This is a genomic window from Stenotrophomonas sp. BIO128-Bstrain (genome assembly GCF_030128875.1).
In the GTDB taxonomy this organism is placed as follows: Bacteria; Pseudomonadota; Gammaproteobacteria; order Xanthomonadales; family Xanthomonadaceae; genus Stenotrophomonas; species Stenotrophomonas bentonitica_A.
The window spans coordinates 1,895,614-2,008,464 of the sequence record NZ_CP124620.1 but is presented as its reverse complement, the minus strand read 5'-3'; the positions used below and the strand labels follow the sequence as shown (position 1 = coordinate 2,008,464).

Sequence of the window (112,851 nt, the reverse complement as noted above, 5' to 3'; positions counted from 1 at the left end):
GTTCCTCCTTGCTGAGCTCCGGCACGCAGGCGGAGATCGCCTTGCCGAAGTCGCGCAGGACGTGGCCGTAGTGGTCGGAAAGGAACTTGCGCAGGTTGTCGTTCTTCTCCGCGTAGGCGCGAGCGATGACGCGCACGAAGGCGCCGCCGGTCTGGCGGTCCTGGGCCATGGCCAGGGCCGGCTCCACGAAGGCGGCCAGCACCGGGCGCAGTTCACCGGGGTGCTCGCGGCGGGCGCTGTCCAGCTGGCTCAGCCGGGCCGAGGTCATTTCATCCATGCGGCGGCGGAACACCTCGTTGACCAGGTTCTCCTTGGACCCGAAGTGATAGTTGACCGCGGCGATGTTCACATCGGCCTGGCTGGTGACCTGGCGCAGCGAGGTGCCCGCGAACCCGTGCAGGGCGAACAGTTCCTCGGCGGCGCCGAGAATGCGGTCCTTGGTGGAGAAGTGGGCAGGTTTGGCCATGGGGCAGGGCAGTTCAATCAAACGATTGTTTGATATTAGACCCGTGGCTGCGCGTCCGCATTGTGCGGCGCAGCAGGAAGGGGCATTCGTTCATTTGCCGCTGTGTCGTGCCGGCCCGTGGCTGCCAAGCCCCGGAACTGCCTGAACGGGGCGCGCTACCCCGTCCGGTCCACGCCTGCCACGCATGGCGTGGCACTACCGGAGATGGGGAGGACACGTTAGAATTGGCGCACGTATATCAGGCTAAGCCCGCGTTTTGACGCGGGTTTTTTTCATGTTAACCTCGGGCCGATCAAGTGGCCCGCCCAACGGAGTATTCCCATGGCGCTGGAGCGCACCCTTTCCATCATCAAGCCGGACGCCGTCGCCAAGAACGTCATCGGTGAAATCTACGCCCGCTTCGAAAAGGCCGGCCTGAAGGTCGTCGCCGCCAAGTACAAGCAGCTGTCGCGCCGTGAAGCCGAAGGCTTCTACGCCGTGCACCGCGAGCGTCCGTTCTTCAACGCGCTGGTCGAGTTCATGATCTCCGGCCCGGTGATGATCCAGGCGCTGGAAGGCGAGAACGCCGTGCTGGCCCACCGCGACCTGCTGGGCGCCACCAACCCGAAGGAAGCCGCCGCAGGCACCATCCGCGCCGACTTCGCTGAATCCATCGATGCCAATGCCGCCCACGGCTCGGACTCGGTTGAGAATGCCGCGATCGAAATCGCTTATTTCTTCGCCGCGACTGAAGTCGTCTCGCGCTGAGAGTGATGCCGTGAACGAGGTCGTACAGCCAACCGCCATCCCATCCGTGCTCGTTCCGGGCCCGGCTGTGGCCAAGCAGAACCTGCTCGACCTCGATCGCGAGGGTCTGGAGCGCTTCTTCGCCGAGACACTCGGCGAAGCGCGCTACCGTGCCCATCAGGTGATGAAGTGGATCCACCATCACTACGTCACCGATTTCGATGAAATGACCGACCTCGGCAAGGCGCTGCGCGCCAAGCTCAAGCAGCATGCCGAGGTGCTGGTTCCGAACATCGTGTTCGACAAGCCCTCCGCCGACGGCACCCACAAGTGGCTGCTGGCGATGGGCACCGATGGCAAGAACGCCATCGAGGCCGTCTACATCCCGGACAAGAACCGCGGCACGCTGTGCGTGTCTTCGCAGGTCGGCTGCGCGCTGAACTGCACGTTCTGTTCGACCGCTACCCAGGGCTTCAACCGCAACCTCTCCACCGCCGAGATCATCGGCCAGGTGTGGGTCGCGGCGCGCCATCTGGGCAACATCCCGCACAAGCAGCGTCGTCTCACCAACGTGGTGATGATGGGCATGGGCGAGCCGTTGATGAATTTCGACAACGTCGTGCGCGCCATGAGCGTGATGCGCGACGATCTGGGCTACGGCCTGGCCAACAAGCGCGTGACGCTGTCCACCTCCGGCCTGGTGCCGCAGATCGACCGCCTGTCCACCGAGAGCGACGTGTCGCTGGCGGTGTCGCTGCATGCGCCCAACGATGCACTGCGCGAGACCCTGGTCCCGCTCAACAAGAAGTACCCGATCGTCGAGCTGATGGCCTCGTGCGCACGCTACCTGCGCGCCAACAAGCGCCGCGAATCGGTCACCTTCGAATACACCCTTATGAAGGGCATCAATGACCAGCCCGAGCACGCCCGCCAGCTGGCGCGGTTGATGCGCCAGTTCGACAACGCCGTGCAGGCCTCGAACTCGGGCAAGGTCAACCTGATCCCCTTCAATCCGTTCCCCGGCACGCGTTACGAGCGTTCCGGCGAAACCGAAATCCGCGCCTTCCAGAAGATCCTGCTCGATTCGCAGGTGCTGACGATGGTGCGGCGTACCCGTGGCGACGATATCGATGCCGCCTGTGGCCAGCTCAAGGGCCAGGTGATGGACCGGACGCGCCGCCAGGCCGAGTTCAACAAAACGCTGCAGGACGGGAAAAACCGGGATGCCGCTGCCTGATCGCCGATTGCCAGCCGTTGTTTTCTTCGCGCTGGCATTGGCCGGCTGTGGCAAACAGCAGGGGATCAAGCCGCCGTCCGGTCCACTCGAGGTCGCGCCGACCTACGAGGCCCGCGACAACCCCGAGATCCGCAAGCGGGTGAACTACCAGGACCAGATGGTCCTGGCTGGCGAATCGCTGCGCGCGGGCGCCCCGGATGCCGCCGAGAAGCGGGTGCGGGCCGCGATGAAGATCGATGCGCGCCGCCCCGAGGCCTACATGCTGCTGGCGGCCATCGCCACCCAGCGCGGCAACGAGGCCGAGGCCGGGCGCCTGTACGGCAAGGCGGCCGAGCTGGGACCCGAACGCGGCGACGTCCTCAACAATTATGGCGCCTGGCTATGTGCTCATGGCCAGCCGGCCGAGTCGCTGGCCTGGTTTGACCGGGCGCTGCAGGCCCCGGGCTATACCACCCCGGCCTCCGCCCTGGCCAATGCCGGCGGCTGTGCACTGGACGCAGGCCAGCCCGCGCGGGCGGTTCGGGACCTCCGGCGGGCGCTTGAGATAGATCCCGTCAATGCCTACGCGCTGGAGTCGATGGCCCGCAATGAGTACGCCGAAGGGCGTTATTTCGAGGCCCGCGCCTTTTCGCAACGGCGTTTGACGGCTGCACCGGCCACACGTTCCGTGTTACAACTTGCCTCTCAAATCGAGGCGCGGCTTGGCGACAGCGTGGCATCCGGTCGCTATCTGCAGCGAATTCATGACGAATTTCCGCAGGATGCGGCACCTAATCCCCGGGGTTGAAGCATTGTGATTGATGACCAGACTGTGAACGCTTTTGATACTGCGGCCGGTTGCGGAGCTCGTCTTCGCCAGGCCCGGGAAGCGGCCGGACTGACCCTGGAGGCCGTGGGGCAGCAGCTGCGCATGCCGGTCCAGGTAGTGAAGTCCCTTGAAGAAGAGCAGTGGCAGCGCCTTGGCGCGCCGGTCTTCGTCCGTGGCCAGCTGCGCAGTTATGCCCGCCTGCTGAAGGTGGACATCGACGACATCCTCGAGCAGGCCCATATCGGGCCGATCGTGCCGCCACAGCTGGTCAGCCATACCCATACCCCGCGGGCCCGCCGCATTGCCGAGAGCCTGGGCCGTCGCGTCCTGTATGTCGGCATCACCGCGGTGCTGGCCGTGCCGGTCTGGTTCGCCACCCGGGGTCATTTCGATGGCACCGCCACCACCCCGAACACTGCGTCGCTGGATGTGATCCCGGCGGCGGTCCCGGTGGCCGGTGGTGACGCCCCGGAAGCGGCCGCACCGGCAGCCGTCGAAGCGGCCAAGCCGTCTGCGCCGGCAGCGCCGTACCTGGCGTCGCTGACCCCGGTCCCGCGTCCGGCCGCCGCGCCGGCAGCGCCGGCTGGTGCGCTGAGCCTGCAGTTCAAAGGCGACAGCTGGGTGGATATTTCCGGGCCCGACGGCACCACCGTCGAAAAGGCCCTGATCAAGTCGGGCGAGACCCGCAGCTTCGCGCCAGGCCAGGTAGCCCGCATGGTGCTGGGCAATGCATCGGCGGTCGAGGTTCAGCAGGCCGGCACTATCGTCGACCTTTCGCCGTACCAGCGAGCCAACGTGGCACGCTTTACGGTATCCTCTGACGGCTCCGTGGTCCCAGTTTCGCACTGAACCGCGTTTCCCCAATCCAATTCAAATAGCTCCTCCTCATGGGCGGGGCGAGAGTACGCATGGCGATCGACGACCTGCTCGACGAGCACGAACAAAGTGAACGCGTCCGCGGCTGGCTGCGGAAGAACGGTGTCAGCATCCTCGCTGGCGTAGCCATCGCGATCGGTGGCATCTGGGGCTGGAAAGAGTGGCAGACCCGGCACAGCAACAGCCTGGCCGGCGCCAACGTCCAGTATCAGATCGTCCTCAAGAGCCTGGAAGAAAAGGATCTGGAGCAGGCCGCCAAGGGTGTGAAGGACCTGGAGAGCGGCAAGGCCAACATCTACGCCGATCTGGCTGCCCTGCAGCTGGCCAAGGCGCAGGTCGATGCCGGCAAGAACGAAGACGCGCTGGCGACCCTGCGCGCGATCAAGGCCGACCCCGAATTCAAGCCGGTGATCGAGCAGCGCGTTGCGCGCCTGCTGGTGGCCACGGGCAAGACCGAAGATGCGATCAAGCAGCTCGGTACCGCGACCGACAGCGCCAGCCTGGAAATCCATGGCGATGCACTGATGGCGCAGGGCAAGCGTGATGCCGCCCGCGAGCAGTATGAGAAGGCGCTCAAGACGCTGGACGTGGCAGCGCCCCAGCGGCGCCTGCTGGAAACCAAGTTGACGGATGCCGGTGGCACCGTCACCGATCCTGCGGAGTCGGTGTAATGAATCAGATGGTCATGATCAAGCGCGTTGCCACGGTTGCCCTGTTGGGCATGGCCCTGACCGGCTGCAGCACGATGAAGGGCTGGTTCGCCGGCAAAGATGCCGCGGCCAAGAAGGCACTGGAACCGGCCGAGCTGGTGAAGTTCGATGCCACCGCCAAGGTCGACAAGATCTGGACGGCCAACGTCGGCAAGGGTGAGAAGCGCATCGGCGTCCGTCAGGGCCCGGTGGTCGCAGATGGTCGCGTGTACGCGGCCGCCATCTACGGTGGCGTGCATGCCATCGACCTGCAGACCGGCAAGAAGATCTGGACCTACGAACCGGCCAAGGTCAAGAAGCAGCCCAAGCTGCGTCTGTCCGGTGGCCCGGGCGTGGGTGACGGCCTGGTCGTCATCGGCACCCTGGATGGTGAAGTCATCGCGTTGAACGCGGCCGACGGCACCGAAAAGTGGCGTGCCAAGGTGCCGGGTGAAGTCATCTCCGCCCCGGCCGTGGGCCAGGGCATGGTCTTCGTGCGCAGCAACGACGGTCGCGTGACCGGTCTGGATGCCGAGAACGGCACCCAGCGCTGGTTCAACCCGCGCGAGCTGCCGGCGCTGACCGTGCGTGGCAACGCGCCGGTCGTCACCGGCCCGGGCGTGCTGTTCATCGGCAACGACGACGGCTCCATCGCCGCGCTGGCCATGCAGGACGGCCGCACGCTGTGGGACCAGATGGTCGGCACCGGCGAAGGCCGTACCGAGCTGGAGCGCATGGCCGATATCGACGGCGCCCCGGTGCTGGAAGGCAATACGCTGTTCGTCAGCAGTTTCAAGAACCAGACCATGGCGATCGAAGGCCCGACCGGCCGTCCGCTGTGGGCACGTGATCATGGCGGCGCCGGTGGCGTGGCCCTGACCTCGGGCAATGTGTTCGTCACCGACAACAAGGGCGGCGTGTTCGGCCTGGACAAGGCCAGCGGTTCGGCCATGTGGTCGCAGACGGGCCTGGCCCGTCGTTCGCTGACCGGTCCGGTCATCCACGGCGATTACGTTGTGGTCGGTGATTACAAGGGGTATCTGCACTGGTTGCGGACCGATAACGGTGAGTTCGCGGCGCGCGCCAAGAGTGGCGGCGACGCCCTCCTGGCCCAGCCGGTAGCTGCCGATGGGATTCTGCTGGTGCAGAACGTTGATGGAAAGCTGACCGCGTTCCGGTTGGCACAATAAGGAGTTACCGCGATGCTGCCCTTGGTCGCCCTGGTTGGACGGCCGAATGTCGGCAAGTCCACGCTGTTCAATGCGTTTACCCGTACGCGCGACGCGCTGGTCCATGACCAGCCCGGCGTGACCCGGGACCGTAATTACGGTGTTTGTCGTCTTGATGAAGACCACCCGTTCCTGGTGGTCGATACCGGCGGTATCGCCGGTGAAGAAGAAGGTCTGGCCGGCGCTACCGCCCGCCAGGCCCGCGCTGCCGCCGCCGAGGCGGACCTGATCCTGTTCGTGGTCGATGCCCGTGAGGGCCCGATGGACGACGAGATCCTGTCCTGGCTGCGCAAGCTGGCCCGTCCGACCCTGCTGCTGATCAATAAGATCGACGGCATGAACGAAGACACCGTGCGTTCGGAATTTGCCCGTTACGGCTTCGGCGAAATGCTGACCGTCTCGGCCGCGCACCGTCAGGGCCTGGATGATCTGCTGGACGAGGTCGTGGAACGGTTGCCGGAAGAGGGCACCACCGAGACCCTGGACACCGATCCGAACCGCATTCGCATCGCCTTCGTCGGCCGCCCCAACGTGGGCAAGTCGACGCTGGTCAATCGTCTGCTCGGCGAGGAGCGCATGATCGCCTCCGAAGTGCCCGGTACCACCCGTGATTCGATCGCGGTGGACATGGAGCGCGACGGGCGTGAGTACCGCCTGATCGACACCGCCGGCCTGCGTCGCAAGGCGCGTGTCGAGGAGGTGGTCGAGAAGTTCAGCGTCATCAAGACCCTGCAGGCCATCGAGCAGTGCCAGGTTGCGGTGCTGATGCTGGATGCCTCCGAAGGCGTGACCGATCAGGACGCCAGCGTGCTCGGCGCGGTGCTTGATGCCGGCCGTGCGTTGGTGGTGGCGATCAACAAGTGGGATGGCCTGACCGATTACCAGCGCGAGCAGGCTGAAGCCCTGGTGTCGCGCAAGCTCGGCTTCGTGCCGTGGGCGGAAGTGGTGCGCATCTCGGCCAAGCACGGCTCGGGGCTGCGTGAGCTGTTCCGCTGCATCCATGCTGCGCACGCCTCGGCGACGCACGAATTCAGCACCAGCGAAGTCAACAAGGCGCTGGAAACGGCCTACGAGACCAACCCGCCGCCGGCGATCCGTGGTCACGTGTCCAAGCTGCGCTACGTGCATCCGGGCGGTTCCAACCCGCCGACCTTCATCGTCCACGGCACCCGTCTGAAAGACCTGCCGGAGTCGTACAAGCGCTATCTGGAGAACTTCTTCCGCAAGCGCTTCAAGCTGGTCGGCACGCCCGTGCAGTTCATCTTCCGCGAGGGTGTGAACCCGTACGAAGGCAAGAAGAACGTGCTCACCGAACGGCAGCTCAAGCGCAAGCGGCGCTTGATCAAGCACGTCAAGGGCAAGTGATGCAGAAAAGAGCCGGCGCAAGCCGGCTCTTCTCATTTGGGCGGCCGGAGCGCCCGTGCGCGATAATCCTCCGCATGAGCACGATCCCCGAACTCACCCCGGCCCAGGCCCGTGAACGCCTCGCCCATGGCGCGCTGCTGATCGACATCCGCGAGGCGCACGAACGCGCCACCGGCATGGCCGAAGGCGCGCTCGGCATCGCCAAGGGCGATCTCCAGGCCGAGCCAGACGCCCACCTGCCGGCAGCCGACCGCGAGGTCGTCCTGATCTGTCAGAGCGGCAGGCGTTCGATGGAGGCTGCGGTTTTCCTGTCGAACCTGGGCTACACGAATGTCGCCTCCGTCCACGGCGGCACGACCGCATGGCGTGCCGATGGGTTGCCGTTGGTGCAGCCGATGCAGAGCGATGCCGAACGCGACTTCAACGAGCGTTACTCGCGTCATCTGCTGTTGCCGCAGGTCGGTATCGAAGGCCAGAAGACGCTGCTCGCTTCGCGCGTGCTGGTGCTCGGCGCGGGCGGCCTGGGTGCACCGGCGAGCTTCTACCTGGCCGCGGCCGGGGTAGGGCACCTGCGCATCGCCGATGACGACGTGGTGGACCGCAGCAATCTGCATCGGCAGATCATCCACACCGATGCCAGCGTCGGCGAGCCCAAGGTGCTCTCGGCGCGCGCACGCCTGCTCGCGCTCAATCCCTCGCTGGACGTGGAGGCCGTGCAGGCGCGGGTCACCTCGGACGACATCGATGCGCTGCTGGAGGGTGTCGACGTGGTCCTGGATGGTTCGGACAATTTCCCGCTGCGCTACCTGCTCAATGATGCCTGCCTCCAGCACCGCATCCCGCTGGTGTATGGCGCGGTGGAGCGCTTCACCGGGCAGGTCAGCGTGTTCGACGCCGGCCGCCAGCGTGGGATCGCGCCGTGCTACCGCTGCCTGTTCCCCGAGCCGCCGCCGCCGGAGTTTGCGCCCAACTGCTCAGAGGCGGGCGTGCTCGGCGTGTTGCCGGGCATGGTCGGTCTGCTGCAGGCCACCGAAGTGCTCAAGCTGCTGCTCGGCATCGGCGAGCCGCTGATCGGGCGCCTGCTCACCTTTGACGCGCTGGGCATGCGCTTCCGCGAGACGCGGCTGCGGCCCGACCCGGGTTGCCCGTTGTGCGCGCCCGGGCGCGCGTTCCCCGGGTACATCGATTACGCCGCCTTCTGCAGCGGCGGAGGGGCCGCGTAGATCCACGCCATGCGTGGCTGCGGTTCGCCAGGGTCCACGTAGATCCACGCCCTGCGTGGATGCCGTTGGCGAGGGGCCGCTAGGTCAGCGCAGCCACGCATGGCGCGGCTTACCGCTGGGTTAGGCCGCGATTTCGGGACGATCTGGCATCCAGGTTCGATATCGTTCTGAATTCAGTACGATTAAACGCATCATCCGCGCTATTGCCCTTCAACGCTTTGCCCTATCGTTGACCCATCTTGTGTAGTCCGGGGAAGCAACCGCATGGCGGTGGAAGCAGGTGCCAGTGAACTGGTGAAAGTAGTGGCGCTGCTGGGGGCGGCCGTGGTCATGGTGCCGTTGTTCCGCCGGCTTGGGCTGGGCTCGGTGCTGGGCTATTTCGCCGCCGGGCTGGCCATCGGCCCGTTCGGGTTCGGGTGGTTCTCCGATCCGCAGGCCATCCTGCATACCGCCGAGCTCGACGTGGTGATGTTCCTGTTCGTGATCGGCCTGGAGATGCGGCCCTCGCATCTGTGGAGCCTGCGCAACGAGATCTTCGGGCTGGGCACACTGCAGATCGTGGTCTGCGGCACGGTGCTGACCGGCGTGTGCATGCTGCTCGGTTTCCCGTTGCCGGTGGCCTTCATCGGCGCGGCCGGTTTCGTGCTGACCTCCACCGCGGTGGTGATGCAGTTGCTGGCCGAGCGCGGTGACATCGCGCTGCCGACCGGCCAGAAGATCGTCTCGATCCTGCTGTTCGAAGACCTGCTGATCGTGCCTCTGCTGGCCGTGGTCGCGTTCATGGCGCCGGTGCACAGCGATGCGGGCGAGAGCTCGCGCTGGGTCACCGTGGGTATCGCCGCCGGTGCGATCGTCGGCCTGGTGCTGGTCGGCCGCTTCCTGCTCAATCCGCTGTTCCGCATCCTTGCTGCCGCCAAGGCGCGCGAAGTGATGACAGCGGCTGCGCTGCTGGTCGTGCTCGGCGCCGCGCTGCTGATGCAGCTGGGTGGCTTGTCGATGGCGATGGGCGCGTTCCTCGCGGGCGTGCTGCTCAGCGAATCCACCTTCCGCCACCAGATCGAAGCGGATATCGAGCCGTTCCGCGGCATCCTGCTCGGCCTGTTCTTCCTCAGCGTCGGCATGGCGCTGGACCTCACCGTGGTCGCCAACAACTGGCCGCTGATCGTCTCCGGTGTGTTCGCGCTGATGCTGGCCAAGGCGGTCTGCATCTACGTGGTCGCGCGCATCCTCGGCAGTGATCATCGTCAGGCGCTGGATCGCGGCGTGGTGATGGCGCAGGGCGGTGAGTTCGCGTTCGTGCTGTTCTCCGCCGCGGCGGTGGCCGGCGTGATTGACGTGCAGGTCAACGCCAACCTCACCGCGATCGTCGTGCTCTCGATGGCGCTGACGCCGCTGTTCGTGCTGCTGCACGACAAGCTGATGCCGGATCGCGAAGTCTCGCTCGACGGCGTCGAAGAAGCCGACGGCCTGTCCGGCAGCGTGCTGCTGATCGGCTTCGGTCGTTTCGGCCAGGTGGCGAGTCAGTCGCTGCTGGCGCGCGATGTGGATGTCACCATCATCGACAACGACGTGGACATGATCCACAACGCCGAGCGTTTCGGGTTCAAGATCTACTACGGCGACGGCACCCGCCTGGATGTGCTGCATGCGTCTGGCGCAGGGACAGCGCGTGCGATCGCGGTGTGCGTCAACAACGACCAGGATGCCGATCGCATCGTCGAACTGGTCACCCACGAGTTCCCCCAGGCCAAGCTGCTGGTGCGCTCGTTCGATCGCGAACATTCGCTGCGCCTGATCCATGCCGGCGTGGACTTCCAGATCCGCGAGACCTTTGAATCGGCCCTGCAGTTCGGCCAAGCCGCGCTGATGGAGCTGGGTGCCGATCCGGATGATGCGCGCGAGATCGCCGAGCAGATCCGCGAGCGGGATGCCGAACGCTTCGAGCTGGAGATGGCGGGCGGCGACCTTCGCGCGGGCGCGCACATGGTGTTCGGCACTGCGCTGCCCGGCGTGCCGACGCCGACGCCGTTCACCGCGCCCAAGCGCAAGGCGCGCACGCTCAACGCCGACCAGGTGCCCGAAGAAGAATAAGGCGCCGGCACTACCGGTGGGCGGGGCGGGCCGAATCAGGGACAATAGCCGACCGTCGCCCCCACGCCTGCCGCCCTCGATGAGCTCACCGACCCCCGACACCGTCTCTTCCGCCCGCATTCTCGATGGCCGCCGCATCGCCGAAGACCTGCTGGACAGCCTCAAGGTCCGGGTCGATGCCCGCCTGGCTGCCGGTGGCAGCCGTCCGGGCCTGGCCGTGGTGCTGGTGGGTGGCGACCCGGCCTCGACCGTGTACGTGCGCAACAAGCGCCGTGCGGCCGAGAAAGTGGGCATCGAAGCCTTCGATTACGACCTGCCGGCCGGCACCACCGAGGCCGAACTGTTGACCCTGATCGACCAGCTCAACGCCGATCCCAAGATCCACGGCATCCTGGTCCAGCTGCCGCTGCCGGGCATCCCGGACGCCAACCGCCTGATCCACCGGATCGACCCGCGCAAGGACGTGGACGGCTTCCATCCGGAAAACGTCGGCCATCTGGCCCTGCGTGAGTTCGGCCTGCGCCCATGCACGCCGCGCGGCATCGTGACCCTGCTTGGCCATACCGACCAGCCGGTGCGTGGCCGCAACGCCACCATCGTCGGCGTCAGCAACCACGTCGGCCGCCCGATGGGGCTGGAGCTGCTGATTGCCGGCTGCACCGTCACCAGCTGCCACAAGTTCACCCCCAAGGACGTGCTGGAGCAGTCGGTGCGCAACGCCGACATCCTGGTGGTCGCGGTGGGCCGCCCGGGCATCGTCCCGGGTGAGTGGGTCAAGCCGGGCGCCGTGGTGATCGACGTGGGCATCAACCGCCTGGATGACGGCCGTCTGGTCGGCGATGTCGGCTTCGAGGCCGCCGCCCAGCGCGCCAGCTGGATCACCCCGGTCCCGGGCGGGGTGGGGCCGATGACCGTGGCGACCCTGATGCAGAACACGATCGAGGCGGCAGAAGCGTTCTGAGCGGCCTGTGCCGACCGGCACCCGCCGCCCTCCGGTCCTGACCTGCTGCCCCTGGTAGAGCCGACCGTTGGTCGGCTGCTCTTGGCGCGGTGGCAGATCGATCCAAAGGCAGCCGACCAACGGTCGGCTCTACCCCCCGACCGTCGGCGCGACACAGCGTCGCATCTGACCCCTGCCAAAGACGCCCGAATCAGGGTAAAATGTCGCGCTTCCCCACATCTCGGGTATGCCGATGCTGCGCATCCAGGCTGAAGCTCTCACCTACGACGACGTCTCCCTCGTCCCCGCTCATTCCATCATCCTGCCCAAGGATGTCAGTCTGGAAACGCGCCTGACGCGCGACCTGCGGCTGAAGCTTCCGATCCTCTCGGCTGCCATGGATACCGTCACCGAAGCCCGCCTGGCCATCGCCATGGCCCAGCTCGGCGGCATGGGCATCATCCACAAGAATCTGAGCGTCGAGCAGCAGGCTGCCGAAGTCGCCAAGGTCAAGAAGTTCGAGGCCGGCGTCATCCGCGACCCGATCACCGTCGGCCCGGAGACCACCATCCGCGACGTGCTGGCCCTGACCCAGGCGCGCAACATCTCCGGCGTGCCGGTGGTGGACGGCGGCGGCCAGCTGGTCGGCATCGTCACTCACCGTGACATGCGCTTCGAGACCGAGCTGGACGATCCGGTCCGCCACATCATGACCAAGAAGGATCGGCTGATCACGGTCAAGGAAGGCGCGGCCTCCGATGAAGTGCTGCAGCTGCTGCACCGCAACCGCATCGAGAAGATCCTGGTCGTCAACGATGATTTCGCCCTGCGCGGTCTGATCACCGTCAAAGACATCCAGAAGAACACCGATTACCCCAACGCCGCTAAAGACACCGCCACCCGCCTGCTGGTCGGCGCGGCCGTCGGCGTCGGCGGTGATACCGACCGCCGGGTCGAGGCGCTGGTCGCCGCCGGGGTGGACGTGCTGGTGGTGGACACCGCGCACGGCCATTCGCAGGGCGTGCTGGACCGCGTCAGCTGGGTCAAGAAGCACTTCCCGCAGGTGCAGGTCGTCGGGGGCAACATCTGCACCGGTGAAGCCGCACTGGCGCTGCTGGACAGCGGCGCGGACGCGGTCAAGGTCGGCATCGGCCCGGGCTCGATCTGCACCACGCGCGTGGTCGCTGGTGTCGGCGTGCCGCAGATCACCGCGATCGACCTGGTCGCCGAGGCGCTGCAGGATCGCATCCCTCTGATCGCCGACGGTGGCATCCGCTACTCCGGTGATATCGGCAAGGCGCTGGCCGCCGGTGCCTCCACCATCATGATCGGTGGCCTGCTGGCCGGTACCGAGGAATCGCCCGGCGAGACCGAGCTGTTCCAGGGCCGCTCCTACAAGAGCTACCGCGGCATGGGCTCGCTGGCCGCGATGGAGAAGGGGTCCAAGGACCGCTACTTCCAGGACGCCTCCAGCGCCGACAAGCTGGTGCCCGAAGGCATCGAAGGCCGCGTGCCGTATCGCGGCCCGGTCGGCGGCATCATCCACCAGCTGATGGGCGGCCTGCGCGCCACCATGGGCTACGTGGGCTGCGGCACCGTCGATGACATGCGCACCAAGCCGAAGTTCGTCAAGATCAGCGGCGCCGGCCAACGTGAGAGCCACGTCCACGACGTGCAGATCACCAAAGAGCCGCCGAACTACCGCGCCTGATGCGGCATGAGCAAAGAGGAACGAGGAAGCTGATTCCCGTTCCTCTTTCTCTATCGGCCGCCGGTAACGACGCTGTGTTTCCCGTATTTACTCCTGCATTGCCCGGGCACCATGACCAACATCCATAACGACAAGATCCTCATCCTCGATTTCGGCGCCCAGTACACCCAGCTGATCGCGCGCCGCATCCGCGAGCTCGGCGTGTACTGCGAGATCTGGGCATGGGACCACAACCCGGCCGACATCGCCGCGTTCGGCGCCAAGGGCATCATCCTGTCCGGTGGCCCGGAATCGACCACGCTGCCGGGCGCGCCTGCCGCACCGCAGGAAGTGTTCGACAGCGGCCTGCCGATCTTCGGCATCTGCTACGGCATGCAGACCCTGGCCGCCCAGCTTGGTGGTGCCACCGAAGCGGCCGACCAGCGTGAGTTCGGCCATGCCGAAGTCAACGTCGTCGCCCCCGATGCGCTGTTCAAGGGCCTGAGCGACCACGGCGGCGAGCCGAAGTTGAACGTCTGGATGAGCCACGGCGACCACGTCTCCGTCGCGCCCCCGGGCTTCACCGTCACCGCCGTGACCGATCGCATCCCGGTGGCCGCGATGGCCAACGAAGAAAAGCGCTGGTACGGCGTGCAGTTCCACCCGGAAGTGACACACACCCTGCAGGGCCAGGCGCTGCTGCGCCGCTTCGTGGTGGACGTGTGCGGCTGCGAGACCCTGTGGACCGCCGCCAACATCATCGACGACCAGATCGCCCGCGTGCGCGAGCAGGTCGGCGATGACGAAGTAATCCTGGGCCTGTCCGGTGGCGTCGATTCGTCAGTCGTGGCCGCGCTGCTGCACAAGGCGATCGGCGACAAGCTGACCTGCGTGTTCGTCGACACCGGCCTGCTGCGCTGGCAGGAAGGCGACCAGGTGATGGCGATGTTCGCCGAGCACATGGGCGTCAAGGTGATCCGCGTCAACGCGGCCGACCGCTACTTCGCCAAGCTCGAAGGCGTGAGCGACCCGGAAGCCAAGCGCAAGATCATCGGCAACCTGTTCGTGGACATCTTCGATGAAGAATCCACCAAGCTGAAGAACGCCAAGTGGCTGGCGCAGGGCACCATCTACCCCGACGTGATCGAGTCGGCCGGCAGCAAGACCGGCAAGGCGCATGTGATCAAGAGCCACCACAACGTCGGCGGCCTACCCGAGCACATGAAGCTGGGCCTGGTCGAGCCGCTGCGCGAGCTGTTCAAGGACGAAGTGCGTCGCCTCGGCGTAGAACTCGGCCTGCCGCGCAGCATGGTCTACCGCCACCCGTTCCCGGGCCCAGGCCTGGGCGTGCGCATCCTCGGCGAAGTGAAGCGCGAATACGCCGAACTGCTGGCCAAGGCCGATGCCATCTTCATCGACGAACTGCGCAAGGCCGATCTGTACGACAAGACCAGCCAGGCGTTCGCGGTGTTCCTGCCGGTGAAGTCGGTGGGCGTGGTGGGGGATGCGCGGGCTTATGAGTGGGTAATTGCGCTGCGCGCCGTTGAGACCATCGACTTCATGACGGCGCATTGGGCGCATCTGCCGTATGAGTTCCTGGGGACGGTGAGTAACCGGATCATCAATGAGTTGCGGGGGGTGTCGAGGGTTGTCTATGACATCTCGGGGAAGCCGCCGGCTACGATTGAGTGGGAGTGATCCTGCTGGTTGATCGAGTAAGGGAAAAGAGCGCTTCGGCGCTCTTTTCATTTCTGGACGCACGCTTTGTCGTCTCGTCTTATCGAGTCGGCACAGGCATGCTGCCGTTCAAGGCTGGAATCCTTGAGAACACGTCAGCCATGAAATCCATGAACACGATGGCCCGCGTCGGAAGCAGCCTGTTGGCGACGTAGACCATCTGCACCGGGACAGGGGGAGCCGTATGGTTGCTGAGAATGAACTGCAATCTGCCGCTGTTCAGTCCGTCCTGAAAGAGCCACGCAGGTCCATGTGCCACACCCAGGCCCGCTGCGACCGCTGCACTCACGGCGTCGGGCGAGTTGACCCTGAGCCTGCCGCTGATCGGAATTTCCGCGTCCCGGAATCGCCAGGTCGCCCCGGACGACAGCAAGGTGTAGATGATGCAATCGTGGTCGCGTAGATCATCTGGGGTCTGCGGAACTCCACGTTTGGCCAAGTAGTCCTTGCTGGCGACGAAGACCCGCTCATACCATCCAAGAGGCCGCGCGCGCAGGGCGCTGTCCTCCAGCTGTCCTATGCGGATCGCGAGTTCGGTGCCTTCATTGACCAGGTCTACGTATCGATCGTTGAGTTGGAGATCCAAGTTCAATTGAGGGTAGCGCTCCAGAAAGGCCGGCACGTGCGGCAGCACAAACGCATGTGCGAGAGCTGTAGGACAGGCTACGCGCAAGAGCCCTGATGGGTCGACGTTGCTCCTGAAGGACGATTCGGATTCATCCACCGCATCCAGGATGCGCCGGATGTCCGCGTAGTAGCGTTCGCCCTCCGGCGTCAAGGACAACTTCCGCGTAGACCGGTGTAGCAAGCGCGTCTGCAGATGATCCTCCAGAGCTGCTACATAGCGGCTCACATTGGGCTGCCCCAACCCTAGATCCCGCCCTGCTGCCGAAAAGCTCCCGGTTTCCACAGCACGCGCAAAGCATGTCATCAAAAGAAATCGGTCCACGGAGCCGCCTCTATTCATGCCTGATCTGCATGAATTATATGCGAACAGACAGTCTTATCTGCTGTGGGGCATGAGCGCATATTTCTCCATGTCGACCACGGTGGTCGTCATTCACCGGAGAATTCAAATGGCGCGCTTGCAAGGTAAACGTACTCTCATTACTGGCGGCACCAGTGGCATCGGGCTGGAAACGGCAAAGCAGTTCCTTGCGGAGGGCGCTCGCGTGATCGTAACGGGCGTCAACCCCGATTCGATTGCAAGGGCCCAGGCCGAACTGGGCCCGGAAGTGCCGGTGCTGCGCGCCGACTCGGCCAGCGTTGCTGCACAAAGGGAGCTGGCACAAGCCATCAAGGAACACTACGGCCAACTCGACGTTGCCTTCCTCAATGCCGGCGTATCCATCTGGCGGCCCATTGAGGAATGGACGGAAGACATGTTCGTCCGCATTTTCGACATCAACGTCAAAGGGCCGTACTTCCTGATGCAGGCGCTTTTGCCGGTCTTCGCAAATCCTGCTTCCGTCGTGTTGACCACTTCCGTCAGCGCGCATGCAGGCGCAGATCGCTCGTCGGTGTATGCCGCAACGAAGGCCGCATTGCTGAACATGTCGAAGACGCTCTCGACCGAACTGCTGGGCCGCGGCATCCGTGTCAACGCAGTGAGCCCTGGCCCCGTCGAGACTCCGCTTTACGACAAGGCCGGTATTCCGGAAGCGCATCGCGAGCAGGTTAACAAAGCGATCGCGGCAACCATTCCGCTTGGCCGCTTCGGTACCTCCGACGAGGTGGCCAAAGCAGTGCTGTATCTGGCATCCGACGAGTCGCGCTGGACGGTCGGCTCTGAAATCGTACTTGACGGCGGCCGCCTGTTGAACGGCTAAGCGCGCGGGATCATGGGTTCAAGAGGGGAGGGCAGGCGATTTCGAAGGTCTCAGTGAAGTGAGGATAGGAGGAAGACCGCTGCGCTTGTCTGCGCTATCCCAGAAGGTGATTGACGATGGTGTTGCCAGAGTCGTCGCCCTGCAAATCTCTCCATCTTCCGCACCAGACAAAGCTCTTGTCGGATGACGGTAAAAGCGACGGTAAGGGCCCCTGTCGATCATCGAAAATCCCTTTAGCCACGCGGGCTTGCGAGACCTGCTGATGATGGAGTGGGAATGAGTCCGGTTCCGGCGTTGGCTGGTATCCAGATGTCCTGACCTACAAGGAAGCCCGCAGAAATGCGGGCTTTTTCGTTACTTTCTGTTTACATGACATGCAAGAGCACTGCAGTCGGCATTCCGCTCCGCTGCGTTTCCGCCTCACGTCAGTGGGGGTCCTGGCGCATCAGCGCGATCACGTCCCCAGCGGCCCGTCGCACCGGTTTTCTGCGCAGCCACACCAGATGCACCGGCATCGTGACGCCGTTGGCCAGGTTGTCGAACGCGAGCACCCTCACGCGACCAGCAGCAACGGCGACCTCAACAACATCCATAGGCAGGTTGGCCCAGCCGGCGCCGCGCGCCACCAGGCCCAACGCCGCTTCAACCGAGTCCACGTGCCATCGGGCATCGGAGACCAGCAGCCGCCGGTCTGCGACACCGTCGCCGGGTCCAGCGATGACGATCTGGCGGCTGCCGCTGAGATCCTCCAGGCGCCGCAGGTCTGCCGGGAGGCCGGGCGTATCCGCCGTGGCCGAAGCGACGGCGACGAAAAGCATGTCGGCGACATGGGTAAAGGCTTCTTCCCGATCCACCTCTGTCGAGACGGGCAGCAGGGCCAGGTCGGCCAGTTCCTGGTGCAGCCTCTCCCGGACCTGGTCCTGGGGCTGTCGCAGCAGGTTCACCCGCAGCAGCGGGTACCGGAAGCCTACCTGCGCCAGTGCCTCCAGCATCGCCTGGTCTGGAACACCGGCGGCGACGGCCACCGTCAGGGTGCTCTCCAGATCCTGCGACAGCTCCACGGCATGGATCTGCAGCAACCGCAGCCTGCTGGCGACGGAACGTGCGTGGGGCACCAGGGCCAGCGCTTGTGCGGTCGGCAACGCCTCGCGGCGCGAGCGGTCGAACAGGGGATAGCCCAATCCGGCCTCGATGTTGGCGATGCCCATGCTCACGGCTGACGGCACCCGGCGCAACGCGCGGGCCGCGCCGGAGAAAGAGCCGTGGTCGACCACCGCGAGGAAGAGATCGATGTCTTCGCTGGACAGGGACATGTATCTGTCAGTGCTTCTGAAAGGAGATGACTTTTTCAATCAACCTTTCTGAATATAGCATCCACACCCTTCGCCAGTGACCAAGCAGGAGGATGTGATGCAGGGAGTAAAACGCAAGGTGATTTACGTCGGGGGCTATGAGCTTCTTGGACTGGTGGTGGGAACGATGGTCATGACCGTGCTGACGGGCAAGTCACCGGCGACGACAGGGCTGCTGGCGCTGATGATCACGGGGATCGCCACGGTATGGAACGTGAGCTTCAACTACCTGTTCGAGGCATGGGAGCGACGGCAACGCGACCGGACGCGCACGGTAGGCCGACGCGTCCTGCATGCCGTAGCGTTCCAGCTCACCCTGGTGTGTTTTCTGGTCCCGCTCATCGCGTGGTGGCTGGGCATTACGCTGATCCAGGCATTTGTCCTGGACCTGGTGTTCATCGTCTACATCCCTTTCTATACGTTTGCATACAACTGGGCGTTCGACCGGTGCTTCGGCGTTCCCAGCTCCGCGGTGAATCACGAGGGGAATCCGCATCTTGGCTGATCAGAAAATTGTTTGACAGATCGGAAATTGCTTTGTAATCCTGTGAAGGTCATCCTTGCTGGATTGCCCCTGTGCTCGTTATCCCGCTCTTCTGCAGCCTGGCGAATGACCTGGATCACAGGGGGCGCGCATGAGCGCGCTCCGGTCATCCCGCGGCGCCGCACGGTACGCGCTGCCACTGCTGCTGCTCAGCATCGTCATCGCCGCATGGTCCGCCTGGAGCGCACAGAAAACCCCGCAGCCGCAGCCCGCCAGCATCGCCACGGCTGAGTTCTCGGCCGCACGCGCGATGCAGTACCTGAGCTGGATCGCGGCCGAACCGCATCCCACCGGCTCAGCGGCTGCGGAAAGGGTTCGCGACCAACTGGTAAACCACCTGCAGCAGGCTGGACTCCAGGTATCCGTGCAGCGTGGTCAGGCGGCTGCCGAGTACGGCAAGGGCGACGGACGTGGCGTGCGAGCGGCCAATGTCGAGAACGTGGTCGCGGTACTGCCGGGCCACGATCGCAGTCTGCCGGCGGTGCTGCTGATGGCGCACTACGACACCGTCCCCCATTCGCCCGGCGCGGCCGACGATGGCCTTGGCGTGGCGGTGATGCTGGAGATATCCCGTGCGCTGCAGAGCGACGTGCGGCAGCGTGACGTGGTGTTCCTGTTCACCGATGCGGAGGAGGCCGGCCTGCTCGGCGCACGTGCGTTCTTCGCGTCGCATCCGCTGGCGTCGCGCATCGGCACCGTCATCAATCTGGAGGCGCGCGGCAGCAGTGGCCGTGCGGTGCTGTTCGAAACCGGGCCGGGCAATGCGGCGCTGCTGGGCACGTTCGCCAAACTCGCGCCGCAGCCGCTGGGCAATTCGCTGACCGGCTTCGTCTACCGCTACATGCCCAACGGCACCGACTTCACGGTGCCGGCGCAGAAAGGTATTCCCGGGCTCAATTTCGCGATCATCGGCAGCCAGATCGACTACCACGCCGCGACCGCGAGCGTGGCGAACCTCGACCCGGGCAGCGTGCAGCACATGGGCGCGCAGGTGCTGCCTATGGTGCGCCAGCTGGCGACCTCGGCGACGCTGCCGACCTCCACCCAAGATGCGATCTACAGCGATCTTCCCGGCGGCTGGATGATCAACGTGCCGACGTGGTCCGGCTGGTGCGTGCTGGCGTTCGGATTGCTGGTCATTGTCGTGGTCGCACGCCGTGCCACGTTCAACCAGGATGGCTGGCGCGGCTTAGTCAGTGGCGTAGCGTGGTGGCCGCTGGCGCTGCTGTCCGTCGCGCTGGCCGTACGTGTGTCGTACCGGTTGCTGGGCGGCGGCGATGCCACGCTGGTGAACAACCGGGATCTGCTGGCGGCCTTCTCCACGCTGGCGGCAGGCGAGGGTCTGTTGGCAATCGGCGTGGTGCTGGCGTTGGGCGCACTGCTGGCCTGCAAGGCGGCACGCAAACCGGCTGCCGCGCTGGCGCTGGTGGCCGGTGCGTGCGCTTCGCTGCGGGGTGGGGTGGATGTGATCGGGCTGCTGCTGGGCGTGCTGGTGGCGCTGCTGGCCTGGACCAGCGCGGGGACCGCTGCGCGCGGTGAAAGCGTGCGATTGGGTGCCTTGCTGGTGGCCTGGATCATCGGCGCGGTGGTGCAGGTGCTCGCGCCGGAGCTGGCGCCATTGCTGCTGTGGCCGCTGCTGGCGGTGGCCGCGGTGGCCTGGCTGCTGCCGGCGCACGCGCCGCTGACCGCGCTGCGTGTGATTGCTGCGGCGGTGATCACCGCATTCGCGTTGGCCCATGTCTTCCACTTCGCGCTGCAGCTGTTCGAGGCCATCGGCTTCGGAACGCCGGAAGTGTTGGCATTGCCGTTCGCGTGGCTGGCTGTACTGCTCCTGCCGTGGGTACGTGTGGCCGAGGGTGGGCGCGGCTTGGTGATCGCTGCGCTGGTGACGCTGCTGGCGGCTGCGGGTCTGCTGGCTGCCGCGTCGTTGACCCAGGCGGACCGCACGCGCTACCCCGAACTGTCCCAGGTGCTGTTCGTCGCCGATCCAGACAACCAGCACTACCACCGCGTCAGTTCACTGCCGCAGTTGTCTGACTGGAGCCGGCGTGCGTTGGGCGGCGCGCAGGCTGAGCCTGTACGCATTCCGATACCCGCGATGGATCTGACGGCTGTCTGGGCGACCAAGGCCGAGGCCATTGCGGTGCCGGGGCCGGTGCGTTTCGAGCGTTCCTACGCTGCCGATACCGGCCAGTCGATACTGCGCGTGCTGGCACCGGCAGGCACACGCGAACTCCGCGTACGGCTCAAGAGCGGGGCCGTCGTGCGCAATGTGCAGCTGCAGGGCGAGGACGCGCCACTGCTGGACGAGGCGGACCGCTGGTCGCGGTTGCGTTGGCAGGCACCGGGCCCGGACGGAATAGAGCTGCGCTGGCCGGCGGACAGTGGCCCGGTGGAGGTGCAGGCCGCGGCCGGTATCGATGGCTGGCCGACGGATGCGGCGCCCTTGCCGGCGCGGTCGCCACACATCGTGCCGTGGTCGACCTCGGACATGACCTGGATTCTTGCCGCGACGCGCGTAAGCCAGGCGGGCGGAGCGCCCCAGGACGGGCGGTAACGCGCCCGGCGGCATTGAGGGCCGGTGGCCGCCACCGCCAACAGGCACGGCCGCTCGTTGCGGCATACCGGAAGCAACACAAAGAAACGGCCCGCAGTGCGGGCCGTTTCTTTTACTGCCTGGACATCCAGCGCTGCCGATTCCTCAGCAGCGCCGTGCAGATGCCTCAGATATGCAACGCATGCCCCAACGCACGCAGCGCCGCTTCCTGCACCGCCTCACCCAACGTCGGGTGGGGATGGATCGTCCCGGCGATATCTTCCAACGTGGCACCCATCTCAATCGACTGCACGAAGGCGATCGACAGTTCCGAGACCTGCACGCCCACGGCCTGCCAGCCGAGGATGCGGTGGTCGCTGCTGCGTGCGACAACGCGCACGAAGCCATCGGAGGATTCCAGCGACATCGCACGGCCATTGGCCGCGAACGGGAACAGCGCGACCTTGGTCTCGATGCCCTGTGCCTTGGCTTCGTCCGGCGACAGCCCGACCACCACGATTTCCGGGTCGGTGAAGCACACCGCCGGAATCGCGGCCGGCACAAAGTGGCGCTTCTTGCCGCTGACGATCTCAGCCACCAGTTCGCCCTGTGCCATCGCACGGTGCGCGAGCATCGGCTCACCGGCGACATCGCCGATGGCCCACACGTTGCGCATCGAGGTCTTGCACTGGTCGTCGATCTTGATCGCCTTGCCGGTCAGATCCAGCTGCAGCGATTCCAGATTGAAGCCGTCGGTCTTCGGGCGACGGCCGACCGCGACCAGGATCTGCTCGGCGTCGAGCGCGATTTCGTTACCGTCCTTGTCACGCACGCGCAGCTGGCCGTTGTCGGCCAGGCCGAGCACGCTGTGGCCGGTCAGCAGCTTCACGCCGGATTTCTCCAGATGCGTGGCCACCGGCTTGGTCAGCTCGGCGTCGTAGGCCGGCAGGATGCGTTCCTGGGCCTCGACCACCGTCACTTCGCAGCCGAGCTTGCGGTAGACCGTGCCCAGCTCCAGGCCGATGTAACCGCCACCGACGACGATCAGCTGCTTCGGCAGTGAGGTCGGCGAGAGGGCTTCGGTGGAGGAGATGACTTTGCCACCGAACGGCAGGAACGGCAGTTCCACCGGCACCGAGCCGGTGGCCAGCAGCAGGTGCTCGCAGCTGATGCGCAGCGTGCCGCCGTCTTCGGCGGCACCGGCGATCTCGACGGTCTTGCCGTCGACGATCGTGGCCCAGCCCTTGATCAGCTGCGCGCCGTTTTTCTTCAGCAGCGCGCTGACGCCACCGGTCAGCTTCTTGACGATGCCGGCCTTCCACGCGACGGTCTTGGCCAGGTCCAGCGACGGGGCCTGCACGCTGATGCCCAGCGGCGAGGTGCCCGCCGCATACGCGGTGACCTTGGCGAATTCCTCGGCGGCATGGATCAGCGCCTTGGACGGGATGCAGCCGATGTTGAGGCAGGTGCCACCCGGATTGACGCCCTCGACCACGATGGTCTTGACGCCGAGCTGGCCGGCGCGGATGCCGGCGATGTAACCGCCGGGACCGCCGCCGATGATCAGCAGCTGGGTTTGAAGGGTATTGGACATCGCTTACTCCACGAACAGCAGGGCCGGGGTTTCCAGGCGCATACGGATCGCCTGCACGAACTCGGCCGCATCCATGCCATCGACGATGCGATGGTCGAACGAGGACGACAGATTCATCAGCTTGCGCGCCACCACCTGACCCTCGCGGAACATCGGGCGTTCGATGATGCGGTTCACACCGACGATCGCCACTTCCGGATGGTTGATGATCGGGGTCGACACCACACCGCCCACGGCACCGAGGCTGCTGATGGTGATGGTGGAGCCGGACAGCTCCTCACGGGTCGCCTTGCCGACGCGCACGGCATTGGCCAGGCGCGCGATCTCGGTGGCGGTCTGCCACAGGTCCAGCGATTCGGCATGCGCGACCACCGGCACCGACAGGCCGACCTCGCTCTGGGTCGCGATGCCCAGCTGCACGCCCTCATAGCGGGTCACGATGTTGGCCTGGTCGTCATAGCGGGCGTTCATCTGCGGGAAGTCGCGTGCGGCCAGCACCACCGCGCGTGCCAGCAGCGGCAGCAGGGTCAGCTTGCCGCGCTCCTTGGCCCAGCGCTCGTTGAGCTTGGCGCGCAGCGCTTCCACTTCCGTGACGTCGATTTCTTCCACATAGGTGATGTGCGGAATGGTCGACCACGACTGCTGCATCTTCTGCGCAATCTTGCGGCGCAGGCCCATGATCGGCACCTGCTGCTCGCCGGTGCGGCGCGCGTAGCTGCTGCCACCGGCACTGCCACCGACCGGCTGCGCCTTGCCACCGGCGGCGGCGTAGGCATCCAGGTCGGCCTGCAGGATGCGACCACCCGGGCCGGTAGCCGGCACGTAGCGCAGCTCGATCCCCAGGTCCCAGGCGCGGCGGCGCACGGCCGGCGACGCCAGCGGGGCTTCACCGGCGGTGAGCACGCCGTTGGTGACCGCGCCGCGCGCGTCCTGCTTGGCGGCAGGGGCGGGTGCGGAGGCAGCGGCAGCCTTGGCCGGCGTCGCAGCCGGTGCAGACTCGGCGGCGGCAGCAGGTGCCGCTGCCGGTGCGGCCGCCTTCGGTGCAGCAACCGGCTCGGCGGGCGCTGCGGCAGCCGGCGCACTGGCGGCGCTGGCATTGCCGGCACCTTCCACTTCCAGGCGGATCAGCTCGCTGCCGACGGCCATCATCTGGCCGGGCTTGCCGCCCAGCGAGACCACGGTACCGGCGACCGGCGAGGGGATCTCGACCATGGCCTTGTCGGTCATGACTTCGGCCACGACCTGGTCTTCGGCGACCGGGCCACCGACCTCGACCTTCCAGGTGATCAGTTCGACTTCGGCGATACCTTCACCGATGTCCGGCATCTTGATGACGTGATGTCCCATGGTTCAGTCCTCCAGCACGCGCTGCATTGCATCGATGACCCGGGACGGACCCGGGAAGTAGTCCCATTCCTGCGCGTGCGGATACGGGGTGTCCCAGCCGGTAACGCGTTCCACCGGGGCCTGCAGGTGGTAGAAGCAGTGCTCCTGCACCAGCGCGACCAGTTCGGCGCCGAAGCCGCAGGTGCGGGTGGCTTCGTGCAGCACGATGCAGCGGCCGGTCTTCTTGACCGAATTGACGATGGCGTCCAGGTCGAGCGGCCACAGGCTGCGCAGGTCGATCACTTCGGCATCGATCCCGGCATCTTCTGCGGCGGCCTTGGCCACCCACACGGTGGTGCCGTAGGTGATGATCGTCAGTGCCTTGCCTTCGCGGGCGATGGCGGCCTTGTCCAGCGGCACGTTGTAGTAACCCTCCGGCACCAGGTTGTCCGGGTACTTGGACCACGCGGTGACCGGGCGGTCGTGGTGACCGTCGAACGGGCCGTTGTACAGGCGCTTGGGCTCCAGGAAGATCACCGGATCGTCGTTCTCGATCGAGGCGATCAGCAGGCCCTTGGCGTCGTACGGGTTGGAGGGCATCACGGTGCGCAGGCCGGTGGCATGGGCGAAGATCGCCTCCGGGCTCTGGCTGTGGGTCTGGCCGCCGTAGATGCCACCACCGCACGGGGTGCGGAACACCAGCGAGGAGGTGAAGCTGCCGCCGGAGCGATAGCGCATGCGCGCCGCTTCGGAGACGATCTGGTCGTAGGCCGGGTAGATGTAATCGGCGAACTGGATTTCAGCGACCGGGCGCAGGCCGTAGGCGGCCATGCCGATCGCCGCGCCGGCGATGCCGTTCTCGGAAATCGGCGCATCGAACACGCGCTGCTTGCCGTACTTGGTCTGCAGGCCGTCGGTGCAGCGGAACACGCCGCCGAAGTAGCCCACGTCCTGGCCGAAGATCACCACGTTGTCGTCGCGTTCCAGCATCACGTCCATCGCCGAGCGCAGCGCCTGGATCATGGTCATCGGCGTACCGCCGGTGTTGTTCTGTTCAATCCCGCTCATGTGTTCAGACTCCCAACTGCTGACGCTGGCGACGGAGATGTTCGGGCATGTCCTTGTAGACGTCTTCGAACATGAGGGCCGCGCCGGGACGGTTGTCGCTGCCGAGCAACCCGTGGGTCTCGGCTTCCTTGAGGGCACGCAGGATCTCGGCATCCAGTTCGGCGCGGAGCGCGTCGTGCTGCTGCTCGCTCCACAGGCCACGCTTGATCAGGTGCTGCTTCAGGCGGTCGATCGGATCGCCGAGCGGGAACTGCTGCGCATCGTCGGCAGGGCGGTACTTGGAGGGATCATCCGAGGTCGAATGCGGGCCGGCGCGGTAGGTGACCCACTCGATCAGGGTCGGCCCCAGGTTGCTGCGGGCGCGTTCGGCGGCCCAGCGCGAAGCGGCGTACACGGCCAGCAGATCGTTGCCGTCCACGCGCAGCGACGGAATGCCGTAGCCCACGCCGCGCGCGGCGAAGGTGGTGTTCTCACCGCCGGCGATGGCCTGGAAGGTGGAGATCGCCCACTGGTTGTTGACCACGTTGAGCACCACCGGGGCGCGGTACACGTGCGCGAAGGTCAGCGCGGCGTGGAAATCGCCTTCGGCGGTGGCGCCATCACCGACCCATGCGGTGGCGATGCGGGTGTCGCCCTTGATCGCCGAGGCCATCGCCCAGCCCACCGCCTGGATGTACTGGGTGGTCAGGTTGCCGGAGATCGAGAAGAAGCCGTAATCCTTGTACGAATACATGATCGGCAGCTGGCGGCCCTTCAGCGGGTCGGCCGCGTTGGACAGCACCTGGCACATCATGTCCACCATCGGCACTTCCTTGGTGACCAGGATGCCCTGCTGGCGGTAGGTCGGGAACTGCATGTCGTCATCGCGCAGTGCCAGGGTCTGGCCGACGGCGATGGCTTCCTCACCCAGGCACTGGATGTAGAAGGAGGTCTTCTTCTGGCGCTGGGCGATCAGCATGCGCGCGTCATAGGCGCGCGTCTTGAGCATGGCGTGCATGGCACGCAGCAGCACGGCGTCGTCGATATCGGCGGCCCACGGGCCCACGGCGTCGCCGTTGTCATCCAGCACGCGGATCAGCTGGCTGGTCAGCGGTGCGGTCTGGCTGGCGCTCACGTCCACGGGCGGCTTGTCGACCGCGCCGGCGGGGCTCAGCTTCAGATAGGAAAAGTCGGTGGCCTCGCCGGGACGGGCGCTGGGCTCGGGCACGTGCAGACGCAACGGCTCGCTCGTGGCGGGGATCTGGGGTGATGACATGTCAGGGGCCTCGCTGGGCTTGGGTCATGGAGCTACAGGCATACCGCAGGCGGGGGGCAACGGTAATGGCGATGTTGGCGCGCCGACATCCGGTCAGGATCTCGTCGCGAAGCGGGTAAGGACCAGCGCTTGCAAGGCGGCTGGGGCCATGGCGCATTGCACCCGATGTGAAGTCTAGAGGCACAGCGGCTTATCGTAAATTTGTTTAATTGCGTATGAGGTATTGTTTATTCAGATATCTTCATTCCGCGGGAGCTCGTGCATGCAAATCCCAGCCAACATGACCCTGCGCCAGCTGCGGTACTTTGCCGAAGCTGCCGAGTTGGGGCAGTTTTCACAGGCCGCACGCAAGCTGCACGTCTCCCAGTCGGTGATCACCACGGCGGTCGCCCAGCTGGAAACCTCGCTGGGGCTGAAACTGTTCGACCGCATGCCGCACGGGGTCGGGCTGACCGCCGAGGGCCATCGGTTCCACCAGCATGTGCGGCACATCCTGGACACGCTGCAGGACGCCCTCAGCGAGCCGATGTTCCTGGCCAACACCCTGCCGGGCCGGGTCCGGATCGGCGCGTCCTACACCGTGCTGGGTTACTTCCTGCCGAGCCTGCTGGCGCGCTTCAAGCGCTCCTATCCGCAGGTGGAGGTGGATCTGGTGGATATGGACCGTGCTGCGATCGAGCAGGGCGTCGGCAGCGGTGACCTGGATTTCGGGCTGTGCATCATTTCCAACATGGCCGAGCCGTATGTGCTGCGGCGCCAGGTACTGATCCGCTCGCGCCGCCAGCTGTGGCTGTCCGAGTCGCACCCGCTGTTGCAGCTGCCGGTGATCAGCCCGGCCGACGTCGAGCCGTATCCATACATCATGCTGATGGTGGACGAAGGGCAGGAGTCGGCGATGCGCTACTGGCGCTCGGTCGGGCGCGAACCCAACGTGGTGTTCCGCACCTCGTCGCTGGAGGCGCTGCGCGGCATGGTCGCCTACGGCTTCGGGGTCAGCATCCTGTCGGACATGGTCTACCGCCCGTGGTCGCTGGAGGGGCGCCGGATCGACGTGCGCACCCTCACCGATGCGGTGCCGCCGATGGAAGTCGGCCTGGTCTGGCGCCCGGACGAAGACCTGTCCGCGCCGGCACGCGCACTGCATCAGTTCCTGGTCTTTGCCTGTGGCGGGTGAGCGCCGAGCGCATCGACCAGCGCAGGCCGCGGATCGGGCAGCTCACCGACGGGCGCGGTGAAGGCCTGCCCACGGCGCGTCCAGATCTGCCACGCCGAGTACGCCAGCAGCGGCACCACGTAGGTGGCCAGGATCGCATACGCCAGCAGACGGTAGCCCTTCGCGATCAGCGCGACCAGTCCGATGCCATCGGCCAGGAACACGGCCATCAGCAGGATGGCGGCAATGATCGCCACCCGCATGCCGCGGCCCGGGGCGGCGCCGGTGCGTTCCTTCCAGTTGACGCTGATGCGGCCGTCCACCGAGGCCATCAGCGTGACCCCGGTTTCGACCAGCGCGACCATGATCATCAGCCGGAACAGCCACTGGAACCACGGCAGGCCCAGCTGGCCGAGCATCAGGTCCGAGGGCAGGGGGGCGTCGGCGATGTCCGGCAGGAACGCGATCATGCAGATGTAGAACACGATCGCCGGCAGGATCGCCAACGGGCCGGCCAGGGCGCCGGCGATCACCGCATCGCGCCGGCACAGCAGGTGGCGCACCACCAGCAGGATCGAGACCGCCGCGAACATGTTGTAGCCGGCGTAGGTCACGCCGTTGAGCACCCAGTCCTGGCCGAGCTCATGGGTGTTGGACAGCTGCGCCATCGCGCCGCCGCCGAAGCGATAGAGGATCAGGCACGCGGCAATGGCGTAGACCAGGTACATGAAGGCCGACATCAGCTTGAACATGCGTTCGACGGCGTTGGTCCCGGCCTGCACTACGCCGGTGATGATCGCCACCAGCACCAGCGTGCCGACGATCCGTGGCCAACCGAACATGGTCGCGGCGAGTTCGCCGGCGGCCGCGCCGAACACCGCCAGCACCACCACGATCAGCGCCAGGTAGGCCACTTCGAAGGTCCACCAGCCACGGCCCAGCAGATGCCGGAAGAAGGTGCGGTAATCGTTGGCCCGGATCGCCCGGGCCAACAGGAACGTCAGGATGCAGATCACGCTCCAGATCAGCATCGACAACACCATCGCGGCCAGGCCGCCCCAGGGGCCCGATGGCAGGAAAAACTCCGCCAGCTCACGGCCGGTGGCGTATCCGCCGCCGATCACGGCGGACTTGAACGCCAGGCCGGGCAACAGATACCGCTGGAACCGGCTGGCGGCGGCGGTCACTTGCGCGCGGCCGTCGGCTGCAGCAGGTAGAAGTCGCGCACGGTGCGGGCGATCTCGGCGATCACACGCTCACGTTCGCTGCGTGGGGCATTGCTGGCTTTGACGAACACGGAGATCGCGAACTGGCTGCCATCGGGCAGGGTGACCACGCCGACATCATTGACGGTGCCGGCCACGGTACCGCTCTTGTCGGCCACCTTGGTGCCCGGCGGCAGGCTGCCACGCAGGCGCGCGCTGCAGGTCCGGCAACGTTCCATGATCTGCACCAGCACCTCGGTGCTGGCCGGGCTCAGCGCCTTGCCGGTGAACAGTCTGGTCAACAGGGTCGACATCGCGCGCGGGGTGGAGGTGTCGCGCGGGTCCTTGTCGAAGGCTTCATTGCCGGCTTTCGTGCGCTTGACCACCTCCGGATCGAGGGTCAGTTCGGCGACGCGTTCCTTGGTCAACGGCTCATCGCCGAGGCCGAAGATATCGCTCAGCAGCTGCCGGGTGTTGCGATCCAGGCGCTGGCCTTCGATGCCCTGCGCGCGCAGCCAGGCGGTGACCGCGGCCGGTCCGCCGGCCTGCGCCACCAGCACGTCGGTGGCGGTGTTGTCGCTCTGGGTCAGCATGACCTCCAGCAGGTTGTGCACCGACAGGCTCACACCGTCATGGATGAAGCGGTCCGCGATGACTTCCGAATCGACATAGAACGATTTCGGCACCGGCACCATCGTGGTCAACGCCAGTTCGCCGGCATCCACCTTGGTCAGGATCACCGCCGCGACCGCCACTTTGAACGTGCTGGCCATCGGGAACCCTTCATCGGGATTCAGATGGACCTGCTCGCCCTTGCCATCCAGTCGCCACGCCGAGACACCGACCTTGCCGTCGATCAGGGTGGCCAGCCGCGCGACCTCGGTTTCCACCGGGCTGGTCTTGCCGGCGCTGAACGCGGCGAGCGGGCTCAGGCCCAGCAACGCCGCCACGCACAGGCTCAAGGTACGGGATGTCATCTTCATGCGATGCAGGCCTCCAGCAGGCGGTTGAATTCCCCATCTTGCCGCATCGGATCGGCCACCGGCAGACCAAGACGCGCGCTGACTTCGGCGCAGGCGGCCGCTGCCGCGGCGTCGGTCATGCCATGGGTATTGAGACTGACGCCGACGCAGCGGATATCCGGATTGGTCCGGCGCCCCAGTTGCACGGTCAGCGCGATCACTTCCTCGATGGAGGGCAGCGGGTAGTCCGGATAGCCGAGCACGTGCTTGCGCCCCGGCTGGTGGCAGACCACGAACACATCGGGCTGGCTGCCGTGCAGCAGGCCGAGGCTGACACCGGCGTAGGCAGGATGGAACAGCGAGCCCTGGCCTTCGATGACATCCCAGTGATCGTCGGCCGCGTTCGGGCTGAGCAGTTCGGCGGCGCCGGCGGAGAAGTCGGCCACCACCGCGTCCATCGGAATGCCGCTGCCGGCGATCAGGATGCCGGTCTGGCCGCTGGCGCGGAAGTCGGCATCCACGCCGAGGCCACGCAGGCCACGCGCCAGTGCCAGGGCGGTGTACTTCTTGCCCAGCGCGCAGTCGGTGCCGACGGTCAGCACGCGCTTGCCGGTGCGCTTGCGGCCGTTGCCGACCGGAATGCCACGCGGCGGCACGCGCACGTTGATCAGTTCGCGCCCGTGGCGTTCGGCTGCGGCCGCCAGTTCCGGAATGTCACCCAGCTTCTGGTGCATGCCGCTGACCAGGTCCAGACCGTTTTCCAACGCATCGACCAGGGCCGGCAGCCACTGCGGCGGAATCACGCCACCGCCGTTGGCCACGCCGATCACCATCGCACGTGCACCGGCCGCGCGCGCCTGTGCCGGCGTCATGCTCGGCAGGCCGGTGCTGATCGGGCAGCCCGGCAGGCTCCACTCGGCCACGCACACTTCCGGGGCCCAGTCGTGCAGGCCGATCGCGGTCTTGGCGAAGCCGGCTTCGGTGGTGTCGCCCAGGAACAGCAGGTACGGCTGGGGGAGGGCGGCAAGGGCCTGCACGGCGGCAGTGGGCGTCGAGCTCATGGCGGATCCAGTGGTCGGGGGAGAGAAGAGAGCAGGGGAAGCATTCACGAGGGGCTCGCTGTTGTTTGACCTGGTTGGATCTGTATAAGTCCTAATCAGAGAATATGCAACCTAATTAGGATTATTCCATTTCTCTTCCGACGGGTGGTCCGGCGGCAGCTCGGGGCGCCGCCATGGCAGGTGGCTGGACTCAGTAGCGATAGTCGATGGACATGCCGATCGTGCGCGGCTGCAGCGGTACGCCGGTCACCGCGACATAGCGGTTGAGCGCGTCGCGCACCGAGCCGGTGGAGACGTACGCGCGCTCGTCGGTGGCGTTGCGCGCATACAGGCGGACCGTCCACGTCATGTTGGTCAGCTCGGCATGCAGGTCCAGCGCGTTGTAGCTGTCGATGTCGTACGCCCCGGCCACGCGCTCGCCGGTAACCCGATAGCCGGCACCGACCCGGCCCCGCCACTGGTCGCTCACATCGACGTCGTAGTCGATCGTGCCCGACCAGCTCAGCCGCGGCGTCATCGGCATGCGGCTGCCCGAGACCAGGCCGCTGGAGGGCGGTACGTCGCCGATCGTCGAATCGATGTAGGCCGCATTGAGGCCGAGTGTGAGGCGCTCGGCCGGCCGCATCATCAGGCTCAGTTCCGCACCCTGGCTGCGCGCGCTGCCGGCGTTGCCCATCCAGCTCAGGCCGTTCTCGGAGACGCGCACCTGGATGTCGTCCCAGTCGATCCGGAACAGCGCCAGGTCGATCATCGCGCGGCGGTCCCAGAAGTGCGATTTGAAGCCGAGCTCCAGGTTGTCCAGGGTGTCGGCCTTGGTCATCGGCACCACGCCGGAGGTCGATACGTTCGGTCCGCCCGGGCGGTAGCCGGTGGCGTAGCGCGCGTAGATCATCGCGCTGTCGTTGAGGTGCCAGCGCGAGGCCAGCTTCCACGTGGTCACGCTGTCATCGGCGGAGTCGGCCAGATCGATCGGCCGCGGGCCGTACAGCAGGCCGGTGCTGTGCTGCTCGAAATCCTGCTGGTTGCGCGCATGCCGCACACCGGCGGAGACATCGAAGCGCGGGCTGAACTTGTAGGTGACGTCGGCGAAGATCGCCTGCTCGTCATAGGTGCCGGGCAGGCTGGCGGTGCCGGGATTGAACGGCAGCGGGATGCCGTTGGCATCGTAGGCGCTCACCTGCTGGCGGTTGGCGTTCTTCTCGCCGGTGAAGAAAGTGCCCAGCAACCATTCAAAGCGCTCACTCTCCTTGGAGCTGAGGCGGAATTCCTGGGTCCATTTGCGGGTGCCAAGGAACACATCGAACTGCGCCTGGCCGGCCGGGTACGGGGTCAGCAGCGGCCATGCCACGCCATAGACCAGCGTGGAGTCCTGCACCTCATCCATGCGGGTTTCGGAGAAGCTGGTCGCGGAGACGAAATCAACGTTGCCCAGGTCCCAATCCAGGATCGCCGAGTAGTAGTCGGTCTCCATCCGGTACGGGGTCGCGCGCTGCAGGATACCTTCGAGCGGGCCGCGGATCGGTTCCAGCGTGGGATAGGTCAGGCCCACCGCGCTGGAGTTGTCGGCATCCACGATCTGCGACAACGCCTGCACGCGCAGGTTGGCGGTGTCGCTGATGCGCCAGGTCAGCGCCAGGCGGGAGGCCAGCTGGTAGTAGCCGTTGCTGTCCTTGGCGTCGTCGCCGGTGAGGTCGGGCTGGTCCACATAGCCGGGCGTGCCCTGGCGCGACAGGCTGGCACGCAGCCCCAGCTTGCCTTCGATCAGCGGCACGTTGAACGAGGTGCGCACGCCGGTGCCCACGTCGCCCGCTTCCTTGGTGGCGTTGACGTCCATGCCGGCGCGGAACTCGAAGCCATCCGGATCGGCGGCCTTGGTGATGTACTTGAACAGGCCACCCATCGAGCTGGCGCCATACAGCGTGCCCTGCGGGCCGCGCAGCACTTCCACGCTCTGGATGTCATACGGCAGCAGATCCAGCGCGTAGGTGGTCGCGCGCTGCTTGTTGCTGCTGGGGCCGATCGGGGTGTCATCGATGTAGGTCCCGATGATCGAGCCGCCGCCGAGCGGCGCGACACCGCGCAGCGCCATCGTGGTCTGGCCCGGCGCGCCGCCACTGTCGACCTGGAAGCCGGGCACGTAGGCGGCGAAGTCGTTCAAGCGGGTCGCACCGAACGCTTCCAAGCGTTCTTCACTGATCACGCTGACGCCGGCCGCCACCTCCATGACGTTCTCGCTGCGCTTCTGCGCGGTGGCCACCACGCGATCCAGTTCGACGACATCGGGCGTGCTGCGGCTGCCATCGGCGTCCGCATCCTGGGCCATCGCCGTGGTGGCAAGGCCCATGCAGCACAGGGTGACGGTGGAGGCGAGGATCGAGCGGTTGATCGGCTTGCGCATGTGGCGGTCTCTCCGGAATCAGGGACGGGGTCAGGCAGAAAACACGGTCGCCAGCCACGGCTGATACAGCCGCGTGGCGTCAGTCCGCAGGGGATTGGGTGGGGGCTGCGGTGCTGGCCAGCAGTGGCCGTGCTCGACGCTCCAGGCGCAGCAGCAGGACCGCAACGAACATGCAGGTGCCCGCCATCAGCGCGAAAAACACCGTGCTGGAAAGCGTCGACCACAGCGTGCCGACCGCGCCGGCCAGCAGGTTGCCGCCAAACGAGGCCAGGAACCAGAACGCGATGATGGTGGCACCGAAGCCCACCGGCGCCAGGCGGGCGAACAGGCCCAGCCCCACCGGCAGGATGAAGAGCTCGCCGAAGGTGAAGATCGCGAAGAACAGCGCGGCCCACAGCCAGCCGACCTTGGCCGACGGTTCACCGCCGAGCACCGCCACCAGCGCGAACGACAGCCCGACCACCGCGGCACCGATGGCCATCTTGGTCAGTGCGGCCGGCTCGCGGCCATCGCGTGCCTGGCGCGTCCAGCGCCGTACCAGCAGTGGCGTGATCAGGAACACCAGCAGCGGGTTGAGCGAGAAGAACCAGGTCATCGGCAGGGTGAAGTCTGCGGTGAGCACGCGGTCCACCCCGGTGTCGAGCCAGATCGCGATCGTGTTGCCGATCTGCTCGTAGGCCAGGCGGAAGATCACGATCAACCCGGCGATCATCGTCATCAGCTGCAGCAAGGGCCGGTAGGCCGGCTGCCACAGCGCCGAGAACGGCAGCGTGGCGCGCTCGCTGCGCGGCGGGTCCGGTGGCAGGTGGCGGCGGCCGGTGATGTAGATCACCAGGCCGAGCAGCATGCCGATGCCGGCGGCGGAGAAGCCCACGTGCCAGCCATACACCTCGCCCAGCGTGCCGCAGACCAGCGGCGCCAGGAACGCGCCGAGGTTGATGCCCACGTAGTACACGTTGAACGCCGAGCCACGGCGCGGGTCATCGCGCGCGTACAGATCGCCGACCTGGCCGGGCAGGGTGGGCAGGAACAGCCCGTTGCCCAGGATGATCGCCAGCAGCGCTGGATACAGCAGTGCATCGAAGGCCATCAGGAAATGGCCGAACGCCATGATCGCCCCGCCCAGGATCACCGCGCGCCGTTTGCCCAGCCAGCGATCGGCGAGCATGCCGCCGAACACCGGGCTGAGGTAGGCCAGCGCGGTGTACAGGCCATAGACCAGTGAGGCCTGTTCCTGCGAAAACAGCAGCTGCTTGGTCATGTAATAGACCAGCAGGGCCCGCATGCCGTAGTAGGAGAATTTCTCCCACATCTCGGTGAGGAACAGGATGGTCAGGCCTGGCGGTTGCCCGAACCAGGCCTTGCGCGGTACTTGGAGGCTCATCGGGCGGGGCGTCCGGCGGTCAGAGCTGCAGGCCGGTACTGATCAGGCGCTGGGTGATGGCGACGAACGCGACCACCAGCCCTGCCAGTGCGACCACCCAGGCGCCGTAGCGACGCCCGCGCGGCCAGCTGGCCGGCGCGCGGACCGCCACCCAGACCAGTGCGATGGCGGCGATGACGCTGAGCCACGACAACGCCTGCACCAGGATCAACGGCCCGTTGGTGTACGAGGAGATCGCGCCCGGGCCAGCGATCGATTTCACGTACAGCGCCCAGGCGATCACGGTGCCCAGCTGCGTGGTGAGCGCCAGCGTCTGCAACCAGCGCAGGCCACGGCCTTCGACCGGCGCGATGGCGCGGTAGTAACGGCGCACGAACACGCCGCCGATGCGCAGGACGGCCGACAGCGTCAGCAAACCCAGTGCGACGAACAGTGCAGGGCGCAGCCACGCCGGCGAACGCCAGCCCGGAATTGGCTCGAAGCCGAACACCGAGGCGAACGGACCGCCGGAGAAATACACCGGGCGGCCGTCCTTGACCTTCACTTCCAGCAGGCCACGCCCGTTTTCCTGCTGCCACAGCCAGGGTGACACCTCGCGCCAGCGCAGCAACTGGCCGTTCAGGCCCTTCTGGCCGTCAACGGTGATCGTGCCGTCTTCCTGCGGGTGCACGCGGGTCGGTGCGAACAGCGACAGCATGCGCAGATAGGAACTGTCCGAACGGCGCGTGCTCTGCCAGTTCACCCCGGCCAGTGCAGCGGCATGCTCGCGGGCAGTGGCGGCATCCACGCCCGGGCCGGCGCGTTCGATCGGCAGGGTCGGCAGGAAGTTCTCGACGAAGCGCTCCCACACCTGGGCGCGCAGTGCCGAGCCGGCGGCATCACGGCCCACGCTGTTGGTGGAAACGAACACGCCGATGTTGCGTTCCGGAATCATCCACAGCCACGAGTAGAAGAACAGCATCGTGCCGCCGTGCGAGCGGGTGTCATAGCCGCCGGTGTCCGAGGCCATCCAGCCCAGGGTCATGCGCGGCAGGTGCGGCAGGATCGCGGCCTGCGGGGTCAGCATCTGTGCGTTGGTCTCGGCCCGCATGATGCGCTGGCCGTCGAGTTCGCCGTGGTTGAGCGTGGCCATCATGAAACGTGACATCGCCGAACCGGAGGCGTACAGACCGCCCACGCCCGGCGCGGTGTTCTTCTCGGCCGGGTAGGTTTTGCCCGAACCCAGCAGATACCCCTTGGCGGCGTGCGGCAGCAGCTCGGCCGGCAGTTTCTGTTCGAAGCTGGCGTACTGCATGTCCAGCGGCTGCAGGATGTGCTGCCTGGCGTAATCCTCGAAGCGCTGGCCGCTGACGCGCTCGACGATGTACGAGGCGATACCCGTGGCGTAGTTCGAGTACGCCGGCGTGGTGCCGGGTGCGGAGATCTGGTTGGGCACCCAGTCCTTGAGGTAGTTGTCGCGGTTGGCCGGATGGTCCGGACCCAGCACGATCAGGTAGCGCATGCGCTCTTCCAGACCGCTGGTGTGGGTCATGATCTGGCGCAGCGTGATCGGCTCGCCCTTGGCCGGGACCTTGATGTCCAGGTAGGTGTTGATGTCGGCATCCAGGTCCAGTTTGCCCTGTTCAACCAGCTGCATCACCGAGGTCCAGACGAACAGCTTGGAGATCGAGCCCGGGCGGAACAACGTGGTTTTGGGATCCACCGGCGTGCGCTTCTCGACATCGGAGAAACCGAAGCCGCGCTCGGTGACGACCCTGCCGTTCTCGACCACGGTGACCACGGCGCCGGCGAGGTCGCCCTGGGCCATCAGGTAGGGCACCAGGCCATCGAGGAAGGTATCGACCCGGGCCGCATCCAGCGTGCCGGTCGGCGCCGACGCGGGCGTGATGGTGTCAGGCGATTCGGTGGTCGCGGGCACCGGTGCAGCAGCAGGCGTCGGCGCCTGCGCATGCAGCGGCGAGAACGCTGCGGTCGATGCCAGCAGCATGCCGGAGATCAACGTGCGCCACTGGGTCGCGCGCGGACGATGCGATGTCGTGTTCATGCGTGCACTCCCTTGCCCCATACGGCGTCGTCGCAGTGCACCAGGCCCTCGTCGTAGCGCAGGCCCGGCACCCGGTCATCGCTCAGGAACAACGGGCCATCCAGATCGACCACGTCGCAGTGCTGGCCCACGATGAAGGCCGGGCCCATCGCCCAGCTGCTGCCGATCATGTTCCCGACCATCACCTGCATGCCCAGGGCGCGCGCCTTGCCGACCATCGCCAGGCCTTCGGTCAGCCCGCCGGCCTTGTCGAGCTTGATGTTGATCACGTCGAACAGACCCGCCAGTGCCTCGATCTCCGCTGCGTCCTGCACGCTCTCATCGGCCGCGAACGGCAGCGGCCGTGCAAAGCCCTTGAGTTCGGCCTCGCGCCCGCGCTGCAGCGGCTGTTCCAGCAGCTTGATGTCGCTCTCCAGCAGCACCGGGATCAGGGCATCGAGCGCATCCACGGTATAGCCCTGGTTGGCATCCACGCCCATCCAGACATCCGGGCGCACCTTGCGCACCGCGCGCACGCGTTCGACATCGATATCCAGGTCGCCGCTGAGCTTGAGCTTGAGCGCCTTGGCGGGTGCATAGCGGCCGGTGGCGATCGATTGCATCGTCGCCGGATCATCGGCGCCGAGGGTCCACGTGGTCAGCAATGGACGCGTCTGCGAAAGACCGGCCAGGGCCCAGGCAGGCTTGCCGGTGCGGCTCGCTTCCAGGTCCCACAGTGCGCAGTCCAGTGCATTGCGCGCGCCGCCGCGCGGCAGCAGCTGCTGCAGCTCGGCACGGGTGATGCCGGCTTCGATCCGCGCACGCAGCAGCTCCAGCGTGGCCAGCATCTGCTCGGGGGTGTCATCGAAGTAGTACACGCCGCTGGCTTCGCCACGGCCGCGATGGCCGCCGTCTTCCAGTTCCACGCGCAGTACCGGCGCGTGCTCGAACACGTAGCCGCTGATCCGGAACGGGGCCAGCAACGCAAGCGAGTCGATCTGCAGGGTCAATTTCACAGGATGTCTCCAGCCCCGTGGTCGGGGCTACGGGTCAGTAGTTGAGTGCGAAGTCGGCCAGGCCCATCAGGACCAGGGCATAGGCGAGCACGCAGGCCGAGATCAGCAGCAGCACCGCCCACAGGCGCGCCAGCCAGCCGCGTCCGGCGCGGAAGGTCTGCACCAGGTTCCAGGCGGTGGATCCGATCCCGCCGATGATCGCGATCACCGAAGCGATGCCGAGCCCGATCACCGCCGGATCGAGACGATCATCCAGGCGCGCGAAATCCGCCGAGGCCCAGGCCATTACCGCCATCGCCACGGCGGGTACCAGCAGCATGAACCAGCACGCTGCGCGGCTGAGGCGGTAGGCCAGCAGCGTCCTGCGCGGCCAGCCCAGCCCGCGGCCGTGGCGACGCCGCACCCACGCGGCGATCGGCCATGCCAGCGCGGAGAGCGCCAACACCGCGACGGCCGCGGTCAGCACCGGCTTGAGCCACACCGCGGAGCGATAGCCTTCCGCGCGCAGGAATACGTTGAACGGGGAGGACGAGTCCACCGCGAAGCCGACCGGCTTGCCGTCCTTGAGGATGGCGGCAAGGCGCAGCTCGCTGTTGTTCGCCTGCCACAGCCACGGTGCGATCGGCTTGAAGGTGGTGGGCTGGCCATTTGGCTGCTTCATGCGCGGCAGGCGCAGGCTGCCATCGTCGAGGGCCTCCAGGCGCGTCTGGGTAAGGATGCCGGTACGGCCGATACCGGTTTCGGCGCGGCGTGAATCGAGGTAGCTCGGCCCGGCCAGCTGGTGCGCCTGGTCCTTGGCGAGCGCGGCGTCGACCACCGGTGCCGCGACCACGGCGGGCGCCGGGAAGTACCGATCGGCGAAGTTCTCCAGCAGCTCCCGCCGGATCTGGCCGGTGATGCCATTGGCGCCGGCGCTGTTGAGGGTGATGAACAGGCCGACATCGTGGTCGCGGAACAGGAACAGCTGCGAGTGGAACGAGTACGTGTCGCCCGCATGGGAGACCACGCGCTGGCCGTTGACATCGATCTCGTAGAACCCGAGCGCCATGGTGTTCAGCGGCGGTGCGAACCGCGTCTGCGGGGTCAGCATCAGCTGGCTGGTGGCCGCGTTCAGAATGGCCGTGTCGTGCCCGCCCGCCGCGTTCAGATGCGCGATCATGAAACGCGCCATGTCGCTGGCGGTGGCCGACAGCGCACCGGCCGGGGCCGATGGCGTGACTTCGAACTCGCGCGGCTTGCCCGACCCCAGTGCGTAGCCCTTGCTGACCAGCGCACGCAGCGCAGGCGGCAGCGGCTGGCGGAAGCTGGCGTGCTGCATCTGCAGCGGGGCGAAGATGTGCTGTTGGACGTACTCGGCGAACGGCTGGCCGGACACGCGCTCGACGATGTAGCCGGCCAGGCTGGTGCCGTAGTTCGAATACGCCGGCACGGTGCCCGGCGCGAATATCTGCGCCGGTATGCGGCGCTTGAGATACGGCCCCAGTTCGACGCCCCCGGCCTCGGCCACCGCCTCGGTGGTCCACATGTACTTGATGTTGGCTTCGAAGCCGCCGGTGTGCGTCATCAGCTGCCGCAGCGTGATCGGCAGGCCGCGTTCGGGCACCTTGAAATCCAGGTACCGGTTGATGTCCGCGTCCAGGTCCAGCTTGCCGGCTTCCACCAGCTGCATGACCGCGGTCCAGGTCATCAGCTTGGAGACCGATGCCATCCGGAACAGGGTGCGGTCCGGATCCACCGGGGTCTGCTTCTCCACGTCGGAGACGCCGTAACCGCGACGGACCAGGATCCGTCCGTCCTTGACCACCGTCACCGCGGCACCGGCGATATCGCCACGCGCGATGGCATAGGGCACGAAGCCGTCCAGCCAGGTGGTCGCATCATCGGCAGTCAGCCCGGGAACGGAATCCACGCCGGGCGCGGGGGCGTCCTGGGGTGGGGAGGGTGGCCGCTGTGCCTCGGCCTGGAACGACAGCAACAGCCCACAACACAACGCGACAAGTCCTGACAACGCACGCATGTGACGATCCCCTCTGGAACTGGAAGACGCGGCACCCCGGAGCGAATCATCGGAGGGCCAAAAACCATCTCAATCAGACAACAATATTCCTGATTAGAGAATTGTCAAATGCGCGTGATCGTCGCCGGATCACGCGCGATGGGGCAAATGTGACGTGTGGGTGTCCTGAACGCGCTATTCCGCGGCAATTGGGAACGTTTTCAGGGCAGTGGAGGCGGCGATCGGAGACGAACGCGACAAGAAACCATCCTGATCAGGATGGCATTCATCTCTACGTAGTATCGTATCCACAACTTCACCAGCAATAGCCCAAAGGTCCTGTCGATGAGCCCGAAAAGCCCGACGCTCGGAACCCTGCTGCGCGGCCTGCGCACGCGCCAGGGGTGGACGCTCAAGGAAATGAGCGAACACACCGAAATCCCCCTGTCCACGTTGTCGAAGATCGAACACGACCGCCTGACGTTGACCTACGACAAGCTGCAGCATCTGGCGCAGCGTTTGAACCTGCGCATGTCCGAGCTGTTCTCCGAGCCGGATTCTGACAGCGCGCCCAAGCCGGTCACCGCCCGCCGCAGCCTCGGCTCGCTGGACAAGGCGCTGCGCGTGCAGACCGACAACTACGATTACTACTATCTGTGCACGGAACTGCGCCGCAAGCGGATGATCCCGATCCTCACCAAGGTGCGCGCCAAGACCACGGCCGAGTTCGGCGAACTGGTCCGGCACCCGGGCGAGGAGTACGTGCACGTGATGGAAGGCCGCATCCAGGTCCACACCGAGTTCTACGATCCGGTGGTGCTGGAGACCGGGCAGGGCATCTACATCGACAGCCAGATGGGCCACGCCTACATCGTTGATACCGGCTGCGAGGAAGCGGTGCTGCTGGCCGTCTGTGCCAGCGCGGATGAGGATCTGATGGAATCGCTGATCACCCTGCATGAGCAGGAGGGCGGGGTCTGACCCGTCCCCAGCCTCACCACACCGCCTCCAGGCGGCGGAACGGCTGGTTGAGCCGTACACCGCGTGCGTCGTAGTCAGTGAGCACGCGTCCATCCACCCGCACGGTGGTGGGGCGCGTGCGGCTCGGCCACCAGACCCGCACCGCGGTGCCCGTGCGCAGCCCCTTGCCCAGCGTGACCTGAAGCGTTCCCTGGTGCTGCCGTGCCTGCACGGCCAGGGTGCCATGGGCGGTCGGCAGCCGGTCCACGGCCAGCCCGTCACCGGCCAGCCACGAGGGCGGGGTGCCCGGCAGCAGCGACAGCGCGTCATCGTCCTCGCGCATCAGCATCCCGAACAGGGTGCGGCCGTACTCGGCGCCGATCCAGGTGTGTGGCATGTCGCCGAGGTAGCGCGGGAAACGCAGCCGCGAATGCACCACCTCGGCCAGCACCTGCCACTCCAGCGGCCGGCGGTCGTGCAGCAGCCCCTGCAGCAGTTCATCGGCGGCCTCGGGCTGGTCCAGATGCACGTAGCTCAGCACGTTGCGGATTTCATACGGCGTGTAGGCGTATAGCGCGCCCGGTTCGCTGCGCTTGCGCACGTCCTGCAGATACCGTGCGAACGTCGTGCGCAGTGCGTCCGCCGGCAGGACATCCTGGGCGCCGGTTGGATCCAGCGCGATCGACACGCCGGTGGGGTCGCCATCACCCAGGTCGGCCGAGGAGGGAATGAAGTCGATGCCCTTCCACGCCATCGTGGCGCGGATCGACGCGGCCAGTGCGTCGTGCAGGGCGGTGTACTGCTGGCGCGCCCATGCCGCGGTTTCGTGATCGCCCAGCGACTCGGCCAACCACGCACCGTCATGCCAACCCTTCAGGCCCCAGTAGTCATCCCAGTAGCTGTGCGTGGGCGACGGGTAGCCTTCGTGGCTGATCGACGGCGCCAGGATCCCGGCGAAGCGTTCGGGCGAGGGCTGGTTGGCCATGTAGCCCGGCACCAGCGTGCGCTCGCGCAGTTCCTGCAGGAAGCGCATCGCCGCTTTCACCTTGGGCAGGTAGGCCCGCACCGACTCCGGGCCGCCATCAAGCCGGGCCACGTCGGCGACCAGGGCGATGTACTGGCCCTGGCTGTCGTACTCGATATCCGAACCGAAGCCGGTGTTGACGCTGCCATCGTCATTGAGGATCGGCGAGACCAGCCCGTTGGCGTGCACGCCATGCTCGCTGTACCAGGCCAGGTAATCGCGCGCCACCTTGGACTCGCCCATGCGCAGCAGCACTGCGGAGGTCGCCATGCCGTCGCGGATGAAGGAGCGGTTGTAGTTGCGCGGGCCAGGCTGCATCGCCGGGCCGGTCTGGTTGATCAACATGTAGGCGGCCTGCGCGCGCAGCATGTCCACCAGCGAGGGGTCGGGCAGGCGCAGGCCAACCTGGCCCAGGCGCGCCTGCCAGTCATCCGAAGCACGTTTGGCCAGGGCGTCGTAGGCGGCATCGGGTGCAGGCGGCAGGCCAGCCAGATCCAGCGCCGGGGCTTCAGGCAGGGCGCCGTCCTTTGCAGGGGGCGCTGTGCCCAGCGGGAAGGCGACCACCACCGAACGGCTGTCGCCCGGCGCCAGCTGCATGCGGTAGGTCAGCGCGGCGGCGGCCAGGCCCTCGGCATCGCGTACCTGCGTGGCAGCAGGCAGCGTGCCGTTGGCGATCGCTGTGGTGATTTCCGTGCTGCCATCCGCGCCGAACGGTGCCGCGCCGGCAGCGTCAACGGGCGTCAATGACTGCAGCAGGGCGCGGCCATTGACGCGCACGCGCTGACCCTCGATGGCGACCTCGCGGATCGCCGACAGGCCACCGTTCTGCCACGGTGGATTCATCTGCATCGGCCGCACCGCCAGCGTCAGGGTGCCGCTGACAGGCGCAGTGCCGGTGTTGCGCAGACGGTGGCGCACGAAGGTCACCGGCTGTCCGTCGAGCTCGACGGCGAACGCTTCGCTCTGCAGCTCAAGCCCCGGTTGTGGCGACCAGGTTGCCGACGGCATCGGCTTCCAGCCATCGCGCAGCGCGTGCCGCACCGGCGCCCCGGCGGCACCCGCGGCGACACCGTCCGCACTGCGCCAGATCGGCTGCACCAGCGGTGCACCCTTGAAGGCCTCGATGTTGCCGTACTCGTCGAAGATCGATTTCTGCCGGCCGGCATGGATGCCGACCGCGGTCCAATAGGTCTGCTGCAGGTGCAGCGACGCAGGGAACAACGCGCGCTGCGCACCGCTGGCGGCGATCTGATAGCGCTTCATCGGCGTCATCACGGCCTTCGGACCCAGCAGCCGCAGGCGGGCGACCTGCGGCGCGCCGCCGTCCACCGTCAAGCGCAGCGCCGTGGCGGTCTCGGCAGCCGACGCGGCCAACCAGCTTTGCTGCCGGGTACCCGCCTGCGGGTCGTTCGCAAGCTCGACCCAGCGCCCCTGCGCATCACGCGCCTGCAGCCGCGCGGCGCCGTGCGCTCCGGCCCAGTCCACCGCCAGGCCGGTGGTGGACACCGCACGCGGCAATGCGATGTCAAGCGCGTGCGCACCGTCCTTGCCAGGTGGAACGGCCACCGCACTGCCGCCTTGCCACAGCGCCGCGGCCCGGCTTGCATCCACGCCGGCCACGCGCGCGCTGGTGGTGCTGTCCAGCGGCTCCAGTTCGAAGATCGACACGCCCCAGTCCGAGGTGCGCTCCGGACTGGCCAGGCGCAGGTAACGCGCCTGGCGCGGCGCGAAGTAGAGCGTCTCGATACCGCCGAGTGAATCGCGCATGGTGTAGGCCGGCTGCCACTGCTGCCCATCCAGCGAGGTCTGCAGGGTGTAGCCCTCGGGATTGGACACATCCCAGGTGATCTGCGCGCCGCTGAGCGTGCTCGGTTGGCCCAGGTCCACCTGGAACCAGTGGCCGGGGCTGAAGGCGCCGCCGGTGACCGTGGTCGGGTCGCCATCGATCAGGTGGCTGACCGCCATCGCCGGCACCTGCTGCGAGGAACTGCTGGCCTGCCACTGGCTGCGCGGCGGCACGGGCTGGGCAGCCGCGGGCAGGCTCAGGGCGAGGGCGGCGAAGAGCAGGGCGCGGGCCATGACGCGGCGCGGCCGGTGCACGGCAATTGAACGGTCAGCATGCAGCCCCATCAACGCGCTCCTGATCTCAAACGACCGCCGACGGCGGGGTGGGGCACACGCTATCAGGGCCTGTAATCGTTTACATGACGCGTCGCAATATGGCCGGGGCCGTCGCCCTGCTGCCGTCGGGATCCGGTCGCGCAGCCACCGGCGCGCCGGATCGTGGTGGACGCGTTCGTGCCTGCTGCATGCGTTGCCGCTTTCGTGATGCACTGCGCTGGGCGATGCGTGACCCTTCTGCGATAGTCGCGACATATAAATCACGCGCGTTGGATTGATGCTTCATCCACAAGAGTTGTCCGCAGCGCAGATCAGCCAGGTGCTCGATGAGGTGTTCGGCGTGCGTGCCACCGCGGTGCTGCAACGCGCCGGCGGAGCGGATGCGGGGGCGACGGTGTACCAGGTGGCTGGCCCGGACGGCGCGCGCTGGTGGTTGAAATGCCGCCGCTATGCGGTGGCCCCGGTGGTGTGGACAGTGCTGCACCACCTGCGCGAGCACGCCGGCCTTCGTGAAGTGATCGCGCCGCTGCCCACGCGCGATGGTGCGGCGGCGGCGAGCTGGGCCGGGCTGCAGTGGACGCTGTTTCCGTATGTCGAGGCGTTCTCCGGTTTTGAAGAGGCGCTCTCGCGAGGGCATTGGGAACGGCTCGGACGGGTGCTGCGCCAGGTGCATGAGGCGCGGCTGCCGACCGAGCTCTCCGATCCCCTGCGTCGCCCGGTGTTCGACGACGACACTGCAGTGGAACGGGTCGGCGCGTGGCTGCAGCGGGCCGATGCGCGGATACCCGTACGCGATGCCCTGGGCGAGGAGTACCTGGCACTGTGGTGCCGCCATCGCCAGCGGATCGAGGCGATCTGGCAGCGCTGTGGCGAGCTGCGGGCGCGGATCGGTGAGGGACGATGTCCGCGCGTGCTGTGTCACGCGGATCTGCACGCGGGCAATGTGCTGGTAGGGCCGGGCGCCAGCGTCTTTCTGATCGACTGGGACGACATGGTGCTGGCGCCGCGCGAGCGTGATCTGATGTTCATCGGCGCAGGCATCGGCGGGCGCTGGGGGCGTGAACAGCCGCCGGGCTTCGCCGAGGGCTACGGGCCGGTCACGGTCGACCCGCTGCGGGTGGCCTACTACCGCCACTGGCGGATCCTGCAGGACCTGCAGGAATTCCATGATCTGCTGCTCGAGCCCGGCGCCACGGCGCGTCCGCCTGCACAGCGACGCCAGGCCCTGCGTTACATGGCCGAGCAGTTCGCACCCGGCAACGTCGCCGATTGCGCGGCCCGTGCGTGGCAGGCCACACAGGGCTGAGGCCGCCGCTCAGCGGATGTCGGTACGCAGGCTGCCGCGGATCTGATCGCGCCAGACCCCGGCCACGCCGGCGTCGTCGGCAAAGTGTGGCCAGCGCAGCACGCTTTGCCGGACCTGTTCAACGATGTCGCGGGCGCGGCGGGCATTGATCGAGGCGGTGGCGGCACATGCGGCCAGGTCGGCCAGGTCGAAACCCTCGCGCTTGCCGTTGATCGACATCTGGTGCCGGGCCGTCCAGTCGCCGTCCGGGTTGTAGGCCCAGGTGATGTCGAAGGCAGGCGACAGCGACCACTGGCCCTGCCGGTCCATCAGGTAGGCGATGTTCTTGACGTGGTCATCCTGGTTGCGGGCGATCACGTTGAACACCATCCGCCGGAACTGTTCCTCCAGCTGCGCCATGGGCAGGCGCAACTGGCGCATGACCAGCAACGCCTGCTCATAGGAGTACGCATCGGGATCGTTGAAGTCGAAGTGGGCCATTGCCGCCAGCGACTGCATATGGTGCTTGCCACCGGCCTCGGTGCGGTCGAAGCGTTGGGTCATGAAGTGGCGGCGGCCGCCTTCCTCCAGCAGCCGGCACTCGCTGATCTGGATGCCCGCATCCCGTGCCATCAGCGCGTACGCGTACTCGACCACGCCGTAACCTTTGGGGTCAGCCAGCTCCTTGTCGCGGTTGTTCTGTACGCCATCGAACTTGAGCAGCCAGTAGCTGAAGCCTGGCGCGGCCGCGGCCTGGCCCGATCGGACCTCACCGGTGCTTTCGTTCCAGGCGATCACGGCTTTGGCCCGTGCGCCACCGGCCGAGGTGCCCACGCGCAGAATGTCGCGCAGCGCATCGGCGCGTTCTTCATCGCCGAAGGAGGCGCGCAGATTGTCGCGGTTGCTCAGGACTTCGGTGGCCAGTGCGACCAGGGCATCGATCTGGATCTTGTGCGCCGTGCGGACGCGCGGACCATGCACGGGCGAGAACTCCAGCGCGCCCATGCCGCGCGTGCCGGTGTAGCACAGCCGCTCCACCGCGTTGAAGCTGTCCGGGGTGCGGCCCTGCGTGGCCAGCCACGCGTTGATCAGGGTGTTGCCGTACTTGTCCGGCAGGGCATCGGCGAGCAGGCCGGGCAGGCCATGGAAGCCTGCGGGGTTGAGCGTGGGGAAGCTGAAGACCCGCTCCGCCGCCAACGGCATGGTCAGAGGGGCGACTTGGATGCTGGAGCGTGCAAACGCCGGGTCGTAGGCAAACTGCGCGATCCGCTCGCCGTCGGCCAGTGTCACCGCGCCGATCCGGCTGCCCCACAAGCGCACCTCGGCCGTGGTACTCATTGCTCATCGCCCCAGGTCCACGGCTTGGCCGGTGCCGACGCGGCCACCCCCGGTCGGGCACGTTGGCGCGGCTGGCCGCGGCGTTCCAGCAGGTCGATCGGATTGGGGCTGTCGCTGGGCAGCAGGGCGTCCAGCGCCTCCAGCCTGCCGAGGGCGCGCAGGTACCGGATCAGGTTGGCCAGTTGCGCGGGCGTACCGTCTTCGAGCCGCTGCACGGTGCGCTTGGAGACGCCGGCCGCATCCGCCAGCTGTTCCTGGGTGAGTCCCTGCGAAAGGCGCATGCGTGCAAGGCGTTGCCCGAGCTCCAGCAGCACCGCCTCGTCGGTCATCAGATGTGTGATCGTCATAAAGTGACCCTCCTGACGCTTTATCATCCTCTATTGGGCTACGGCGTCAAGTATGGCGCTTTGTGGAGGCTGAGTTTAGTTTACTTAAAGCGCCAGGTATGGCGTTTTATTCGCGTATAAAGCTATAAAGCGCCATAAGTGGCGTGTAAGCATAAGGGTGTTCACACAGGCAGGTGGGACCCCGAAACCCCGTCGCCCGCACGATGGGCATTGGGCCAGGCAGAAGCATCCACTGCGATCCTGTCGAAATGCAGTCCACCTGCGCAGGCGTTCAGTGCACGGTGTTTGCTAAATTTCGCAGTCCACACTGGTCGCCCCACACAAAGGACCTTGAATGAAGATTGCCGTTGCCGGTACCGGGTACGTGGGCCTCTCAAACGCGGTGCTGCTCGCACAGCATCACGAGGTGGTGGCGCTGGACATCGATCCGGCCAAAGTGGCGATGATCAATGCCCGCCAGTCGCCCATCGAAGATGTCGAGATCGAAGACTTCCTCGCCAACCGCGCGCTGAACCTGACCGCGACGCTGGATCCGGCGCAGGCCTATGAGGGTGCGGATTTCGTCATCGTCGCCACGCCGACGGATTACGATCCCAAATCGAATTACTTCAACACCGGCTCCGTGGAGGCGGTGATCGGCGATGTGCTGCGGATCAACCCATCTGCCGTCATCGTCATCAAGTCGACCGTGCCGGTCGGCTGCACGGCCGCGTTGCGGGCCAAGTTCAACACCGACACCATCCTGTTCTCGCCGGAATTCCTCCGCGAGGGACGCGCGCTGCATGACAACCTGCACCCGAGCCGGATCATCGTCGGCGAGCGCTCCGAGCGTGCCGCGGTGTTCGCCGAACTGCTGAAGGAAGGCGCGATCAAGAAGGACGTGCCGGTCCTGTTCACCGACGCGACCGAGGCGGAGGCGATCAAGCTGTTCTCCAACACGTACCTGGCGATGCGGGTGGCCTACTTCAACGAACTGGACACCTACGCCAGTTCGCACGGGCTGGACACGCGCCAGATGATCGAAGGGGTGAGCCTGGATCCGCGCATCGGCGGCCATTACAACAACCCGTCCTTCGGCTACGGCGGCTACTGCCTGCCCAAGGACACGAAGCAGCTGCTGGCCAACTACAGCAAGGTGCCGCAGAACCTGATCCACGCCATCGTCGAGTCCAACCGCACGCGCAAGGATTTCATCGCCGATGACATCGTGGCGCGCAACCCGAAGGTGGTGGGCATCTACCGGCTGGTCATGAAGGCCGGCTCGGACAACTTCCGTGCCTCGGCGGTGCAGGGCGTGATGAAGCGGATCAAGGCGAAGGGCATCGAGGTCATCGTGCACGAGCCGGTGCTCACCGAGCCGACGTTCTACCGCTCGCGCGTGGTGAACGATTTCGCCGCGTTCCTGGCCGAGGCCGACATCATCGTCGCCAACCGGCTGACGCCGGAACTGGCGGACGTCGCGCACAAGGTCTACACCCGCGATCTGTTCGGCTCGGATTGATTCCCGCGGGCTATTCCCCCGGTTTGACGGCCGCCGTGGCGGCCTGCGATTTCGCCCGCCGTGCCAGCACCGCTTCACGGTGGGCGATATAGGCATTCGCGCCGAGGATGATGGCGGCGCCGATCACGGTCCAGCGGTCCAGCGTTTCATTGAACAGCAGCCAGCCCAGCAGGCTCACCAGCGGCAGCTGCATGAAGCTGATCGGGGTCAGCGCGGAGACCTCGCCCAGACGCAGGGCGCGGGTCCACAGCAGCTGGCCCAGCGTGCCGAGCACCCCGGTGGCGACCAGCCAGACCCATGCCAGGCCGGTCGGCCAGACCCACACGAACAAGGCCGGCACCAGCGACAGCGGCACCCAGAACACATAGGTGTAGAACACCACCGTATCGGCGCTGTCCACCCGGGTCAGCTGTTTGATCTGGATCGCCACCAGCGAGCTGAGTACCGCCGCGCCTACTGCCACCAGAGTGCCCGGGGTGAAGCTGGTCGAGCCGGGGCGCACGATGATCAGCACGCCGATGAAGCCGATGATCACCGCCGCCCAGCGGCGCAGGCGAACGGTTTCACCCAGCCACAGCACCGCGGCGATGGTGACGAACAGCGGGGTGGAGTAGGAGAGCGAGATCGCCTGGGAGATCGGCAGGTGCCCGATCGCCCAGAACGCGCACAGCATCGAGGCCAGCCCGATCGCACTGCGCAGGAAGTAGCGCGGCAGCTGCTGCGTTCTCAGGGGCGCGCTGCCCGGGCGGATCAGCATCGGCAGCAGCGCCAGCAGGCCGAAGGCGTTGCGGAAGAACGCCACTTCCTGGGTCGGCACGTAGCGGGTGGCGTAGCGGATCGCGATCGCCATCAGGCCGAAGGCTAGCGTACTGCCGAGCATCAGCAGGGCGGCCCGCAACGGCGTGGCCACCGGCAAGGCGGGGGCGCGACTCACCACTGTGCGCCGATCAGCCTCGGTTCCGGTTCGATCGGCACCCCGAACTTCTCCAGGACCGAGGCGGAAATCCGTCGCGCCAGCGCGAGCAGTTCTTCGCCGGTGGCCTGGCCATGGTTGACCAGCACCAGTGCGTGGCTGGGGGCCACGCCGGCATCGCCATCGCGGTAGCCCTTCCAGCCGCAGCTCTCGATCATCCAGGCGGCGGAGATCTTGCGGCGGCTGTCCTCATCGGCCGGGAACACCGGCAGCTCGGGGAAGTGCTGCAGCAACACCTCGACCTGCTCCAGCGGCAGGATCGGGTTCTTGAAGAAGCTGCCCGCGTTGCCGAGCACGTCCGGGTCGGGCAGTTTGCGGCGACGGATATTGATCACCGCATTGGCCACATCGGCAGCCACCGGCAGCTCCACACCCATCGCCTCCATTTCCTCGGCGATCCCGGCGTAGCCCAGGCGCAGGCCATGCAGCAGCGGCAGCCGCAGCTCGATCGCAGTGATCAGGTAACGGTCCGGGTCGTGCTTGAAGATGCTGTCGCGGTAGGCAAACTGGCAGCCTTCGGCATCGAAGCGCACCCAGTCGTTCTCCTGCCGGTCCCACGCATCCACGGCCTGGATGAATTCGCCGACCTGCGCGCCATAGGCGCCGATGTTCTGGATCGGCGAGGCGCCTGCGGTGCCGGGGATCAGCGCCAGGTTTTCAAGACCGGACAGGCCGTTCTGCAGCGACCACATCACCAGCCCATGCCAGTTCACACCGGCGCCGGCACGCACGATGGTGTGGTCGGCGCGGTGTTCCAGGATCTCGATGCCGCGGTTGGCGAATACCAGCACGGTGCCTTCCACGTTGCCGGCGATCAGCACGTTGCTGCCGCTGCCCAGCACCAGCAACGGTTGCTCGGCAACGCGCGGCAGGGCCAGCACCTCCGGCAGTACGGACGGGTCGAACACCTCCAGCAGCTGCGCGGCGGTGGCCTCGACGTGAAAAGTGTTGAGCGCCTTCAGCGAGGCGTTTTCAGTGATGGCCCAGGCCGTCATGGCGTCGTTCATAGCGGTGCCACCGCGCCGCGGCTGGGTGCCTCTCTGCGGCGGCGGATCGCCTCCACGCACTCGTGCACCAGCTCCGGGCCACGGAAGATCAGGCCGCTGTAGCACTGCACCAGTGCGGCGCCGGCGGCCATCTTGGCCACCGCGTCCGCACCTGACTGAATGCCGCCCACGCCGATCAACGGCATCGACTCGGGCAGGCGCGCACGCAGGCGGCGCAGCACCAGGGTCGACTGGCCCAGCAGCGGCGCGCCGGACAGGCCGCCGGCTTCGTTCGCCCGCGGGTCACCGGCCACCGCACTGCGGTCGATCGTGGTGTTGGTGGCGATCACACCGTCCACCTTGAGCTCGCCGAGCACGCGCGCGGCGGCATCGATGTCGCGGTCGCTCAGGTCCGGGGCGACCTTGACCAGCATCGGCACGCGCCGGCCATGCTTGGCGGCCAGGCGTTCCTGGCTCTCGCGCAGCTGCGAGATCAACTGGCGCAGCGCGGTCTCTTCCTGCAGTTCGCGCAGGCCGGCGGTGTTGGGCGAAGAGATGTTGACGGTGATGTAGTCGGCCAGCGGATACACCTTTTCCAGGCAGTGCTGGTAATCGTCGAACGCCTGCTCGTTGGGGGTGTCCTTGTTCTTGCCGATGTTGATGCCGAGCAGGCCGGTGCGGCGCTTGGCGCGCTCCACATTGCGCACCAGTGCATCCACGCCCAGGTTGTTGAAGCCCATGCGGTTGATGATCGCCTGGTGGTCCGGCAGCCGGAACAGGCGCGGCTTCGGGTTGCCGGCCTGCGGGCGCGGGGTGATCGTGCCGATCTCCACGAAACCGAAGCCCAGCGCCAGCAGCGCATCGATGTGCTCGCCGTTCTTGTCCAGGCCGGCGGCCAGGCCCACCGGATTCGGGAAATTCACTCCGAACGCGGTGGTCGGCAGTGGGTCGATGCGGCGGCCCATCAGCGGCGTGGTGCCGGTGCGGTAGGCCAGGTCCAGCGCGTTCAGGCCAAGGCCGTGGGCGCGTTCTGCATCAAGGGCGAAGAGGAAGGGGCGGGCAAGCGAGTACATGGCGTTCAATCAGTCCAGCGTGCCGACAAAGGCACGGGTTTGGTATTCAAAGGCAATCTGGCCGTCCACCGCATGGGCGTCGAACAGCTGTTGCAGCGCATCGAGCATCGGCGCGTGGCGCGGGTGGCCGGCCTGCGGTGCATAGGAAGAAGAGAGCAGGCGCCCGCGCAGGCCATCGAAGTCCATGCGCTGCACGTTCGGCAGGCGGGCCATGCCGCGCAGGCCCTCGCCGAACCACGCGCGCATGGTGTCATCGTCCTGGTAGCGCTCGGCCACTTCCACGTAGTCGGTGCCGAACTCCTGCAGCAGCTGCTCGTAGCCGATCAGGAAGGGCGAGGCATCGAGCTGGCGCGAGTTCCAGAACACCAGCGCCATGCCTTCGGGCTGCAGGATGCGCGCCCATTCGCGGCGCACCGCCGTGGTATCGAACCAGTGGAAGGCCTGCGCGGCGGCGACCAGGCCAACGCTGTTGTCGGCCAGGCCGGTGGCCTCGGCGGTGCCGTCGGCGACCTTCAGGCGCAGATAGTCAGGCGCAAGCAACTGTTCGGCGGCCTCGCGCATGGCCGCGTTCGGCTCTACCGCGATGACCGGGTGGCCGGTGGCCAGGAACAGCCGGGTGGAAATGCCGGTGCCGGCGCCGATGTCGGCGACCAGGGTCTCGGCAGGTACACCGATGTCCTGGTGCAGCCAGTCCAGCAATGCCGGGGGATAGTCGGGACGGTAGCGGACGTAGTCGGCAACCCGACTGCTGAAGCGTTCGGTCGAATCCGAGCGGCTCATGTGCACCTCACGATTGGGTAGCGGCAAACCAGGCCAGTCCGCCGAAGAACAACAGAATCACCACCAGGGCGAGCAGGCTGCCGATCACGATGATCCAGCCCAGGATCAGGCCGGCCAGTGCCATGCCGTCGCCTTCCAGCTCCAGCGGGCGACGGCGGATCTCGGCGCGGGCCAGGTGGCCGGTGATGATGGCCGCGACGCTGCCGATGAAGGGCAGGGCGGTCCAGCCGAGGATGCCCATGATCAGGCTGACCACGGCCATGGCACTCGTTTGTCGGGGCGGAAGGCTCATGCAGGTCCTGGTCGCGGTGGGGTGGTTCGATGATAGGGCCAGCGGCGGGTTTATCCCATCAGGACCTGGCCACCATCCACATTCAAGGTGTGCCCGGTGATCCAGCCCGCCAGGGGCGAGCACAGGAACAGCGCGGCGTTGGCGATGGCGGCCGGCTCGCCGAAGCGGCCGAACGGAATCTTCGCCAGGGTGTTCCGATACAGCTCCGGGTCCTGTTCGCGCCGGCGCGCCCACAGCCCGTCCTCGAACTCGATCGAGCCCGGGGCGATGGCGTTGACGCGGATCCGTTGCGGCGCAAGGGACAGGGCCTGCGAGGTGGTGTAGTGCATCAGCGCGGCCTTGGCTGCCGCATACGGCGCGCCACCCGGGCGTGGCTGCTGGGCCGCGATCGAGGCCAGATTGAGAATGCAGGCATCGCTGGATTGCTGCAGCCAGGGCAGTGCCAGCCGCGAGGCCCGCACCGCCGACATCAGGTCGACGTTCAAACTGGCTTCCCAGCCAGCCTCATCGTCGGCCATGCCGTAACCGGTCGCATTATTGACCAGCACGTCGATACCGCCCAGGGCCTGGGCGGCAGCGTCCAGCCAGCGGCCGATGTCGTCCAGCCGGGAGAGGTCTGCACTGGCCGTATGCACGGCCAGGCCGAGTGCCCCGGCATCCGCACGCAGCGCAGCCAGACCGGCCTCGCCACGTGCGCAGACCGAGACGCCGGCGCCTGCCGAAGCAAACGCCAGCGCCATGGCGCGCCCGATGCCCTTGCTGCCACCGGCAATCAGTACCCGGCGCCCGGTGAAATCCAGGCGCGGGCTGGCCGGCAGCTGGGGCACGGCATCCATCACAGGTCGAACTTGATGCCCTGGGCCAGCGGCAGCGAGTCGGAGTAGTTGATGGTGTTGGTCTGGCGGCGCATGTAGACCTTCCAGGCGTCCGAGCCGGACTCGCGGCCACCGCCGGTATCCTTCTCGCCGCCGAACGCACCGCCGATCTCCGCACCCGAGGTGCCGATGTTGACGTTGGCGATGCCGCAATCCGAACCCGCGGCCGAGAGGAAGCGCTCGGCGGTCTTCAGATTGGTGGTGAAGATCGAGGACGACAGGCCCTGCGGCACGCCGTTCTGCATGTCGATCGCCTCGTCCAGCGTGCTGTACTTCATCACGTACAGGATCGGGGCGAAGGTCTCGTGCTGGACGACCTCGTCGCTGTTCTTCAGGCCGGTCACGATGGCCGGCAGCACGAAGTTGCCGGCGCGGTCGATGCGGGTGCCGCCGGTCTGTACGGTGCCGCCGCTGGCCTTGGCCTTCTCGATCGAGGCCAGGAACTGCTGCACGGCGCCGTCGCTGTTGAGCGGGCCCATCAGGTTGGCCGGGTCGGTCGGATCGCCGATCTTGCCTTCCACCTGCTTGTACGCCTTGATCAGCGTGGCCAGCACGTCGTCATGGATGGATTCGTGCACGATCAGGCGGCGCGTGGTGGTGCAGCGCTGGCCCGCGGTACCGACCGCGCCGAACACGATGCCCGGGATCGCCAGCTTCAGATCGGCGGTTTCATCGAGGATGATCGCGTTGTTGCCGCCCAGTTCCAGCAGGCAGCGGCCCAGGCGGTGGGCGACCTTCTCGGCGACCTGGCGGCCGACCTGGGTGGAGCCGGTGAAGCTGATCAGCGGCACGCGCTTGTCGGCCACCATCTTCTGCGACAGCTCGGTGCCGGCATCGTTGATCAGGAAGAACAGGTCCGGGAAGCCACCTTCGCGCAGCGCTTCATTGCAGATGCGCATCGAAGCGATCGCGGTCAGCGGCGTCTTGTTGGAGGGCTTCCACAGGCAGATGTCGCCGCAGATCGTGGCCAGGAACGAGTTCCAGGCCCACACCGCAACCGGGAAATTGAACGCACTGATGATGCCGACCAGGCCCAGCGGCTGGTACTGCTCATACATGCGGTGGCCGGGGCGCTCGGAATGCATCGTGTAGCCATAGAGCATGCGGCTCTGGCCCACGGCGAAGTCGGCGATGTCGATCATCTCCTGCACTTCGCCATCGCCCTCGGGCTTGCTCTTGCCCATTTCCAGCGCGACCAGCGAGCCCAGGGCGTCCTTGTTGGCGCGCAGGGCTTCGCCACACAGGCGCACGGCTTCGCCGCGGCGCGGGGCCGGGGTGGTGCGCCAGACCTTGAAGGCTTCCTGGGCGCGGGCCACGATGGTTTCGTAGTCGGCGTCGGTGGTCGCGTAGACCTTGGCGATGGCATCGCCGGTGGTCGGGTTCACCGGGGTGATCACACCGGCATCGGTGGCCGAGGACCACTCGCCGTTGCCAAGGTAGGTGCCAGCGTTGGTCGCGTCGAGGCCGAGGGCCTTGAGCAGGTCAGAGGACATGCAAACTCCTGTTGCGTTGCGTTTGTAAGGCGCTGGCCGCTGGCAGGGTGGGGGGCGGCAAGCTGAACCCCGAATGGTAACAGAGGGGGGCAATGCCTTATCTGGCCGTGATGGGGAGGTCGCGCATGCTCGCCAGCTTCGGGGCGACTGGGCCCCGAATTCATATTTGCATTGACTCAGGGCTAAGGCGCAGTGCGCACCGCAGACTCTGGCGTAAATATACGGCTCAAATGTAACGAATGATGGTTCCTGGCGCGCAAGTGGCTTAAGCAGCCTGAACGGGGTGATCGTTGTGGGCATGGTGCGGCGACCACGTCGGCTGGTCATGATGCCAGCGCCATGCGCTATCAATGATCGGCGCCAGCTCGGTCCACTGCGGCGCCCAACCGAGCTGCTCGCGTGCCTTATCGCTAGCTGCGACCAGTCGCGCTGGATCGCCTTCGCGCCTTGCGGTGACTTCATAGGGGATAGGGAGGCCAGTGACGTTGGCTGCAGTGGCGATCACATCGTGAACAGAGAATCCTTGCCCATTGCCGAGGTTGAACGTGTGGGCTCCTTCTTCCTTGTCCATGAAATTCAATGCAAGGGCGTGGGCCTGGGCTAGGTCCTGGACATGCACATAGTCACGTACGCAAGTGCCATCGGCGGTATCGTAGTCGTTGCCGAAAATCTTCAGTGACGGCCCTTGGCCCAATGCCGCGCGCAACACATTAGGGATCAGATGAGTCTCACATGCGTGAGCTTCACCGATACCATGGTCCGGTAGGGCGCCAGCCGCGTTGAAGTAGCGCAGTGCAACCGACCGCAGTCCATAGGCTTGGGCAGCATCCGAGAGGAACCGCTCAGCCATCAACTTGCTGGCGCCGTAAGGATTAATAGGGGCCTTGGGATGGGCTTCGTCAATCGCGTCTGTTATGGGATTGCCGAACACCGCTGCGGTTGAAGAAAACACGAGCTTACCCACGTCATGGCGTCTCATTGCCTCAAGAAGGTTCAGCGTCCCGGTGACGTTGTTAGCGTAATACGCATAGGGCTGGGTGACCGACTCGCCTACGAGCGAACGCGCGCAGAAGTGCATGACGGCGTCGAACCGGCGTCCGCCAAAAGCGCGTTCGAGGCTCGCTGGGTCCAGTAGATCAGCCTCAATCAGATCTCCCCAGCGGACGGCCTCGCGGTGCCCGGTCGATAGATTGTCCAATACGGTCACTTCATGACCGTGCTCGGCCAGCCATTGAGCCATGTGGCTGCCGATGTAGCCAGCGCCGCCGCAGATGAGGATGTTGCGTTCCTGTTTCACTCCATTACTCCTTTGGTTCATTGCGAATCCTTGTCGCCTGTGAGATTGCTCGCCGCATACCTGCGCCGTTGGTCAAACGGTGTATCCCAATGTGTACTGCGAGCTCTCGGCAAACAAGACCAAGGACGCCAGCAGGACGAATGAGCCAAACACGATCATGTTCTTGACCGCGTTGGGAATACTGAAGCGATCTACTATCAGTGTGATCTGGAGCGGCAGTGCGAGCAGTAGTAGTGGCATGTAGCGCTCCGAAAAATCCGCAGTATTGATTCCGAAGAACACCAGTGAGATAAACAGCAGCGTGTACTTGTGGAGTCGCTTGTCCTCTTGCTTGCTGGCGCGAGCAATGGTGAGGAATGCAATAGATGACGTCGAGCATATCCAGAAATTTGCGGTCTTCCAGACGACGCCGACGTGCGACTGATGATCCAATGAAAAATAAAGGTCGAACTTCTCCGAAATGCCCGGGATGTTCAATGCGCTGACCAAGTCGCCAATAACCGTCGAGGATAGTGCGGAAAAGGCGAGGGCCATCGGGGGAAGGGCGAAATAGATTCCATCGCGATCAAAAACTCGCAGGAGTAGGAGTGGTGCCGCCACAAACACAATGGACGACCAGTGCAGCCCGACTGATATCGCGATCAGTACTGCGGCTCGAAGGAATCGACGTTCCAATGCAAGGTAGAATCCAATCGCACCAATTGGGGCGGCTAGTGCCTGCCTCATGATGTTTCCGGAATACACCAAAAAGAAGGTAAGGAACACGAGTGCAAAGATCTCCGGGGCCAGTTTCAGTGGTCTCGCGGCTCTCTTGTAGTACATGGCGGTAAAGGCGAAAACGAGCAGGTAGTTAGCAATCAGCCAGCCCCTGGAGGAAAGAAGCAACTTGAGCAGGCTCTGTAGCGGCCACCAGAGAAACTCGGTGTTTCCAAAGAAGCGCGCTCCCACGCCTACTGAGCTCACTATCCCATTCAGCTGGTTATAGGTGCGGATGTATCGCGCAGTGTCGTTTCCAGCATCCAGAGGCCGCATGGCGACAAGATAGAAGCCGTAGGCAAAAATCGGAAGGACCAGCAGAACAAGCTTGAGCAGGTGACTACTGGATCGATCGGAGGCTGCGTAGGCAGGCCTGTCCCCAGCGGCGATACACATGAGCATCGTTCCGAACAATATCGGAAGCGATAGAAGAAGAAGCGTCTCGATGCCCATTGTCAGTAATTCAATTGTGTCGTTAAAGGGAGGGGGTGCCGTATGCGGCAGAAAGTCGCTTGGAGAACTGCTGGAGCGAGAAGCGGGTACCAGCTTCCATGGTGCCGGCTTCGATCATCGCTGCGGGATCCAGCTGCCCTGTCGACACGCGTGCCAGAAGCTCAACAGCTTGATCGGCGGCGTTGAACAACAAGCCCGTGCGACCATGCTCAATCGCATCAGTATTTCCTGCGCAACGCGTTGCCATTACGAGCATGCCGCTTGCCATGGCTTCAATGACCGAAACGGGGAGGCCCTCCCACGTTGCAGTCGAAATGTACACGCTGCTGCGCGAAAGCAGGCCGTGGACGTCCTTCTTTTCCAGCCATCCCGTCACTTCAACGCCTGAATAAATGAGAGCAGAGACCATCTCGGGATCGCCGTCACCCACCCAAACGAATCGAACGTTCAACCCAGCACTGAAGCATCCTCGCGCGATCTCGGCCAATAGTGCCGGATCCTTCTGCGGTCTGATACCACCCACCGTAACCACTGTCAGCGGCTCGGCTGCCGCAAGGCTCCTTCCCAAGCCAAGTGGGGCCACGCAGTGGACGGCGTCAACCGCGTTCTCAAGAAGAATTGCCTCGACACCAACCCACTTCCTGATTGCTACCCGTTCACTGTTTGAACAGGCCAGGTACGTGCATGACTTTATGCTGGCAACGCGCTCAAGAAGCGCGAATACATACTTCTTGTACCTGATGTCCTCTCGCATTACCGAGATACAGTGAGGACTGTAGAACAGGCGTGTACGGCTAGGCAGTCCGATGCTGGCGATCCGGCCGATGAAGCCGGCAAACGAGGAATGTAGGTGAATGATGTCCGGGTTCGTCTTTCGGAGCAGGCGTCGCACATGGACGAAGGCGGTCGTGATCGACTTGCCAGTCATCTCCACGCGATGAAGCTCAATGCCCGAATGGAAGAGGGTACCGAGGTTGTCAGGTGTCTCCTCGCGTGGTGAATAGATGACATGAACTGTGTGGCCTTGGCTGGCAAGCAGGTTTGCGCACACGCAAACCATGGAAAGCGTGCCGGTCGCTGTCGCTTCAACTATGTGAACAATCGTCTTCATCAGCAGGTATCGCTTCCCCGAGCCGTCAAGCTGTGTGCGCCGCGACGTTGAATGCCCGATGCGAGGCGCTGTGTGGCGGCGACGCCCTTCATGTCAAGGTCAATCACGGGATTGGATCCTTCGTCTGCCCAAGGATGAATCTATTCCGGAAGGCGATCACCAGCTTGCTGGGAAGCGCTCCAGCGATGATTGGCTTGATGACGAACAGGTACTCATACGGTCCCGCTCCCAGCTTTGGATAGTAAAATGCGCGCGCCTTGATCTCACCGCGGCGGTGCTTGAGTGTTCGCTTCTTGTAATCGGCTGGATTGACACGGTAGTTAAGCAGCACTTCGTTCATGACAAAAATGCGCCTACCCGCCAGCACGAGCTTGCACCAAAGCGCGAGATCCTCCGCCCGGTGAAATTCCTCGTAAAGTCCCGAGTCAATGATGTCCTTGCGGCGAAAGATCACGGAAGGATGTATGGGGGCGTCGCCGCGCATGATGTGTCTGGCAAGCTTCTCGCCAGGGCGCCCGAGAATTCGACCAGTCCCATGTGTATCCGAGAATTCGACTGCAAGCGATCCGACGACCGTGAAGTGCGGATTTGCAACGGCGAACGCATGGATCTTCTCAATTCGATCCGGGGCAGCAACATCATCTGTATCCATCCTCACGATGTAATCTCCCCGGGCACTCTGGATGCCTCTGTTCAGGGACTGGACAAGGCCTCGGTTGCCCACGCTACCCAAGATGCGGATTCGAGGGTCGCTGAAGCGCGCTGAGATACCAGCAAGATCGGTGCTACCACCATCATCTACGATGATGATCTCGATATCGCGGAAGGTCTGATTGACCAGACTCGCGATCGATTCCTCCAGATAGAGGGGGTCGGTATTGAATTCCGCCATTACCACCGAGACTGCCGGGTTCTGCATCGCTACTCCGAGTGTTGCGTCATCATCTGCGTTGGCCAGGAAGTAGACCTGTCAACTTCAAGCCTTGGGTTTCTCTATCAAACGCCCCGGGCAGTGGTCATTTTGCCGGGTGTCGCCACGTGTCACGGGTTCATGTAAGAACTGACGAAGTCCACTCTTGTGAACTTATGCCCGGAGACGCGCTGATGCTCTGGGGGCAGCCTCATGTAGTCGCCGTAGATGGCGTCAAGGTAGGCTGCAGCGGAGGCGGGTGCCTGGACATGCATATCGCAGAACTCGACCGTGCTTCCTGGCGTGAACATTTTGGAGCAGACAATCTCGCGCTTACCCCAGCGTCCAAGCAAGTTCCCTGACGCTGTGGAGTCTCGGGGTGAGCGTCTGCGGAGCAGCCACTCCAGTGTCGAATGCAGCATTCGCTCAGGCACGACGGAAAGGCCTAGAGACAACAATCGTTTGGCATTGGTCTTCATGCGATGCGACGGGTCTGGACTGTAGCGTCGCGTCTTTATGAACGTCATCGCGTTGATGAATTTCACGGATTTGAAGTGCGCCCACTGCAATGTCGAGCTTTCATAAGTGCCGTCAATTGGAAAGACGTCTATCCACAGCCCGCGCGTGAAGGGCTCAATGTAGTCCTCCGTCACTATGCTGTTGGTGTCATAGACCTTTGCATAGGGATAGATGTACTGGCTGTCGAGCTCTCGCGACTCGACGCGATAGGGGGTGGGCATCTCTGCGGCGAGGGTGATGAATCGGTCATAGTGTTCGCGGGGGATTCCGACATCTATGTCGTCATCCCAAGGAATGAATCCCCCGTGACGAACGGCACCCAGCAGCGTGCCGCCCAAGGAGAAGTAGGGAATTTTATTGTCGTTGCAGAACTGATCGAAGCACTTGAAGATAGCGAGGATTCTGTCCTGTGTCGCTTGAATGCTGATGTCCATACCAGTATTCATCGGGTCTTCTTGATATCGAAGATCTGCCCCGTGTGCTCGGATAGCAGCACCAGGAGCGACTTCTCCGCGACATCCCGCGCCGTCAGCAGTGACTCTGCAGGTTCCAGTCCAAAAGCCCTTGTACGCATGGGGGTAGCCGTGCGTTCGGGATTAATGCAATTCACCTGGACACCCTGCGAATGCCACTCGTCTGCGAGGGCTTGGGTCAGGTTCACGATTGCTGCCTTCGACGAGCTGTAGAGGCTGTACATCGCGCGTCCATACGTGTACGAACTCGACGTAAAGTTGAGTAGCTGCCCCTTTGATGCGCGCAAGTGATCGAATGCTACTAGGGCCACGTTGACCGCGCCAATGTAGTTGACGTGAATGGCGCTACTGATGTCCTCAGGACTCATGTCGATCAGCGGCTGGCGGTGCAGAATGCCAGCCGAGTTGACGATGAAGTCGATATGGCCGTACTTGGCATGGGTGTCATCCAGAACGCGGCGAATACTGTCAACGCTCGTAATGTCTGCGCCGTTACTTTTGCCGGCGACAACCGCGATTGCCTGGTATGCCTCAGCTACTTGCGCCATTTCAGCGCCGATTCCGCTTGTGCCTCCAAAGATGACCAGCACTTTCCCCTTCAGTTCGGACAAGGCGAAGTGAATCTTCTCTTTGGATTCAACGAGCGTGGAGCGCAGTTGGCAGAGCTTGTCCAGAACGTGCAGGTCTTCCTCATAGGTGAGTTTCATGTTGCTTGTGTCGCCGTCTACAAGGTAGATCTTCTCCTCGGGGAGATACTTGAGAACAACGCCGCAATCATCTGTTGTTACGAATCCAGGATCCCGCAATGCGATGTTGTATGCGCGCTCAATTGTCTCGTGGGAGAACGCCTGCGGCGTTTGTCCGTTGCGCAGCAGTGAACGATTGGGAATGCTCGAAATCGTGTTGGTGACGGGGTCGGCCATGATGATTGTGTCGGTAGCGCGAATCACAACATCCACGGCGTTGTAGCGCTCAAGTGCATGGATCACGTCGTCAATGATCTTCTGGCTCAACAGCGGACGAACGGCATCGTGGAAGATAAGCTGTACGTTGAAATCCGCGCAGTAGTGCTTCGTGGCATTGATTGCAGCGATCGACGAGTCGTAGCGCTCCGCTCCACCACTTATCACCGACTTCACCTTGCTGAGACGGCTGGTCATCACCGTCTGCTCGATGTCGGCAATGCAGTCCGAATTCGCAACTATAAGGATTTCATCGATCGCTGCATTGGTCTGGAATGCCCTGGCGACGTGCTCAAGGACCGGCCTGCCGGCCAGCTTCATCATCTGCTTAGGCTTGCTGAACCCACTTCGGGTTCCGCGGCCGCCGGCAAGGATGACTGCTACGTTCTTAACCTGCTTCATTCTGGATCCGCTGAGAATTGGTAAATTTGAAATAAGGCGCCGCGCATCTGATGCGCCACGCAAGTGCGCTGACCTCGGCAATCAGTACGGCTGATACCACGGCCAATGCCGACGTCCAGCCCAGTGCAAGCAATGCTCCAAGGGCGAGGAGTTGTACAAGGCCAGCGAAGAGCACACTTCGGTTTGCTGCTGTCGGGTTCCCCATTGCACCAAGGAATGGGTAGCCGAGAAGGATGGATGGGATCGCTGCAGCCAGTGCCAGCATGAAGACGAGAAACACAGCGTAGCTCTGCTCATAGTCGTGACCGAAGATGAAGCCGATCAGCCATTGCCCGGCTATCAAACCGATCAAAATTCCAACGATTGCCAGGGCGATCGAGAGTTTGAAGAGCTTCTTGAACAGGGCCACATCTCGATAGCGTGCCATATGCGGATAAAGCGCTTGGGTTACAGGTGCATACACTGCCAGTGCGCCGCGATAGAACTGCTCTGCAACCGAGTACAGCGCGACCTGGCTGGGCGTGGAAAAGGTTCCCAGGAATAGGATTGCACCCGCGCCGTACGTCACTACCGCCAGTCGCGACCAGAAGTAGCCGGTGGAGCTGCGCAGCACGCCAAGTGTGTAGCCAAGTCCGGGCCAAATCGGCCAATAGCCAGTGCGACGGACGAACGCAAGTGCAACAATCCCGGAAGCAATGTGGGTCGCGCCATTGAACAGGGCTACCCGTTCGAGATCGCCGGGGCCCCTCACGAAGAGCATGGTCAGGGCGACGAACGACAGCCGCGAGATCAGAACATAGACGGTGATCAGACCCATACGCTCGATTCCCTGGAACAACCATACCGGCTGTAGGGCAAGGCCAATCACTGACAGTGCAAGTAGCCAGAAGTAGTCTCGATGCGCTGCGTAGCTATCCTGTAAGAAGGGGTAGGCAAGCAGGACGCCTGTAGCGAGCAAGCAGATCACCGCCTTGCTCGCATAGACGGCACCCGCGATGCGGCGCACACGGGAGCGATGCTTGCCGGCGCGCGCTATCTGGTAGACCGCAGATAGCCCAAATCCATAATCCGTGAAAATGCTGGCGACCTGAATGAATGCGACGCCAAATGCAAATAGTCCGTAGCCTTCTTTTCCTAGGGTGCGAGTTAGGTAGGGCGCAAGAATCAAGGGTAGGAGCGCGTTGGCAGCTTGTATGAGCAGAAGCGCGCCGGCATTCCCCGAAATCTTCTTTAGGGCTGTTGCTTTCATTCTCAATTCACAAGCAAGCTGCTGACCATTCCAAACGGAAGATGGGGGTTCGGCCGACTCCCTTGGAATGCGCGGCAAACCCTCCGGTCCAAGGAGTTACTAGAGTTGTCCTGATCGCTGGAGATCGCAATCGGCGCTCTTCTAGTAGGCGTGTTTGTGTACAAAACCCTTGAACAGGGTCAGGAAGACAATCTTCAGATCGAACAGAATTGACCAGTTCTCGATGTAAAAGAGGTCGCACTCAATGCGCTTGTGAAGATCGGTGGATCCCCGCCAGCCGTTTATCTGGGCCCAGCCTGTTATGCCGGCTTTCACCATGTGCTTCTTCATGTAAGCCGGGATTTCATTCTTGAACTTATGAACGAAAACAGGTCGCTCGGGCCGCGGTCCAACGATGGACATGTCTCCTTTCAGTACGTTAATGAACTGCGGAAGCTCATCCAGGCTTGTCTTGCGCAAGAATGCGCCCGTACGAGTCGCTCGGCTCTCGCCCGCCTTCGCCCAGACAGCTCCAGAGCTGGTTTCCGCATCCGTGGGCATGGAGCGGAACTTGAGCATCCAGAAGGTCTTGTTGTTCCAGCTCATTCGCTCCTGCCTGTAGAAGACCGGGCCGGGAGAGCTGAGCTTTACGGCAATTGCAATCACGAGCATCAGCGGGAGAATTGCGAGCAGAATCATCGTTGCCAGAACGCGATCTTCTATGGCCTTGAGTATTCTGGCGCCGCCCTGGAGAGGGGTCTGCTGAAGGTTAATTACCGGCAGCCCCGAGATCTGCTCCACGGAGTGATTCAACAGATGCATGCCGAACATGTCCGGAACAAACTTGATGTCTGCCGTAGAGTGCTGCAATTGGTCGAGGGCTGCTGAAATATGCGCCTCATCCCGCATGGGCAGGGCAATCCAGACCTGGTCGATGTCATTGGCTTCCACGTAGGCGCCCAGCTTGGATAACGCTCCGAGGTGGGGGCTGCCATCCACTTTGCCGCGATCGGCTGGTGTGGAGAACCACCCATGTACGTGGATGCCCACCCACGGATCCTTTCGGAAGGTATCGGCAATTCGCTTGGAGTCCGGGTTTGCGCCCACGATGACCGCACTTCGAAGATCCATGCCGCGACCTCTCGCCCAGGCGGCGGCAGCGCGAATCATTACACGAAGCGCGATTACTCCACCAAGGCTGAGCCCAAACCAAAGGGAAAGCCACAGCCTGGAGATTTCATCGGTAACCTGAACGGCGGTGGAGTAGGCCAGCAATCCACCGAAAATGATCAACCATTTCAACGTCAACTGTGCGCTTTCAGCCAGGAGTCCTCGACCGCGCCAACTGGCATAGAGGGTTGAGGTTCCTAGCACCAAGAGGGCGAACAAGACCGTGATGGAGACCAGTCGAGCATAGTTGATCGGCATGGCTAGGTCACCGAACCGAAGGTCGTAGGCCAATAGCGCGCCGCCCACCACGATTAGAGGGTCGCCGGCCTTCAGTACGAGGGCCAGGATTGCGGTCACCTTGCTGGCAGAGGCGTTCCAGATGCTGGATCGGTGCCGGGCGGGTAGATAGGCCATTTTTCCACTTCCATGTGTGAGTCCGGCATTCGCGCGGCCATTGAGGGACTGTGCTCGTCGCCAGTTCTGTGACGGTCATTGCAGTTAGCCTTCCAATGGTAACAGAGTGTTCACCCCGCGCGCATCTGAGGGCCACATTGCCGTAACATGGGTGTACTAAGGGGCGCATTGCGGACCGCTCAAGGCGACTCGCGGCCGAGCATCCGGTGGGCGTTCGATTGAATGGGGGAGGGGGGGGGGCTGGTTGCGGGCCGCCAATGCCTGTGGAGGCGCGTCTTCTTGATGTAGACTGCGCGGCTCAGTAAACGCGCCCCAGGGATCACGAAGCGTGCGCTTGCTTGAAATGAATGGATATCTGGGGATTACGTGTTTAAAAGAGTCTTGTTTGTCTGCATTGGCAATATCTGCCGCAGCCCTACCGCCGAAGTGCTGATGCGCCATCATCTGCGGGAACGCCACGGGCTTGAAATTTCCTCGGCAGGCCTTCAGGCCCTGGTTGGCAAGCCGATAGACCAGACGGCGGCCGATCTGTTGCGTGAGCGTGGATTGGACCCCGATGGTCATCAGGCGCGCCAAGCCACTCCATCCGTTCTTGCGGCTGCTGACCTGATCCTGGTCATGGAGCAGGCGCACATCGCCAGAATCATCCGCGATGTGCCACAGGTGAGCGGCAAGACATTCTTGCTAGGGCATTGGGATGGCAAGGCCGAGGTCGCTGACCCGTACAGGCAGCAGCGGATCGCCTTTGAACACGTGTTTGGCGTAATCGAGCAGGGCGTTTCCCGTTGGGCCCCACACATCAAGTAACTACCGCGCAGGTGCGGTGTTTTCAACAGAAATGGAAGCCATGAGCAAGGAAACCAGTGCGCGGCCCGTCCGCGAGAACGACGAAATCGACCTGCGCGACCTGTTGGGGGTCCTGATTGATCGGAAATGGTGGATTCTGGGCACCACCGTCCTGTTCACTCTCATTGGGGCTGCGTATGCACTGCTGACCTCGCCGGTTTACCGCGCGCAGGCAATGGTGCAGGTGGAATCAAAGATGCCCACAATGCCGGGCCTAGCGGATTTGACGAGTCTGGCCGGTGGCGGAAGCGCTGCGGCCACGACCGAGGTAGCGCTGTTGACCTCACGCACCGTCGTTGGTACGGCTGTCGACCGCATGCAACTGGACACGTCTGTCGAGCCGTATCGCTTCCCGTTGCTGGGTGGGTTTCTCGCACGCCGCTTCGAAGCGCGCTCACCGGATGAGCTGGCGGGTCCGCTTTTCGGCCTGTCGCGGTACGGCTGGGGTGGCGAGATCCTCCAAATACAGCGCCTTGAGGTGCCGGCCAGTCTGCTTGATCGGCCTCTGGTCCTTGTGGTTGCAGGAACTGATGGCGGCTACCGTTTGATGGATGATGACGGTAACGAGCTGCTGCAGGGCCGCGTGGGGACTTCCTCGTCCAAGGGCGGAATTAAGTTGGACGTGGCGAAGATCCTTGCCAATGATGGCGCTCGCTTCGAAGTGGTGAAGTTGCGACGGCTCGATGTCATCGTCGGCCTTCAGGAAGACATCAATGTCAGCGAGCAGGGCAAGGAGTCCGGGATCTTGAGGATCAGCTATGAAGATAGCGACCCCTCGCGCGCCCAAGCCTTCGTTCAGAATGTTGCCGAGGCATATGTTCGGCAGAACGTGGATCGTGGCTCAGCTGAAGCTGCGTCCCAGCTTCAGTTCGTGAGGGACCAGCTCCCCACTGTTCGGAAGCAGGTGGAAGATGCCCAGGTAGCCATGTCTACCTACCAGTCGCGGGCGAACTCTGTTGACATCACGATGCAGACGAAGGGCTTGCTTGAGCAGGAAGTGGCCGTCGAGGGCAGTATCCAGCAGTTGCGTCTGAAGCAGGCAGAAATGGATCGGAGCTTTACCCGCGAGCATCCAGCATACCGGGCAATGCTCAAGCAGATTAGTGATCTGCAGTCCCGAAAGGATGGTTTCCGCCGGGAGGTGAGTCAGCTGCCGGATACCCAGCAGGAACTGCTTCGGTTGACGCGAGACCTTCAAGTCAGCAACGAGCTCTACACCGCGTTGCTCAATCAGGCTCAGCAGCTGGATGTGGCTCGTGCCGGAACGGTTGGTAACGTCCGTATTGTTGATGATGCGGTTGCTGACACAAGTAAGCCGGTTAAACCTCGCAAGGCGCTGACTGTATTGATCTCAATGCTGGTGGGCGTGTTCGTGTCCACCGCCACAGTTTTCCTGCTGCGGATGCTTAATCCGGGTGTCGAGGATCCGGCGGAGATTGAGGAACTGGGCTTGCCGGTTTATGCCGCTATCCCGTTGAGTGTGTCCAGCAACCTACTGAAGGTACAGAAAGGGCGGCGGGGGAAGGAGCGGATCGTGGGAGATGGTCGCCCCCACCTGTTGGCTGCGGCCGAGCCGGCTGATTTGGCGGTGGAGGCGCTCCGCAGCCTGCGCACTAGTCTTCATTTCGCGATGATTGAGGCGAAGAACAACATCATCGCCATCTCCGGCCCTCGACCGGGTGTCGGGAAGACATTTATCTCGGCCAACTTGGGGGCGGTCGTCGCGCAAGCTGGGCAAAAGGTGCTCGTGATCGACGTTGACATGCGCAAAGGCACGTTGCACAAGGTGCTGGGCGTCAGTCATACGGATGGTCTGTCCGATGTTTTGGCTGGCAAGTTGGAGTCAAACGACGCGATTCATCCGGTGCAGGGTCTTGAGATGATGCACTACATGACACGTGGCGAAATACCTCCAAATCCGTCGGAACTGCTTATGCATCCGCGCTTTGGTCGCCTACTGGAAGAGCTCTCTAAGCAATATGACCTGGTGATCGTGGATACGCCCCCGATCTTGGCAGTGACAGATGCAGCTATTGTGTCTAGCCATGCAGGTTCCACACTGATGGTAACTCGCTTTGGAGTTAATCAAGCTAAGGAGATCCTCCTGGCGATGAAGCGTTTCGAGCAGAACGGCATTCAGGTCAAGGGCGCCATCTTCAACGCAGTTGAAAGGCGCGCGACCGGTTACTACAGCTACGGGTACTACGAGTACGCGTCGAGCGAAAAGTAATTGAGGGAGGTGCGGGATTCGCCGCCCCGTCTCCTGATCGGCCGCAGTGCCGGCGGGGGGGGCGAGAAAAGGCCAGGAGCGAGCTCTTGGCCTTTTTTGCATCTTTGAACCGTCCTGAATTGAGTTGACACCTTTTCCCACAGGAAGGGGAATGTTCAATGGATTCAACACTCAGGCCCAGTCAGCGGGATTACTCGCTGGCCTTCAAGTTGTCGGTGGTTGACCAGGTCGAGCGCGGGGAACTGACCTACAAAAAGGCCCAGGATCGATATGGGATTCAAGGACGGAGCACCGTGCTTGGCTGGCTTCGCCGTCATGGTCGGCAGGATTGGTCGGGTGGTGCATCATCTGCGCCCATGACCACTTCACCCAAAAGCGGGGCGGCCAAGCCGCTGACGCCGGAACAACAGATCAAGGCCTTGCAGGTGCAACTGCGGGAAGCCAACGAGAAAGCGCAGCTTTTCGAAGCCATCGTCGATGTCCTCAAGCAGGACTACGGGGTGCGGATCGTAAAAAAGCCTTCCGGCAAGTCCTCATGCAAGGGCGCCTCCAGAGCCTAAGCGTGGCAAGGGCTTGCCGACATTTCGGCATTAGTCGGCAGGCGTACTACAAAGCCGGCCATCGCCAGCAGCAGCTGGTCGAGGGGGCACGGGCGATCGCCTTGGTGGGTGGCTATCGGGCGCGACAGCCCCGCACGGGCACCCGCAAGCTCCATGGTCTGATCATGCCGGCACTGCAGGCACCGGGGATAGCGATGGGACGGGCCGCCTGCATGGTGTCCTTCGTGATACCCGCCTCCTCGTGCCTATGCGGCGTGCGTATCACAAGGCAGCCAACAGGCATCAGCGTTTCCAGCGTCACCCCAACCTGCTCAAGGCTGGCGAACGGCACCGGTAGCGAGGAGGTATGGTTGCTGATATCACCTATCTGCCGACGCAGGGAAAGTATGTCTAGCTGAGCCTTATTGCCGATGCGTGGTCACGCAACATCGTAGGCTAGAGCGTGCATGACACCTTGCACACAGAGCAGGTCGCCCAAGCCTTGCAAATGGCGTTGAAGGGGCGAAAGACGCGCCAACAGCTGGTCCGTCACTCCGACAGTGGTATCCAATATTGCTCGGACTACTACCAAAAGATCCATGCCAATCACGGCGTGACCCGCTCGATGACGGATGGCCACGACTGCTACCAAAATGCGATGGCCGAGCGTGTGAATGGGAACTTGAAGGGTGAGTTCCTGCTATATCGGCCTCGAGACCTCGCGCAGGGTCGCCAGATGGTGGCTGAGTCTTTGGTCGTCCACAACGCCGAACGCCCACACCTGCTCCTTAAAATGCAGGCGCCCGATGTGGTGCATCGGGCGTCCTTGGCCGCCTCACGGCGGCTGGATCATCCGCAGCAGTTGTCAACCTATGGCAGGATGGGTGACGCCTCTATCGCCGACTGACGTTGGGTCCGGTGCTCATTCGTCGATGGTTGAAATATTGTCGAAGAAGAACTCTGGATCACGCTCTGATGTCATCTGGTACAGCCCAAAACTGCGCGCTAGGCGAGCGCCGCCATCCCGGTAGAGCGGGTTCCAGGTGAAATTAGCCCGGGCGCGCGTCGAGCGCGGCAGCAGGAAGTCGAAGGGGACGGACACATAGATGCCTTTGTCGAAGCTGCCCTCGCCGAAGTCCTTGGAGGATACGTCGGTCTTGGTTGCGTAGGCGCCCATGGTCACGCCATTGTCGAACGCGCGTGAGACAGCCAGGGTGGCGCCCCAGTCCTTGGCCAGATAGCGGCCGGCACTCAATGCAGTCACCACGCGCCGTTCCTCGCCCCACATGTAGTAGAAACTGGCATGGCCGGTGGCGACACTGTAGTCACGGAAGCTGAAACGCTGATTGAAATCGCGTTGCTTGACCCAGTTGGCTTCCACGCCTACCGCCCAACGTTCATTGAGCGGGCGATAGAGCACTTCACCGCCGGCGCCGGCATACATGGATTCGAGCAGGCCCGCATACACCATGCCATACGTATCCCGCGCAAGTTGGCGTGTGCCGGTCAACTGCAGATTGGGTAGCGTCAAGTCCTCTTCCGTCATGTACCGGCGGATATTGGTGCGTACGCGCGGCAAGCGACTGGGGGCGTCGTAGCGGAACTTGTCGTAGTTGTTGTAGGCGTTGTAGCTGACGGTGCCGCTGAGCCAAAGATTCCGGGTGAGGTAGGCGCTGGCGCTGTAGGTGCCAGCGACCTGGAACAGCACGAAGCCGTCAGGTCCGCCGAGCGATTGCTGATAGCCGATGTTGAACCCGCCGTCGAAACGGCGCAGCGGTGCGCTGTAAAGGGTCTCCCGCTGCTGAGCGGCGGGAGGAGCCATCTCGATATGACCGGCGAGAGTGCTCAGGTCTGTCTTGTGTTCGATGTAGTCGACGAGGGCCTTTCGTTCGATGCTGGTCTCCACGATCGGAACGCCCAACCGGGCGTTTTGCACGGTGAACCACGTGACGTCGTCAGGTAGCGTACCGTCGAGAACACGCCCCATTCTGCCTACGCCCTGTGCCGGATAGTAGAAGCGGCGCTGCTCTCCGGTGACGATCAGTTCCGATCCACGTCGGCTGATGCTCTGAACGCGCAGCCCTGCGTTCTGCTCCAGTTGGTTGGCGACGCCGGACCAGTCGAACAGTTCCGCGACAACATTTGTGTCGTGCTCAGACTCAGGCACGGCGGTCGCAGGATGCTGTTTCAGTGGCATCGGCATGGGATCCAGGACCTTTGCCATGGAACTGGCTTGGGCAAGGTTCGTCCGGAGGGTGATGCCGAACATCGCCAGGTCGCCACGCTCCCAGCCCAGGTGTAGATGCACGTTCTTGTTGACCGCGTAAGATGCGCCAACGTTGAACGGGCTCTTCTGGCGCTGGTTGTTCCCCTGCGGCTCGTGCTTGTAGTCGTTGCCGTCGTACTCCAGCTTCAACTGAAGCGCGTCCCACGGCGTCTGGTACGCGACGCCACCGAAGACACCGACCGGGCCACGGAACATCCCATCGCTATTGAGGCTGCCTGTACCTTGCGCTCGCGGGCGCGTTTCGAATCTATCGTCGATGGAGGTCAGGGGGTTCCTGAAATCACCTCGATTACCGATGTAGCCGGTGGCCAGGCCCACGCTGGCATCGAAAGAGCCAATGCGCTTGCTGGCGACGAGGTACTCACTTGAGAACAGACCTGTGCCACCCAGATCGCGAAAGCCTGCCGCAACTTCGGGAACCCAGCGACTCTCTTCAAGCAGGCGGACCTTCAGATCGATCGACTTGTCCTTGTAGTTCTGCGTTCCGCTCAGCCATTCCGGACCATAGCGCCGATTGGCCACCGAAACGTAGCGAAACGCGCCCTCCAGCCAGGGCAGCGGCTGCAGCACCATGTTGTAGCGGCTGTAAGGCGAGGTATGACTGGCCGTGAAGGCGAGTTCGCCCTCATCGGCCATGCGTGCGGTGGGGGTCTGTAACAGGCCAATGCCGCCCCAATCGCTTGCAGTGGGAGCGGGGGCACTCTGGGCATGGAGGGCGGTGCTGATGCTCAAGGTGAGCAGCGCAAGGCTCAGGCGAGCGGCCTGTGATCTGGCAAAACGAGTCACTTCGGTGCTCCGGGCGCATCCAGCACCTGGGTGGCGAGGAAGCGTGCGGCGTCCTCGTTGAAATCGGGGTTTACGTCGCGCGTTGTTCGTGCGTTGAGAGGAACAAAAATGAGGGCGCCGGGAGCGAGGGTGGACTCACCGCTGCGGTTCCAGAGTGCAATGCCAATTTTCTGTATCTCGCCGTCAGGCTGAATGACAAACACATCATCCTTGCTGGCGGCGAGCAGGGCAGGGCACTGCCGCACATAGTCCAACGGACGCTGCAAGGCGTGGTGCGGTATCGAGCAGGGCTGCTCCACCGTCCCAAGGACGGTCACTGTGCTTGGACGTGTCGGGTAGTACAGCCTGTCACCATCGGCCAATGGCCAATTGGCGCTGAGGTCCATCTCCAGTACACGCGGAGCGAGTCTTTGGCGAATGCGGCCGGTCACCGGCATCGCAGACACTTCCCGGGCGATGCGTGTTGCGGCCGCGGCACCTTGCGGGTCTCTGCTCTGCCGGCTTTCAATGGCCGCAAGGTCGAACAGGAGGCCTGTTTTCAGGCGGGTCTGCGCAACGAGCTCGCTGCGCTTGAGCAGGGCCGCTCCCAGCATGTAGCTGCGATCATCCGGCACGCCAGCGAGCGCTGCATCAGACAAGCGACTGGTTGCAGGGAGCGTGAGCATGCCCGGATTTCGGACGCTGCCGATGACCTCGACGGTGATGGCTGGTGCGGCGTGCAGGGAGATAGAGGCGGCCACGCCCAGGGCAAGGGCGGCCAGACGCAAAGTGATCAACGGTTCAGATCCGGCAAATAGGGTTTGAGCTGGATGATTTCCAGACTGGCATCGGGTGCGATGGCCTGCACGCTCTTCCAGATGAACCCGTTGGCCGGGTCTACCCAATAATGGTTGTCGCGCTTCCAGTCCTGGCCTTCCAACCGTTCGCGCACATGCAGCAATGAACGGGTTCTATTGAGTATCTCGACATTCTCGGTGCCAAGGCGTTCGAGGGTGCCGCTCACCGTCATGCCGAAGCGATAGCCAGGCATGACGTCATACTGGCGCTGGACGGTAATGGGCGCTTCGATCTGGTGCAGGGCGTGGAAAGGATGTTGACCCTCGATCCGCATGCCCTGGAGCTCAGGGATGCCACCATGCGTGCCTACCACCAGCCCATCTTCAAGGAAGACGACGCTGCGATCGTTGCTGTACCAGGCTTGGCGATCACCATCGAGGTTGCCCAGAACCAGAACTGCCCCGCCACGCGGGCCGGTAACCTTGATCTGGGGATAGCGGTTCGCTGCCACGTCAGCGGCTGTGGGCTGAACGTCTGGTTTGCCCTGCATTGCCAGTTGTACGGTCTTGACGCTGGTACGGCCCACCACGCCGCAGCCCGACAGCGCAAAGCCCATCAATACGAGCGCGGCCAGGCCGCGCAATCCATGGTTCCGTTGCGGCGCAACGAGAGCGGTCCTGCTCATCATTGGCCAGCCGTCAATTGTCGAGATCGTTACGCGCGCTTGCCGCGTTGCTGATGATCGAGGTGAACGGCAGCAGTTGGTTCACGAAGCGGCTCCAGCGTGTCACACCTGCTGCGCCAACGAAAACCACGTCACCGGGCAGAAGTTCGAACTGGCTGGCAACGGCGAAGGCGGCTGGGGATTTTGCTTCCAGCTGGAACACGCTGGAGGGAGCACTCTGCAGATCACTCGAGCCCCGGATCACATAGACGGCGTTTCCGTTGGACGTGGACTGCTGCAGGCCGCGTGCACGGCCAAGCGCCTGACTCAACGAAATGTCGCTGGTCTTGAAGCTCATTGCACCCGGCTGGTTCACTTCACCGACGACAAAAATCTCCTTCCGGTCCAGATACGGGACGTAGAGATGATCATTTGCTTTGAGGAAGACGTTGGTAGCGCCGCCGCCCTGACGACCGAGCCGGTCGAGGTCGATGGTGTACGTCACGCCCTCGCGGGTAAGACGCACGCCCGACAGATCCGCCTGCGCCGGATCAAGCCCGGACTGGCTGATGGCATCGCCGAGGGTCAGCGGGGTTACGGTCAACGGCACAGTCGCCGCCTGGCGCGACGCGCCGGTAACCCAGACGCGCTGACTGGCGTAGGTCAGCATGGAAACATCGACCTGGGGGGCTTCGATGACTCGGGCCAACTTTGAGGTGATCTCATCGCGAAGCTCGCCCGGTGTCTTGCCGGCCGCGGCAATCTTGCCGATGTAGGGATAGAAGAGCGTGCCATCGGACTGGACCAGTCGACCGGCTGCATTCAGCTGCTGCTGCGGGCCTGCAGGCACGGTCAGTTCTGGGTGATCCCATACAGTGATGTACAGGATGTCGCCTGCGCCAATCTGGTACGGGCCAGGCTGATAACTTGTCAGGGCAATCGGCAGCGTCGGAACATCGCGCGAGGCACGGTCCATGGCGATCAGCTTCGGTGTGATCTGGATCAGCTCGATCTGGTCGTTGCCGACCGGCTGATCATCACGGGCCAGGGCGCTGGAGCGCAGGTGCTGACCGGGCGCCCAGACACAGCCGGACAGGGTAAGGGCGAACGCCAGAGTGGCGCCGAGACGCTTGCAGTCCATCGATGATTCTTCCTGGCCCTGTCGGGCAAAACAAAAACCCCCGCCGGACCTGCGCCCGGCGAGGGCGTAATGACCTGACTCCGACTAGCGGATCAGTTGGTGCCGGTGGTGCCGGTGGTACCCGTCGTGCCGGTGGTGCCGGTCGGCGGCGGGGTGGTGCCACCACCATTGTTGTTGCCAGCGTCGTCGCTACTGCTGTCGGACGCAACGCTGTATGCGACTGCAGCGACAGCGATGCCGGCGCCGATCACGGCCGCAGTGGTGAGGGCGCCGGTGGCGGCACCGGTGGCGGCGCCGGTGCCGGCGACTTCTGCGCTGGTGGCAGCGGTGGTGCCTTCAGCACCAGCAGCCTGCTCAACCTGGGCTTCCTGAGCCAGAGCCATCGGGGAGAAAGCCACGAGGGCGAGAGCGGCAAAGATCTTCTTCATAACGGGGTTTCCTACTCCGTGAGGTAAATTTTCGCTGTCATCTTCGCGTTGAAGGCTATTCAGTGTCAAGTCGGTTTGGGCGCCTGGGCTGGGTTCTCTGCGTCCAATATTTGACGCCTATCGCACAAAATGATGTCGATTGAAGACTTGGTCGCGGCCTGACAGCTCGGTTGCAAGGCGTATGACCACATCGTGGGTGCGGACCGTGGGCATCAGCATTGGGACCGCCAGTCCCACTATGACTGAGGCGGCAAGAGTGGGTAGGGGTGTTGTCCAGCCTGTGGCGCGCGCCGACAGGGCGAAAACCGTCGCCGCCGTGCCCAGCAGCCACCCACTCACCACCTCAGATGCGGAGTGGGCGTTAAGGGGTAGGCGCGAATAGGCGACCATGGCGGCAAGCAGCGACCCGAGCAGTGCCCAAAGGAGAGGTTTCGGGAGCCGACCAGACGCGGCGAGATACAGGGCGACCGGATAAACCGCTGCCGTCATGGTGGCGTGACCGCTGAATCCAGTGAAGTCCAGCCGGGCCCAACCAATGCCCCAACCCAGGAAGGCCAGCTTGGAGGCCAGGGTTAGGCCACCGGCGATTGCCAGGCCGGCCGCCCAGCGAATGCGAAGGGCGCGGCTCTCTTCGGGGCCGAAGAGGATCAGCACTAGGCTCACGGGCAACAGCCAGCGGCTGTCGCCGAGTTGGGAAAGGGTGGCCCAAAGAGGATGCATCCATGTCACTCATCACAGGGGACGGAGGAGCATAGGGCAGTTGCCGCTGTCGGGGATGAGTGGCGGGCAACCGGCCGAGCATGGATGAGGCCCCTCGTTTGCCTGTATCCTTTACGCCCTCCGTGGCCCCGTAGCTCAGCTGGATAGAGCGTCCCCCTCCTAAGGAAGAGGGCTTTCGCCATCCTCCTGCAAGTTATTGAATTGTAAAGGCGCGTGGAGTGGGGTTGACGCTCCAATGCATCAAAACACACCTAGAAACATCATGAAACACTGGCGTTCTGCCACAGGATTGCCACAGCCATAGCATGCATTGCTGTGCCGCCGCTCGGCTTCGAAAGCTGGCAATCTAGACCGCTTGTCGAAGAGCCGTGGTGCTATGTCAGAAGCCTCATTGAAGTGGTTGCGGGAGGGCTACCCGGGCCGCTACGGACTAAGCCCCGAAGAAGTCGCTCATGTGCTCCGTGGGCAGTCAACACGCGGGGTGGTTCAGCGAATCAGGGAAGGGATGAAGTCGGGCCGCTACCCGGGTGCGAGGAAGATCGACGGGCACTTGCAACTCCCAATTGAAGCTCTTGCCGAGATCTTGGAACCTTCGCCCAACCCGGCTCCTGTGGTTCCCACCGTTGATCATTCAAAGCCCATTGGTCGGCGGAAGTCAGCGATTGGTCCCCGAATTGCCTTCGTTCGTGCCAGTGACTTCTGGGAACAGGTTCTTCGCTCAATTGGTGAGCCAGAGTTCGCCGACGAGCTTGCTGCTGCATCAATGCAAGCAATTGCTGACTTAGAGCGTGACTTCGCACACAGTAAAGCGGAGCGGGAAAGACATGATCTGCAAGGATCGACGCCTTTGATCAAATAAACGTTGATCCAATAAAGGTGCGTTGATAGGATCAGATCGGTCTATCACTCTCCAACAAATAGAACACTATGAGCAAAGCACCGGGCACTACTCTTGAAGCTATTGCTTCCGCCAAGGCTAAGCTGGCTGAAGAGCTCAAGAAGCTTGAAGAGCAAGAAGTCAAGTTGATGGAAGAAGAGGCATCAAGCGCTTTCGCAAATGTCTCGGAGCTTCTGAACCGCTTTGGTCACTTCTTCTCGGCTAAGCAGAAGTCTGAGATCGCCAATCATTTCAACGCTACTTCTTCGACTGGTAAAAAGTCGTCCGGTTCCAGGAAGGAAGTTGCTCAGAAATACTGGCTGCCGCATACCCAGGAAACGTGGAGCGGGCGTGGTCGCACTCCGCGCGCCTTCGCCGCCTGGGAAGGATCGGCTGCTTACAAAGAGTGGAAGGCAGCACATCCGGACGAAAAGTTCCCGAAGTTCCCCGGCTAATTAAACCTTAGGAAGCCGACAGCAATGTCGGCTTTTTTATATGCCGAGAAAGACAAACGAGAAGGCTGAGGAAGAGGGCTTCAAGAACGCCTTGGAGTCGATCTTTGCAGATCAGGATAAGCGCGATGAGTTATTAGACAGCCAGGACTACGCGTCGGTGCGCAAGAAGCTTCATGAGATGAGCGGTGATGCTCTATTCACGCTATCAATGACAGCATTCTTCCTTGGCATCACAAGCAGTGCCTTGCGGGAGGCTCGAAAGAAGTATGACGATCCTTTCTCCGTGTCCAAAAGCCACGCGGCTCGCAAAGATCAAATCTTGCGATGGTGGGCTACGGTCTTGAAGAAAAAGAGCGGGCTCGAAGAGGAAATCGAAGGCAGCGCTGGACTCGATCTTCGTCCCAGCCCAAACCTCTTTATCGTTTTCAAAGACAGGAAAACGGGTAGTCCCGTTGTTCTTTGCAACAGCCTGATCACTTCTGTCTCAGACGAGCTTCTTTCCGACACGCTCCGAACTGGTTGCCGTGTCGTTGCCCTTACGCCGGAGAAGGCAATTGAGAAGCCCTGGGCGGTGCATGACGAAAAGGCCGCTTACATTGAGGCCTACCGCAAGCATCTTGAAGCCAAGCATCGGCAGAAGCTCCTATGGATGGATCGAGAGCAGGCGCAAAGCAAAGCGCTCGCTGAGCGGGCAGAGCTTGACGCTTCAACGACAAAAAGGTAATTGCACCTACCCATGTCCTGCAATCGAAGCCCCTGGAAAGGGGCTTTTTTGATCTTCAAGCATTGACTTTATTGGGCAGAGCCTTTTGATAAGAACATGCACTTATTTAAGGAGCTCCAATGTTTGGATGGTTTGCTAAGAAGAACGCGAAGACACGAGAATTCCCGAGCTCATACTATGACCAAAGTGGCACGATCAATGCCAATAGTCATTTGATACCACTACTCATCCCAAAGTTCGAGTCGTGGATCACTCAATTTCCGGACGAAGAAAAGCAACGCGTTGCCGCATGTGAACGGTTGATCGCGGCTGGATCCCTCGAAGAGTTGAAGGTTGCACTAGAGGCAGGTGCTTTCGTTGATTGCTATACCGGCTATCATAAATTTCCCACGCCTTTGACGAACGCTGCTTGCTCTGGAGAGCTTGATCAGATCAAGCTACTTTTGGAGTATGGCGCTGACATCAATGAAATGAGTGGAACTGATTTTGGCTTTGGCAGTCCCGTCGATACGGCGTATTCCCACAAACAGTTTGGTGCAGTCGCTCTGTTGTTGGAAAGTGGGGCAAATTTTGAGGATGCCGAGTTCTTCCACCTCAAGAGCGACAATGAGCTTCATGATTTGTTGGATCTTTACCTTCACAGTGGTTCCGCAGATGAAGATCGACCATGCCTGGAATTCCTAATTGAATTCTTGCTTGACAACGGGGCATGCTTGGTTGCGCGTCCCGAAGACTCTTATGATGACTATAATTCGCTTAAAGCGGAAGTAGAGGGACTTCGGAGAGTCCCACCTCCGCGTTTTCAGGAATTCTTGCATCGTGGACACGTCGCTACTCGGCAGTGAATGTGTAACCACGCGGATAACGCTTGACGCCTGTGGAAAATTTCTTCTGATGGGTATGAGGGGCTTTTCTCCTTGTCCTCTCACCCGGGGTGTGTGTGTTCCCGCACACACATCCTAATTTTTTTCAGCGATTGATCGTCCATTAGCCATTGCCAATTCTGGATTTTCTGTTTTGTTGGGTCTAACTCAGCAAATCAGGAGATTCAGTGCGGTATAAGCGAGATCAGAAATATCATGCAAGAGAGCGGCATCTATACGCTCTCAAATTTAGAAGTGGGGCGGTCTACATCGGTCAGACCGTTGACATGGCCCGGCGGCAAAAGGAACACGAGTCGGTTGCTGGTGGTTGGCCACGCGCTTTCGAGTTCCAGCACCTATCCACGATTCAAGGCACTCAGCTTGAAGCCGAAGATCATGAGAAAGCTTGGCGCTATGTCGCAGCCACTCACGGGCATCAAATCTATGGTAAGCCGCCAGGAATCGTTGTGGATTGCAGACGCCAGCAGACGCCGAGTAGCTTAAAGATCGCGAAGACCCTGCGATGGCCTAGTGCAACAAAAGGCTTCTGGGCAGACGTGATAGACACTCTCGCACAGCTGCTCGGTCGCTAGATCCCGCTGTTACACAAGCAGAGGGTAGGGCGTTATCCTCGCTCTATGCTAACCGTCCTTCACCCCGAGTTATACCACCAGATTCTGAGCTATCCAGTCGGCATCATGGCTGCACCTGATCCTGATGGTGGCAATCCGTTCCTCATCGTCAAGGCTCAAAAAGAGTTCCTTCTCGCGGCCAAGATCAGTGGCTTCATCAAGGTCTATGTGTGTCCTGCGGACCTTGATGGAAAAGAGACGCTAGCTTTGGCCTTCGCGTTCTTCGACGACGAAGATGAACCTTTGATCATTCGCACAGCTTTGCTCGATGACGTCGAGAGTCGCCACCTGTTGGCGACCTTGACCAGCCCTTCGATCAATGTTCATTTCTTTGATGAACATGGGCGAGAGTTCTTGGTCTACGAAGCAGAGATTGATGTCCCAGAAGTTACCAAGAGCCGTCTGGACGGGTTGAGGCTGCTTGGCTCGGACTTTGTCCAGGCTCAGCACATGCTGCATGGAGTCGCTACCTGGTTCGGTCTGCGCACCAGCAAGGACGACGAGGAAGCACTGACAGTCCGGCTTGTCCACGCCCCCTTTGGAGAGAGTCTTGCCATCCAGGATGCTCGGTATCCGCTCCATCAACATCACGGGGCAAAGGGATACAGCATCTCCACGTTAGAGAGGGAGGAGCCTGGGAACTTCCAAGAAGAAGACATCATCAAGTGCTTGGCGATGTGCTTTCCCCAAAGTCAGCTCTACCACGGACCACTACGAACAACTGACAAGGAAGAGATTTGTGACGTCTTGGTGGTGACAGATGATCGAGTGCTCATCATCCAAGCCAAGGACAGTCCAAACGTTGAGCGCATCGCAAAGCAGAAGCTCAGTCGGAAGCAAACCAATGCGATGACCGCTTTCAAGAAAGCCGTGGCACAGGTTCGGGGTGCACAAAGTTACATCAAAGCAGGCAACGGAACGCTTCGCTACACCCTCAACGGCGAAGAGAAGTCAATCGATATCAGCCAGAAGCAGCTCTTTGCGATCACGATCATCAAAGAAGTCTTTGAGCGAGAGAGCGAAGAATACGCGAAGATCCTCAATGTGCTGATGGTGGAGCGCAGCATCCCTTGCTACGTGATCTCATATGGCATGTTCTTTGAGCTCTGCTATCGAGTTCATGATGCCAACAAGTTCTTTCAGTTTTCAGAAGAAATGGTAGAGAGCATCAAGCATCTGCAAGACCTACCTGTGATCAACTTTCACGGCTAGTGGGTGCATCGTGTAGACCGACGACCCCACAGGCATCGTTGGTCTACGGAGCAGCTGGCATGCTGCTGCAAGTCGATCCCGTGCTCCTACCTCGTGACTATTCCGCGTCAGGCTCAGCAGCGAGACTCACTGTCCAATGCCCGCCTTCCTCCAAGTGAGGGGTGAGCAGGTCATAGGTCTTCAACATGTCTACAAGCCCAGAATGCCCATACGCACTGGGCGAAAAGGCAGAGTCGGCACGTTTCAAATACTGGCTCAGAGCGCTCACGCTAACCCTTCCATCAGGCGTGCCTGCGGCCAGGAGGGAGACGGCTTCCACGACGAACCGTGGCCTACGCTTGATCTTGGCAGACGGGGTGGGCGCAGCGACGGGTTTGGGTTGGGTAGGGGCCCGAGGCTTGGCCTCCGGAGTCTCCGCATCAGGTGCTTGCGCAGCGGCTTGCTCAGGGCTCCATTCGAAGAACCGGTCGCACGCATTGCGCAGTGCATCTGGGGTCTTTGCTTCGCCCACAATGAAGACCGTAGCGCCGCGTTCTCGCAGTCTGCGGCTGAGATATGCAAAGTCCGAGTCGCTCGTTACCAAGCAAAAGACCTCCGCACGCCTGTCGAACAGTGCCTCTTGAGCATCAAGAGCAAGCGCAATGTCAGCAGTGTTCTTCTTTGAAGCGTATTGGTATTGAAGGCATGGGGTAAATGCCTGTCGGACCAATGCTTGTTCCCATGAACTGTTGAGTGTCGTCTTGTTTCCATACCCGCGTCGCAGCGCAACTCTACCGGCCTGCGCTGCCATCAATAGGGCGAAATCAATGATGTCGGGTGCGACATTGTCACAGTCAATCATGACCGCGACGGTGGCTTCAATCGGCTGACTCGCCATAGATGCTCCTTCCAATGCTTGTGGGTAGCGACGATTGCCTTCTTTGAATCGCCCAGGGTTCCGTAGACACCTCGCAGCCATAAACTATGGCTTAGGCGGAGGTGGTTATGAGCACGAAGCGGTACACCGATGAGTTCAAGATCGAGGCGGTCCGACAGATCGTTGAGTACGGCCGTCCGGTAGCGGAGGTTGCCGAGCGACTGGGCGTGTCGATCCATAGTCTTTACGGCTGGAAGCGGCAACAAGGCAAAGGCGATGTTGGCCGGCGTGTCGAGCAGGACCAGAACGCGGAAGTGCGCCGCCTCAAGGCTGAGCTACGCAGGGTCACTGAAGAGCGAGACATCCTAAAAAAAGCCGCCGCGTACTTTGCAAAGGGGTAAGAGCAAAGTACGCCTTCATGAAGCAACACGCAGATGAGTTCGGCCTCGCGGCGATGTGTCGGATGCTTGGCGTCCATCGCAGTGGCTACTACGCCTGGCTAAAAGAGCCGGCAAGCGCTCGCGACAAGGACGATCAGCGGTTGCTCGGCCTAATCAAGCACAGCTGGCTGGAAAGCGGCTCTGTGTATGGCCACCGCAAAGTGACCACAGATCTGCGCGAGCTTGGCGAGACGTGTAGTCGTCATCGCGTGGCACGCTTGATGAAGAGCGAGGGGCTGCGGGCAATGGTCGGCTACGGTCGGCGACCACGCCCATTGAGCGGCCCTGTTGGATCAGTCGCCAAGAACGTTCTGGCTCGCGGCTTCAAAGTCAGTGAGCCAAATCGCGCGTGGGTCACGGACATCACCTACATCCGCACGTACGACGGCTTCCTGTACTTGGCGGTAGTGCTTGATCTGTTTTCGCGTCAGGTCGTTGGATGGGCAACCCGACCAACTCAACATACGGACCTGGTTTTGCAGGCGCTATTGGCTGCAGTGTGGCGGCGCAAGCCAAGCCCCGGGCTTCTGCTTCACTCCGACCAGGGAACCCAGTTCACCAGCGAAGACTGGCAGAGCTTCCTGCGCGAGCACGACATCGTGTGCAGCATGAGTCGACGAGGAAACTGCCATGACAACGCAGCGATGGAGAGCTTCTTCCAGCTACTGAAGCGGGAGCGTATTAAGCGGAGGATCTACAGCAATCACGACGAGGCACGGGCCGACGTCTTCCAGTACATCGAGATGTTCTACAACCCAAAACGGCGGCACAGTTCCAACGACGGGCTGTCCCCGGTAGAGTTCGAGAAGCAGTACGCACTAAACGGCTGACGACTGTCTAGAAAACCCTGGGCGATTCAACGCACTCTCCCTTCATCGTAAGAGGAGCACCGGTTGACGCTAATGTGGTCTGGCTTGCAGACGGTGAGATCAAATCCGACGACCGGTCTGTGGTCGAACTGGCGCTGGGTTGGGGGGCGTTCGGTAAGCAGGTGATCATCGTCAGCGAAGACGCGAAGAACGAGCTATTAAAGAAGCTCATTCGACAGTGGCCCGAGATCGAGCGGTCTGTGACTGTTCTCCCAGGCCGGGGCTACAAGCATCTGCTGACCAAGGCTGAGGCGGTAGAGCTCAGGGAGTCACTAGGTGGCAAGTTCAAAGTCTTGGTTCACCGAGACCGCGATTCGTTGACTGACGACGAGGCGGCGCAATTGGTGGATAGTTATGCAGCAGAGGGCATTGCCCTGTGGCTTACAGACCAATCCGACATCGAGTCTGAGTTCTGCAACCCAAGCTTCCTGTCATCGCTTACTGGCGAAACGCTTGCTACATGTGAGGGATGGGTGGATCACATCATCGCGAACAACACGGTGCCCATCTCAGACCAGTTCGCAAAACAGCGTGTCGCAGCGAATCAAGAGCTTCATGGAGCAGGCGGTGGCCCTACGAATGCAGATGTTTGGGCGGCGCTGCAACATCGAGCGTTGAAGGGGGCGAAAGGGAAGTTTGTGATGGGTCAGTTGAAGAACAGGGTCCCTGGGAACGTCTACTCAGAGGCGAGTGTAGAGGGGCACAGCGGTTTTCCGGAACTAGCACCAAGCCTCAAGAATGCCATTCAGATGCTGATCGACAATTGAGGGACTTGTGCCAAAACTCCCGGAACGACAATCAGACTATAAGCGATAATTGATTTTATCAACACCCAAAAGGAGTGTGCCAAATGGCAACAGGAAATGGTATTCGAAGTGACCTATACGAGTTGACTGTCCCACTTTTGGCGGTCTTCGAACAAGTGGCCCTGGACGGAAACTTTGATGCTCTAGACTGGGCGAAGCTCGAACAGATAGTGAAAGGGGCCATGAAGGAGGGTTGCGCGAATCAGGGGGATGTTGATGAAGTCACCGGCGCTGTGACAGTTCCGAAGAGTTTCAACGCTCGTCGACTTGGTGAGATATACAAGTGCTTGGATGGAAAAACATATGGCAGGCCAGGGCGGATTCCAGAGGTGATAGGGAAGGTCGGGGGGCGTGCAATTTAGCGTGCGGATGAAGGTCTCGCTGCTTCCCGGTCAGGCTATCTGTGAAGTGTCAAAATGTTGCCTAGGTCGGCTTTGACATCCCTGCCTTTGGTAGCTTGACGGGCATTGGGTCATGGGCTGATTTGCACCTATGAAGGTATTTCTCCATCAGGTGCTGTGCATCGCTATCACCGCGCTCCATAGCCGTTTGCATAGGCGTGTTGCCAAAGTCGTCCACGATGTCTTGCTTCGCCCCAAAGCGGAGCAGGGCATCGATTACCCCAGGGTCGTCAGCCAGGTGCAAGGCTGTCTGTCCAAACGCGTTGGTCACGTTGACGTCTACATGTGAGCGGATAAGGCCCCGGGCTTCGTTCCAGCGCCCGTTCTCGACAGCGTCCAGTAGAGTAGTCCCAGGCAGCGTGTCATCTGGCTCAGACGCATAGACAAGCTGTTCTTTGTCACCCCGGATGCGAGCGAGAAGCAAGGCATGATCAATGAGGTGATCGAACCGCGATCCGGCTCGGCTCGCTTCATAGATTGCCTGGGATTCAGGGCTGAGGTTGCCAAAGTCGAAGAGCTCGGGGCGGGGTTCCTTCCCGGGCTGTGTGTAGCATTGCCGACTCTCTTCTCGGTCCGAGTTATGGATTTGTGGCAGTCGTTCGGTCATAGCGCTACCGCGAGTTCTTTGGCTCTGCGCCGCGCCTTCATATCTTTGATCTGATCGTCGAGCAACTCAGGTGCAAGGGGATCGACAGGTTTCGGCCTTGCTTTACGCACCGGCCGTTCTTGACGGGGCTCTTGGCCCGTTAGCTCTTGGTCCTGCACATGGCTCTGTTGGAGTTCCTCGTAGCGCTCGATCTTCAAGAAAATGCACATCTTATCTGCATCCCCAGAAGCACGAACAATTTCCCTAGGGTCATTGTTCAAGACTTTGATCCATGGTTTGATGTAAGCCGTGCTTTGCCCTGGATCGTGGCCGATACCCAAGCGTTCGGCGCACATGAAAGAGAAGATCTCAGCTCGCAGCTCTTCGATAGCGTAGCTCTCACTACCAAACTTGCCCGATAGATCACGCCCCAACCGATCTTTGTGGCCGGTGCTGTGTCCGAGCTCATGAAGGGCTGTTGCATAGAAGCCGTCTGGGCTGCTAAACGCTGCTTTCGAGGGCATGAAAATCTGATCGATGTCCGGACGGTAGTAAGCCCGATCACCGCCATTGAAGTTGAACGGCACGCCCGAGTCAGTCATCAGCTGCTCGCACTTCTCATGTCGCCATTGCTCCGGAACTTGGAGCTGAGCTTTCGGCTCAGGCAAGCCATCGCATTGATCGCGGTTAAAGACTGTGAAGTAGAAGACTTGCATGATCTTCTTTGCTGTTGGATCCTCTTCGAGCTGCTCGGCAGTCGGCTCCGACGTCTTCCAGAATTGGATCAAAGTGCCTTTCTGTCCCTTGCGGACCTTGCCACCAGCTTCCCCAATCTGCTTGAACGTCAGCCACTCCGCAGACTGATAGCCCCGTTCTTGCTGCGTCAGGAGCAAGTTCATGAAATTGCTGCCCCGGTAGCTACGATTGGTGACGCCGTTGTGGGGCCCTGCCGGGACTTCGCCGGGCTTCCAAGGCTTTGTCCATGGCGCTGTGTGGTTCTCCAGGCTGCGGATCACGAGATCAGCAAATTGGCGCGCGTAGTCGTCTGTCTTGCTCATGCGCCAATCCAAATGCTGCGGTGTTGCATGAGAGCCAGATCGACAAGATCGATGATCTCGAAGTCGTTGAAATGGCCTTCGGCCTCAGTCTGATCAGTTGCTACGCTGAACAGCAGGCCGTCCCCGTGCCGTTCTGCGACGAATCGCTTGAAGGGCAGGTAGATATCCTCTGGCGTTAGCGCCGTTTCTTCGAAATACAGATCTTCATCAGTCATAAGTGCCTCCTCTTGACCAAGCTAAGGCAACTGACTCGTTTGGCAAGGGCTTCTAGCGCAATTAATTTGGTCCAATTCGCAAATAGCCAGCGACAAAGATTGGTCGCTGAACACATTGCAAGCGCTAGCGCTCCTCCACCTTGTTCCGGCTTTCAGTGCAATGCGTTCTTGCCGCTTCCCTTGCTCTTATCGCGAGCAATTGGCTCAATTGGAGCAAGATGATGAGCACGAAATTCTTCAAAGAAGCAAACGAGCACTTCACCAACATGTTTGGCATCAGCATCGACGAAGCGGGCTTCTCAGAAGCCGAGTTCAAACAGCGCTATGGCGATCTTTCAGCTCTCGAAGCAGCTCACCAAATTGGTCGCGACTACGACCTGGATCGAGTCGATCACGGCTGGAGCTGAGCAATAAAAAAGCCCCGAATTTCCGGGGCTTTCTTCGTCTGCAGCGCGGCAGGTTCTACCAGAACTTCTGCAGGACAGTCTTGCCTTCAAGATCAGTCTGGACGACCTTGTATGTCACCTTCAAGCCTTTGACGGCAGTGTCAACAGTGTATTCAACCTTGCCGACCACTTCGCCTTCGGCGCTCAGGATTGAATAATTGTCGACGTCTACGTTTCCCATAAAACCTGTCTCGCGCGAGCTGTCTAGGCGAAGCGTCTCGCCGTCCTTCAATTGCAAGTGTTCTGAAAAAGACATCGGCGTTCTTCTTGAGTGAGTGCGTCGTTGGGGTCAGTCAATCGGCGGATCAAACGAAGCAAGCTTCGGTGGGATCTTGACGCCAGCTTCTTCCATACACACGAAATTGCAACCTTCCTTCTCGCTGATTGGGGCGAGACTCCGCGCGTCGTAAGCCTTGAAGAATCGCTTGGAAGGTGCCTTGTCTTCGATGACCACCAGGATCGGCCGAGACTCTCCCAGGCACACGGCAGTGACTCTTCCGACACCCAAAGGCGGGGTGATGATCTTCTGCCCGGACGTGACCTTCATCGTCACCTCTCCATCGTAGTTCCATCCGCCAACGCGGCCATCAGTTCGGTTTTGATTGACCCCCGTGTATTCGATGATGCTTGGGCCGCACAGGCCCTTGGCCGTGTTGTTGAACCTGTCGAAAGCCAAGTTACCAAGGTCCTGAGAGTAGGACGACTGCGTAATGCTCAGCAGGAAAAGTCCCGCGAATACGGTGTGTGATTTCATCCTTGATCCCCTTGTTGCTCAAAGCGAGCAAGCAGATCACAACGTAGATCACCCCCGACTTCAACCCCCCCTGCGCCAACGCCCCCCAGGGGGCTGGCTGTGGAACGGGCTATCGCCCATCATCAGGCCGAGCCAAGCGGCCCTCATAGCTCATGCGGGCGAAGCCGCAGCGCAGCTGCCGGGTGGAGCGATAGCCCCAGCTTACCCGCCGCCCCCTTGCAGGGGGCAAAGGCGGAAGGGGTGAAAAGTGCTGACGAGCTTGCTCTTTCCTTGATCCAAAAAAAAGCGCGACAGCGCCCTTCTTTCCTTTAGCTTTAAACCTAAAAGCCTTAAGGGGCTGGAAACCACTGTGCCACAAGCGATTTCGGCTGTTTCGGTTCTAGATATATCGCATAAAGTTCTTGAAATATCGCAGTGATGGTTCTCGATATATCGCAGTGCGGTTCTAGCTATATCGCGCAAAGTTCTCGATATATCGCAGGAGAATTTAACCTAAGCGTTTAACAGTTTGCCGTTTGAAGTTGACAAAAGTTGATATTGGCCTATTCCTTAATTGATGTCATTTTAAGGAGATGGTTTCGTGTGTAAAGAAGATATTTATTCTAAAATTCCATTGGGGCTGGCGCGATCCGCCCTTTTTGGAACGTCTATGGCAGTGAAGAGTGAGCGCGTAGAAATTCATCTCGAAGACACCAGCTTAGCCGTTCAAAATCTACGCGCCACCAAGGTGAGCTACACAGGGCCTGTGCTCAATCAGCATCACTCTTTGCTGTGGCAGAGCATCATTTCTGCATATGTCGAGCAGGAGACCGACACCGTTGAAATCAGTGGGAACGAGTTGCTGCGAAGGATGGGTAATAAATCGACCTGCTCGCAGATGCACAGTCGCCTGGTCAACATGCTCAGAGATCTACGAAGCGGGGAGATCAGCTATCAAACGGCAACACACGACTACATCGGAGGGTTGGTCTCTGGAGTGAAGATTGCCAGAGTCAACGTTGGGACGAGGGTTCGGAAAGGGAACATCACGATCACGATCAACAACGAATTATCCAAGCTCTTTGATGATGAAGTTCTGGTCAATGATCTGACTCGCAAAGTGTCGCTTGGGAATAATCAGCTTGTATTGTGGCTTCACGACTTCATTGCTACTCACAAAGTTGTTCCTCCAATTTCGCTTTTGGAGTTAAAACGCCTGGCGCGTTCCGGGTTCGAGTTGAAGAAATTTAAATTTGAAGTCAAGAGGGCGTTGGTAGTTTTGTCTGCCCCGGAGTGTGGACTAGTTACCGGTTTCTCGATTAATAAGCACAACGTGCTTTCTGTCAGCAAATCTCGCACCAACGTCGTCATCCTTGATCAATTCCGAGCGGCAAAGGCTTCCGGTGACGCCTCAGCGTCCTCCGAAAAGAAGGGGTCAGTCTTGGCGCGTCATCAACGCGCAATGCGAGCGAAGGTCGCTTTATGACTATGAGACGGCTAAGCGTAAAGGAGAGGGCTCGATTGGTGCGAAAGCTCAAGCGGGGCGACGAGAAGCATTCGTCCCTCGCCCGTGAGTTCGGTCTGACCAGGCAACGGATCGGTAGCATCTGCATCCAGGTCGGCGCACCTCGTAGAACTGAAATGCTAGAGAAGAAGCGTCTCGAAATCGCGGCGTTGCTTGTTAGAGATCCTGGGCACTGTCTCGCCCAGCTTGCACGAGAGCAGCAGGTCTCAGGTTCTCTTGTTCAGAGCGCTAGAAAGATGGTCGGCCATGAGCCAGTTTCGATAAAGAGACTTAAGAAGCGTGAGGAAATAAAAGCTCTGCTGCGCCATGCTCTCAAAAAAGGTATGACACGGAGTGATGTTTCCGGTGTATTTCCTAACTCTCGAAAAATAATTTCCGATGTCGCAAGAGAGATGGGTATATCTCTTGGTCCGTCCGGACCATTGATCAAACGGCTAAGACCAAGCGGCGATGATTTGATTTGACAAAGGCCACTTAGAGTGGCCTTTAGTTTATCTGGATCCAATTCTCGCAAGAGATGACTCAATCGTTCGAATGCTTCCGATAGCCTTCGCCGCGAAGCAGTCAAGTCCGATCATCAAGCAAGCGATAAGAACTAGCCATGTGATCAGGCGTCTCATGCGCCCGTTCCCAGGGCACTACTGATCAAGCGGCCAATTCCGGACAGCGCTGCGTAGCATCCAAGCAAGGCAAAGACCGTAAGCGTTGCCATCGAGCCTAATGAAATTAAAAGGCTTTCGTGGTTGAAAAGATATTTGAACATGATGATCTCCTTTAGATGATGGGGCTTTGAGTGCCTTTCATTGATTAAGAGGCCGATTGAACTTTTGTCAAGTATTTGGAGTAAAAACTATTGACAAAAGTTTGAACTGCCTTTTCTTCAATCTAGGGAATAACCCTAATTGGAGATCAGCATGAAAATCAAATATGAATCGCCCAGGGTTTTCTAGACAGTCGTCAGCCGTTTAGTGCGTACTGCTTCTCGAACTCTACCGGGGACAGCCCGTCGTTGGAACTGTGCCGCCGTTTTGGGTTGTAGAACATCTCGATGTACTGGAAGACGTCGGCCCGTGCCTCGTCGTGATTGCTGTAGATCCTCCGCTTAATACGCTCCCGCTTCAGTAGCTGGAAGAAGCTCTCCATCGCTGCGTTGTCATGGCAGTTTCCTCGTCGACTCATGCTGCACACGATGTCGTGCTCGCGCAGGAAGCTCTGCCAGTCTTCGCTGGTGAACTGGGTTCCCTGGTCGGAGTGAAGCAGAAGCCCGGGGCTTGGCTTGCGCCGCCACACTGCAGCCAATAGCGCCTGCAAAACCAGGTCCGTATGTTGAGTTGGTCGGGTTGCCCATCCAACGACCTGACGCGAAAACAGATCAAGCACTACCGCCAAGTACAGGAAGCCGTCGTACGTGCGGATGTAGGTGATGTCCGTGACCCACGCGCGATTTGGCTCACTGACTTTGAAGCCGCGAGCCAGAACGTTCTTGGCGACTGATCCAACAGGGCCGCTCAATGGGCGTGGTCGCCGACCGTAGCCGACCATTGCCCGCAGCCCCTCGCTCTTCATCAAGCGTGCCACGCGATGACGACTACACGTCTCGCCAAGCTCGCGCAGATCTGTGGTCACTTTGCGGTGGCCATACACAGAGCCGCTTTCCAGCCAGCTGTGCTTGATTAGGCCGAGCAACCGCTGATCGTCCTTGTCGCGAGCGCTTGCCGGCTCTTTTAGCCAGGCGTAGTAGCCACTGCGATGGACGCCAAGCATCCGACACATCGCCGCGAGGCCGAACTCATCTGCGTGTTGCTTCATGAAGGCGTACTTTGCTCTTACCCCTTTGCAAAGTACGCGGCGGCTTTTTTTAGGATGTCTCGCTCTTCAGTGACCCTGCGTAGCTCAGCCTTGAGGCGGCGCACTTCCGCGTTCTGGTCCTGCTCGACACGCCGGCCAACATCGCCTTTGCCTTGTTGCCGCTTCCAGCCGTAAAGACTATGGATCGACACGCCCAGTCGCTCGGCAACCTCCGCTACCGGACGGCCGTACTCAACGATCTGTCGGACCGCCTCGATCTTGAACTCATCGGTGTACCGCTTCGTGCTCATAACCACCTCCGCCTAAGCCATAGTTTATGGCTGCGAGGTGTCTACGGAACCCTGGGCGATTCAATATGACATCGACACAACGGTCAAGTTTTATCAAGTTCATTTGAACCAAAAAGAAGAGCGAGCATCGCGTTTAAAGAACCGAGCTAAAGATCGAGATAGACGAATGATGGGTCATTGGAACCGTCAGCGCGCATCACAAGTCCAAGCGGTGCTCTCATGAAGATATGCATGTTGAACGGTAAAGGGGGAGTAGGGCGCACGACTCTCACGCTCAATCTCGCTCATTGCTTGCAGTGCACCTACCCAAGTTCCAGCGTCTATGTCGCTGACTTGGACGTCCAAGGTTCATCCCTCGCCTGGTCAAGGCTGGCCGGGGAGACGGCCTTCACGGTGGGTGTCGTGAAGTCACGGGCACAGCATGACTTCCATATCTTCGACACCGCCCCAAAGCTTCCTGAGAATGGTCTCCTGCCTGACGCTGACGTCTACATCATCCCAACGCTCTTGGATGCAGTGAGCTTTGTCGTGTTCTTGAAAACGATGGAGCTCGTGCGAAAGAAAAGCTTGCCTCACATCGTGGTGGCAAACCGCTTCAATCCCGACCGCTCAGAGCATCGGCAGCGCTTCGCACAGCTTCCTCCCGGGGCGCTGATCGTGAGGGATCGGGCAATCTTTGCCTCGTGTTATGGCTACGGGGAGACTGTCTTTGATCGGGCGGGGGTGAGAGCCAGCCACGCTCAGCAGGACGTCAAAGCGATTGCGCGAACAGTGAGAGGCTTTGATAGCCGAGCCTGGGGCGATTTATGAGAAAGGTCCCAAACCTCGACACCGCGCTAGACGTCATTCATCAGCCCGGGCATCGCAGCGAGAAGCGGGTCAACGTCGAGCTGAGGTCCGCGCCCGAGCTAGGTGACCACGAGTGCCGGCGGTCCTACTTTGACCTGGAAGACCGGCCCAGAGAGGGGAGTGAAGCCCTTTTGCAGCTCCATCGCACAGCTCGGCTCCGCGACTACCGCACTCCTGAGGGCGTTCGCACAAATCGTTCAATGATTACCGTGCCGCCGCGCCTCAGAGACACAATCCAAGAGTTCTTGGATGACCCTAGCGAGCCTTGGACAACAGGGCTGATAGCCCTTGCGGAATACGGGGCGCAAGTGCTGAGGAGCGAGCGGAAGGTCTTGAAGGTCACTCGTGCTCGATCAGCGGGTGACGCATCTGAGTAGCTCAACGGAAGACCAGTTCATCGAAGCTGCCAGAACGGGTGACCTGGTCACGTTGCGTGAGCTGCTGGACCAGGTGGACCCAAAGGTCCAGGACTCGAAAGCTCTGGCGGTCGCAGCAATGAACGCTCGACTCCAAGCCGCCCTAGTTCTCTATCCACTCTCTGACCCGCTGGCCATCGAGCATTGGTGTCACCTGCGCCAAGGCACAGACCCTGATCTGATCCTGCGGATGATCGAGTGGGCTAGGGCAGGGAGCGCGGGGCCAGGTAGCCCCAGCGAATACAGCAAAGCCATGGCAATCGCTGCGGAGGAGGAGCATCAGGGCCTCATGGAGCTTCTCTATCTCCACTGCTGTCCTGGTGCAGCTGTGAGGTATTGCCAGGAGAGAGCTTGGTTTGCGGCATCCAGGCGGTTAGAAGCCTACTTCTTAGACCGGGCGACACCAGTTCCAAATGCGCGTGCTGTTGGCCGGAGGTTGTGAGGACAGTCTTTGCTCTCCTGGTTATTTGTTGAAGTTTTTATATTAAGGGGTATTGACAAAAATGCGATTGGCCTTTTACTGGGAAAAAGGAGATCACTATGACTAATGAAGAACAACTAATTCGAGCTGCAAAGTATGGACAGCTAGAGGTCGTTAAAGCCTTAATTCCCGTTTTAGATCCGAAGGCCAACGATTCGCAAGCTTTGAGGAATGCGGCGGGAAATGGGCACAAAGAGATCGTTGAAATGCTGATTCCCGTTTCAGATCCAAAGGTCCGTGCCTCGCAGGCCTTGCGAAGTGCGGCGGAAAATGGGCACAAAGAGATCGTTGAAATGCTGATTCCCGTTTCAGATCCGGAGGCGTATCACTCCGAGGCATTGTGGGATGCCGCATTTAACGGGCACAGCAAAATTGTTGAGTTGCTTATTCCTGTTTCAGATCCAAAGGCAAATGACTCAAGAGCATTGATAAATTCTGCATACAAAGGTTTTAATGATGTTGTGGAAATGCTTATTCCTGTTTCAGATCCAAAGGCAAATGACTCGTCGGCCTTGCGCAATGCGGCTTACAATGGGCATAAAGAAATTGTTGAAATGCTCCTTCCTGTCTCAGACCCAAAAGCAAATGACTCGGACGCACTGAGAGATGCCGCACGTGGGGGCTATGAGGAAATTGTGGAAATGCTTCTGCCTGTCTCAGATCCAGAAGCAAATGACTCGGAAGCGCTGAGAGAGGCCGCATTTAACGGATATAAAGAAATTGTTAAAATGCTTCTGCCGGTCTCAGATCCAAAAGCAAATGACTCGGAAGCACTGAGATATGCCGCATTTAACGGATATAAAGAAATTGTTAAAATGCTTCTGCCGGTCTCAGATCCAAAAGCAAATGACTCGGAAGCACTGAGATATGCCGCATTTAACGGATATAAAGAAATTGTTAAAATGCTTCTGCCGGTCTCAGATCCGAACGCAGAAGGCTCAGATGCATTGGCAAGCGCTGCATCTAAAGGGCATAAAGAAATTGTTGAATTGTTAATTCCCGTGTCTGATGTGGAAGCTGCTTGCGAACAGCTTGATGAATCAGGAAAATCACTTCTAAAAGCTATGGAGGCGGATTTCTGGATGAAAGAGCTTCAAGCCTCAACTGTCCAAATCCCACAGAGCTTCAATCAATGCGTTGATCAAGCTAGGTCTGACAGCTTGGGCACTGCGGCAGCTCCAAGAGCCCAGGCCAGGAGACTCTGATGCACCTACCCAAGTTCAAGACAGAGCCCCTTAGCTGGGGCTTTTTGTTGTGTCTGCCATTCGTCGCCTTGCGCTGCGCCCTCAGGTGCTAGGTAGCTGGGGCAGGCCTAATGCGCCGAAATAAATTCGCCAATCTTGATCTTAAAAGCTTGACAAAAGTTCGATCTGCCTTTTGCTTGATTTATCCACTCAATAAAGGAGATCACATGAAAATCAATGCAATTCAACGGCTCATCTGCAAGGCTCGTGAGGCCGGAGTTATTTCGATCAAAGAGGGTGTCTTTCTTTCAACTGGAGCAAGCATCAAGGAGAAATTGCTTGTCTGGGATGAGGCAGCGTCTGCAAATGTCGTAGACGAAGAGCTTTGGATCTACACAGATAAAGGGCTGTTTATGCCGCTGGGTCAAACGCCAGAGCGCGAGCTCAATTGCTATGTATAAGAAAAAACCGCCGAAAGGCGGTTTTTTAATGGCTGCATCTATTGACAAAAGTGCCATCTGCCTTTTACTGAATTCATCCACTCAAAAGTAAAGGCATTCACACATGAATACTCAATCAAAGAAAAAGCATTCAGTAACAGCGTCTCAATTCAGTGCGGCATTTCAAGCGCTGGCTCGATACGAAAAACGCCAAGCGCGATTAGAGCACCCGGAGGGATCATTTGACAGAGCGGCGCGCTGGTATCCTTCGGGAAGAGATAGCCAAGTGATCTCTTTCGTGCGTGAGCCGTCGAGGTCCTTCCCCAACTCTTACAACCTCTCCTGCCGTAGTCTTGCTCACTGCGAACGCTATGAAGATGCCGATCATGATGTCGTTCTACTTATGAGGCGAGCGCTTAAAAAAAACGACATGACCGCGTCAGATGACGGGGCGAGAGAATACTTACAAGACTTGCTTACCTGAAATTGCAATCATTAAGGCAAACATTCAATAGGCCGCCGAAAGGCGGCTTTTTACTGCTTTGGGTGTTGACAAAAATGCGACTGGCCTTTTACTGAGGAAAAGGAGATCACTATGACTAATGAAGAGAAACTAATCCAGGCGGCGATGTATGGGCAGCTAGAAATCGTTAAAGGCCTTATCCCAGTCTCAAATGCTAAGGCGAATGACTCTGAGGCGTTGAGAAGAGCTGCGGAAAAAGGCAATAGGGAAATCGTCAAGATGCTGATTGCAGTTTCTCAGCCGACAGATTTAAATTCCAGGGCCTTAACTGAGTCTGCAAGACATGGCCATAAAGAAATTGTTGAGATGCTGCTGCCCGTATCGGAGCCGCTTGCAAACAACTCCGACGCGTTGCGAGTAGCTGCATTGAACGGAAAAAAAGACATTGTCGAATTGCTGCTCCCTGTCTCCGATCCAAAGAAGCATATATCCATTTTAGTGGGGGCTTCAAAAAACGGCCATGAATCGCCCAGGGTTTTCTAGACAGTCGTCAGCCGTTTAGTGCGTACTGCTTCTCGAACTCTACCGGGGACAGCCCGTCGTTGGAACTGTGCCGCCGTTTTGGGTTGTAGAACATCTCGATGTACTGGAAGACGTCGGCCCGTGCCTCGTCGTGATTGCTGTAGATCCTCCGCTTAATACGCTCCCGCTTCAGTAGCTGGAAGAAGCTCTCCATCGCTGCGTTGTCATGGCAGTTTCCTCGTCGACTCATGCTGCACACGATGTCGTGCTCGCGCAGGAAGCTCTGCCAGTCTTCGCTGGTGAACTGGGTTCCCTGGTCGGAGTGAAGCAGAAGCCCGGGGCTTGGCTTGCGCCGCCACACTGCAGCCAATAGCGCCTGCAAAACCAGGTCCGTATGTTGAGTTGGTCGGGTTGCCCATCCAACGACCTGACGCGAAAACAGATCAAGCACTACCGCCAAGTACAGGAAGCCGTCGTACGTGCGGATGTAGGTGATGTCCGTGACCCACGCGCGATTTGGCTCACTGACTTTGAAGCCGCGAGCCAGAACGTTCTTGGCGACTGATCCAACAGGGCCGCTCAATGGGCGTGGTCGCCGACCGTAGCCGACCATTGCCCGCAGCCCCTCGCTCTTCATCAAGCGTGCCACGCGATGACGACTACACGTCTCGCCAAGCTCGCGCAGATCTGTGGTCACTTTGCGGTGGCCATACACAGAGCCGCTTTCCAGCCAGCTGTGCTTGATTAGGCCGAGCAACCGCTGATCGTCCTTGTCGCGAGCGCTTGCCGGCTCTTTTAGCCAGGCGTAGTAGCCACTGCGATGGACGCCAAGCATCCGACACATCGCCGCGAGGCCGAACTCATCTGCGTGTTGCTTCATGAAGGCGTACTTTGCTCTTACCCCTTTGCAAAGTACGCGGCGGCTTTTTTTAGGATGTCTCGCTCTTCAGTGACCCTGCGTAGCTCAGCCTTGAGGCGGCGCACTTCCGCGTTCTGGTCCTGCTCGACACGCCGGCCAACATCGCCTTTGCCTTGTTGCCGCTTCCAGCCGTAAAGACTATGGATCGACACGCCCAGTCGCTCGGCAACCTCCGCTACCGGACGGCCGTACTCAACGATCTGTCGGACCGCCTCGATCTTGAACTCATCGGTGTACCGCTTCGTGCTCATAACCACCTCCGCCTAAGCCATAGTTTATGGCTGCGAGGTGTCTACGGAACCCTGGGCGATTCACACTGACAATGAAAATCTTTGCAAAATTCCATTAGATGATTTTACGAAGGATAACGTCATTCGTGGACTGTGCTTTTCTGATAACGCTCTAGATCACTTTGGTGACGTAACGTATCGAATAGAGCTTAAAGATGAGTGGAATATGCTCACTACCGATATGCTTCATAACCTGGATGAATCACCAACCAATTCTATTGACTACATGTCTGACAGGCATGGAAACCCGTTAATTGTTAGAGAGGAAGATATTAGGTCTGCGTTCGAAAAAGCCTGCCTTGAATTCGATTACGATAAAGAACAGTGGGAGAACCTGTGGACATGCGCGATTGAGTTTGACGACTGTAGTGGCAACGATGAGCTTATTGAATATGCCAATGGAGAAGATCCAGCCTGGGATTTGCAGAGCATACGCGGCCGAACCGCCTATCATCTTGGTCTGGCCGGAGCTGTGATTTCAGATGAGAACGGAACTTCATACATCATCTCAGATAGCAGCCTTCGGCTTGATCGAGTCGAATACGATGACGAGAACATGGAGGATGGGTGGTGTGTCGTGGAAAGGTGCTCGCATACCAAGCGCGCTGATGAGTCTATGTTGACCCAAGAAGAGTTCCAGACAAACAAAGTGGAAGCTCCACCGAGCTTCAAGGAATGCGTTGCGAGCCAGCGTAGTCTTGGTCCGTCCTCAGCAATGCAAGTCACCAGTTCCCGTCGTCTTTGATCCAGCGCACAGCGCGTCCGCCGGGTGTCAGGAAAATCTGACACCCTCGTCTTCACGTAGCGCTTACAATGCGGTTGTCGTCAAGGGAACAGGGGAAGTTCGTGCGCTCTACCATTTCACCGGCCGTCCTGGCCGCACTATGCGTCTTTTTTGTAGGTTGTCAGCAGGACGCGGCTTCAACAACCTCCGGTCACGTGGCAAACAGCAAGCCTCCGATTGTCATTACAGAGGAGCCTTGGGTAGGCAAAGCCTTCGATGGTGAGACGGTTCGTTTAAATCCTCCCATCCGGTTCTACCAGGAACTCATCCGGGCGCGCAACCAGGTGGCAAAAGGCGAGTTCGAAACCACTGCGGACTATGAGAAGCGGAAAGCGGAGCTATCTCTACCTGTTGGCATTGATGCCGGCAAAGTCTATCTCTTCGAATTCACGACGAAGGTCAAATATGATGCTGATCAAGGGGCGTATACAGCGGATCCCAGCTTTTGCACGGACTACGATTTCACCGCCTTGAAGAACACATTGGCTTGCCGCCTGGCTAGTGTCGAGGGTGCGCCGCTAGTCAACAGGCGGGAGGTCTACGGACAGACCCAACTGTTTGAGAAGAAGACAGACACCGAGTATTCGGTGCTCATGTCCCCACAAGATGTTCGTAAGATCGCTAAGCGTTCCTCCCAATACGCAAGCTATGCGTTGCCCTCGAAGTGTCCAGTGGCAGTAGAGGAAGCTAAAAATTACGGCCCGATTGCCATGGCTTACGGTGTGACCTTTGAGCGACCTGACTTCGTCAAGGGAGACACCATGCATCTGCACACCTATCCGGAATATAAGAACGAATGGGACGTAGAAAAGATAGGCGTCTTTGGCAAGATGGCATCACTGGTCTGCTACATCAACGACGAGCACAAGCGTGTGGTCTATCGGCAGGTGCTCTAGATGCCACACTCTAAGATTCGCAGGCGAACGCGGTTCGTGCACGGGCTGGCTCTTCTGTTCTTGGGGCCTCTCGCGTCTTGGCTCGCCTTCGGGCTACTTGTGGAGTTCCAGGAGTCGCCAAGCTCGGTAAGCACGATTCCGTCAACTTGGGGCTACTACCTCGGGATCACGGCGATCCCGATGATCTTCGGGTTGATTCTTGTCGCATTTGTGCGCCCAGCATATGGATGGCTGATCTATGCGCTCGGCGCTGCATTTATGCTCTACGGACAGGCTGCATTGTCGGCCATGCCAACTCCTTACTGACCGGACCAAGCCATGCTGAAAGAGTTCCCCAAGCCGTTGGCTGCCACCATTGGTGATGTCGTTGGCTCCTACTACTACAGCCACCGACGCTTGGAGACGATGCTCTACGAAGCAGGCGCTTCTGGCGATGTTCCTGAGGGAAATTGCGTTGACAAGGTTCAAAATTGGCTTGTGAGAGAAGGGAAGGAGGATGTCTCTAAGGCCTTCACGATCCTTGGCAAGCTCATTGAAACGCTGATGGATGGTGAGGTCTCGACCTGGGACCCCGACAAAGAGCTCACAGCTCGCAAGCGAATCAACGAAATTCTTGCTCGCTATCAACTGTCCTATGGACTTGGTGGCCGCATCCTGGGCGCTCACTCTGTCACAGCTCCAAGTAAGGCGTTCGGCGAGGCTTTGAAGGACTTCTCAGTTGCAGAAGTGGAAGAGGAATTTGAGCGAGCGGTTAGGTTCATCGATAGTGATCCGGCTGCTGCTGTGACGGCAGCATGCGCTATCGTTGAAGCTCTTTGTAAACACTACATCGCCACTGAGCGCCTGGACCTACCCACGACTCAGACGGTTAAGCCGCTTTGGGTTGTCGTTGCGAAGCACTTGAAGTTGTCCCCGGAACAGCTGGAAGACGATGATTTGAAGCGTGTGCTGTCTGGACTCAGCTCGATCATCGATGGTCTGGGAGCCTACCGAACACACGCGGGCAGTGCTCACGGTCAGCACAAACGCACTTACAAAGTTGCTCCCAGGCACGCGCGCCTTGTCGTCCATTCCGCCCATTCCCTTTGCCTTTTTGTGGTAGAGACGTGGAAAGAGCGCAAAAAGGGCGGAAAGTAGTAGTTACTCCATCAAAGAGAAGATGCTAGTTCAATGACGATTGGAACTCTGGAAAGCCTAACTGAAAGCGAGCTCCTTGATCGAGCTATGCAGGAGATGTCGAAGTGCCCTGGATATCCAAAGATTGGCGCGGTCATATCCAAAGGTGGAGTGGTGCTGTCAACGGGGTTCCGTGGGGAGGTGGCCGGTGTCCATGCCGAACGAGTTGCCATTGAGAAGCTGAGTGCAGATCAACTCAACGGCGCTAAGCTCCATACAACACTCGAACCCTGTGTTGAGATTAACGTCAAACAAGACAAAAATCTTGCTGTGAGTTGATTTTAGAATCCGGGATATCGACGGTCAGTATCGGTGTTCTAGACCCAAATGGCCGTATTTACGCAAATGGGATGAACTCTCTTCGCGATGGAGGATTGAATATTGAGGTTTTCCCTCTCGCAATGCGACAGAGCATTGAGGCTGTGACCTTTCCCTTTGACGACTTTAGCAAGGCGATTGGCGATGGGAAGCGCCGCATTCGTTCGGTCAAGAATGGTAAGAAGTTTGAGGTTCAATTTTCAAAGGACGATCACAGGAAAATCAGCTTTCGTGTCAGTCCTCTCTCGATGCCACTCGATCGCATTGATCTCATTTCAGATAACGACTCAGTGCGCTTGGCGCCGAACATCACAACGTTTGGAGATATCCCTGATCCGTTGTTCTACCAGGATCCTTCGCACTACGCGAGGCTCGGGGTGGGGGAAATCGCAATTATTGCTAAAGCTAACGCTACCATGGCACTGCTCGTGAAAATCTTGGATATAAGCAGCACTGATATCTTTATTCAGTGGGAAGTGAGAGAACTTTTGTGAAGTCGATTCCTCGCGAGGTAGTGAGATGATCAAGCTATCGCACCAGGAAGACTTGGAAAAATCCACGGAGCCAAGCTCGGTCATCCTAAGCCCCGTTTTTGCAGTGCTGACATCCAGGCACGAGTGCTGGACATGCGCAGCCGTGGTGCCGGTCAGCGCTTTGTGGGTGCCAAGCTTCGTTGAGCGCTTCGATGACGGCGAAGAGCTGTCCGTCGCAGACGCAGCCGTTCTGAGATTTGTAGAGACGATCAATCTCCCGGCCGCGCAACACATCTCGTCAGCTGCACCCTGGATGCTGATGTCAACGACGAAGGGATCGGGCGCGCGCTACCTTGCCAACCATTGTCAGGCGTGCTCGGTAGTGCAGGGCGACTTCCAGCTGTTCGGAGTGGATGGACCGTTTGGGTTGGTCACATTGGAGAAGCGGGGGACAGAGCACATCAGTGTTCGCTATGTCGATTGTGCGATTGAAGCTGTGGCTGGTATTGCCCAAGCAACGTGGATAGATCAAATCTCTGCGAGAAATTTGCAGCCACAGTAGTTTTTCAGCCGTCCAGCTGACTGATAGCCTCGCTTTCGCGGGGCTTTTTTATGCCGGGTGCCGATGCTGAACAAGCATTTATGGAAAGGGACAGTGTGCACGTGGAGGTTTTTTAATGCAATGCATATATTTGTTTTCGAAGCTTAGCAGCCCGCTAAGTGTCGGAGACAAAAATGAGTTTTATTGATTTGACTGAGTTGCAGTCCGAAGATTTTAGCGTCCTGATGCACTACGATTTGGCAGGCCTCATTCAGCGTTTCCTCCCGCTGGATATTGAAATCGAGGATGTTTATTGCGAAATCCTGCGTCATGCTGAATGGGCGATTTGCGTGGGGGTGTTCCGCACTCGACAAATTGTAAATGTCATCATCGGGTTTAATTTTTTTGGGCACTCAATTCGTGTTGAAGTCCACCTCTCCGCGTGTGGGATCCTCTTGGATGTCGCGGAGGATGCTCAATGAGTTATTATTTTGAGAGTGTGCTTGAAGATGCATGTCGCTGCAGTGAATTTATCGAGTTTTGGTTGGAAGAAGAAGATGAGTCGGCGAGGGCCGAAATCCTTGGGTTTGCAGCGATCTATTCAAAGAAGAACCTGTTTGAATGTTTCTTTGACGAACAGATGATCTCCGCAGATATCCTTGCTCAAGCTCTTCATATCACTTGTTGTTACGGAAAAAGATCCAGCAATCGAATTGTGCGTATTGCTAAAAACAGAGGGTTGCTCGTTGGACACGGGGCGTATTTGCTCTCGCGCAATAGTCGAGCTGAATCGCCCAGGGTTCCGTAGACACCTCGCAGCCATAAACTATGGCTTAGGCGGAGGTGGTTATGAGCACGAAGCGGTACACCGATGAGTTCAAGATCGAGGCGGTCCGACAGATCGTTGAGTACGGCCGTCCGGTAGCGGAGGTTGCCGAGCGACTGGGCGTGTCGATCCATAGTCTTTACGGCTGGAAGCGGCAACAAGGCAAAGGCGATGTTGGCCGGCGTGTCGAGCAGGACCAGAACGCGGAAGTGCGCCGCCTCAAGGCTGAGCTACGCAGGGTCACTGAAGAGCGAGACATCCTAAAAAAAGCCGCCGCGTACTTTGCAAAGGGGTAAGAGCAAAGTACGCCTTCATGAAGCAACACGCAGATGAGTTCGGCCTCGCGGCGATGTGTCGGATGCTTGGCGTCCATCGCAGTGGCTACTACGCCTGGCTAAAAGAGCCGGCAAGCGCTCGCGACAAGGACGATCAGCGGTTGCTCGGCCTAATCAAGCACAGCTGGCTGGAAAGCGGCTCTGTGTATGGCCACCGCAAAGTGACCACAGATCTGCGCGAGCTTGGCGAGACGTGTAGTCGTCATCGCGTGGCACGCTTGATGAAGAGCGAGGGGCTGCGGGCAATGGTCGGCTACGGTCGGCGACCACGCCCATTGAGCGGCCCTGTTGGATCAGTCGCCAAGAACGTTCTGGCTCGCGGCTTCAAAGTCAGTGAGCCAAATCGCGCGTGGGTCACGGACATCACCTACATCCGCACGTACGACGGCTTCCTGTACTTGGCGGTAGTGCTTGATCTGTTTTCGCGTCAGGTCGTTGGATGGGCAACCCGACCAACTCAACATACGGACCTGGTTTTGCAGGCGCTATTGGCTGCAGTGTGGCGGCGCAAGCCAAGCCCCGGGCTTCTGCTTCACTCCGACCAGGGAACCCAGTTCACCAGCGAAGACTGGCAGAGCTTCCTGCGCGAGCACGACATCGTGTGCAGCATGAGTCGACGAGGAAACTGCCATGACAACGCAGCGATGGAGAGCTTCTTCCAGCTACTGAAGCGGGAGCGTATTAAGCGGAGGATCTACAGCAATCACGACGAGGCACGGGCCGACGTCTTCCAGTACATCGAGATGTTCTACAACCCAAAACGGCGGCACAGTTCCAACGACGGGCTGTCCCCGGTAGAGTTCGAGAAGCAGTACGCACTAAACGGCTGACGACTGTCTAGAAAACCCTGGGCGATTCAAGCGATGTTTGAGCGCGCATACAATTATCGATCAATTTCGGATCGTCACTTGAAAATGCTCTACGAAAATTCTGATCTTGCTGAACTCTCTCGATGCGAGAAGCTGACGGGGTTCGGTGACGTAAAGAATTGAGAGTCAGCTGGGTTGGAGAGATAAAAGGCGAGCTTCCAAGACAGCGAAAGCGCTGTCCTGAATCGCCCAGGGTTTTCTAGACAGTCGTCAGCCGTTTAGTGCGTACTGCTTCTCGAACTCTACCGGGGACAGCCCGTCGTTGGAACTGTGCCGCCGTTTTGGGTTGTAGAACATCTCGATGTACTGGAAGACGTCGGCCCGTGCCTCGTCGTGATTGCTGTAGATCCTCCGCTTAATACGCTCCCGCTTCAGTAGCTGGAAGAAGCTCTCCATCGCTGCGTTGTCATGGCAGTTTCCTCGTCGACTCATGCTGCACACGATGTCGTGCTCGCGCAGGAAGCTCTGCCAGTCTTCGCTGGTGAACTGGGTTCCCTGGTCGGAGTGAAGCAGAAGCCCGGGGCTTGGCTTGCGCCGCCACACTGCAGCCAATAGCGCCTGCAAAACCAGGTCCGTATGTTGAGTTGGTCGGGTTGCCCATCCAACGACCTGACGCGAAAACAGATCAAGCACTACCGCCAAGTACAGGAAGCCGTCGTACGTGCGGATGTAGGTGATGTCCGTGACCCACGCGCGATTTGGCTCACTGACTTTGAAGCCGCGAGCCAGAACGTTCTTGGCGACTGATCCAACAGGGCCGCTCAATGGGCGTGGTCGCCGACCGTAGCCGACCATTGCCCGCAGCCCCTCGCTCTTCATCAAGCGTGCCACGCGATGACGACTACACGTCTCGCCAAGCTCGCGCAGATCTGTGGTCACTTTGCGGTGGCCATACACAGAGCCGCTTTCCAGCCAGCTGTGCTTGATTAGGCCGAGCAACCGCTGATCGTCCTTGTCGCGAGCGCTTGCCGGCTCTTTTAGCCAGGCGTAGTAGCCACTGCGATGGACGCCAAGCATCCGACACATCGCCGCGAGGCCGAACTCATCTGCGTGTTGCTTCATGAAGGCGTACTTTGCTCTTACCCCTTTGCAAAGTACGCGGCGGCTTTTTTTAGGATGTCTCGCTCTTCAGTGACCCTGCGTAGCTCAGCCTTGAGGCGGCGCACTTCCGCGTTCTGGTCCTGCTCGACACGCCGGCCAACATCGCCTTTGCCTTGTTGCCGCTTCCAGCCGTAAAGACTATGGATCGACACGCCCAGTCGCTCGGCAACCTCCGCTACCGGACGGCCGTACTCAACGATCTGTCGGACCGCCTCGATCTTGAACTCATCGGTGTACCGCTTCGTGCTCATAACCACCTCCGCCTAAGCCATAGTTTATGGCTGCGAGGTGTCTACGGAACCCTGGGCGATTCAAAGAGGGTGTAACCCCGCTTATTCGTGACCTGGCTTGATCCGTTGGCGTTGAGCTTCGCGTCTGATGTATCAGCAACTTCGACGAGAGCAAAGGAGCGATTGAGAGTGCGACCGATAAGTGCGCCACCTTCGCCCAGCCAGACTGAGCCTTCATACCGGCCTGACAGGCTCGTTTGACCTTCGCGCATAGTGGACTGTGCTTGTAAGCGTCCTGCGCGGGTGTCGAGCCCGGCATTGGCGTAAGAGCCCGTGTCAGACGTCCCCAATCCATAATTGATCTTTCCAGCTCGGCCATTGAACGCCACGCTTCTGTGGTCATCGCTGAACGACATGCTCGCTCGCTGTCGGTTGCCAAATGGCCGGGTGTAGAACACATAGAAGCCGCTCTCATCGCGGTCTCGATAGAGCTGGACGCTCAACGTGCTCTTGGCACCTGAGTAGCGTCCGGTGAGGCTCAGGCGCTCGTTCTGAGCCCCTGTGGAATAGGTGTTCGAAGACCAGGACAATCCAACCTGGAATGGGCGATGGGTGTATGAGAGGCTCGCCAAGTTGCTTCTGGTGATGACAGATCCGCCGCGCCATTGATCACTGAGCTGCCAGCTGTCCGTTGAGCGTTTCTGGGTCTGAGCGTTGATGGACCAGTTGCGAGTCTGATAGCTGTAACCAGCAGAATATGACAGTGAGCTTTGCCCATCTGATTGGCTTGCCAAGCTGCTTAGATTGAGAGCGCCGGCCGTGCCCAGGACGATGGTTGCATCCAAGCCTAGGTTCGCGTTCCTCCCCATCAGCTGCGCAGACGATCCAAGCGTAAGGAATGAGCTGACGCCTCTGCGGTAGAAGCCCGCGAGCGCAAGATCTCGGTAGTCGTTACCAATGGATCCGAAGCGGCTCAGGCCGCCAGTCACAGCCCATTCTGATGCCCCGGGGCGCAGGGCACGGTTGGTAAAATAGAAGTCACTCTGGATGATCTGTTCGCGTCCAAACTGGTCTCTCAGGACGACAGACGACGAGTTCAAGCCATTGAGCATCGATCCCTGTTCGATGGAGTAGGGCCCTTGGTCGAGGTTGAGCTGGCGTTGCCTCTCATTGTTGAGATAGATCTCCGCAGTTGTCCGGCTATCCGCGATGCCGGCGATGACTGGGACGGGGTAGAGATCGCCCCTAAGCTCGCGCTCCGTGCCGACTTTGAAGCCCAGCAAATTCGACGTGGACGTGATGCCTAGCGTAGGCGTAAAGACATCCCCGATCTCCACCGAGAGTCCCTTCATGATGTAGTCCTTGGTCCATGTCGTGAGTCCCCGTGTGTTGGTAGAACCACCCGGTTGAACGTTCAGTTGCCCCGTGTTGATCAGCACACCACCTGCGAGACCTGTTCGCATGTCATAGCCCCAAGATGCTGCCCAGTCGCCTCTGGATGAGCGGATGACGGCGAGATCTTGGTTGATCAAGATGCCCTTCGGTGCGGGGTCTGCCTCTACAAGCGCGTCCGCTGATCCCACGACCTGAGGCTTGAAATATTTGCCAGGCACGGTGAGAGCGACGAGCTGCTTCTCACCGTTCACTTCCACCCCGACACCGAGTGCTTTCATGCTCTGGATAGAGGCGAAGTCCCCGATCAAGCCGTAGCTTTTGAGCTTTGCGGATGGGACGAGCAAATCGCCGTCATCCGTTGTTGTTGCTAGAAGTGCCTCATCGACGGTTTTGCCGTTGATCGCAATGGCATAGATGCTCTCAGCACCATATGAATTCGAACACCAAAGAAGAGGGGCTAGCGCAAAGGCGCGCCAGGCCATTACTCAATCACTAGCTCAGTAGCGACGCCATTGATCAAAGCCTTGACCGATGTCGCGTTGCCCTTGGAAATGATCATTTCTTCGCCTGGAAGCAAGTAGCCAACCAAGCCATCACGACGATAGCTGCCATAGTTGAGGTTCGCGATCTGGGCGGTTATCGGGCTTGCGTTGCGAAGAACAATGGTTGAACCGGAAGCCTTTGCGGTGACCGTGGCTCGATCAGATGCACGCCAAAAAATAGGGAAGTTCATGTTGAAGACGGGTTCAACCCCAGTCGTCTCCAGCTTCTTGACGTTCTTTTCTTTCACGACGACGCGATAAGCAAGCTCACTGCTGGACGTCTCGGTGTTGATGAAGCGGACCACTTGAGATTTGCCTGCTTCGAGATAGAAGGAGCTCGGAGCGAAACGGATCGCATCAATTGGTGTGCGGATCTGCGTTCCGTCAACTAAGGTCCATTTAAATGCTTGGAGTTGATATTCTTTCTTTTCATTTGACGTGTTGACGATAGTCAATGAGCCATTGTTCCTGCTCGGGTTGATGGTTTGGGCCAGGGGCGAAACTTGCATTGCATTTGACGCAAATGGACATAGCGTTAATGCCGCGCTTAACAGTAGATATTTCATTGGATCTCCGAATTTTTGAGTGTTCTTCACAAATAACCCGGGTCCAAGGATTGTCAAGCTGTGTGAAATAAAAAAAGCCGCAACAATGTGCGGCTCTATGTTCAAAAGTTCAATTAGGAAAGAGCGTAGATGTAGAGGTTGGATCGTGCTGTGCACGCTCTGTTTTGGCTCTGAACAGTCCAGCCCCAGGAAAGAAACCGATCCCTACCCATAGCGATGCAGGTTGCTTCCAATCCTACCGGGCACCAAGTTGAAACCAGTGCTCGTTCAAGAATTAGAGATGATGGTTCGCCAGCGCTCGCCACCAATTTGGGTGGGGTCTGCCCATGTCGTCTCGCCCACTTAGACTGACCACACTCAGTTTTCATTTCAACATGGGGGTAGTCTTTGGGTGAAGTCCACCGGCCGCCCCAATTCAAGCCAAGAATTTCAGCCAGCTCGCCGAACCGCTCATAGCCTGCGATGACGTGCGGATCGCCCAAATTCCAGCTCGGCTTTCCATTGACATAGATGGCGGCATCCAGGGCTAAGCCATAGTTGTGGCAGCTTGACCAGGCTCCAACACTGGTGACGCCCGATGCAGAGGCGAGTAGGGCGGTTTGACGTTCAGGGCTTCGATATCCTTCAACTGGTCTTAGATCAAAGCCTTCATCTGTCATGACCTCTTGAATGGCTTCGATCTTTTCTCTGAGATCAGGATGGACGCCTTTCCAGACCCGTTCTTGAGCTGGGTGGAAAAAGCGATAGATACGTCCGCGTGGCTTCTTGGTAGGCTTCAGTTTTTCGGCTTGGTTCGAGTTGCTATCGGATACGATTTCTCCGTAGAACAGTGGAGACGAGGATCCGAAGATGATGCCACTTGAACCCTGATCAAAAATTCGAACCTGGGCAGTGCTCGGGCTCATTAGGAATTTAGATGACGTGAGCTGTTCCAGATAGCTTTGTTGGGTAGCAAGAACGGTAGATGGTGCGAGGAGTATGAGTAAGCTTAAAAGCAGTTTGCGCATTGGATCTCCGGTTTTATTTGAGTGTTAATCACAAATAAGCCGAGGCCGCGCGATGTCAAGGATTCAGGCGTAAAAAGGCCGCCATTGGCTGGCGGCTTTAAGAGCTGGTGTAACTTCGAACTTATTTGCTTTTCATGCGTGCATTGAAGGCGAGAGAGATAGCGGCAGTCATATCTTCACTGCTCAAAAGAAGCAGGGATCGAACCACTTCCTGGATGCTGGTCTCAACATCTCCCCGGCTTTCGAGCTCATCGATCTTCTTCCCGAGTTCTACGGGATCGGGATTGAAGTAGCGCATGAACATTTTCAAGTCTTTGTGCCCAGAGATCTTCGCCGCTTCTGCTGGGTTGAGATAGTGGCCAAGTTCGGTGATGCGGGTATGACGAAGATCGTGAATTCGCGCGGTCAAGATGTCGGGGTTGTCTTGGCTAGTTGCGACGTCCGAACGTGCCCGGTCCCAAGCCTGGGTTATCGTGTCTGGCCGAGACCTTTTGCCGCGACGTGATACGAAGACCGGACCTCTTTTTTCTGATGACGACTTATGCCGCTCTTCCAAAAGGCTCAGTGCATCTTTGTTGAGCGGAATTGTCCGTTCAACATATTTGCCATCATTGGCCTTTGTTCCGCGCAGTCGTGCGGTCTTGTTTTTAAAGTTGATGTCTGACCAATCAAGCTTAATGCACTCAGAGCGTCGAGCCGCAGTAAAGCGGGCGAAACGGATGACATCAATGGTTGCCGGATCTGTTCGTCCTTTTTCCAAGCGATCAATGATCGAGTTCCACTCGTCTTCTGTGAGGGTCCTGGATCGTGAATCGTCTTGATTCAGGGATTTGAGTGTGGCAATGGGTGAGCGGATATCGATCTTCCAGGCGTCATAGGCATGCTTAAAGATCGTTTGGATTGTGGTCAAGGCGCGCTTCTTGCTTCCCGGCACAATTTCGCGAACGGACCCGTCTTTCAGGACTTTTACGTAGAGATTGACGAAAGAGGTTGGGTGCTTGCCCAGGAAATCGTCACTCGTGAGGTCCTTGGCGAGCTTGCTGGTAAGGAGCGGCATGCCTGTTTTATGCAGCCCCAAGCCCTTGCCGGTGCCCAAAAACAACATGATGTTCGACCGGTCAGTCTTCACAGAAGAGTGTTTGATCACACCCGAATCGATCTCATCCACATAGCGCCGCAGGAGGTCTCCAAACGTCCAGGCGTCGGCCGTGTTGGCGAAAGGGGTCTGCCGGAGCTCGAGGGAGGCGTGTTCACGGCTCACGTAGGCTTCGGCCATGAGCCTTGCCGTATCGATATGGTGCTCGGTCCCGACCTTGGCCTTGGGATCGACTGGGTAGCGTTTGAGTGGGAATTTGAGGGCCTGGCCGTCCAGGGACCGCCTGATCCGGGCCTCCCACCGCAGTTGGCCATCGGTCCGCAACGTCACGCCAGCCGCAAGGCTCACGGCCTGGGAGGGCTTGATCCCTGAGGGCAGGGCACCGGAAAACGACTTGATTCTGCCCTTCTTGACGACCTTCTTCTCTTTGCTCACGAGTCCAACCCCTGTATCCTTAACGGGCAACTGCTGCAAGGCCCCGTGGCACAATTGGATAGCGCGCGTCTCTCCTAAAGACGAGGTTGCTGGTTCGAACCCAGCCGGGGTCACCAATTTAGGGCACTCGCCACAAGAGTGCCACAGCGTTGCCACCTTTCACGCCTAAAGCCTTGCAGGGCTTAGGTTTGAGGATAACGTGGTTTTCCCTCCTAAGGGGAAGGTCGCCCGTTCGAATCGGGCCGGGGTCACCAACCACAGTCGTAGCGTATCCGCGCCCCAGCTCATGGCCCCTGCGGAGCTACCGGATCCCGGGCCCTTCAGGTGAGCAAGGGTGTGATCGAAAGAGCGCCCCGGTCATGAGTGCGCCCCTTGATCCTGATGATCATTCCCGGCGCTGCTTTTCCAATGCCTCGCTCACACTCTTGGCAGCAAACGCCTTGTATTCCTTCGAGAATGCCGTCAGCTGCTCCAATCCGGCCGGTACGCCGACCATGCCTGGCCGCTGGGCGTACGCCTTCATGAAGGCGCAGTCATCCGGAAGCATTGACGAAAGCAGTTCGCTGTCGGCGATGCTTGGGCTCCACATCGTGCCGTTCGCGGCCATCGGAAGGATGAACGTCATCTCCCCCGTGTAACCACCGAAACTGTTCTTGGAGTTCACGGTCCCACAGGCAACCTCTCCGTCGAACATCGGGAAGACGTCCGTGACGACGATCTTGGCGGAGTCGGGGTCCTTGAGGTGCTCCTTGAGCCCAGCTTCCACCCGTGCGATCTGCTTTTCGTGATCCGTCGGGCCGCACCCCGCAACCGTCAACACCATCGCAGCCAACAGTGCGCACTTCTTCATACCCATTCCTCCTTGAATTAGGGAGCGAATGGTAGCTGAGCAAATGGTGCATTTACACCTTCCCGGGCCGCTCATAATCCTCAGGCTTGGCCCCATGCTCCGCCTCCGGCATGTCCTTGTCCTTCCACCGGGCGTCATCGTTCCTCAACTTGTCCGGCGTGTGGCTCTTCTGCTGGTCGTCTTCTTTCGTGGCCGGGGCTCGCGGTGTCGTGTTCATGACATGTCCTCGTTGATCAGTGATCCAGCGTCTGCTTGCCCGACGTCCCACCCTGGCCGAAATTCGGCTGGGTGATCCCATCGTCCTCGCGCACGCCGTCCGGCTCACCTTCACCGGCTTTGCCGCCCTTGCCGTGGCCGTGCTGGTTGTAGCCGTCGTTCTCGGCCTTCAGGCGGTCGGCATCCGGATCTTTTTCGTCCTTGTCATCCTTCGGCGGCTTGGCCGCGACGAACGGGGAGATCGGATCGCTCGCAGGGAAGGTCTCTTCGAGCGCTTCGTCGTGGTTCTCCGAGGTGCGCTGCTTGTCGACCTTGCCGTCCGCTGGAGGGCAGTTGTGGGTGGCATGGGCGTCTTCGGTGGAGGCGGGCGGGGTTTTGTCGTGCTGCATGGCATATCTCCTGCGCAAACGGGTAGGGCGGTGATGCCCCGACGCTAGCCCTGCCGCTGTTACGCAGCGGCAGGTGTCCTGTGAAGGGCGGGTGCTCCCATGGGCTTCACCCGGGAGTTCCTATCGTCCAGACCTCGCCACACGGAGGCTGCTGCCATGCATGCGATGTTCGAGCTGGGAATGGAATGGTGGGAGTTCGTCGTCCGCGCGGTTGCGGTGTACGTGGTGGTGCTGTTGCTGACCCGCATGAGCGGCAAGCGCTCAATGGGGCAATCCACCCCGTTCGACATCCTGGTGATCGTGCTGCTGGGCACGGCCGTGCAGAACTCGTTGATCGGTGAGGACACCTCGCTGCCCGGCGGGCTCATCCTGGCTGCCACCCTGATCGGGCTGAACTGGTTCGTCGGCTTTCTGGGCGCGCGCAGCAAGCGCCTCAACGAGATCGTGGAAGGGGTCCCGGTGGTGCTGGCGCGGCACGGCACGATCTACTGGGACCAGGTGAAACGCTGCAATGTCAGCCCGGCCGATCTGGAGGTGGCGATGCGCGCCAACGGCTGCGAGGGCTTCGGGCAGGTGGACCTGGCGGTGCTGGAAACCTCCGGCGAGATCACGGTGAACAAGCGCCGTTCCGAAGGCGATGACTGAGCCGAGGCGTTCGCTCGGCAGCGGCGCCGTCGCTGGATGTTGACGGCGCGCCGCGTAGCGTCGAGCTCAGCCCTTCAGAAGGAACATACGCGATGGACACGACAGTACGCAGTGGATCCACCTCTTCACTCGAGAGCGTGATCGCCCAGGTGCCGGACCCCACGCCGGACCCGATGCCACCCACGCCGCCGGTGGAAGCGCCCGGCCGTGGCGATCCGCCCGCCCAGGAGCCGCCGCAGGAAATTCCACCGGAGGGTGATCCCGCGCCTGCCTCGCCGCCGCAGGAGTTGCCGCCTGATCGGGAAACACCGTCGGCGCCGCCGGCGGAGTAACGACCAGCGCGAGCGGCGCCCGCCGCCGCAGCAGAATGAATGATTCAGTCCTCACGCACTGGCGCGCGCCATGCGTGCCGGACCTGCGGCGAGGCGCCTCTGCCCAGCTAGACACGCCGCACACGGGGCGGTCACGACGCTGCCACGCCGTACCACGTACCACAGAGGTACTTGGACAACGGAGTTTGCTATGCGCGCACTGACTTACCACGGCAGCAAGGATGTACGGGTCGATACCGTGCCGGATCCGGCGCTGGCCGCCCCCGACGACATCATCCTGCGCGTGACCGCCACGGCGATCTGCGGCTCGGATCTGCATCTGTACCGCGGCAAGATCCCGGATCTGCATACCGGCGACGTGTTGGGTCATGAGTTCATGGGCGTGGTGGAGGAGGTGGGCGCCGGGGTGATGGATCTGCGCCCGGGCGATCGCGTGGTGATCCCGTTCGTGATCGCCTGTGGTGAGTGCTTCCATTGCCGTCTCGCCGAGTTCGCGGCCTGCGAGACGACCAACACCGGCAAGGGCGCGGCGGTGAACCAGAAGGGCATCCGCCCCCCGGCGGCGCTGTTTGGCTACAGCCATCTGTATGGCGGCGTGTCGGGCGGGCAGGCGGAGTTCGTGCGTGTGCCCAAGGCCAATGTCGGTCCGCTGCGCATTCCGGATGCGCTCGCCGATGAGCAGGTGCTGTTCCTCTCCGACATCCTGCCGACCGGCTACCAGGCCGCCATCAACGCCGGGGTGAAGCCCGGTTCCACGGTCGCGATCTTCGGTGCGGGCCCGGTCGGGCTGATGAGTGCGGCGTGCTGCCGCCTGCTGGGGGCGGAAACGATCTTCATGGTCGACCATCTGCCGTATCGCCTGGCCTTCGCGCAGCAGACCTACGGCGTGACCCCCATCGACTTCACCCAGGTCGAGGACCCGGCGGAGTACATCATCACCCAGACCAATGGCCGCGGCGTGGATGCCACGATCGAGGCGGTCGGCTTTGAAGCCGAGGGCAGTGCGCTGGAATCGGCACTGACCACCCTCAAGGTGGAAGGCAGCAGCGGTGTGGCGATCCGTCAGTGCATCGCGGCGACGCGTCGCGGTGGCACGGTGAGTATCCCGGGTGTGTATGCCGGCTTCATTCACGGCTTCCTGCTCGGCGATGCGTTCGACAAGGGCCTCACCTTCAAGATGGGCCAGACCCATGTGCAGAAGTTGATGCCCGAATTGCTCGACCATATCGGCGAGGGCCGCCTGGATCCGGGCGTGATCGTGACCCACCGCCTGTCGCTCGAAGACGCCGTGCGTGGCTATGAGATCTTCGACCGCAAAGAGGAGGATTGCCGCAAGGTGATCCTGACGCCCTGATATGAATGCCGTGGCTTCTCTTGTGCCGCCGGGGTCTCCGCAACCGGTGACCGATGGCGATGACCTGCAGGCCCAGGCCCGCGCGTGGATCGAGCACCAGCCGTCGCTGCCGCGTCCCGGCAGCGGCGGTACGTTGGTGCGCTGGCAGGCGCTGGCGCATATCGCCGCCCGCGATCTATGTCTGGCCAAAGTGCTTGAAGCGCACTATGACGCGCAGGCGATCCTGGAAGAACTGGGCGCAACCGCCCCGGACCGGGATCGGTTGGGCGCCGTGTGGGCGGCCGAAGGACCGGCGGCCACCCTGCGCTTTGATCGGGCCAGCGGCACGCTGTCCGGTGACAAGCCGTGGTGCTCCGGCGCCGGCTGGGTCGACCATGCCCTTGTGACGGTGCGCGATGACGGTCGCTCGCGTCTGTTCCTGGTGCCCGTGCGCCGCGCCAATGTGAGCTTCCTGCCACAGACGTGGCAGGCCACGGGCATGGGGCGCGTTCCCAGTGGCACGGCGCGCTTTGACCAGGTGCCGGCCGTGGAGGTCGGGGCGGCGGATGGCTATCTGCAGCGACCGGGTTTCTGGCACGGCGGCGCAGGCATCGCGGCGTGCTGGTTCGGTGGCGCCAGTGCACTGGCCGAGCCGTTGCTGCACAGCGCACGGGCCGATGAGCCGGGTACGGCATCCGGCCTGCTCGGCGAAATCGATCTGGCGCTCTCGCCCTGTGCGTCGCTGCTGCGCGAGCTGGCCGCGTTGATCGATGCACAACCCGGGCTGCCGCATCAGAGCGAGATCGTGCGGGCACGCAGCGCGGTGGAGCGGGCTGCCTCGCTGACTCTGGACCGTGTAGGCAGGGCGCTGGGGCCAGGGCCGATGTGCATGGACCCGGCACACGCCCGGCGCTGGGCCGACCTGACGGTGTTCATCCGCCAGAGCCACGCCGACCGCGATTGGCAGCACCTCGGCAACCTGATGCATCGCGAGGGCCGCACGTGGACGCTGTGAATCGACAGATTGAAGGCGGGGGCGTCACCGAAGCCCAATGGGCGGCATCGCCCTGGCTGCAGACGCTGCCGGGTGCATCCTCGGCGGCGCTGTTCGGCGATGCGCAGCGCCTGGTGGTGGTGTCCCCGCACCCGGACGATGAAGTGCTCGCCTGCGGCGGCCTGATGGCGCTGGCACACC

The 112,851-nt window shown here is 61.3% G+C and carries 107 protein-coding genes, 1 tRNA gene and 1 pseudogene (2 of these 109 cut by a window edge); 53 read left to right on the top strand and 56 right to left on the bottom strand.

From position 1 onward, the window contains the following. Positions 1 to 466 carry the 5' portion of a TetR family transcriptional regulator gene (locus POS15_RS08930; protein WP_019183090.1) on the bottom strand. The gene continues 197 nt to the left of window position 1, outside the view, so only the first 466 of its 663 coding nucleotides appear in the window; it begins with the start codon at positions 464 to 466; its stop codon lies beyond the left edge, outside the window. Positions 467 to 787: 321 nt separating this feature from the next. Here POS15_RS08930 and ndk point away from each other — a divergent pair, with 321 nt between their 5' ends. The 12 genes from ndk to guaA all read left to right on the top strand — a co-directional run bounded on the left by ndk (position 788) and on the right by guaA (position 15,038). Next, a complete protein-coding gene (ndk, locus tag POS15_RS08925) occupies positions 788 to 1,213 on the top strand; it encodes a nucleoside-diphosphate kinase (RefSeq protein ID WP_008265389.1) in 426 nt (141 codons plus the stop codon). Positions 1,214 to 1,280: 67 nt separating this feature from the next. Then, a complete protein-coding gene (gene rlmN, locus POS15_RS08920) occupies positions 1,281 to 2,429 on the top strand; it encodes a 23S rRNA (adenine(2503)-C(2))-methyltransferase RlmN (protein WP_172838060.1) in 1,149 nt (382 codons plus the stop codon). Further along, entirely contained in the window at positions 2,416 to 3,216 is an 801-nt protein-coding gene (pilW, locus tag POS15_RS08915) for a type IV pilus biogenesis/stability protein PilW (protein ID WP_070427200.1), read from the top strand. Before rlmN ends, pilW begins: the two co-directional genes overlap by 14 nt. A 6-nt stretch (positions 3,217 to 3,222) precedes the next feature. Continuing rightward, positions 3,223 to 4,086: a RodZ domain-containing protein gene (locus POS15_RS08910; RefSeq protein ID WP_019183087.1), complete on the top strand. Its 864-nt coding sequence runs from the start codon at positions 3,223 to 3,225 to the stop codon at positions 4,084 to 4,086. 59 nt (positions 4,087 to 4,145) lie between these two features. Next, on the top strand, positions 4,146 to 4,784 hold the full coding sequence (locus POS15_RS08905; protein WP_019183086.1) for a tetratricopeptide repeat protein: 639 nt from the start codon (positions 4,146 to 4,148) through the stop codon (positions 4,782 to 4,784). Beyond that, the gene (gene bamB / locus POS15_RS08900) at positions 4,784 to 5,992 is read left to right on the top strand and encodes an outer membrane protein assembly factor BamB (protein WP_019183085.1); all 1,209 of its coding nucleotides are present in this window, start codon (positions 4,784 to 4,786) and stop codon (positions 5,990 to 5,992) included. The genes POS15_RS08905 and bamB overlap by 1 nt, the downstream gene beginning before the upstream one ends. 12 nt (positions 5,993 to 6,004) lie before the next feature. Further along, complete coding sequence (der, locus tag POS15_RS08895) at positions 6,005 to 7,396, top strand: ribosome biogenesis GTPase Der (protein WP_019183084.1); 1,392 nt, start codon at positions 6,005 to 6,007, stop codon at positions 7,394 to 7,396. A gap of 74 nt (positions 7,397 to 7,470) precedes the next feature. Next, complete coding sequence (moeB, locus tag POS15_RS08890) at positions 7,471 to 8,619, top strand: molybdopterin-synthase adenylyltransferase MoeB (protein ID WP_284129517.1); 1,149 nt, start codon at positions 7,471 to 7,473, stop codon at positions 8,617 to 8,619. 264 nt (positions 8,620 to 8,883) lie between these two features. Then, positions 8,884 to 10,710 carry a monovalent cation:proton antiporter-2 (CPA2) family protein gene (locus POS15_RS08885; protein ID WP_284129515.1) on the top strand — a complete coding sequence of 609 codons (1,827 nt, stop codon included), beginning with the start codon at positions 8,884 to 8,886 and terminating at the stop codon, positions 10,708 to 10,710. Between the two features lie 79 nt (positions 10,711 to 10,789). Then, positions 10,790 to 11,671: a bifunctional methylenetetrahydrofolate dehydrogenase/methenyltetrahydrofolate cyclohydrolase FolD gene (gene folD, locus POS15_RS08880; RefSeq protein WP_019183081.1), complete on the top strand. Its 882-nt coding sequence runs from the start codon at positions 10,790 to 10,792 to the stop codon at positions 11,669 to 11,671. 232 nt (positions 11,672 to 11,903) lie between these two features. Next, entirely contained in the window at positions 11,904 to 13,361 is a 1,458-nt protein-coding gene (gene guaB, locus POS15_RS08875) for an IMP dehydrogenase (protein ID WP_046273777.1), read from the top strand. A 111-nt stretch (positions 13,362 to 13,472) separates the two neighbouring features. Beyond that, positions 13,473 to 15,038: a glutamine-hydrolyzing GMP synthase gene (guaA, locus tag POS15_RS08870; RefSeq protein WP_046273759.1), complete on the top strand. Its 1,566-nt coding sequence runs from the start codon at positions 13,473 to 13,475 to the stop codon at positions 15,036 to 15,038. 79 nt (positions 15,039 to 15,117) lie between these two features. Here the strand turns inward: guaA and POS15_RS08865 are convergent, their stop codons facing one another. Continuing rightward, a complete protein-coding gene (locus POS15_RS08865; RefSeq protein ID WP_284129630.1) occupies positions 15,118 to 16,008 on the bottom strand; it encodes a LysR family transcriptional regulator in 891 nt (296 codons plus the stop codon). A gap of 145 nt (positions 16,009 to 16,153) precedes the next feature. Between POS15_RS08865 and POS15_RS08860 the strand changes: the two genes are divergently transcribed. After that, a complete protein-coding gene (locus POS15_RS08860) occupies positions 16,154 to 16,906 on the top strand; it encodes an SDR family oxidoreductase (RefSeq protein ID WP_345782497.1) in 753 nt (250 codons plus the stop codon). Positions 16,907 to 17,331: 425 nt separating this feature from the next. On the opposite strand, the gene POS15_RS08855 is transcribed toward POS15_RS08860, so the two are convergent. After that, on the bottom strand, positions 17,332 to 18,219 hold the full coding sequence (locus tag POS15_RS08855) for a LysR family transcriptional regulator (RefSeq protein WP_284129512.1): 888 nt from the start codon (positions 18,217 to 18,219) through the stop codon (positions 17,332 to 17,334). 97 nt (positions 18,220 to 18,316) lie between these two features. Here POS15_RS08855 and POS15_RS08850 point away from each other — a divergent pair, with 97 nt between their 5' ends. Together POS15_RS08850 and POS15_RS08845 are read left to right on the top strand one after the other, a co-directional pair. Then, positions 18,317 to 18,763, top strand: coding sequence for a PACE efflux transporter (locus tag POS15_RS08850; RefSeq protein WP_284129511.1), 447 nt, complete (start codon positions 18,317 to 18,319; stop codon positions 18,761 to 18,763). 130 nt (positions 18,764 to 18,893) lie between these two features. After that, on the top strand, positions 18,894 to 21,359 hold the full coding sequence (locus tag POS15_RS08845; protein WP_284129509.1) for a M20/M25/M40 family metallo-hydrolase: 2,466 nt from the start codon (positions 18,894 to 18,896) through the stop codon (positions 21,357 to 21,359). Positions 21,360 to 21,525: 166 nt separating this feature from the next. On the opposite strand, the gene lpdA is transcribed toward POS15_RS08845, so the two are convergent. From lpdA to POS15_RS08825, 4 genes are read right to left on the bottom strand one after another with little or no spacing between them, the layout of a single operon-like run. Continuing rightward, a complete protein-coding gene (gene lpdA / locus POS15_RS08840; RefSeq protein ID WP_284129507.1) occupies positions 21,526 to 22,932 on the bottom strand; it encodes a dihydrolipoyl dehydrogenase in 1,407 nt (468 codons plus the stop codon). Positions 22,933 to 22,935: 3 nt separating this feature from the next. Then, the gene (locus tag POS15_RS08835; protein WP_284129506.1) at positions 22,936 to 24,279 is read right to left on the bottom strand and encodes a dihydrolipoamide acetyltransferase family protein; all 1,344 of its coding nucleotides are present in this window, start codon (positions 24,277 to 24,279) and stop codon (positions 22,936 to 22,938) included. Positions 24,280 to 24,282: 3 nt separating this feature from the next. Further along, entirely contained in the window at positions 24,283 to 25,326 is a 1,044-nt protein-coding gene (locus POS15_RS08830; RefSeq protein WP_102788363.1) for an alpha-ketoacid dehydrogenase subunit beta, read from the bottom strand. 4 nt (positions 25,327 to 25,330) lie between these two features. Continuing rightward, the gene (locus POS15_RS08825) at positions 25,331 to 26,581 is read right to left on the bottom strand and encodes a 3-methyl-2-oxobutanoate dehydrogenase (2-methylpropanoyl-transferring) subunit alpha (RefSeq protein ID WP_102788364.1); all 1,251 of its coding nucleotides are present in this window, start codon (positions 26,579 to 26,581) and stop codon (positions 25,331 to 25,333) included. A 262-nt stretch (positions 26,582 to 26,843) separates the two neighbouring features. Between POS15_RS08825 and POS15_RS08820 the strand changes: the two genes are divergently transcribed. Further along, the gene (locus tag POS15_RS08820) at positions 26,844 to 27,755 is read left to right on the top strand and encodes a LysR substrate-binding domain-containing protein (RefSeq protein ID WP_046273747.1); all 912 of its coding nucleotides are present in this window, start codon (positions 26,844 to 26,846) and stop codon (positions 27,753 to 27,755) included. On the opposite strand, the gene POS15_RS08815 is transcribed toward POS15_RS08820, so the two are convergent. The 8 genes from POS15_RS08815 to POS15_RS08780 form a co-directional block, all read right to left on the bottom strand. Continuing rightward, complete coding sequence (locus tag POS15_RS08815; protein WP_284129505.1) at positions 27,725 to 28,921, bottom strand: hypothetical protein; 1,197 nt, start codon at positions 28,919 to 28,921, stop codon at positions 27,725 to 27,727. The genes POS15_RS08820 and POS15_RS08815 overlap by 31 nt on opposite strands. Further along, complete coding sequence (bla, locus tag POS15_RS08810) at positions 28,918 to 29,922, bottom strand: class A beta-lactamase (RefSeq protein WP_019183071.1); 1,005 nt, start codon at positions 29,920 to 29,922, stop codon at positions 28,918 to 28,920. Before bla ends, POS15_RS08815 begins: the two co-directional genes overlap by 4 nt. Next, positions 29,919 to 30,962 carry a DUF1611 domain-containing protein gene (locus tag POS15_RS08805; RefSeq protein ID WP_266084559.1) on the bottom strand — a complete coding sequence of 348 codons (1,044 nt, stop codon included), beginning with the start codon at positions 30,960 to 30,962 and terminating at the stop codon, positions 29,919 to 29,921. Before POS15_RS08805 ends, bla begins: the two co-directional genes overlap by 4 nt. A 190-nt stretch (positions 30,963 to 31,152) precedes the next feature. Next, entirely contained in the window at positions 31,153 to 33,360 is a 2,208-nt protein-coding gene (locus POS15_RS08800) for a TonB-dependent receptor (RefSeq protein ID WP_284129504.1), read from the bottom strand. Positions 33,361 to 33,439: 79 nt separating this feature from the next. Further along, complete coding sequence (locus POS15_RS08795) at positions 33,440 to 34,744, bottom strand: peptide MFS transporter (RefSeq protein WP_284129502.1); 1,305 nt, start codon at positions 34,742 to 34,744, stop codon at positions 33,440 to 33,442. Positions 34,745 to 34,763: 19 nt separating this feature from the next. Beyond that, positions 34,764 to 36,788: a serine hydrolase domain-containing protein gene (locus POS15_RS08790; protein ID WP_284129501.1), complete on the bottom strand. Its 2,025-nt coding sequence runs from the start codon at positions 36,786 to 36,788 to the stop codon at positions 34,764 to 34,766. Then, positions 36,785 to 37,783 (bottom strand): dipeptide epimerase, encoded by a 999-nt coding sequence (locus POS15_RS08785; protein ID WP_284129500.1) that lies wholly within the window; start codon positions 37,781 to 37,783, stop codon positions 36,785 to 36,787. Before POS15_RS08785 ends, POS15_RS08790 begins: the two co-directional genes overlap by 4 nt. 34 nt (positions 37,784 to 37,817) lie before the next feature. Next, positions 37,818 to 39,692 (bottom strand): serine hydrolase domain-containing protein, encoded by a 1,875-nt coding sequence (locus POS15_RS08780; protein WP_284129498.1) that lies wholly within the window; start codon positions 39,690 to 39,692, stop codon positions 37,818 to 37,820. A gap of 432 nt (positions 39,693 to 40,124) precedes the next feature. Between POS15_RS08780 and POS15_RS08775 the strand changes: the two genes are divergently transcribed. Further along, positions 40,125 to 40,760, top strand: a complete 636-nt coding sequence (locus tag POS15_RS08775) for a helix-turn-helix domain-containing protein (protein WP_019183064.1) — start codon at positions 40,125 to 40,127, stop codon at positions 40,758 to 40,760. Positions 40,761 to 40,773: 13 nt separating this feature from the next. On the opposite strand, the gene POS15_RS08770 is transcribed toward POS15_RS08775, so the two are convergent. Continuing rightward, entirely contained in the window at positions 40,774 to 43,893 is a 3,120-nt protein-coding gene (locus tag POS15_RS08770; protein ID WP_284129497.1) for a discoidin domain-containing protein, read from the bottom strand. Between the two features lie 268 nt (positions 43,894 to 44,161). Here POS15_RS08770 and POS15_RS08765 point away from each other — a divergent pair, with 268 nt between their 5' ends. Then, the gene (locus POS15_RS08765; RefSeq protein WP_284129496.1) at positions 44,162 to 45,190 is read left to right on the top strand and encodes an aminoglycoside phosphotransferase family protein; all 1,029 of its coding nucleotides are present in this window, start codon (positions 44,162 to 44,164) and stop codon (positions 45,188 to 45,190) included. Positions 45,191 to 45,199: 9 nt separating this feature from the next. Here the strand turns inward: POS15_RS08765 and POS15_RS08760 are convergent, their stop codons facing one another. Beyond that, the gene (locus POS15_RS08760) at positions 45,200 to 46,507 is read right to left on the bottom strand and encodes a HipA domain-containing protein (RefSeq protein ID WP_284129495.1); all 1,308 of its coding nucleotides are present in this window, start codon (positions 46,505 to 46,507) and stop codon (positions 45,200 to 45,202) included. Further along, positions 46,504 to 46,854 (bottom strand): helix-turn-helix transcriptional regulator, encoded by a 351-nt coding sequence (locus tag POS15_RS08755; protein ID WP_284129494.1) that lies wholly within the window; start codon positions 46,852 to 46,854, stop codon positions 46,504 to 46,506. Before POS15_RS08755 ends, POS15_RS08760 begins: the two co-directional genes overlap by 4 nt. 334 nt (positions 46,855 to 47,188) lie before the next feature. Between POS15_RS08755 and POS15_RS08750 the strand changes: the two genes are divergently transcribed. After that, positions 47,189 to 48,355, top strand: a complete 1,167-nt coding sequence (locus POS15_RS08750) for a nucleotide sugar dehydrogenase (protein ID WP_284129493.1) — start codon at positions 47,189 to 47,191, stop codon at positions 48,353 to 48,355. Positions 48,356 to 48,365: 10 nt separating this feature from the next. On the opposite strand, the gene POS15_RS08745 is transcribed toward POS15_RS08750, so the two are convergent. From POS15_RS08745 to POS15_RS08675, 15 genes are all read right to left on the bottom strand, one after another. Continuing rightward, positions 48,366 to 49,253, bottom strand: a complete 888-nt coding sequence (locus tag POS15_RS08745; protein WP_026069760.1) for a DMT family transporter — start codon at positions 49,251 to 49,253, stop codon at positions 48,366 to 48,368. A 32-nt stretch (positions 49,254 to 49,285) separates the two neighbouring features. Beyond that, on the bottom strand, positions 49,286 to 50,335 hold the full coding sequence (gene murB, locus POS15_RS08740) for a UDP-N-acetylmuramate dehydrogenase (RefSeq protein WP_019183057.1): 1,050 nt from the start codon (positions 50,333 to 50,335) through the stop codon (positions 49,286 to 49,288). Next, on the bottom strand, positions 50,332 to 51,387 hold the full coding sequence (locus POS15_RS08735; protein ID WP_019183056.1) for a quinone-dependent dihydroorotate dehydrogenase: 1,056 nt from the start codon (positions 51,385 to 51,387) through the stop codon (positions 50,332 to 50,334). Before POS15_RS08735 ends, murB begins: the two co-directional genes overlap by 4 nt. A gap of 9 nt (positions 51,388 to 51,396) precedes the next feature. Continuing rightward, the gene (locus POS15_RS08730) at positions 51,397 to 52,167 is read right to left on the bottom strand and encodes a class I SAM-dependent methyltransferase (protein ID WP_284129491.1); all 771 of its coding nucleotides are present in this window, start codon (positions 52,165 to 52,167) and stop codon (positions 51,397 to 51,399) included. Positions 52,168 to 52,174: 7 nt separating this feature from the next. Continuing rightward, on the bottom strand, positions 52,175 to 52,459 hold the full coding sequence (locus POS15_RS08725) for a DUF4190 domain-containing protein (protein WP_019183054.1): 285 nt from the start codon (positions 52,457 to 52,459) through the stop codon (positions 52,175 to 52,177). A 50-nt stretch (positions 52,460 to 52,509) separates the two neighbouring features. After that, entirely contained in the window at positions 52,510 to 53,295 is a 786-nt protein-coding gene (locus POS15_RS08720; RefSeq protein ID WP_284129488.1) for an SDR family oxidoreductase, read from the bottom strand. Further along, positions 53,295 to 54,827, bottom strand: coding sequence for an aldehyde dehydrogenase family protein (locus tag POS15_RS08715; protein ID WP_284129486.1), 1,533 nt, complete (start codon positions 54,825 to 54,827; stop codon positions 53,295 to 53,297). The genes POS15_RS08720 and POS15_RS08715 overlap by 1 nt, the downstream gene beginning before the upstream one ends. Positions 54,828 to 55,092: 265 nt before the next feature. After that, the gene (gene galE / locus POS15_RS08710; RefSeq protein WP_284129485.1) at positions 55,093 to 56,124 is read right to left on the bottom strand and encodes a UDP-glucose 4-epimerase GalE; all 1,032 of its coding nucleotides are present in this window, start codon (positions 56,122 to 56,124) and stop codon (positions 55,093 to 55,095) included. A gap of 72 nt (positions 56,125 to 56,196) precedes the next feature. Further along, positions 56,197 to 57,333, bottom strand: coding sequence for an EpsG family protein (locus tag POS15_RS08705; protein WP_284129484.1), 1,137 nt, complete (start codon positions 57,331 to 57,333; stop codon positions 56,197 to 56,199). 22 nt (positions 57,334 to 57,355) lie between these two features. Further along, positions 57,356 to 58,444, bottom strand: a complete 1,089-nt coding sequence (locus tag POS15_RS08700) for a glycosyltransferase (RefSeq protein ID WP_284129483.1) — start codon at positions 58,442 to 58,444, stop codon at positions 57,356 to 57,358. 103 nt (positions 58,445 to 58,547) lie between these two features. Continuing rightward, the gene (locus tag POS15_RS08695) at positions 58,548 to 59,363 is read right to left on the bottom strand and encodes a glycosyltransferase (RefSeq protein ID WP_284129482.1); all 816 of its coding nucleotides are present in this window, start codon (positions 59,361 to 59,363) and stop codon (positions 58,548 to 58,550) included. Positions 59,364 to 59,485: 122 nt separating this feature from the next. Continuing rightward, entirely contained in the window at positions 59,486 to 60,307 is an 822-nt protein-coding gene (locus POS15_RS08690; RefSeq protein ID WP_284129481.1) for a LicD family protein, read from the bottom strand. Between the two features lie 8 nt (positions 60,308 to 60,315). Then, positions 60,316 to 61,710 carry a bifunctional cytidylyltransferase/SDR family oxidoreductase gene (locus POS15_RS08685; protein ID WP_284129480.1) on the bottom strand — a complete coding sequence of 465 codons (1,395 nt, stop codon included), beginning with the start codon at positions 61,708 to 61,710 and terminating at the stop codon, positions 60,316 to 60,318. Continuing rightward, positions 61,697 to 62,959, bottom strand: a complete 1,263-nt coding sequence (locus POS15_RS08680; RefSeq protein WP_284129479.1) for an oligosaccharide flippase family protein — start codon at positions 62,957 to 62,959, stop codon at positions 61,697 to 61,699. The genes POS15_RS08685 and POS15_RS08680 overlap by 14 nt, the downstream gene beginning before the upstream one ends. A 141-nt stretch (positions 62,960 to 63,100) precedes the next feature. After that, a complete protein-coding gene (locus POS15_RS08675) occupies positions 63,101 to 64,522 on the bottom strand; it encodes an undecaprenyl-phosphate glucose phosphotransferase (protein WP_284129478.1) in 1,422 nt (473 codons plus the stop codon). A 366-nt stretch (positions 64,523 to 64,888) separates the two neighbouring features. Between POS15_RS08675 and POS15_RS08670 the strand changes: the two genes are divergently transcribed. From POS15_RS08670 to POS15_RS08660, 3 genes and pseudogenes are all read left to right on the top strand, one after another. Next, positions 64,889 to 65,329 carry a low molecular weight protein-tyrosine-phosphatase gene (locus tag POS15_RS08670; protein WP_284129477.1) on the top strand — a complete coding sequence of 147 codons (441 nt, stop codon included), beginning with the start codon at positions 64,889 to 64,891 and terminating at the stop codon, positions 65,327 to 65,329. A 40-nt stretch (positions 65,330 to 65,369) separates the two neighbouring features. Then, positions 65,370 to 67,598, top strand: coding sequence for a polysaccharide biosynthesis tyrosine autokinase (locus POS15_RS08665; RefSeq protein WP_284129476.1), 2,229 nt, complete (start codon positions 65,370 to 65,372; stop codon positions 67,596 to 67,598). Between the two features lie 158 nt (positions 67,599 to 67,756). Next, positions 67,757 to 69,044: pseudogene (locus POS15_RS08660) on the top strand (IS3 family transposase). Positions 69,045 to 69,059: 15 nt separating this feature from the next. Here the strand turns inward: POS15_RS08660 and POS15_RS08655 are convergent. The 6 genes from POS15_RS08655 to POS15_RS08630 all read right to left on the bottom strand — a co-directional run bounded on the left by POS15_RS08655 (position 69,060) and on the right by POS15_RS08630 (position 74,940). Further along, positions 69,060 to 71,210: a YjbH domain-containing protein gene (locus tag POS15_RS08655; protein WP_284129475.1), complete on the bottom strand. Its 2,151-nt coding sequence runs from the start codon at positions 71,208 to 71,210 to the stop codon at positions 69,060 to 69,062. Beyond that, positions 71,207 to 71,986: a capsule biosynthesis GfcC family protein gene (locus POS15_RS08650; RefSeq protein ID WP_284129474.1), complete on the bottom strand. Its 780-nt coding sequence runs from the start codon at positions 71,984 to 71,986 to the stop codon at positions 71,207 to 71,209. The genes POS15_RS08655 and POS15_RS08650 overlap by 4 nt, the downstream gene beginning before the upstream one ends. Next, positions 71,983 to 72,672, bottom strand: a complete 690-nt coding sequence (locus POS15_RS08645; RefSeq protein WP_284129473.1) for a YjbF family lipoprotein — start codon at positions 72,670 to 72,672, stop codon at positions 71,983 to 71,985. The genes POS15_RS08650 and POS15_RS08645 overlap by 4 nt, the downstream gene beginning before the upstream one ends. Positions 72,673 to 72,685: 13 nt before the next feature. Then, the gene (locus tag POS15_RS08640; RefSeq protein ID WP_284129471.1) at positions 72,686 to 73,792 is read right to left on the bottom strand and encodes a polysaccharide biosynthesis/export family protein; all 1,107 of its coding nucleotides are present in this window, start codon (positions 73,790 to 73,792) and stop codon (positions 72,686 to 72,688) included. Between the two features lie 92 nt (positions 73,793 to 73,884). After that, complete coding sequence (locus POS15_RS08635; protein WP_070473026.1) at positions 73,885 to 74,220, bottom strand: hypothetical protein; 336 nt, start codon at positions 74,218 to 74,220, stop codon at positions 73,885 to 73,887. A gap of 117 nt (positions 74,221 to 74,337) precedes the next feature. Further along, complete coding sequence (locus POS15_RS08630; protein WP_284129470.1) at positions 74,338 to 74,940, bottom strand: phosphatase PAP2 family protein; 603 nt, start codon at positions 74,938 to 74,940, stop codon at positions 74,338 to 74,340. A 505-nt stretch (positions 74,941 to 75,445) separates the two neighbouring features. Here POS15_RS08630 and POS15_RS08625 point away from each other — a divergent pair. The 5 genes from POS15_RS08625 (at position 75,446) to POS15_RS08605 (ending at position 79,703) form a co-directional block, all read left to right on the top strand. Next, positions 75,446 to 75,799 (top strand): hypothetical protein, encoded by a 354-nt coding sequence (locus POS15_RS08625; RefSeq protein WP_284129469.1) that lies wholly within the window; start codon positions 75,446 to 75,448, stop codon positions 75,797 to 75,799. Positions 75,800 to 75,867: 68 nt separating this feature from the next. Then, entirely contained in the window at positions 75,868 to 76,272 is a 405-nt protein-coding gene (locus tag POS15_RS08620) for an H-NS family nucleoid-associated regulatory protein (protein WP_180846062.1), read from the top strand. Between the two features lie 40 nt (positions 76,273 to 76,312). Further along, entirely contained in the window at positions 76,313 to 76,996 is a 684-nt protein-coding gene (locus POS15_RS08615) for a hypothetical protein (RefSeq protein ID WP_284129468.1), read from the top strand. A gap of 119 nt (positions 76,997 to 77,115) precedes the next feature. Continuing rightward, a complete protein-coding gene (locus tag POS15_RS08610; RefSeq protein ID WP_284129467.1) occupies positions 77,116 to 77,841 on the top strand; it encodes a hypothetical protein in 726 nt (241 codons plus the stop codon). 716 nt (positions 77,842 to 78,557) lie between these two features. Then, on the top strand, positions 78,558 to 79,703 hold the full coding sequence (locus POS15_RS08605) for a hypothetical protein (RefSeq protein WP_197649790.1): 1,146 nt from the start codon (positions 78,558 to 78,560) through the stop codon (positions 79,701 to 79,703). Between the two features lie 97 nt (positions 79,704 to 79,800). Here POS15_RS08605 and POS15_RS08600 read toward each other — a convergent pair whose 3' ends face one another. Then, positions 79,801 to 80,580, bottom strand: coding sequence for an NYN domain-containing protein (locus POS15_RS08600; protein ID WP_284129465.1), 780 nt, complete (start codon positions 80,578 to 80,580; stop codon positions 79,801 to 79,803). Between the two features lie 107 nt (positions 80,581 to 80,687). On the opposite strand from POS15_RS08600, the gene POS15_RS08595 reads away from it, so the two are divergent. The 3 genes from POS15_RS08595 (at position 80,688) to POS15_RS08585 (ending at position 83,036) form a co-directional block, all read left to right on the top strand. Continuing rightward, positions 80,688 to 81,829, top strand: a protein-coding gene (locus POS15_RS08595) for an IS3-like element ISStma9 family transposase (protein ID WP_087944428.1) whose coding sequence is annotated in 2 segments (ribosomal slippage) — positions 80,688 to 80,925 and positions 80,925 to 81,829 — 1,143 coding nt in all. Because the reading frame shifts where the segments join, the coding sequence is not laid out codon by codon here. 74 nt (positions 81,830 to 81,903) lie between these two features. Further along, positions 81,904 to 82,635 (top strand): hypothetical protein, encoded by a 732-nt coding sequence (locus tag POS15_RS08590; protein ID WP_284129464.1) that lies wholly within the window; start codon positions 81,904 to 81,906, stop codon positions 82,633 to 82,635. Between the two features lie 83 nt (positions 82,636 to 82,718). Continuing rightward, complete coding sequence (locus POS15_RS08585; RefSeq protein WP_284129463.1) at positions 82,719 to 83,036, top strand: hypothetical protein; 318 nt, start codon at positions 82,719 to 82,721, stop codon at positions 83,034 to 83,036. A 61-nt stretch (positions 83,037 to 83,097) separates the two neighbouring features. Here the strand turns inward: POS15_RS08585 and POS15_RS08580 are convergent, their stop codons facing one another. From POS15_RS08580 to POS15_RS08570, 3 genes are read right to left on the bottom strand one after another with little or no spacing between them, the layout of a single operon-like run. Continuing rightward, positions 83,098 to 83,682, bottom strand: a complete 585-nt coding sequence (locus tag POS15_RS08580; protein ID WP_284129462.1) for an ankyrin repeat domain-containing protein — start codon at positions 83,680 to 83,682, stop codon at positions 83,098 to 83,100. Further along, complete coding sequence (locus POS15_RS08575) at positions 83,679 to 84,719, bottom strand: zincin-like metallopeptidase domain-containing protein (RefSeq protein WP_284129461.1); 1,041 nt, start codon at positions 84,717 to 84,719, stop codon at positions 83,679 to 83,681. Before POS15_RS08575 ends, POS15_RS08580 begins: the two co-directional genes overlap by 4 nt. Continuing rightward, positions 84,716 to 84,934: a hypothetical protein gene (locus POS15_RS08570; RefSeq protein ID WP_284129459.1), complete on the bottom strand. Its 219-nt coding sequence runs from the start codon at positions 84,932 to 84,934 to the stop codon at positions 84,716 to 84,718. Before POS15_RS08570 ends, POS15_RS08575 begins: the two co-directional genes overlap by 4 nt. Before the next feature lie 221 nt (positions 84,935 to 85,155). Here POS15_RS08570 and POS15_RS08565 point away from each other — a divergent pair, with 221 nt between their 5' ends. Continuing rightward, the gene (locus tag POS15_RS08565; protein WP_180846042.1) at positions 85,156 to 85,341 is read left to right on the top strand and encodes a hypothetical protein; all 186 of its coding nucleotides are present in this window, start codon (positions 85,156 to 85,158) and stop codon (positions 85,339 to 85,341) included. Between the two features lie 55 nt (positions 85,342 to 85,396). Here the strand turns inward: POS15_RS08565 and POS15_RS08560 are convergent, their stop codons facing one another. Together POS15_RS08560 and POS15_RS08555 are read right to left on the bottom strand one after the other, a co-directional pair. Continuing rightward, a complete protein-coding gene (locus POS15_RS08560; protein ID WP_180846041.1) occupies positions 85,397 to 85,636 on the bottom strand; it encodes a hypothetical protein in 240 nt (79 codons plus the stop codon). A gap of 33 nt (positions 85,637 to 85,669) precedes the next feature. Then, entirely contained in the window at positions 85,670 to 86,134 is a 465-nt protein-coding gene (locus POS15_RS08555; RefSeq protein WP_180846040.1) for a hypothetical protein, read from the bottom strand. Positions 86,135 to 86,714: 580 nt separating this feature from the next. Between POS15_RS08555 and POS15_RS08550 the strand changes: the two genes are divergently transcribed. Next, a complete protein-coding gene (locus tag POS15_RS08550) occupies positions 86,715 to 87,599 on the top strand; it encodes a hypothetical protein (RefSeq protein WP_284129458.1) in 885 nt (294 codons plus the stop codon). A gap of 38 nt (positions 87,600 to 87,637) precedes the next feature. After that, positions 87,638 to 88,102 carry a hypothetical protein gene (locus POS15_RS08545; RefSeq protein ID WP_284129457.1) on the top strand — a complete coding sequence of 155 codons (465 nt, stop codon included), beginning with the start codon at positions 87,638 to 87,640 and terminating at the stop codon, positions 88,100 to 88,102. A 152-nt stretch (positions 88,103 to 88,254) separates the two neighbouring features. On the opposite strand, the gene POS15_RS08540 is transcribed toward POS15_RS08545, so the two are convergent. Continuing rightward, complete coding sequence (locus tag POS15_RS08540; protein WP_156455827.1) at positions 88,255 to 88,401, bottom strand: hypothetical protein; 147 nt, start codon at positions 88,399 to 88,401, stop codon at positions 88,255 to 88,257. Positions 88,402 to 88,595: 194 nt separating this feature from the next. Then, positions 88,596 to 89,737 (bottom strand): IS3-like element ISStma9 family transposase gene (locus POS15_RS08535; RefSeq protein ID WP_087944428.1). Its coding sequence is split into 2 segments (ribosomal slippage): positions 88,596 to 89,500 and positions 89,500 to 89,737, totalling 1,143 coding nucleotides; the frame shifts between segments, so codons are not numbered across the junction. 231 nt (positions 89,738 to 89,968) lie between these two features. Here POS15_RS08535 and POS15_RS08530 point away from each other — a divergent pair. From POS15_RS08530 to POS15_RS08510, 5 genes are all read left to right on the top strand, one after another. Then, positions 89,969 to 90,547: a ParA family protein gene (locus POS15_RS08530; protein WP_284129456.1), complete on the top strand. Its 579-nt coding sequence runs from the start codon at positions 89,969 to 89,971 to the stop codon at positions 90,545 to 90,547. 995 nt (positions 90,548 to 91,542) lie between these two features. After that, positions 91,543 to 92,688, top strand: coding sequence for an ankyrin repeat domain-containing protein (locus tag POS15_RS08525; protein ID WP_284129454.1), 1,146 nt, complete (start codon positions 91,543 to 91,545; stop codon positions 92,686 to 92,688). A gap of 206 nt (positions 92,689 to 92,894) precedes the next feature. After that, entirely contained in the window at positions 92,895 to 93,128 is a 234-nt protein-coding gene (locus POS15_RS08520) for a hypothetical protein (protein WP_164084997.1), read from the top strand. 103 nt (positions 93,129 to 93,231) lie between these two features. Continuing rightward, complete coding sequence (locus tag POS15_RS08515) at positions 93,232 to 93,591, top strand: hypothetical protein (protein WP_164084998.1); 360 nt, start codon at positions 93,232 to 93,234, stop codon at positions 93,589 to 93,591. 111 nt (positions 93,592 to 93,702) lie between these two features. Further along, entirely contained in the window at positions 93,703 to 94,113 is a 411-nt protein-coding gene (locus tag POS15_RS08510; protein WP_284129453.1) for an ankyrin repeat domain-containing protein, read from the top strand. A 7-nt stretch (positions 94,114 to 94,120) separates the two neighbouring features. Here the strand turns inward: POS15_RS08510 and POS15_RS08505 are convergent. Beyond that, positions 94,121 to 95,262, bottom strand: a protein-coding gene (locus POS15_RS08505; protein ID WP_087944428.1) for an IS3-like element ISStma9 family transposase whose coding sequence is annotated in 2 segments (ribosomal slippage) — positions 94,121 to 95,025 and positions 95,025 to 95,262 — 1,143 coding nt in all. Because the reading frame shifts where the segments join, the coding sequence is not laid out codon by codon here. A 37-nt stretch (positions 95,263 to 95,299) separates the two neighbouring features. Here POS15_RS08505 and POS15_RS08500 point away from each other — a divergent pair. The 9 genes from POS15_RS08500 to POS15_RS08460 all read left to right on the top strand — a co-directional run bounded on the left by POS15_RS08500 (position 95,300) and on the right by POS15_RS08460 (position 101,480). Further along, a complete protein-coding gene (locus POS15_RS08500) occupies positions 95,300 to 96,046 on the top strand; it encodes a hypothetical protein (protein WP_284129452.1) in 747 nt (248 codons plus the stop codon). Positions 96,047 to 96,147: 101 nt separating this feature from the next. Beyond that, a complete protein-coding gene (locus POS15_RS08495) occupies positions 96,148 to 96,981 on the top strand; it encodes a hypothetical protein (protein WP_284129451.1) in 834 nt (277 codons plus the stop codon). 318 nt (positions 96,982 to 97,299) lie between these two features. After that, on the top strand, positions 97,300 to 98,118 hold the full coding sequence (locus POS15_RS08490; protein WP_284129450.1) for an abortive infection family protein: 819 nt from the start codon (positions 97,300 to 97,302) through the stop codon (positions 98,116 to 98,118). A 33-nt stretch (positions 98,119 to 98,151) separates the two neighbouring features. Next, positions 98,152 to 98,436 carry a hypothetical protein gene (locus tag POS15_RS08485; protein WP_284129449.1) on the top strand — a complete coding sequence of 95 codons (285 nt, stop codon included), beginning with the start codon at positions 98,152 to 98,154 and terminating at the stop codon, positions 98,434 to 98,436. Between the two features lie 71 nt (positions 98,437 to 98,507). Next, on the top strand, positions 98,508 to 98,969 hold the full coding sequence (locus POS15_RS08480) for a hypothetical protein (RefSeq protein ID WP_284129448.1): 462 nt from the start codon (positions 98,508 to 98,510) through the stop codon (positions 98,967 to 98,969). 25 nt (positions 98,970 to 98,994) lie between these two features. Further along, positions 98,995 to 99,510 carry a hypothetical protein gene (locus tag POS15_RS08475; RefSeq protein ID WP_284129447.1) on the top strand — a complete coding sequence of 172 codons (516 nt, stop codon included), beginning with the start codon at positions 98,995 to 98,997 and terminating at the stop codon, positions 99,508 to 99,510. A gap of 173 nt (positions 99,511 to 99,683) precedes the next feature. Continuing rightward, positions 99,684 to 99,971: a hypothetical protein gene (locus POS15_RS08470; protein WP_284129446.1), complete on the top strand. Its 288-nt coding sequence runs from the start codon at positions 99,684 to 99,686 to the stop codon at positions 99,969 to 99,971. Continuing rightward, positions 99,968 to 100,297, top strand: coding sequence for a hypothetical protein (locus POS15_RS08465; RefSeq protein ID WP_284129445.1), 330 nt, complete (start codon positions 99,968 to 99,970; stop codon positions 100,295 to 100,297). The genes POS15_RS08470 and POS15_RS08465 overlap by 4 nt, the downstream gene beginning before the upstream one ends. Before the next feature lie 41 nt (positions 100,298 to 100,338). Then, a protein-coding gene (locus POS15_RS08460) for an IS3-like element ISStma9 family transposase (RefSeq protein WP_087944428.1) occupies positions 100,339 to 101,480 on the top strand; the annotation gives its coding sequence in 2 pieces (ribosomal slippage) (positions 100,339 to 100,576 and positions 100,576 to 101,480; 1,143 coding nt in all). A 249-nt stretch (positions 101,481 to 101,729) separates the two neighbouring features. On the opposite strand, the gene POS15_RS08455 is transcribed toward POS15_RS08460, so the two are convergent. From POS15_RS08455 to POS15_RS08435, 5 genes are all read right to left on the bottom strand, one after another. Further along, positions 101,730 to 102,871, bottom strand: a protein-coding gene (locus POS15_RS08455) for an IS3-like element ISStma9 family transposase (protein WP_087944428.1) whose coding sequence is annotated in 2 segments (ribosomal slippage) — positions 101,730 to 102,634 and positions 102,634 to 102,871 — 1,143 coding nt in all. Because the reading frame shifts where the segments join, the coding sequence is not laid out codon by codon here. 41 nt (positions 102,872 to 102,912) lie between these two features. Continuing rightward, complete coding sequence (locus tag POS15_RS08450) at positions 102,913 to 104,727, bottom strand: fimbria/pilus outer membrane usher protein (RefSeq protein WP_284129444.1); 1,815 nt, start codon at positions 104,725 to 104,727, stop codon at positions 102,913 to 102,915. Then, complete coding sequence (locus POS15_RS08445; RefSeq protein ID WP_284129443.1) at positions 104,727 to 105,353, bottom strand: fimbria/pilus periplasmic chaperone; 627 nt, start codon at positions 105,351 to 105,353, stop codon at positions 104,727 to 104,729. The genes POS15_RS08450 and POS15_RS08445 overlap by 1 nt, the downstream gene beginning before the upstream one ends. A gap of 113 nt (positions 105,354 to 105,466) precedes the next feature. Further along, complete coding sequence (locus tag POS15_RS08440) at positions 105,467 to 106,360, bottom strand: M15 family metallopeptidase (RefSeq protein WP_284129442.1); 894 nt, start codon at positions 106,358 to 106,360, stop codon at positions 105,467 to 105,469. A 121-nt stretch (positions 106,361 to 106,481) separates the two neighbouring features. Continuing rightward, complete coding sequence (locus tag POS15_RS08435) at positions 106,482 to 107,891, bottom strand: site-specific integrase (RefSeq protein WP_284129440.1); 1,410 nt, start codon at positions 107,889 to 107,891, stop codon at positions 106,482 to 106,484. A 39-nt stretch (positions 107,892 to 107,930) separates the two neighbouring features. Between POS15_RS08435 and POS15_RS08430 the strand changes: the two genes are divergently transcribed. Next, positions 107,931 to 108,007: transfer RNA gene (locus POS15_RS08430), tRNA-Arg, on the top strand. Between the two features lie 269 nt (positions 108,008 to 108,276). Here POS15_RS08430 and POS15_RS08425 read toward each other — a convergent pair. Genes POS15_RS08425 through POS15_RS08415 form a run of 3 tightly spaced genes read right to left on the bottom strand, consistent with a single transcriptional unit; the run spans position 108,277 to position 109,346 of the window. Further along, on the bottom strand, positions 108,277 to 108,741 hold the full coding sequence (locus POS15_RS08425) for a hypothetical protein (protein WP_046272591.1): 465 nt from the start codon (positions 108,739 to 108,741) through the stop codon (positions 108,277 to 108,279). Between the two features lie 52 nt (positions 108,742 to 108,793). After that, the gene (locus POS15_RS08420) at positions 108,794 to 108,958 is read right to left on the bottom strand and encodes a hypothetical protein (protein WP_284129438.1); all 165 of its coding nucleotides are present in this window, start codon (positions 108,956 to 108,958) and stop codon (positions 108,794 to 108,796) included. A 16-nt stretch (positions 108,959 to 108,974) separates the two neighbouring features. Further along, a complete protein-coding gene (locus POS15_RS08415; protein WP_284129678.1) occupies positions 108,975 to 109,346 on the bottom strand; it encodes a hypothetical protein in 372 nt (123 codons plus the stop codon). A gap of 156 nt (positions 109,347 to 109,502) precedes the next feature. Between POS15_RS08415 and POS15_RS08410 the strand changes: the two genes are divergently transcribed. The 5 genes from POS15_RS08410 to POS15_RS08390 form a co-directional block, all read left to right on the top strand. Then, entirely contained in the window at positions 109,503 to 109,991 is a 489-nt protein-coding gene (locus tag POS15_RS08410) for a YetF domain-containing protein (RefSeq protein ID WP_070473017.1), read from the top strand. Between the two features lie 92 nt (positions 109,992 to 110,083). Beyond that, entirely contained in the window at positions 110,084 to 110,323 is a 240-nt protein-coding gene (locus POS15_RS08405) for a hypothetical protein (protein WP_284129437.1), read from the top strand. Between the two features lie 190 nt (positions 110,324 to 110,513). After that, complete coding sequence (locus tag POS15_RS08400; protein WP_019183026.1) at positions 110,514 to 111,677, top strand: zinc-dependent alcohol dehydrogenase; 1,164 nt, start codon at positions 110,514 to 110,516, stop codon at positions 111,675 to 111,677. A gap of 1 nt (position 111,678) precedes the next feature. Next, the gene (locus tag POS15_RS08395; protein ID WP_284129436.1) at positions 111,679 to 112,671 is read left to right on the top strand and encodes an acyl-CoA dehydrogenase; all 993 of its coding nucleotides are present in this window, start codon (positions 111,679 to 111,681) and stop codon (positions 112,669 to 112,671) included. Beyond that, positions 112,668 to 112,851 carry the beginning of a PIG-L family deacetylase gene (locus tag POS15_RS08390; protein ID WP_284129435.1) on the top strand. The gene runs 566 nt beyond the window's last position, so the window shows 184 of its 750 coding nt (coding positions 1–184); the start codon lies at positions 112,668 to 112,670; its stop codon lies off the right edge, out of view. The genes POS15_RS08395 and POS15_RS08390 overlap by 4 nt, the downstream gene beginning before the upstream one ends.

What these genes read in the sequence shown, in the direction of transcription:
- POS15_RS08415 (WP_284129678.1), bottom strand. Translation starts at nt 109,346, where the DNA reads ATGCAGCACGACAAAACCCCGCCCGCCTCCACCGAAGACGCCCATGCC.
- POS15_RS08860 (WP_345782497.1), top strand. Translation starts at nt 16,154, where the DNA reads ATGGCGCGCTTGCAAGGTAAACGTACTCTCATTACTGGCGGCACCAGT.
- POS15_RS08805 (WP_266084559.1), bottom strand. Translation starts at nt 30,962, where the DNA reads ATGAGCTCGACGCCCACTGCCGCCGTGCAGGCCCTTGCCGCCCTCCCC.
- POS15_RS08580 (WP_284129462.1), bottom strand. Translation starts at nt 83,682, where the DNA reads ATGACCGAACGACTGCCACAAATCCATAACTCGGACCGAGAAGAGAGT.
- POS15_RS08690 (WP_284129481.1), bottom strand. Translation starts at nt 60,307, where the DNA reads ATGGACATCAGCATTCAAGCGACACAGGACAGAATCCTCGCTATCTTC.
- POS15_RS08845 (WP_284129509.1), top strand. Translation starts at nt 18,894, where the DNA reads ATGAGCGCGCTCCGGTCATCCCGCGGCGCCGCACGGTACGCGCTGCCA.
- moeB (WP_284129517.1), top strand. Translation starts at nt 7,471, where the DNA reads ATGAGCACGATCCCCGAACTCACCCCGGCCCAGGCCCGTGAACGCCTC.
- POS15_RS08625 (WP_284129469.1), top strand. Translation starts at nt 75,446, where the DNA reads ATGAAGTCGGGCCGCTACCCGGGTGCGAGGAAGATCGACGGGCACTTG.
- pilW (WP_070427200.1), top strand. Translation starts at nt 2,416, where the DNA reads ATGCCGCTGCCTGATCGCCGATTGCCAGCCGTTGTTTTCTTCGCGCTG.
- POS15_RS08410 (WP_070473017.1), top strand. Translation starts at nt 109,503, where the DNA reads ATGCATGCGATGTTCGAGCTGGGAATGGAATGGTGGGAGTTCGTCGTC.
- POS15_RS08685 (WP_284129480.1), bottom strand. Translation starts at nt 61,710, where the DNA reads ATGAAGCAGGTTAAGAACGTAGCAGTCATCCTTGCCGGCGGCCGCGGA.
- POS15_RS08570 (WP_284129459.1), bottom strand. Translation starts at nt 84,934, where the DNA reads ATGACTGATGAAGATCTGTATTTCGAAGAAACGGCGCTAACGCCAGAG.
- POS15_RS08865 (WP_284129630.1), bottom strand. Translation starts at nt 16,008, where the DNA reads ATGACATGCTTTGCGCGTGCTGTGGAAACCGGGAGCTTTTCGGCAGCA.
- POS15_RS08620 (WP_180846062.1), top strand. Translation starts at nt 75,868, where the DNA reads ATGAGCAAAGCACCGGGCACTACTCTTGAAGCTATTGCTTCCGCCAAG.
- POS15_RS08445 (WP_284129443.1), bottom strand. Translation starts at nt 105,353, where the DNA reads ATGAAATATCTACTGTTAAGCGCGGCATTAACGCTATGTCCATTTGCG.
- murB (WP_019183057.1), bottom strand. Translation starts at nt 50,335, where the DNA reads ATGAACGACGCCATGACGGCCTGGGCCATCACTGAAAACGCCTCGCTG.
- POS15_RS08585 (WP_284129463.1), top strand. Translation starts at nt 82,719, where the DNA reads ATGGCAACAGGAAATGGTATTCGAAGTGACCTATACGAGTTGACTGTC.
- POS15_RS08450 (WP_284129444.1), bottom strand. Translation starts at nt 104,727, where the DNA reads ATGGCCTGGCGCGCCTTTGCGCTAGCCCCTCTTCTTTGGTGTTCGAAT.
- folD (WP_019183081.1), top strand. Translation starts at nt 10,790, where the DNA reads ATGAGCTCACCGACCCCCGACACCGTCTCTTCCGCCCGCATTCTCGAT.
- POS15_RS08465 (WP_284129445.1), top strand. Translation starts at nt 99,968, where the DNA reads ATGAGTTATTATTTTGAGAGTGTGCTTGAAGATGCATGTCGCTGCAGT.
- POS15_RS08755 (WP_284129494.1), bottom strand. Translation starts at nt 46,854, where the DNA reads ATGACGATCACACATCTGATGACCGACGAGGCGGTGCTGCTGGAGCTC.
- POS15_RS08480 (WP_284129448.1), top strand. Translation starts at nt 98,508, where the DNA reads ATGAACTCTCTTCGCGATGGAGGATTGAATATTGAGGTTTTCCCTCTC.
- POS15_RS08630 (WP_284129470.1), bottom strand. Translation starts at nt 74,940, where the DNA reads ATGCATCCTCTTTGGGCCACCCTTTCCCAACTCGGCGACAGCCGCTGG.
- POS15_RS08820 (WP_046273747.1), top strand. Translation starts at nt 26,844, where the DNA reads ATGCAAATCCCAGCCAACATGACCCTGCGCCAGCTGCGGTACTTTGCC.
- POS15_RS08665 (WP_284129476.1), top strand. Translation starts at nt 65,370, where the DNA reads ATGAGCAAGGAAACCAGTGCGCGGCCCGTCCGCGAGAACGACGAAATC.
- POS15_RS08470 (WP_284129446.1), top strand. Translation starts at nt 99,684, where the DNA reads ATGAGTTTTATTGATTTGACTGAGTTGCAGTCCGAAGATTTTAGCGTC.
- POS15_RS08835 (WP_284129506.1), bottom strand. Translation starts at nt 24,279, where the DNA reads ATGGGACATCACGTCATCAAGATGCCGGACATCGGTGAAGGTATCGCC.
- POS15_RS08730 (WP_284129491.1), bottom strand. Translation starts at nt 52,167, where the DNA reads ATGAGCCGCTCGGATTCGACCGAACGCTTCAGCAGTCGGGTTGCCGAC.
- POS15_RS08680 (WP_284129479.1), bottom strand. Translation starts at nt 62,959, where the DNA reads ATGAAAGCAACAGCCCTAAAGAAGATTTCGGGGAATGCCGGCGCGCTT.
- POS15_RS08765 (WP_284129496.1), top strand. Translation starts at nt 44,162, where the DNA reads ATGCTTCATCCACAAGAGTTGTCCGCAGCGCAGATCAGCCAGGTGCTC.
- POS15_RS08725 (WP_019183054.1), bottom strand. Translation starts at nt 52,459, where the DNA reads ATGAGCCTTCCGCCCCGACAAACGAGTGCCATGGCCGTGGTCAGCCTG.
- POS15_RS08775 (WP_019183064.1), top strand. Translation starts at nt 40,125, where the DNA reads ATGAGCCCGAAAAGCCCGACGCTCGGAACCCTGCTGCGCGGCCTGCGC.
- ndk (WP_008265389.1), top strand. Translation starts at nt 788, where the DNA reads ATGGCGCTGGAGCGCACCCTTTCCATCATCAAGCCGGACGCCGTCGCC.
- POS15_RS08795 (WP_284129502.1), bottom strand. Translation starts at nt 34,744, where the DNA reads ATGAGCCTCCAAGTACCGCGCAAGGCCTGGTTCGGGCAACCGCCAGGC.
- POS15_RS08610 (WP_284129467.1), top strand. Translation starts at nt 77,116, where the DNA reads ATGTTTGGATGGTTTGCTAAGAAGAACGCGAAGACACGAGAATTCCCG.
- POS15_RS08560 (WP_180846041.1), bottom strand. Translation starts at nt 85,636, where the DNA reads ATGTCTTTTTCAGAACACTTGCAATTGAAGGACGGCGAGACGCTTCGC.
- POS15_RS08830 (WP_102788363.1), bottom strand. Translation starts at nt 25,326, where the DNA reads ATGAGCGGGATTGAACAGAACAACACCGGCGGTACGCCGATGACCATG.
- POS15_RS08425 (WP_046272591.1), bottom strand. Translation starts at nt 108,741, where the DNA reads ATGAAGAAGTGCGCACTGTTGGCTGCGATGGTGTTGACGGTTGCGGGG.
- POS15_RS08640 (WP_284129471.1), bottom strand. Translation starts at nt 73,792, where the DNA reads ATGGACTGCAAGCGTCTCGGCGCCACTCTGGCGTTCGCCCTTACCCTG.
- bamB (WP_019183085.1), top strand. Translation starts at nt 4,784, where the DNA reads ATGAATCAGATGGTCATGATCAAGCGCGTTGCCACGGTTGCCCTGTTG.
- POS15_RS08490 (WP_284129450.1), top strand. Translation starts at nt 97,300, where the DNA reads ATGCTGAAAGAGTTCCCCAAGCCGTTGGCTGCCACCATTGGTGATGTC.
- POS15_RS08760 (WP_284129495.1), bottom strand. Translation starts at nt 46,507, where the DNA reads ATGAGTACCACGGCCGAGGTGCGCTTGTGGGGCAGCCGGATCGGCGCG.
- POS15_RS08405 (WP_284129437.1), top strand. Translation starts at nt 110,084, where the DNA reads ATGGACACGACAGTACGCAGTGGATCCACCTCTTCACTCGAGAGCGTG.
- POS15_RS08800 (WP_284129504.1), bottom strand. Translation starts at nt 33,360, where the DNA reads ATGCGCAAGCCGATCAACCGCTCGATCCTCGCCTCCACCGTCACCCTG.
- POS15_RS08395 (WP_284129436.1), top strand. Translation starts at nt 111,679, where the DNA reads ATGAATGCCGTGGCTTCTCTTGTGCCGCCGGGGTCTCCGCAACCGGTG.
- POS15_RS08695 (WP_284129482.1), bottom strand. Translation starts at nt 59,363, where the DNA reads ATGCAGAACCCGGCAGTCTCGGTGGTAATGGCGGAATTCAATACCGAC.
- der (WP_019183084.1), top strand. Translation starts at nt 6,005, where the DNA reads ATGCTGCCCTTGGTCGCCCTGGTTGGACGGCCGAATGTCGGCAAGTCC.
- lpdA (WP_284129507.1), bottom strand. Translation starts at nt 22,932, where the DNA reads ATGTCCAATACCCTTCAAACCCAGCTGCTGATCATCGGCGGCGGTCCC.
- POS15_RS08540 (WP_156455827.1), bottom strand. Translation starts at nt 88,401, where the DNA reads ATGTTCAAATATCTTTTCAACCACGAAAGCCTTTTAATTTCATTAGGC.
- POS15_RS08705 (WP_284129484.1), bottom strand. Translation starts at nt 57,333, where the DNA reads ATGGGCATCGAGACGCTTCTTCTTCTATCGCTTCCGATATTGTTCGGA.
- POS15_RS08905 (WP_019183086.1), top strand. Translation starts at nt 4,146, where the DNA reads ATGGCGATCGACGACCTGCTCGACGAGCACGAACAAAGTGAACGCGTC.
- POS15_RS08635 (WP_070473026.1), bottom strand. Translation starts at nt 74,220, where the DNA reads ATGAAGAAGATCTTTGCCGCTCTCGCCCTCGTGGCTTTCTCCCCGATG.
- POS15_RS08600 (WP_284129465.1), bottom strand. Translation starts at nt 80,580, where the DNA reads ATGGCGAGTCAGCCGATTGAAGCCACCGTCGCGGTCATGATTGACTGT.
- POS15_RS08485 (WP_284129449.1), top strand. Translation starts at nt 98,152, where the DNA reads ATGACGATTGGAACTCTGGAAAGCCTAACTGAAAGCGAGCTCCTTGAT.
- POS15_RS08530 (WP_284129456.1), top strand. Translation starts at nt 89,969, where the DNA reads ATGTTGAACGGTAAAGGGGGAGTAGGGCGCACGACTCTCACGCTCAAT.
- POS15_RS08575 (WP_284129461.1), bottom strand. Translation starts at nt 84,719, where the DNA reads ATGAGCAAGACAGACGACTACGCGCGCCAATTTGCTGATCTCGTGATC.
- POS15_RS08555 (WP_180846040.1), bottom strand. Translation starts at nt 86,134, where the DNA reads ATGAAATCACACACCGTATTCGCGGGACTTTTCCTGCTGAGCATTACG.
- POS15_RS08400 (WP_019183026.1), top strand. Translation starts at nt 110,514, where the DNA reads ATGCGCGCACTGACTTACCACGGCAGCAAGGATGTACGGGTCGATACC.
- POS15_RS08750 (WP_284129493.1), top strand. Translation starts at nt 47,189, where the DNA reads ATGAAGATTGCCGTTGCCGGTACCGGGTACGTGGGCCTCTCAAACGCG.
- POS15_RS08715 (WP_284129486.1), bottom strand. Translation starts at nt 54,827, where the DNA reads ATGTCCTCTGACCTGCTCAAGGCCCTCGGCCTCGACGCGACCAACGCT.
- POS15_RS08615 (WP_284129468.1), top strand. Translation starts at nt 76,313, where the DNA reads ATGCCGAGAAAGACAAACGAGAAGGCTGAGGAAGAGGGCTTCAAGAAC.
- POS15_RS08475 (WP_284129447.1), top strand. Translation starts at nt 98,995, where the DNA reads ATGATCAAGCTATCGCACCAGGAAGACTTGGAAAAATCCACGGAGCCA.
- POS15_RS08770 (WP_284129497.1), bottom strand. Translation starts at nt 43,893, where the DNA reads ATGGGGCTGCATGCTGACCGTTCAATTGCCGTGCACCGGCCGCGCCGC.
- POS15_RS08440 (WP_284129442.1), bottom strand. Translation starts at nt 106,360, where the DNA reads ATGCGCAAACTGCTTTTAAGCTTACTCATACTCCTCGCACCATCTACC.
- POS15_RS08855 (WP_284129512.1), bottom strand. Translation starts at nt 18,219, where the DNA reads ATGTCCCTGTCCAGCGAAGACATCGATCTCTTCCTCGCGGTGGTCGAC.
- POS15_RS08420 (WP_284129438.1), bottom strand. Translation starts at nt 108,958, where the DNA reads ATGAACACGACACCGCGAGCCCCGGCCACGAAAGAAGACGACCAGCAG.
- guaB (WP_046273777.1), top strand. Translation starts at nt 11,904, where the DNA reads ATGCTGCGCATCCAGGCTGAAGCTCTCACCTACGACGACGTCTCCCTC.
- POS15_RS08645 (WP_284129473.1), bottom strand. Translation starts at nt 72,672, where the DNA reads ATGAGCAGGACCGCTCTCGTTGCGCCGCAACGGAACCATGGATTGCGC.
- POS15_RS08735 (WP_019183056.1), bottom strand. Translation starts at nt 51,387, where the DNA reads ATGTACTCGCTTGCCCGCCCCTTCCTCTTCGCCCTTGATGCAGAACGC.
- POS15_RS08520 (WP_164084997.1), top strand. Translation starts at nt 92,895, where the DNA reads ATGAAAATCAATGCAATTCAACGGCTCATCTGCAAGGCTCGTGAGGCC.
- POS15_RS08510 (WP_284129453.1), top strand. Translation starts at nt 93,703, where the DNA reads ATGACTAATGAAGAGAAACTAATCCAGGCGGCGATGTATGGGCAGCTA.
- POS15_RS08605 (WP_197649790.1), top strand. Translation starts at nt 78,558, where the DNA reads ATGGCTGCACCTGATCCTGATGGTGGCAATCCGTTCCTCATCGTCAAG.
- POS15_RS08850 (WP_284129511.1), top strand. Translation starts at nt 18,317, where the DNA reads ATGCAGGGAGTAAAACGCAAGGTGATTTACGTCGGGGGCTATGAGCTT.
- bla (WP_019183071.1), bottom strand. Translation starts at nt 29,922, where the DNA reads ATGAAGATGACATCCCGTACCTTGAGCCTGTGCGTGGCGGCGTTGCTG.
- POS15_RS08885 (WP_284129515.1), top strand. Translation starts at nt 8,884, where the DNA reads ATGGCGGTGGAAGCAGGTGCCAGTGAACTGGTGAAAGTAGTGGCGCTG.
- POS15_RS08790 (WP_284129501.1), bottom strand. Translation starts at nt 36,788, where the DNA reads ATGAACACGACATCGCATCGTCCGCGCGCGACCCAGTGGCGCACGTTG.
- POS15_RS08515 (WP_164084998.1), top strand. Translation starts at nt 93,232, where the DNA reads ATGAATACTCAATCAAAGAAAAAGCATTCAGTAACAGCGTCTCAATTC.
- POS15_RS08675 (WP_284129478.1), bottom strand. Translation starts at nt 64,522, where the DNA reads ATGGCCTATCTACCCGCCCGGCACCGATCCAGCATCTGGAACGCCTCT.
- POS15_RS08825 (WP_102788364.1), bottom strand. Translation starts at nt 26,581, where the DNA reads ATGTCATCACCCCAGATCCCCGCCACGAGCGAGCCGTTGCGTCTGCAC.
- POS15_RS08700 (WP_284129483.1), bottom strand. Translation starts at nt 58,444, where the DNA reads ATGAAGACGATTGTTCACATAGTTGAAGCGACAGCGACCGGCACGCTT.
- POS15_RS08525 (WP_284129454.1), top strand. Translation starts at nt 91,543, where the DNA reads ATGACTAATGAAGAACAACTAATTCGAGCTGCAAAGTATGGACAGCTA.
- POS15_RS08720 (WP_284129488.1), bottom strand. Translation starts at nt 53,295, where the DNA reads ATGGATGCCGTGCCCCAGCTGCCGGCCAGCCCGCGCCTGGATTTCACC.
- guaA (WP_046273759.1), top strand. Translation starts at nt 13,473, where the DNA reads ATGACCAACATCCATAACGACAAGATCCTCATCCTCGATTTCGGCGCC.
- POS15_RS08565 (WP_180846042.1), top strand. Translation starts at nt 85,156, where the DNA reads ATGAGCACGAAATTCTTCAAAGAAGCAAACGAGCACTTCACCAACATG.